The sequence below is a fragment of the Amorphus sp. MBR-141 genome, assembly GCF_053628695.1.
The window spans coordinates 1-100,843 of record NZ_JBRJGW010000020.1 but is presented as its reverse complement, the minus strand read 5'-3'; the positions used below and the strand labels follow the sequence as shown (position 1 = coordinate 100,843).

Here is a 100,843-nt window from a genome sequence, read left to right as displayed (position 1 = left end):
TGGTCACCTTACCCTGGCGCCGTGTCGGCACATCCGCCGGCCCTAACCGCCGGACTCTAACTCTACGCCCCGGCCACCTCGATGGGGCAGGCCAACGCCGCGATCTCGCTGCCGCCAGACGAAACTATACAGAGTGCCATGGCTGACAGGTCTGGATGGGTCTTTGGCGGAGGGGAAGAACCAGCCGTACTCGTTCGGTTTGATCGATTCGATCAGTTCGGCGGCAAGCAATGGCACAGGGACGGCGTGCGGCTGGAGGTTCTTGGTCTTTGACCAGTCGATGATCCGCTCCTTGGCATCCCATTGATCGACATGAAACCGCGCTATCTCCTCGACGCGCTGGCCGGTCAGCATGATGAGTTGCACCGCACGGGGATAGGAGGGGTGAACCGGCGTGTCGGGGTGGTCCAGCCAGCGATAGAGTTGCACAAACTCGTCTTCGTCGAGCCAGCGCGTGCCCTGAACCTTCGGCTCGGTAGGGATGCCGGTTGCCGGGTTGAAGGGGAGGCGGAAGCGTCGGGAAGACTGCTGCCGATAGTCGTTGTCAGACTTCATGCCCCAGCTAAAAGCGGCATGAAGATACGACCGCACATGGTCGGCCATTGATTTGGCGCCGCGCTCGTAAATCGGACGGATCAATTCTACGATTTCCTCGGCCTCGATTTCGCGGGCGAGGCGGTTGCGGCCGAGCGTGTCGGCTATCTTGTTGAGGCCTTTTTCTGTTTCCTTCCAGGATGGCTTTCCCGCATCCTTGAGCGACGCGACATAACCCTCGAAAAGATCGGCCGCTGTGCCTGGGCGGGTGTCGGTCGCGATCTTGATGCTTCGGCCCTTTTGGATCACGTCCGCAAAGTCGCGCTTGAAGATTTCTCGCGCCTGGGCAAGCGACATGGAGGGGTAAGCGCCGAGCTTTTTCTTGGTCCGCTTCCCGTCGCGCCATTGCTGCGCCATCCAGTCAGCGGTGACGCGTTTCGGCATAGGCTTGAGGACAAGCACGAGGCGACCGGTCCCGCGCCCTTCGCCGTCGGCAAGGTTCTCCTGTTTCTGACTTAGCCCAACCCGCTTCAACGCATGTCGGATCGCGGTGTCGGTCAGGCTTGGCATAGCGTTTCCTCCTGTTCCGCAACTGGGATCGGTCGAGGAGAAACGGGGATCGTTTGCTGGGATCGAAAAGCCGCTTTCAACCCCTCTAACCGCTCCCAATTTGCCATAGCTGCCCCCTGTACGCAATGGGCCAAAACCGGCTATTCTATTGATGATTCAGAGGTATCCAGCGTGATCCAGCGTGATCGTGGAGGGGGTAGTCGGGTGATTGTGGACGAGGATGATCGCACTTGCGGAGAGCTCCAGCGCGCGCTTGACGATCTCACGGGGGTAGACCGGGGTGTGGTCCACGGTGCCGGTCTGCTGCACCTCGTCGGCGATCAGCGCATTCTTCTTGTCGAGGAAGAGGATGCGGAACTGCTCCCGGTCCGAGAACGCCATCGCCGCGCGGCAGTAGTCCAGCACCTCGTTCCAGGAGGACAGCACCGGTTTGCGGGTGACGCGACCGCGGGCGAAGCGCTGGATCGAGGCGTGGACGATCTTCAGGTCCTGGACCACGCCGGGGCCCACGCCCTCCACCTCGAGCAGTCGGGGAACGGGGGCGGAGAGGACGTCGGCAAACGACCCGAAGCGGCCAATGAGCCGTTTGGCGATGGGCTTGGTGTCGCGTCGCGGGATCGAGCGGAAGAGCAGCAGCTCGAGAAGTTCGTAGTCCGCCAGCCCTTCGGCGCCGGCCTGCTCGAACCGATCACGAAGACGCTGCCGGTGACCATCGCTGCCGATGCCACGGCTGGCGTCGGAGAAGCCCGCAGCCTCTTCCGGCATCGTGTCCTCGATCGCGCTGGATCAGGGCGACATCGGATCTAGGCAATCCGACGTCGCAACCTTGATCGAAAAGGGGACTGTGAGAGTTGCATTCGGTCGGAACGCCGGTGCCCGCATGTCCAGCTCCTGCTCTAGGTGCGCGCAGTCAGGCTCGGATCGTATCCTCCGGGCGAGAGGGTGAAGATCTCCCGTCCGGTTTCCGTCACGCCAATGCTGTGCTCGTACTGCGCCGAGAGGGAACGGTCCCGCGTTACGGCCGTCCAGCCATCCGACAGTACTTTTACGTGGGGGCGGCCGAGATTCACCATGGGCTCGATGGTGAAGATCATGCCTGGCTGCAGGACAATTCCTTCGCCGGGGCGGCCATAGTGCAGGATGTTCGGCGTGTCGTGGAAGAGCTGGCCGACGCCGTGCCCGCAGAAATCGCGCACGACGGAGCACCGCTCGCTCTCCACGTAGGCCTGGATAGCTGCGCCGATGTCGCCGGTTGTCGCGCCCGCCTTGACCACATCGATGCCATGCAGGAGCGCCTGGTAGGTGACCTCCATCAGGCGTTCGGCGGCGCGCTTGACGGCGCCGACCGCATACATCCGGCTGGAGTCCCCGTACCAACCGTCCACGATGTAGGTGACGTCGATGTTGACGATGTCGCCTTCGCGCAGGGGCTTCGACGCCGGAATGCCATGGCAGACCACATGGTTGATCGATGTGCACGTCGATTTGCGGTAGCCGCGATAGTAGAGCGTGGCCGGGATCGCGTCGTGCTGCATCCCGAAGTCGTAGACGAATGCGTCGATTTCTTCGGTTGTGACGCCCGGCTTGACGATCTCGTTCAACTTGTCGAGGCATGTGGCCGTGACCTGGCCGGCCTTGCGCATTCCGGCAAAGCCCTCCTCGTCATAGAGGCGGATCTGGCCGGTGTTCTTCAGCGGCGCCAGAGCGGCATCGACATATTCGATCATTCAAGGCTCCGTGGGTCGGTCCCCTCGCGAAGAAGGGTGTCAGGCGATACATAGCAGCTGTCGCCGGCAATTTCAGCGTCTGCAATTTATGCGTGCCGTCTTCGGGCATCCGTCCTGGGGTGGATCAGCGTGGGGACGCCGCGGGACTCGCGTTCGCGAAGGGGATGCGGTCGGCGATTCGGATGGTGTCGTGGGTCACCATGCATCGGTACGCGTACGCCTCCACGCCAGCCTGAAGCGCCCAGTCGAACGCGCGCACGTAGGCCGGATCGAGATCATCCGCGAGGGCGAACCGGTCGCAGTCGCCGCGCTGCACGACATAGAGCATGACCGCGCGGTGTCCTGCAGCCACCGCCTCGGCCAGTTCGGCGAGGTGCCGCGCGCCCCGGGCCGTCACGCTGTCGGGGAATTCGGCGAGACCTGAGCGGCGCATCAGGTGGACGTTCTTGATCTCCAGATAGCAGGACGGACGACCGGGGTCCTCCAGCAGGAAGTCGACCCGGCTCGCCTTGCCGTAGCGCACCTCCCGCCGCGTCGTGGCGTAGCCGGCCAGCTCCGGAATCCTGCCGTCGGCGAGCGCACGGGCGACGATCTCGTTGGGGTGGTTGGTGTTGACGCCCACCAGGGTGCCGTCTGCGTGGATGAGTTCCAGCGTGTACGGCAGCTTTCGCTTGGCGTTCGCCGAAAGCGACAGCCAGACCGCGCTCCCGGGAGCGTCTAGTCCCGTCATTGCGCCCGGGTTGGGGCAATGGACGGTCGTGGTCGTTCCGTCAGCCAGGATCACGTCGGCGAGGAATCGCTTGTAGCGACGGACCAGCGTCGCCGGAACCAGGGGGTGAGGCAGTTTCATGCGGGGATACGGCCGGTGGAGGCAATGCGGGAAGCGCGTCAGAGCGCCGTCGGTTGAGCCCCGTCTATACACCTGTCGGCGCGCGTGGCCAGTCGGCCACCGAGAAAGACGACGGCAGATGGTGGCGCGGTCGATCGACGGCCCGGAGCGTGCCTGCGCGCTGAGACCGGCCGCGTGCGCTGAGCGAGGGGGCCGGTTCACCGCCGCATACGGATTGCGACGTCAAGACGCGCCGCGGCGCGATCGTTCCCGGCCGTGTGTTGAAGGCAGAGGGAGAAGGGCCGATTGGAAGTCAGTCTACAGAGTGCATGCAAGACGGCGATGCAGACAAAAAAAGAGCAAGGCTTTCGCCTTGCTGCTTTAGTTCCGCGTCCGTCCCTCCGAGCGCTTCAGCCGACAACAGTCAACTGTGCGCGGCAGCAGCGTGGTACTGCGCCAGAGGGTCTTCCTCCCAAGACTCAGACCGCGAAGCCTTTGACACCGATACAATCGCCGGTGCCGTTGCTTTATGTGAAGACCTTATCAAGTCCACAACCCGCTGTCATCATTTTGTGCAATTGCCGCCCAACTTTTTTGCTTTTGGGCTTATTAGGTGGCGTCTGAGTGGAGGGCCTGTGGCGGTTTGCCACGGTTTCCGCGGTTCCCGGTCATGTCTTCGCCGGATGCCTAGGACTTCGATCTCCGTCGATCCATACAGCCCTTGTCATTTGCGGCCGGTAAAGGTTCACTCCGCCCCTCGATGCCGCGCCCCCCACGAAAGACCCGCTCTCCATGCGCCTCTCTCGCTATTTTCTGCCGATTTTGAAGGAAACGCCGAAAGAGGCGGAGATCGTCTCGCACCGGCTCATGTTGCGGGCGGGCATGATTCGCCAGCAATCCGCCGGTATCTATTCGTGGCTGCCTTTCGGCTATGCCGTCCTGCGCAAGATCGAGCAGATCGTGCGCGAGGAACAGAACCGCGCCGGTGCCCAGGAAGTGCTGATGCCGACGATCCAGTCGGCAGACCTGTGGATGGAATCGGGCCGCTACAACGACTATGGCCAGGAGATGCTGCGCATTCAGGACCGCCACGAGCGCCAGATGCTGTTTGGTCCGACCAACGAGGAGATGATCACCGACATCTTCCGCAGCTATGTGCGCAGCTACCGCGAGCTGCCGCTCAACCTCTATCATATCCAGTGGAAATTCCGCGACGAGGTGCGGCCCCGATTTGGCGTCATGCGTGGACGCGAGTTCCTGATGAAGGATGCGTACTCCTTCGACATCGACCAGGAGGGCGCGCGCAGGGCCTACAACCGGATGTTCGTCGCCTACCTGCGCACCTTCCGGCGGATGGGGCTGACGGCAATCCCGATGCGGGCCGAGACCGGTCCGATCGGTGGCGACCTGTCGCACGAGTTCATCATTCTCGCCTCGACGGGCGAAAGCGCGGTCTATTGCGACAAGGATCTGCTGGACCTGCCGATCCCAGGCGAGGACACCGATTTCGCGGGGGATCTGACCCCGGTCGTCGATGCGTGGACGGGCAAGTACGCTGCAACCGACGACATGCATGACGAAGCTGCGTTCGCCGAGATCCCGGAGGAACGGCAAGTAGCCGCCCGGGGGATCGAGATCGGCCACATCTTCTATTTCGGCACCAAGTACTCCGAGCCGATGGGCGCGAAGATCACGGGTCCGGATGGCGTCGAACGCCCCGTTCACATGGGGTCCTACGGCGTCGGGGTGTCGCGCCTCGTCGGCGCGGTGATCGAGGCGAGCCACGACGATGCCGGCATCGTCTGGCCGGATGCGCTGAGCCCTTTCGATATCGGTCTGATCAACCTGAAGCCGGGCGACCACGAGACCGACGTGGCCTGCGAGGGGCTCTACCAGCGCCTCACGGCGGCGGGCGCCACGATCCTCTACGACGACGTCGATCAGCGTGCGGGGGCCAAGTTCGCGGCGATGGACCTGATCGGACTGCCCTGGCAGCTGATCGTCGGCCCGCGCGGCCTCGCCAACAACGAGGTCGAGCTGAAGCGGCGGGCGACCGGCGCCCGTGAGACGCTGTCGATCGATGCCGCAGTCAACCGCCTCGTCGAGGCGTGCTGTGGCTGATCAGTCCGCCACGCCGGCGCCCCTCGACACCAGCGGCAGGGTGGGGCCGTTCTCGTCGCTCGAGTGGCTGATTGCCGGCCGCTACCTGCGCTCGCGCCGCCGCGATGCGTTCATCTCGGTGATCGCGAGCTTCTCGTTTCTCGGCATCCTGCTCGGCGTGGCGACGCTCATCATCGTGATGGCCGTCATGAACGGCTTCCGCAATGAGCTGTTCACGAAGATCCTCGGCGTCAACGGCCACTTCCTGGTGCAGCCGATCGGCAGCGACATGACGGACTATCTGCCGGTCGGTCAGCGGATCGATGGCGTCGATGGGGTCCGTCTGGCGATGCCCTATGTCGAAGGTCAGGCCCTGGTCTCAGGGCCGGGCAACGCGACCGGCGCGCTCGTGCGCGGCGTCTCTCCGGCGGACTTCAAGCGACTGGATCTCGTCTCGGGCAACATCCTGGTGGGCGACCTCTCCGCCTACGACCAGGGCGGCGGCGTCGTCATCGGCTCGCGGCTTGCCGCCACGCTCGGCGTGACGGTCGGCGATTCCATCCAGATTCTCACGCCGAAGGGAACGGTGACGCCATTCGGCGTGACGCCGCGCAGTCAGAGCTACGCGGTCGACGCGATCTTCGAGATCGGCATGTCGGAATACGACAGTTCGATCATCTACATGCCGCTCGAGGAGGCGCAGGCCTTCTTCAACATGGAAGGCAGGGTCTCGGCGATCGAGGTGTTCGTCGACGATCCGGATGCCGTCGATGCCCTGCGCGATCCGATCACCGTCGCCGCCGAGCGGCAGGTCTATCTCATCGACTGGCGACAGCGAAACACCACCTTCTTCTCGGCACTCGAGGTCGAGCGGAATGTCATGTTCCTGATTCTCACCCTGATCGTACTGGTGGCCGTCCTGAACATCATTTCGGGCCTCACCATGCTGGTGAAGGACAAGTCCCGCGACATCGCCATCATGCGCACGATGGGCGCCACCCGCGGCACGGTGCTCAGGGTCTTCATCCTCGCAGGCCTGTCGATCGGCACCATCGGCACGCTCGCCGGTCTCGGCCTCGGGACGCTGGTCTGCCTGAACATCGAGGAAATTCGTCAGGCGATTTCGTGGGTCACCAGGACCGAGCTGTTCTCTCCGGAACTCTATTTTCTGAGCCAGTTGCCGGCCGACATGGACACCGGCGAGACCATGTCCGTGGTGGTGATGGCGCTCGTCCTGTCGTTCCTGGCGACGCTCTATCCCGCCTGGAAGGCGGCGGCGGTGGATCCTGTCGAGGGACTGCGCAGCGAATGACCGACGCGGCAACCAAAGTCGTCCCGGCGCTGGCGCTCGCCGGCGTCGAACGCAGCTACCGTGAGGGGGAGGGCCGGCTCACCGTTCTGCGCGGCATCGATCTGATCCTTCAGCCCGGAGAGCTCGTGGCGCTGGTCGCGCCATCTGGTGCCGGCAAGTCGACGCTTCTCCACATCGCCGCCCTGCTCGAACGGGCCGATGCCGGCAAGGTTTCCATTGGAGGGGTCGACACCACCGGGCTCGGGGACGGCGCGCGGACCGATCTGCGGCGGTCGTCGATCGGGATGATCTACCAGTTCCATCATCTGCTTCCCGACTTCACCGCGCTGGAAAACGTCACGCTGCCGATGCGGCTTGCCGGTGCCGGCAAGCGCGAGGCCGAGGCGGCTGCGATGGCGCTGCTCGACGAACTCGGGGTGGCGCCCCGCGCCAGCCATCGCCCCGGGGAACTGTCCGGCGGCGAACGCCAGCGCGTGGCGATCGCGCGCGCGGTGGCAAATCGCCCGGCGGTGCTGCTCGCCGACGAGCCGACGGGAAACCTCGATCCCGCCACCGCGGAGCATGTGTTCGCTGCCTTCGTGCGGCTTGCCCGCTCGACCGGCCTGGCGGCGCTCGTCGCGACGCACAACCATGAACTTGCGGCCCGCATGGACCGCCGGGTCACGCTCGTGGACGGTCGCTGCGAGACGATGTGAGCCTGGTGCGAGAGGGCGCCCGACCCTTTTCCGGGGCGTGAACATTCAAGCAACAAATTCTTAACGATGGCCGCAATGCGGGTATGATGGCGCTTGACGACAAGAACGAAGAAGGAACATAGTCACTCCAGAACAAAGGCGGAACGGCGGCGCGCACGCAGCGAGGCGGGTTCCCCACAATGGAGGTGATCATGGTCCGGTTCTTCTACGATCTCGCCACGCTCGTTGCGATCACGCTGTTCGGTGCCACGATGCTTGTGTGGCTCAATGCGCTCTCCCAGTTCGCGTGAAAGGGGGCCCACGGGGCGCGTCCTCTTGCCCGCCGTCTGTCCCGGCTTTGAGTTGGTGAGGTGAGGAAGGCAGGCTGCAGGCCGGGGCCGTGATGATCGGCTGTGGACCGGTGGCCGCGACGGTCGACGCAGCCGCATTTGCCGGTCACACTCCCGCCCGGCGCGTTCATACGGCGAAGCGGCTGGCCGTTCCGGCCGGTTTCTGAGGATACGCGCCGAATCGCCCGGCGGAGACAGATGGTTCGCTCGAACCTCGGCCGCACGGGTGCGGCAGGTCACGAGGAACCATGAGCGCAATCGACGCCGGCCCCGGCTTCGTCCATCTGCGGGTGCATTCCGCGTTTTCGCTTCTCGAAGGCGCCTTGCACATCAAGGACCTGGTGAAGCTCGCCAAGGCCGACAAGCAGCCGGCCGTTGCCGTTACGGACTCCGGCAACCTGTTCGGGGCGCTTGAATTTTCCGAGAAGGCGGTCGGCGAAGGCATCCAGCCGATCGTCGGCTGCCAGGTGGCCGTCGCCTTTCCAGAGGATGACAACGCACGCCGGCAAGCCGACCAGACGATGCCGACGCTGGTGCTCATTGCCGCGACCGCCGCGGGCTATGCGAATCTGGTGAAGCTGGTCAGCCGGTCGCATCTGGATCCCGTTCCCGGCACCCGGCCGCATGTTCCGGCCGACACTCTCGCCGACCACGCGGACGGACTGATCTGCCTTTCGGGCGGCGTAGCAGGGCCCGTCGGCCAGGCCATCGTGCGCGGTACAGAGGCGCTGGCGCAGCGGCGGTTCGACTGGCTGGCGCAGACGTTCGGCGACCGCTTCTATTGCGAGCTGCAGCGCCACAACCTGCCCGACGAGGCGCTCTGCGAGCCGATCTTCATCGACTTCGCCTACGCCACCGGGGTGCCGCTGGTCGCCACGAACGAAGTCTTCTACCCGGCCCGCGACGACTTCGAGGCGCACGATGCCCTGATCTGCATCGCGGAAGGCCGGCGGCTCAACGAGGAGGACCGGCGCCGGCTGACGCCGGAGCACTACTTCAAGAGCCGAAAGGAGATGGCGCAGCTGTTCTCCGATCTGCCGGAGGCCCTTGCCTCTACGGTGGAGATCGCCCGGCGCTGTCACCACCGCCCGCTCAAGCACCAGCCGATCCTGCCGCGCTTTGCCACCGACGACAACGTCGATGCCGCCGAGGCGGAGGCCGCCGAGGCCGTCGCGCTGAAGCAGAAGGCGGAGGCCGGGCTGGTGGCGCGGCTGGCCGCCCACGGGCCGGCGCCCGGCATGAGCGAGGACGACTACGCCAAGCGGCTTGCCTACGAGCTCGACGTCATCGTGTCGATGCGCTTTCCCGGCTACTTCCTGATCGTTGCGGACTTCATCCAGTGGGGAAAAGCCCAGGACATTCCTGTCGGTCCCGGCCGCGGCTCGGGCGCCGGCTCCCTGGTGGCCTACGCGCTGACCATCACCGACCTCGATCCGCTCCGCTTCGGCCTGCTGTTCGAGCGCTTCCTCAACCCCGAACGCGTGTCGATGCCCGACTTCGACATCGATTTCTGCCAGGACCGGCGCGAGGAGGTCATCTCCTACGTCCAGTCGAAATACGGCCACGACCAGGTCGGCCAGATCATCACCTTCGGGTCGCTGCAGGCGCGCGCCGTGCTGCGCGACGTCGGGCGCGTGCTCGAACTGCCCTATGGCCAGGTCGACAAGCTGTGCAAGCTGGTGCCCGCCAATCCCGCGAACCCGGTCACCTTGAAGGAAGCGGTCGACGGCGAACCCAAGCTGCAGGAGGCGCGTGACGAGGAACCGATCATCGCGACCCTTCTCCGGATCGGGATGAAGCTGGAGGGCCTCTACCGCCACGCGTCGACCCACGCCGCCGGCATCGTGATCGGTGATCGTCGTCTCGACGAACTGGTGCCGATGTACCGGGACCCACGCTCGGACATGCCCGTCACCCAGTTCAACATGAAATGGGTCGAGCAGGCGGGGCTGGTGAAGTTCGACTTCCTGGGCCTGAAGACGCTGACGGTGATCGATCAGGCGGTGAAGCTCATTGCCCAGCGCGACATCAAGATCGATCTGGAATCGCTGCCGCTGGACGACGCACCGACCTATGAGATGCTGGCTCGCGGCGAAACCGTCGGCGTCTTCCAGCTGGAAAGCGCCGGCATGCGCAAGGCGCTGATCGGCATGCGGCCGGACCGCTTCGAGGACCTGATTGCCATCGTGGCGCTCTACCGTCCGGGTCCGATGGACAACATCCCGAGCTACAACCGGCGCAAGCACGGCGAGGAGACGCCGGACTATCTGCACCCGCTGCTCGAGCCGATCCTGAAGGAGACCTACGGGATCATCATCTACCAGGAGCAGGTGATGCAGATCGCTCAGGTCCTGTCCGGCTACTCGCTCGGCGACGCCGACCTTCTGCGCCGCGCCATGGGCAAGAAGATCAAGGCCGAGATGGATGTGCAGCGCGAGCGGTTTGTCGACGGCGCGGTTGCCCAGGACGTCAAGAAGTCGGATGCGTCGACGATCTTCGATCTGGTGGCCAAGTTCGCCAACTACGGCTTCAACAAGTCCCACGCCGCCGCCTACGCACTGGTCGCCTATCAGACGGCCTGGCTGAAGGCGAACTATCCGGTCGAGTTCATGGCCGCATCGATGACCCTCGACATGGGCAACACCGACAAGCTGTCGGACTTCCGCCGCGAGGCGATGCGTCTGGACATTTCGGTGCTGCCGCCCTCGGTGAACCAGTCCGACGCCATGTTCTCGGTGGAGAAGGGCGCCATCGTCTACGCGTTGAATGCCATCAAGGGCGTCGGCCGGCCGTTGGTCGAGCATGTCGTGTCGCTGCGCAGGGAGCGCCCGTTCCGCGACATCACCGACTTCGCCCACCGGATCAATCCGCGGGTCGCCAACAAGCGCGGCCTGGAATGTCTGGTCGCAGCGGGGGCTTTCGACAAGCTGGAGCGCAACCGGGCGCGCCTGATGGAAGGCCTCGACCGGGTGCTCGGCATCGCCCACCGCAACGCCGACGGCATCGCTTCGGGCCAGAACGACTTCTTCGGCGGCGAGCCCCAGCCGGTCGAACTTCCCGACATCCTGAACTGGGCGCCGGCGGAGACGCTGCAGCGCGAGTACGCGGCGATCGGCTTCTATCTCTCCGCCCATCCGCTCGACGACTACCGTCAGGTGCTCGAGCGCATGCGCGTGCAGATGTGGTCGACCTTCGTTGAGGCGGTGAAGCGCGGTGCCACGGCAGGTCGCCTGGTGGGCACCGTGACCCAGCGGCAGGAGCGACGCACCAGGTCGGGCAACCGCATGGGCATCGTCCGCATGTCGGATCCGACCGGCCAGTACGAGGCGGTGATCTTTTCCGACGGCCTCGCCCAGTTCCGCGATCTTCTGGAGCCGGGCCAGTCGGTGATCCTGATGGTGCACGCGGAAGAGCGGGAGGAGGGGGTCTCGGCCCGCATCCAGTCGGTCGAGCCGCTCGACGAGGCGGCCCTCCGGCTCAAGCGCTCGCTCAGGGTGTTCCTGCGCGATGCAGGCCCGATCGAGAGCCTGTCGCGCCACCTCCCGAAGAAGGGCGACGCGGACGTGTCGCTGGTGCTGCTGGTCGACGGCGGCAAGCAGGAGGTGGAGGTGAAACTTCCCGGCCGCTACCAGGTGACGCCGCCGGTCGCGAGTGCGCTGAAGCAGCTTCCGGGCGTGGTTCAGGTCGAGTTCGCCTGAGGGCTGGGGCCTCTCGGTGCCGGAACGGCTTGCACAGCCGGGTCCGACGCCGTATATCGCGCCTATTCCACACGCGGGGATAACCACAGGGCGCCCACACAGGCGTCGTGAGGATCCGGTGTCGCACGGCTAGATCCGCCGGCGGCATACCCCGCGGAGGCCAAACCGGATCGACAAGGAGTGGCAAGCCATGGCTCTGCCCAATTTCACTATGCGTCAGCTCCTGGAAGCAGGCGTTCACTTCGGCCACCAGACCCACCGCTGGAACCCGAAAATGGGCCCGTACATCTTCGGCGCCCGTAACAACATTCACATCATCGACCTGGCGCAGACCGTGCCGCTGCTCGACCAGGCGCTGAAGGCGGTGTCCGACACCGTCGCCGGCGGCGGACGCGTCCTGATGGTCGGCACCAAGCGTGCCGCCCAGGAATCGGTTGCCGAATCGGCGCGCCGGTCGGCCCAGTATTTCGTGAACGCCCGCTGGCTCGGCGGCATGCTCACCAACTGGAAGACCATTTCGGTTTCGATCCAGCGGCTGCGCAAGCTCGAAGACACCGTCGCCAACGACCCGCACGGCCTCACCAAGAAGGAACGCCTGTTCCTCGACCGTGAGCGCGAGAAGCTTGAGCGCAACCTCGGCGGCATCAAGGACATGGGCGGCGTTCCCGACCTGGTGTTCGTGATCGACACCAACCGTGAAGCGATTGCGGTGCAGGAAGCCCGTCGTCTCGGTATTCCGGTTGCGGCCATCGTCGATTCCAACTGCGATCCCGACGGCATCACCTATCCGGTGCCGGGCAACGACGACGCCGCGCGTGCAGTCACGCTGTACTGCGACCTCATCGCCCGCGCCGCCATCGATGGCCTGTCGCGAGCCCAGGGCTCGGTTGGCACGGACCTCGGCGCCCAGGAAGCTCCTTACGAGGAGACGGATCTGGAGACCCCGGTGGCCGACACCGGTCCTGAGGAAGTTGCGGTCGAGGACCTGACCCAGTTCGCTCCGGCCGAAGCCGAAGCCGAGGCTGCGGCACCGGAAGCGGCTGCCGCCGAAGAGGCTCCGGCCGAAGCTCCGAAGTCCTAAATTACGATGAGATCAGGTCCGATCGACCTGATCTCACAAGACGTGATCGATTCAGATCTCTCCGCAACGGGGCGCGGTGCCAACCGCGCTCCGACAGCGCACTACCTTCACCGCGGCGATCGGTTCTCGACTTCCGGGCACCGATCGCGCATTTAGATCGCGCCCGCGACAGCCGGACGGTGTCTGGCCGGGTCGACCATCGGTGAGCCGACGGTTCCGCCCGACTGCGGCCGCAGCGACAAGCAACAACTCAAGCGAGGACAGTGATGAGCATTTCAGCTCAGCAGGTCAAAGAGCTCCGCGAGAAGACCGGCGCAGGCATGATGGACTGCAAGCGGGCGCTGACCGAAACCGACGGTGACATGGAAGTCGCCATCGACTGGCTGCGCAAGAAGGGTCTTTCCAAGGCCGCCAAGAAGGCCGATCGCGTTGCTGCGGAAGGCCTTGTCGGTGCCGCACAGGGCGACAAGTCCGCGGCGCTTGTGGAGGTCAACTCCGAGACCGATTTCGTGGCGCGCAACGAGCAGTTCCAGAAGATCGTCTCGACGATTGCTACGGAGGCGCTCGCCAGCGCCGGCGACCGCGATGCGCTGCTCAATGCCGCGTTCCCGGGAACGGGTCGCACGGTCGGCGAGGAGATCACCGAGGCGATCGCGACGATCGGTGAGAACATGGCGCTGCGTCGCGTGGCGGTCCTCTCCGTTTCCGAGGGCGTCGTGGCGACCTACATGCACAACGCCGTCGCCGAAGGCCTTGGCAAGCTTGGCGTGATGGTGGCACTCGAGTCCGCCGGCAAGGCCGAAGTGCTCAACGACCTCGGCCGCAAGATCGCCATGCATGTCGCAGCGGTGAATCCGCTCGGCGTCACTCCGGACGAGATCGACCCGGCGGTCATCGAGCGTGAGCGCTCGGTCTATTCCGACCAGGCCCGTCAGTCCGGCAAGCCGGAGAACATCATCGAGAAGATGGTCGAAGGCCGCCTGCGCAAGTTCTACGAGGAAGTCGCACTGTTGAAGCAGGCCTTCGTCGTCGATCCTGACAAGACCGTCGAACAGGCGGTCGAGGCGGCCGCGGCTGAAGCCGGGGCGCCCATCAAGCTCATCGCTTTCGTCCGCTTCGCCCTCGGCGAAGGGATCGAGAGAGAGACCTCCGACTTCGCCGCCGAGGTCGCGGCAGCGGCTGGCAACTGATCTGACGACATCGCGCCCGGGACCGACGTCCCGGGCGTTTTCTTGTCTGCAATGCGGGCACGTTGGTGCCCCATCCCGCGTGAATGCCCCGTTTGGGTAGGTGCCGGGAGCGGCCCTTTTTCGGGAATGGCCGGGAGGCCGGGGCAGCCCGCAGTCTCGCCCCCGCGCATTGGGAAAAGTGGAGAACGTCCGCGCCGCGGCGTTTCCATCTCGGTGCAAGATGCTCTAGAGAGTGCGACCGACCCTCGTTTACGGACGCTGGTCGGTTCGATCCGACTGCTTCAATTCAGACAGGCCATCCTCCATGCCCACCGACCTCCGCTGGCGCCGCGTCCTCCTGAAACTGTCCGGCGAGGCGCTGACCGGTGCGGAAGGGTTCGGTATCGCGCCGGCCACGGTGGGGCGCATCGCCGATGAAATCGGTGAGGTCGTGGCACTGGGTGGCCAGGTCGGCGTGGTCGTCGGCGGCGGCAACTTCGTCCGCGGGGCACAGATCTCCGCGACGGGCATAGACCGCGTGAGCGCCGATCACATGGGCATGCTCGCCACGGTCATGAACGCCCTTGCGCTGAATGCGGCGCTGTCGGCGCGTGGCGTGCCCGCCCGGGTCATGTCGGCGTTGCCCGTTCCGACCGTCTGCGAGACATTTACCCAACGGGTGGCGCTCGCGCACTTCCAGGCCGGTCGCGTCGTCCTGTTCGCCGGCGGCACCGGCAACCCGTTCTTCACGACGGATACGGGCGCGGTGCTGCGGGCCACCGAGATGGGCTGCGACGTGGTGTTGAAGGGCACGCAGGTGGATGGCGTTTACAGTGCGGACCCGAAGACCGACCCGACGGCGACGCGCTACGAGCAGTTGACCCACCAGGAAGTGCTTTCCCGCGGACTTTCGGTGATGGACGCGACGGCCATTGCCCTTGCTCGCGATAACCGGATTCCGGTAATCGTGTTTTCCATCGGAGAGCCTGGGGAATTCGTTGCCGTGGCCCGCGGCGGCGGGCGCTCGACGCTGGTGACGGTGGATGAGGGGACCGCCGGCTGATGCCGTGGCCTCTCCAGCATCCAAGCCGATAAGAGGATAGAATGGCAAAGACCGCGTTCGATTTGGACGATCTGAAACGCCGTATGCAAGGCGCGCTCAGTTCTCTGAAGCACGATCTCGCCGGCCTGCGTACGGGCCGCGCATCGAGCTCCATGCTCGATCCGGTGACGGTCGAGATATACGGCAGCAGGATGCCGCTGAATCAGGTGGCGACCATCACCGTGCCGGAATCGCGCATGATTTCGGTTCAGGTCTGGGATCGATCCACGGCGCCGGCCGTTGAACGCGCGATCCGCGAGTCGTCCCTCGGGCTCAATCCGGTGGTCGAGGGCGCACTGATGCGCATTCCGATTCCGGAGTTGAACGCCGAGCGACGCGCCGAACTCGTCAAGGTTGCGCACAAGTACGCAGAGCAGGCGAAGATCGCCGTGCGTCACGTTCGCCGCGACGGCATGGAAGATCTCAAGGTCCTGGAGAAGGACGGCGAGATCAGCCAGGATGACAGCCGGTCCATGTCCGACAGCGTGCAGAAACTGACAGACGCGACCGTCGCCGAGATCGACCAGATCCTGGGTCAGAAAGAACAGGAAATCACGCAGGTCTAGGCGCCGCCTTCGACTTGCGCCCGTCAGCCAGCGAGGCCGCATTGATGTCCGTCCTTGGAGAAGTGTCGGCACGCCCGCTTCCCACGGCAGGCGACCCGCGCGTACCGGCTCACGTTGCCATCATCATGGATGGCAACGGCCGGTGGGCGAAGGCGCACGGCCTGCCGCGCGCCGCCGGGCATCGCAAGGGCGTGGAGTCGCTGCGGCGAACCGTGCGGCATGCCGCGAAGCTCGGCGTTGGCTATCTGACCGTTTTCTCCTTTTCGTCGGAAAACTGGTCGCGGCCGGCGCAAGAGGTGGCCAGCCTCATCGGTCTTCTCCGTCGCTTCATCGAACAGGATCTGATCGAGCTCCATGAGGCCAATGTGCGCGTTCGCCCGATCGGACGTCGCGACGACCTGTCAGCAGAGATCAATGCGCTTCTGCGCAAGGCCGAAGACACCACCCGCGCCAACACGGGCCTGACGCTGCTGGTCGCCTTCAACTATGGCGGCCGCGACGAAATCGTGCGCGCCTGCCAGTCGCTCGCCGAGCGGGTCAAGGCGGGCGAACTGGACCCCGCGGACATCGACGAGGAGATGCTGGCGTCGCGCCTCGACACCGCCGGCATTCCCGACCCGGATCTGATCATCCGCACCAGTGGCGAGAACCGCCTGTCGAACTTCACCATGTGGCAGGCAGCCTATTCGGAGTTCGTGTTCGTGCCCGCGCATTGGCCTGACTTCGACGAGGCCGCGCTGGAGGCGGCTTTCGAGGAGTTCTACAGCCGCGACCGTCGGTTCGGGGGAATTGCCGCCGGTATGACCGGCGGGTGACGGTGAAAGCCCCCGTGGCGAGCAAATTGCAACCAGGATCCCGGCGGAACGCAGACTTGATGCAGCGCACTGTGTCGGCAATCGTTCTCGGCCCGGCCGCCCTGGTGCTCGCCTGGATCGGCGGCGCGACCTTCCTCGCCGCCGTGGCGGCGCTGGGCCTCGTCGTCATGGTCGAGTGGTTTCGCATGGTCGATGTGCCGATTCGGACGCTTTCTTTTGGCCTCGCGGCGGGCGGACTGGTCGCGGCCTGCCTCGCGATGTACGCGGCGGGAGCGGTTCCGGCCCTTGGGGTGCTTGGCCTCGCAATGGTTCTGTCCTCCGCGTCGGTCTCGAAGACGGCCGGCTCCCGCCCGCCCGTGAGGGGCGCGCGCGGCTGGATTGCAGCAGGGCTCGCCTACATCGGTCTCGGCACACTCGCCTTCATCGGCCTGCGTGCCGAGGCCCACGGTCTGGTCGCCGTGCTCGTCGTGTTCCTGGTCGCCTGGTCCACCGACGTGTTTGCCTACTTCGTTGGCCGCAGTCTCGGCGGGCCAAAGCTCTGGCCGAAAGTGTCGCCGAAGAAGACGTGGTCCGGAACGATCGGCGGCCTGATGGCCGGCGGGTGTGCGGGCGCGATGGTGTTCGTCTGGCTCGGTGTCCCGGTGGTGACGGCGACGGTCGTCGTCGCGCTGTTTCTTTCGGTCGTGGCGATTCTCGGCGACCTGCTGGAATCGGCGGCCAAGCGCAAGTTCGGGATCAAGGACGCCGGTAAGCTCATTCCCGGGCATGGCGGCCTCATGGACCGGGTAGACGGGCTCCTGGCCGCCGGCATGGTTGCGGTCGTCATGGGCTTCATCGCCGGCAACGGACACGACATCGCGTCCGGTCTGCTGGTCGCGATGGGGAGCGCGGGATGACGGCTTCGAACGCCAGTCCCTTGCGCGTCGTGGTCCTCGGTGCGACCGGCTCCATCGGCCTGGCGACCCTGGACCTCATCGGCCGCGCGCCCGAGCGTTTCCAGATCGTCGGCCTGGCCGCCAACCGCAACGCGGCAGCGCTTGCCGAACTCGCCCGGCTGCACAAGGCGCCGCGGGTTGTCGTGGCCGATCCGTCAGCCGGGGAAGCGCTCGCCGAGGCGCTCGCGGGGTCGGGCATCGAGACCGCTGCGGGGGAGGCGGCACTCGTCGATCTCGCCGTGGTGCCGGCCGACATCGTGATCGCGGCGATTTCCGGTGCGGCGGGCCTCGCCCCGACGGTTGCGGCGATCCGCACCGGTACCCGCGTTGCCATCGCCAACAAGGAGTGTCTCGTCACGGCCGGAACGCTGGTCATGGACGAGGCGCGCCGCGCCGGGGCGACGATCCTGCCTGTCGATTCAGAGCATAACGCCATCTTTCAGGTGTTCGAGGATCATGCGGCCTCCGCTGTCGAAGAGGTGATCCTGACGGCTTCGGGCGGCCCGTTCCGCACCTGGACGAAGGAACAGATGGCTGCAGCCGGCCCCGAACAGGCGCTGAAGCACCCGAACTGGTCGATGGGCGCGAAAATCACCATCGATTCGGCGACGATGATGAACAAGGGCCTCGAGCTCATCGAGGCGTTTCACCTGTTTCCCATCACCCACGATCAGCTGTCGGTCGTCGTTCATCCGCAGTCGATCATCCACGGCATGGTCCGATATTCCGACGGCTCCTGCCTGGCGCAACTGGGGATGCCCGACATGCGGACCCCGATCGCCAACTGCCTCAACTGGCCATCGCGTGCCGCAACGCCGGTGGAGAGGCTCGATCTCGCCACCATCGGTAGCCTGACCTTCGAGGCTCCCGACGTGGAGCGCTTCGAATGCCTGGCCCTCGCCATCGCGGCAATGCGCCGCGGAAACGGGGCGCCGACGCTCCTCAATGCGGCCAACGAAGTGGCGGTTGCTGCGTTTCTGGAGAAGCGCATCGGCTTCCTGGACATCGCAGCCACCGTCGAGAGGGTTCTCAACGCGGCGGAGCGTGACCATATGTTGTCGGAACCGGCTTCTCTCGATGATGTCGCTGTGCTTGACGCCTACGGACGCCGGGTGGGGCTTGAAGTGGCCTTTGCACGCGAGACGCTTCGCGGCTGACCGCGGGTGCCCGCGATCGCCACGCAAGGCTCGCGCCGTCCTCTCTGCTATGATGCGTCGTTCGTTGGCGAAGGGATCGCCCGGACACGCTGGAAAACCACAAGGGTTGCGCGACGATGGAGTTCATCAGTGGTCTCGGCGGGACGGCGCTGTCCTATATCCTGCCGTTCCTATTCGTTCTGACCATCGTCGTCTTCTTCCACGAGCTCGGTCATTTCCTGGTCGCGCGCTGGTGCGGCGTGGCCGTAGAGACCTTTTCGGTCGGCTTCGGGCCTGAGCTTTTCGGCCGCACCGACCGTCATGGAACGCGCTGGCGGGTCGCCGCCGTTCCGCTCGGCGGCTACGTGAAGTTCGCAGGCGACGAGAATGCGGCCAGCGTTCCCGACCACGAGGCGATCGCGCACATGACGCCCGCGCAGCGGGCTTCGAGCTTCTATCTGAAGCCGTTGTGGCAGCGCGCTGCGGTGGTCGCGGCCGGGCCCGTCGCCAATTTCATTCTGGCGATCGTCATCTTCACCGTTCTGTTCGTTTCGTTCGGCCGGCCGATCACCGCGGCCCAGGTCGATGGCGTCCAGCCGGATTCGCCGGCCGCCGCCGCCGGCTTCGAACCGGGCGACGTGATCGTCGCCATCGACGGGCACGCGATCGAGGCCTTCTCCGATGTTCAGCGGGCCGTCAGCGGCAGTGCCGAACGGCCGCTGGTGTTCACCGTCGAACGCGACTCCGGCACCGTCGACCTCACCGCGACGCCGGAGTTCCGCGAAGTGTCGGACGGTTTCGGCAACACCCACCGCGTCGGTGTCCTCGGCATCAGCCGATCGGCTGACGCGGCCGCCGTCAGCACCAAGACCTACTCGTTGCCCTCGGCATTCGCCGCCGGTGTCCAGGAGACCTGGTTCATCGTGGAGCGGACCGGCACCTATGTGGGTGGCATCATCTCAGGCCGCGAATCGGCCGACCAGCTCGGCGGACCAATCCGGGTCGCTCAGGTTTCAGGTCAGGTCGCAACGCTCGGCATCGTCGCGTTGATCAATCTCGCGGCGATCCTCTCGGTGTCCATCGGTCTCATCAACCTGCTGCCGGTTCCGATGCTCGATGGCGGCCATCTGGTGTTCTACGGGATCGAGGCCGTGCGGGGACGACCGCTCAGCGAGCGGTCTCAGGAGATCGGATTCCGCATCGGACTGTCGCTGGTGGTGATGCTGATGATCTTTGCGACCTTCAACGACATCCGCCAGCTCGCTGGTTCCTGATCGGAAGAGGCCCCGGTGCGGCGCGTCGATACCGCCGATTCCCGCATTCGACGGGCCGCCCGCCGGCCCGTCCAGCGCTTCAGGGCAACCCCGACCAGGCAGAATCGGATCTTAAGCTTAAGAATTCCCTACCACCGGGCCTCTTCCCGGGCATGCTGTGCGGGGAGGGCGGGGCGCCTGCCCGTTGGAGGCCCTCCAAGGCCCCTCCGTGGAACGCGCCTGCATCCCGACGGACGGCCGGAAACCCCGCAATTCTTAACGAGCGTGGCTGCCGGGACACGGTTCCCCCGGATTCGTGGTCGCGCCCTCTGCCGTCGGGTTGCCTCGGGTCCAAAACCCTGCAATACCAACGGCAATCGCTAGATTGTGACGCGTAGGCACGCCGCTGCCAGGCGGCGGAAGATGCGGAGCACCAGAGGGCAAATCCCCCGCAATGCACGCTTGTTCCAACTTGATCCGTAAGTTCGTTTTCATCCTCGCAATTGCGGTGATGGGGGCGCTCACCGTACCCATGGCTTCGCTCGTCGCGCCCAGCGCGGCAGAGGCTGCCAGCGTGCGATCGATCTCGGTCGAGGGTAATACCCGCGTCGATCCTGAGACCGTTCGCGCCTATCTCACCATCAAGCCCGGACAGAATTTCGGCCCGAGCGACATCGACGAATCGATCGCGACCCTCTTCGCGACCGGCCTGTTCGCGGACGTTCAGATCGTCCAGCGCGGCTCGACCCTCGTCGTGATCGTGAAGGAGAACCCGATCATCAATCGGGTGAACTTCGAAGGGAACCGCGGCCTTTCCGACGAGACGCTCCAGGGCGTCGTGCAGTCCAAGCCGCGTTCCGTGCTGACCCGCGCCCGGGTTCAGAGCGACGTCGAGCGCATCCTCGAGACCTATCGGCGCCGCGGCAACTATGAAGCCAGCGTGACGCCGCAGATGATCGATCTGCAGCAGAACCGCGTCGATCTCGTCTTCGAGGTCGACGAGGGTGGCAAGACCCAGGTCGCGCGCATCACCTTCATCGGCAACAAGTCGTTCAGCGACGGCCGCCTCCGCGACATCATCAAGACCCGCCAGTCCGGGTTCCTGGGCTGGCTGCGGACGACCGACACCTACGATCCGGACCGCTTCGCGGCGGACCAGGAACTGCTGCGCCGCTTCTACTACAACCACGGCTACGCCGATTTCCGCATCGTCTCCTCGGTCGCCGACTTCGACCGCGAGCGGAACACCTTCTTCATCACCTACACGCTCGATGAGGGCCCGCAGTACAAGTTCGGTGACATCGAGGTCGACACGACCCTCAGCGATCTCGACCCGGACCAGCTGCGCGGTTCGCTCGATACGCGCGCCGGCAAGACGTACAGCTCCGAGCTGGTCGAGAAGTCCATCGAGAACCTGACGATCGAGGCCTCCAAGCGCGGATATGCGTTCGCTCAGGTCCGGCCGCGTGGCGATCGCGATTTCGAGAACCACACCATCTCGATCAACTACCAGATCGACGAGGGGCCGCGCGCCTACATCGAGCGGATCAACATCGTCGGCAACACTTCGACCCGCGACTACGTCATCCGCCGCGAGTTCGATATCGTGGAGGGCGATGCCTACAACCGCGTCCTCATCGATCGGGCGGAGCGCCGGCTCAACGATCTTGGCTTCTTCGAGACCGTTCGCATCACCAGCGAGCAGGGCACGTCGCCCGATCGCGTGATCGTCAACGTGTTCGTCGAGGAGAAGCCGACCGGCAAGGTGTCGTTCGGCGTCGGCTACTCCACGTCCGACGGCATCATCGGCGACGTCTCGATCGAGGAGCGCAACTTCCTTGGCCGCGGTCAGTACGTGAAAGCCCTCGTCGGCGGTGGCGAGAACACGACCAACGTCGAGTTCTCCTTCACCGAGCCGTTCTTCCTCGGCCGGCGCATTGCGGCAGGGTTCGACGTCTACAATCGGACGAACGATGCCGACAGCACGCAGTCGTATGACCAGGTGCTGACCGGCGGCGCGATCCGCTTCGGCTTCCCGGTCAACGACGACACGACGCTGCAGCCGTTCTACCGGATCTACAACCGTGAGATCGATATCCCCGATTTCACGACCGAGCAGAACTGCTTCGACAACCAGACCAACATCTCGGCGGCAGTCTGCCAGTCGCAGGGCACCACCCTCACGTCGCTGGTCGGCGCCTCGATCATCTACAACACGCTCGACAACTCGATCTTCCCGCGTGACGGCATCTACGCCAAGTTCACGCAGGAAATTGCGGGTCTCGGTGGTGACACGCACTTCAGCCGGACCAGCGGCGAGGCGAGCGTCTACAAGGAAGTCGTTCCGGCTTGGGGTGTCGTCGGCTTCCTGAAGGCCCAGGGCGGCGTGATCCAGTCGCTGAAGGACGGGCTCATGCTGCAGGACCAGTACTTCGTCGGTGGAACCGTGATCCGCGGCTTCGAGACGTCGGGTATCGGTCCGCGGGACGCCTCGACGGGTGACTCGCTGGGTGGCCGCTACTACGTTGCCGGTACCGCCGAGGCGAGCTTCCCGCTGCCGCTCATCCCTGAGGAAATCGGCTTCTCCGGTGCGGTCTTCACGGATGCCGGCTCGCTCTGGAGCGTCGATCCCGATGCCGTCCCGACGGGTGTGGACGTGGTCTCCGACGACTTCGAGCTTCGCTGGTCGGCTGGTTTCGGCATCCTCTGGCGGTCCCCGCTCGGTCCGCTCCGTGCCGACTTCGCCTGGCCGATTGTGAAGAACGAGGCCGACAAGACCCAGGTCTTCCGCATCGGCGGCGGAACGCGCTTCTAGCGTCTTCCGGACCACGGGCTGATTTGATCGACCTGCATTCGCCCGAATGCAGGTCGATCGTTCTTTGTGGCCACGATCGTCTGCCACCGATGCGCAAAATCCGCGAGGCGGAGTCCGGCTTGTGCTGGCGTGTCATCGCTTCAGACCGGACGATCGATCCGATCCGGCCGAAATCGTGTCGATCCGGGAGTGCGCAGCTGTCATGACAGAGCCGGTTTTCTTTCCCGTTCCAGAGCCGCTCCTGCTCGCCGATATCGTGGCCCTGACCGGAGCGGTCATGGCCGATGACGCACCGGCTCGGCATGTGGCCGGCGTTGCGCCACTCGATCTCGCGGGTCCCGACGACATCTCCTTCATCGATGCCAAGAAGTACCGCTCTGCGCTCGAGTCGACGCGGGCCGGATCCGTCTTCTGCCGTGAGGCGGACCTGCCCCACGTGCCCGCAGGCGCGGTCGCGCTTGTCGTCGCGGCCCCCTACCGGTGTTTCGCCGAGGTCGGTGCGCGGCTCTTCCCGAACGCCGTTGCCGCCGCCCCGATGACGCGTTCAGGCGTGTCTCCCGGCGCACATGTCGATCCGGACTCAACGCTTGAGGATGGCGTGACGGTGGAAGCCGGTGCCGTTGTCGGTCCGGATGTCGAGATCGGCTCAGGGACCGTAGTCGGCCCGAACGCGGTGATCGCGCGGGGGTGCCGTATCGGCCGGAACTGCCGGATTGGCGCGGGAGTGACGCTCCAGCACAGCCTGGTGGGGAACCGGGTGATCCTCCATCCTGGAGTGCGGCTTGGCCAGGACGGCTTTGGCTATTCCATGGGGCCGAAGCATGTGAAGATCCCGCAGCTCGGCCGGGTCGTGGTTCAGGATGATGTCGAGATCGGTGCCAACACGACGGTCGACCGCGGATCCTTGCGGGATACGACGATCGGCGAGGGCACGAAAATAGACAACCTTGTCCAGATTGGGCACAACGTGACGATCGGCCGTCATTGCGTGATCGTTGGCCAGGTCGGCATTTCCGGAAGCGCCGAACTCGGAGACTACGTCGTGCTGGGCGGCAAGGCGTCCGTTGGCGAGCATATCAAGCTGGGCATGGGCGCGCAGATCGGCGGGACCAGTGCCGTCAACAACGATGTGCCGGCGGGCGAGCGCTGGATTGGCAGTCCTGCGCGGCCGGTCCGGGACTGGATGCGGTCCCACCGGGCGCTGCTGGCGCTGTCGAAAGGGAAACGTCCGGCCATTCGATCGGACGAGGATCAAGATTGATCGAGTTTGAGGAGGCGTCTGAATGAACGCAATGGGTGAGGGTGGGACGCTTGAGACCGCGGATATCATGCGCGTTCTTTCGTTGCTCCCACACCGGTACCCGTTCCTCATGGTCGACCGTATCGTCGACATGCATGGCGACGAGTCCGGCATCGGCATCAAGAACGTCACCTACAACGAGCCGCACTTTCAGGGACATTTCCCCGGTCAGCCGGTGATGCCTGGTGTTCTGATCATTGAGGGAATGGCGCAGACGGCGGGGGCGCTCTGCGTCGCGGCACGCAGCGACAGCAAGCCGAAGATCGTCTACTTCATGACCATCGACAAGGCCAAGTTTCGCAAGCCGGTGGTTCCAGGCGACGTGCTTGAGTATCACGTCAAGAAGGTCAAGAACCGGCAGAATATCTGGAAGTTTTCCGGTGTCGGAATGGTCGGTGACACCCGGGTTGCCGAGGCCGAGATCTCGGCAATGATCATAGACGAGTAGGTTTTATGGCGAGTATCCATCCCACCGCGATCGTTTCAGATGGCGCGGTGATCGGCAACGATGTGTCGGTCGGCGCCTATTCGATCGTTGGGCCTGAAGTCGTGCTTGGCGACAATGTCTGGGTCGGGTCGCACGTGGTCCTCGATGGCCACACCGAGATCGGATCCGGGACGAAGATCTATCCGTTCGCCAGCCTCGGTTCGCCGCCTCAGGACCTGTCCTACAAGGGGGAGCCGACGCGCATCGTGGTGGGCCGGAACGTGATCATCCGCGAGCAGGTGACGATCAATCCCGGCACGGCCAAGGGGCACCTTCTCACCTCGATCGGCGACGATTGCTACCTGATGGTCGCCAGTCATGTCGCGCATGACTGCCAGCTTGGAAACAACGTCATCCTGTCGAACAACGTCATGCTCGGCGGGCATGTGAAGGTCGGCAACCATGTGATCATGGGCGGCGGATCCGGCGTGCACCAGTTCGTGCGCATCGGCGATCATGCGTTCCTGTCGGGGATGAGTGGCGTCGGGGACGACATCATCCCGTTCGGCAACGTGTTCGGCAATCGTGCGCGGCTGGTCGGCCTCAATCTCGTGGGTCTGAAGCGTCGCGGTTTCGACCGGGAGCAGATCCACACGCTGCGCAAGGCCTACCGCTATCTGTTCTCCGAGGAGGGCACGCACCGCGAGCGGATGGAAGACGTCGCCAACATGTTCGGCGGCGAACCGCTGGTCGAGCTCATTCTCGATTTCATCCGCGGCGGCGGAGATCGCGCATTGTGCACGCCGTGGGGCGTGGGCCACCTTTGAGCGACGGCGCGGCGGTCGATCCGGCGGCTGCGCCGCCAGAAGGCCCCGTCGGCGTCATTGCCGGAGGTGGACGGCTGCCGATCGAGGTGGCGGAGGCGATCGAGGCTACCGGGCGGCAGGTCGTTCTGGCGGGCATCGATGGCGAAGCCGATGCCGTGTTCAGCCGTGCCGATGTGCTTCGCTTTCGGTGGGGCCAGATCGGCGGCGCGATCGACCATTTTGCCTCCCGCAACGCGCGCGACGTGGTGATCGTCGGGACCATCACGCGGCGTCCGGACTTCAAGGCGCTCAGGCTTGATGGGGGGACGTTCCGTCGGCTGCCGCGCATCCTGCAGGCGCTCGTCGGCGGCGACGACTCCGTGGTGCGCAGGGCGCTCGGACTGATCGAGGCGGAGGGATTTCGCGTGCGGGGAATTGGGGAGGTCGCACCGGGCCTGCTTGCCGGTGAGGGAGTCCTCGGCCGACACCGGCCCGACGCCGCCGTGCTGGCCGATGCCGAATTCGCCATGCGTGCGCTGGCGGCGCTCGGACCCTACGACGTCGGTCAAGCAGCAGTCATCATCGACAAGCGCATTGCCGCGCTGGAAGCGGCCGAGGGGACCGATCGGATGCTCGCCCGGATCGCCGACCTGAAGGGATCGGGTCGATTGCCCGACAAGCGCGGAGGCGTGCTCGTGAAGCGCGCCAAGCCCGGCCAGGAACTGCGCACGGAACTCCCCGCCATCGGTCCCCTTACTGTAGCCGCTGCCGCGGCCGCCCGGCTCTCCGGCATTGCCATCGAGGCCGGCCGGACGATCATCGCGGACCGCGTCGAGACGATCGCGGCGGCCGACCGGGCCGGGCTGTTCCTGGTCGGCATGCCGGGCGAAGGACCGGCCACGTGACCATCGACCTCCAGCGGCCCCTCACCGTCTTCCTGATTGCCGGCGAGGCGAGCGGGGATCACCTGGGTGGCGCGCTGATGGCGGCCCTGAGGGCGCACACCGAGGGCCGTGTCGTCTTTGCCGGGGTCGGTGGGGAAGCGATGCAGGCCGAGGGCCTTGAGCCGCTGTTTCCCTTTTCCGACATCACCGTCATGGGGGTCGACGCGATCGTTCGCCGCCTGCCGCAGTTGCTCGCGCGCATCGAGCAGGCGGCATCTGAGGTTGTCGCCGCGCGTCCGGACGTCCTCGTCATCATCGACGCGCCGGACTTCACCCACCGTGTGGCGCGGCGGGTGCGCAAGCGTGATCCCTCGATCCCCATCGTGGACTATGTCAGCCCTTCGGTATGGATCTGGCGGCCGGGACGGGCCCGGGCGATGGCCGCCTATGTGGATCGCCTGATGGCGGTGCTGCCATTCGAGCCGGAGGTGCACGCGCGCCTCGGTGGGCCGCCGACCACCTATGTGGGTCATCCGATCCTGGAGACGCTTACTCTGCCTGCGGGCGACGTCGGTTCCGATGCCGGCACATCCGTCGCCGAGCCGGTGCTGCTGATTCTTCCCGGCAGCCGCTCGTCCGAGATCAAGCAGCTGCTGCCGGTGTTCGGCGAGACGCTTGCGGAGATCCAGGAGCGGATCGGTCCGGTCCGCGCCATCCTGCCGGCCGTCTCCCATCTTGCCGATCGGATCGAGACGGAGGTGGCGACCTGGCCGGTCCGCCCGACCGTGGTGCGCGGCAAGGCCGCCAAGCAGCTGGCGTTTCGCGAGGCGACGGCGGCGCTTGCGGCGTCGGGGACGGTCACCCTCGAACTCGCTGTGTCGGGCATCCCCATGGCGGTCGCCTACAGGCTCGATGGGATCTCCCGCGTCCTGCGCCGGGTGAACCGTGTCGTGCGTTTCGTCAACTACACGACCATGGTGCTCCCGAACATCATCCTCGGAGAACGCGCGATCCCGGATTTCCTGGAAGAGGATGTGACGCCGGACAAACTCGCCGACAGCGTGGTTCCGTTGCTGTCGGATACGCCCGAACGTCGCGGGCAGCTGGACGCCTTTGCCCGTCTCGACGATCTGATGCGGCTGTCCGATGGAGCGCTACCGTCCGAGAAGGCTGCCGCAACCGTGGTCGAGGCCGCCCGGTCTGGACGTCCGGCACTGGCGCCCCCGAAACGCTGACAGACGGCGGTCCGGCCGGAAACCTGGTGCTGCAAACAAAAAAGCCCGCGGAGATCGCTCCCCGCGGGCTTTTTAATGCCGTGCGATCGGATCAGCTGCGCTGGGTGATCGGCACGTAGTCGCGGTGGTCGGCGCCGGTGTAGAGCTGGCGCGGCCGGCCGATCTTCTGATGCGGATCCTCGACCATTTCCTTCCACTGGGCGATCCAGCCGACCGTGCGCGCCACGGCGAACAGGACGGTGAACATGGTGGTCGGGAAGCCGAGCGCCCGAAGCGTGATGCCCGAATAGAAGTCGATGTTCGGGTACAGCTTCTTTTCGACGAAATAGTCGTCGTGCAGCGCGATCTTCTCGAGCTCCATCGCCACGTCGAGCGCGGGGTCGTCCTTGATCCCGAGTTCGGACAGCACCTCGTGGCAGGTCTTCTGCATGATCTTGGCGCGCGGGTCGTAGTTCTTGTAGACCCGGTGGCCGAAGCCCATCAGGCGGAACGGATCGTTCTTGTCCTTCGCCCGTTCGATGAACTCGGGGATCCGGTCGACGGACCCGATCTCATGCAGCATGTTGAGGGCCGCCTCGTTGGCGCCGCCGTGTGCGGGGCCCCAGAGGCAGGCGATGCCGGCCGCGATGCAGGCGAACGGATTGGCACCCGACGAGCCGGCGAGGCGAACGGTCGATGTCGACGCATTCTGCTCGTGATCGGCATGCAGGATGAAGATCCGGTCCATTGCCCGCGACAGGACGGGATTGAACTTGTAGTCCTCGCACGGAACGCCGAAGCACATCTGCAGGAAGTTTGCAGAGTAATCGAGGTCATTGCGCGGATACACGAACGGCTGACCGATCGAGTACTTGTAGGCCATCGCCGCGATCGTCGGCATCTTCGCGATCATGCGAAGGCTGGCGATCATCCGCTGCTGCGGATCGGTGATGTCGGTGGAGTCGTGATAGAACGCGGCAAGGGCGCCGACGACGCCGACCATGACGGCCATCGGGTGAGCATCGCGACGGAAGCCGGTGAAGAACCGGTTCATCTGCTCATGGATCATGGTGTGGTAGGTGACGCGCTGGACGAAGTCGGTCTTCTCGACCGACGTCGGCAGGTCGCCGTAGAGGAGGAGGTAGCAGGCTTCCAGAAAGTCGCCGTGCTCGGCCAGCTGATCGATCGGGTATCCCCGGTAGAGGAGAACCCCTTTGTCGCCGTCGATGAAGGTGATTTTCGATTCACACGCGGCAGTGGACGTGAAGCCCGGATCGTACGTGAATCGGCCCGTTTGCTTGTAAAGCGACTGGATGTCCAGGACGTCCGGTCCGACCGAGCCGGAGTGCATGGGAAAGTCCCAGCTCTCGTCGCCGATCGTCAGTTTCGCATTAGTCCCATCTGCCATAAGCACACCCCAATCTTGGCAAGATCGCAGGGCGGACCGATCCGTGCGGGAGGGCACGATCGCCCATTCACCGCACGCAGACGGCGCCTTGCGATGGGTGGATTGTCGACGCTTGACTATCCCATTTGGGGGTGTGCCGCAAGCACGGTGGCCCCGGGGATCTCATGGTCAGTCTCGGTTGCCCGCCAGTGACTTGCGCCAACGTGGAGCGCGCCACCGTCCCGCCGCGGTTGCGGCCGTGTGCCTTGCGCCATCGCGCGGGAAGACGGCGGCGTTGTAGTCGAACACGAGACGCACGGTTTCCATGGTGGTCGTCGGTTGTGGGACCGGCCGCGAGGGCGCGCCCGTCGCGCAGCATGACCATGTCACAGGCCCCACCAGCGCCGTGAATGCGCCGGGACGGCAACCTGCGGATAAACCGCCTCGAGCCGAAGCTTCCCGTAGGAGGCGATGGGATCGGTGGCCGGTGTGGCTCAGTCGCTGGTGTCGGCGTTGGCCGCGCCCAGTCGCCAGTACGCGACGGCGGTGCGGTCGGTCTTGGCAAAGCTGCGCTCCTTGTCGAGGAAACGGCGGACCTTGCGTGCCGCCGTCTGCTCGCAGGCGCACCAGACATGGGTGCGCGCCGGAGCGGAGGCCCAGTCGATCTCGCGGATGGCAGTTTCCAGAAGGTCCGTCGTGCCCGCCGGTGCGCCGTTGCGCGGCAGCCACGCGATGTCCAGATCGGCGGGAGAGGTGAGCTGCTGCACCTCCTCCATGTCGGCGATCTCGATCCGGACAATGGCGCGGGCGGTGGCCGGCAGCCCCTCCAGCATCCGGGCGATGGCGGGCAGCGCGGTTTCGTCGCCGGCCAGGATGTTCAGGTCGGCGGCGCTGGGAAGGCCGCCACCGCCCGGCCCGAGGATTCCCACGATGGAACCCGGTTCGGCCGTCATGGCCCAGTCCGATCCCGGTGCGCCCTCGTGGACAACCACGTCGATAGCGACTTCGCGGCGGGCGAGGTCGACGCGGCGGATCGTATAGACGCGCGCCAGCAGTTCGTCCTCACCCTTCGGCCAGATGGTGCGCCCGTCGATGGCCGCCGTCGGCCAGACCGGCGGCCGTCCCTTCGGCGGCACCAGCACGCGGATGTGGAAGTTGTCGGCGTCGTAGTAGGCGGCGTCGCCGGTCAGGATGACGCGTTGCATGCGAGGCGAGACCGGCTCGCTGCGCACCACGGTCATCTCCCGGAAATAGGGGATCGTGGTGCTGTCGCCGCCGTGGCCCTCCCAGCTGAAGTCCAGCGTTTCGCCCTCGGCAAATCCGTGCAGGTGCTCGGAAATGACCGACTTCAGGACGAAGAGCCGTTCTTCATACGGGCTGGCGATATCGAAGGCGAGATGCGCCGCCCCGGCCCGGACTTCGGTCGTGCCGTAATAGGAGGTGAAGATCGCCGACGATCCGGATCGGGCGACCTCGAGGTGCTCGCTCATATGGTCGCAGAGCCGGTCCATCATGCCCGCTGGATCGGCGAGCGGCACGCTGGTGCGGGCGGTGAGCGGTGTCATGTCGGTCATGGTTCGGATCCTGTGGCGTCGATGGCGGCGGTGGCGTGGCGCTGCCGGCAGGGCAGCCGCGCAGATTCGCGTGCGTCGTCGCCGTCGACAAGAACTGCTGATGCGATGATCTGGAGGAATTCCAGACTATACTGACGAACTCGCGTGCTTCTGCGCGGGGTTGGGCGCGCAAAGCTACTGCCACGGAATCAATGTTATTTCGATGGAAAAATTACCGCAGTGTTTCATAGGCTTCTGCAGATTTTACTTGGAAGAATTGCAAGGTGATGCTCCGCCGCGCATCGGTGTGCTTGCCGGCGGGCCGGCGCACTGCCGGCGCGGGCCCGCGCACGCCCCCCGAAATGCGGGGAGCGCGGCGCAAGGGACGTCAAGCAGCATGGGGCGTGGGCGTGGGCCGACCGCACGCGCATCCAAGCTTCAGCCTCTCCGGGTCGGACCGCTTGGACTGACCGGAAAAGGCGCTAGCCGGCCGCCTGTTCGCGGATGCGGGCGAGGCTTTCGTCGCGGCCCAGCGTCTCCAGCACGTCGAAGACGGGCGGCGAGGTCGTCTTGCCGGTCAGCGCGCAGCGCAGCGGCTGGGCGACCTTGCCGAGCTTCAGGTCGTGCTGCTCCGCGTAGGCGCGGACAGCGGCCTCAGTCTCCGCAGCCGTCCAGTCCGGCAGCGCGGCGAAGGTCTCGGCGAGGGCGCCCAGATGTCCGCGGGCGTCGGCGTCGAGGATCTTGGCCGCCTTCTCGTCGAGGTCGAGCGGCCGTGTCGCCCAGACATAGGCAGCCGATTCCAGAAGGTCGACCAGCGTCTTGGCGCGCTCCTTCAGGCCGCCGAGCGCGTGCATCAGCCGGGCGCGTACGTCCGCGGTCAGGACGGCCTGGATGTCGGCGCCGCCCTCGATGTGCGGCAGCAGGGCATCGATCGCCGCCATCAGCTCCGCGTCGTCGGTGCTGCGCAGATAGTGGCCGTTGATGCTCTCCAGCTTGGCGAAGTCGAAGCGCGCGGCAGACCGGCCGATCTGCGCGAGGTCGAACCATTCGACCATCTCCTCGGTGGAGAAGATCTCCGTGTCGCCGTGGCTCCAGCCGAGGCGGACGAGATAGTTGCGCAGCGCCGACGGCAGGTAGCCCATCGCTCTGTACGCCTCGACGCCCAACGCCCCGTGACGCTTCGACAGCTTGGCGCCGTCGGGCCCGTGGATCAGCGGAATGTGCGCCCAGGTCGGCACGTCCCAGCCCATCGCCTTGTAGATCAGCGTCTGTCGGCCGGCGTTGGTCAGGTGGTCGTCGCCGCGGATGACGTGGGTGACGCCCATGTCGTGGTCGTCGACGACGACGGCCAGCATGTAGGTGGGCGATCCGTCGGAGCGCAGGATGACCAGATCGTCGAGGTCCTTGTTGGGGAAGGCGACGCGCCCCTGCACCTCATCCTGGATGACCGTCTCGCCGTCCTGGGGCGCCTTGATGCGCACGACGAAGGGCGCGCCCGCCGGCGCCTCGGACGGGTCGCGGTCGCGCCAGCGTCCGTCGTAGCGCGGCGGGCGGCCTTCGGCGCGTGCCGTCTCGCGCATCTCGGCGAGTTCCTCGGCGGTGGCGAAGCAGCGATAGGCGTGGCCGCGCTCGAGCAGCGCATGGGCGATCTCGGCGTGGCGCTCGGCACGGGCCGACTGGAAGATCGGTTCGTCGTCCCAGTCGATGCCGAGCCAGGCGAGACCGTCCAGGATCGCGGCGATCGCCGGCTCGGTGGAGCGTTCCTTGTCGGTGTCCTCGATGCGCAGCAGCATCTTGCCGCCGGTGTGGCGGGCATAGAGCCAGTTGAAGAGCGCGGTGCGGGCGCCCCCGATGTGCAGGAAGCCGGTCGGGGAGGGGGCGAAGCGCGTAACAACGGGCGCCGACATTCTTACCTCTTTCGGTTTTTCAGTTTTCGCGCATTCTACCAGAGAGCGAGCGCGCGACGTGCTCAAGCGTGGGTCGTGTAGCACGGCCGCGCGACCGCACCCAAGCGTTGGGAGGGTTCAGGTGGCGTTGCAGCCGGGTGCTGTGGGCGCGCGCAGTCGCGGCGCCGTGGCGAGACGGGTCGGTCTGCCGGTGCCTGGGGCGCCGCTGCCGGTCCGTCTGCGCGTCGCCGCCGGCCGCTTCTCCAATTGGCTGGCAGACTGCCTGCGCAGCGACCTGGACCGGGGACGGGGTTTCCTGTGGATCCCGGTGGCCTTCGCGCTCGGCGTTTCGGTGTATTTCGCGCTGCCGCGCGAGCCTCATTGGCCGACGCTCGCAGCCCTCGGCCTTGCCGCCGCTTGCGCCGCGGCCCGGGCGCGCAGCGCTCCGACCGCGTTTCCGGCGCTCGTTCTGGTGACCGCGATGCTGGCCGGGCTGGCGCTGGCATCGGCCCAGACCGCGCGGGTGGCGGCACCGGTCATCAGAGGCGAACGCACCGTGGAGCTCGACGGGTGGGTCGAAGCGCGCGAACCGCGCCCGGACGGTGCCGTCCGCTACATCGTGCGGGTTCATCACCTGAAGGGCCTCGGCCGGCCCCGGACCCCCGCGCGCGTCCGCTTCACCGCGCGGGGAAAGGGGCCGGCTCCCAGGGTCGGAGACGGCATCGCCGTGCTTGCCCGGCTGGCGCCGCCGCGTGGCCCGGTCGAGCCCGGAGGCTACGATGGGGCCCGCAGCCTGTTCTTCGAGGGCATTGGCGCCACCGGCTTCTCGTACGGGATGCCGAAGGCGGCCGATCTCGGACCGGCGCCGGCGGACATCCGCCTGCGCGCCATGGTCGCTCGGGTCCGCGACGGGATCGGCACACGGCTGCGCGCGGCACTTCCCGGCGAGAACGGGGAGATCGCCGCGACGCTTCTGGTGGGCGACCGCGGCGGGATTCCGGAAGAGACCCAGGATGCCATTCGGCTCTCCGGCCTTGGCCACATCCTGGCGATCTCCGGTCTGCACATGGCGCTGGTGGCCGGGACGATCTTCGGCACCGTGCGCTTCGTGCTCGCGGCCATCCCCGGCCTCGCGCTCAGGCGGCCGATCAAGAAGTGGGCGGCCGTCGCAGCCCTCATGGCGGGGCTGGTCTACCTGATCCTTTCGGGCGGTGCCGTCGCCACCATCCGCGCATTCGTGATGGCGGCCGTGGCCCTTCTGGCCGTCCTCGTCGACCGGCCGGCGCTGACCCTTCGCTCCGTTGCGGTCGCTGCACTTGTCGTCATGATCCTCGATCCGGCCGCCGTCCTCAGTCCTGGCTTCCAGATGTCATTCGCCGCGGTCATCGCGCTCGTCGCCGCCTACGAGTGGCAGGCGACGCGCGAGCGCTCCGGCGGCGGGGATCGCAACGCGGGCCATGGACGACGCGTCCTGCGCACCGCGGCGCTCTGGATGGGCGGCCTGGCACTCACGTCCTTTGTCGCAGGGCTGGTCACCGCTCCGATCGGGGCGCTGCATTTCCACCGGCTGGCGCCGCTTGGCCTTCTGGGCAACCTGTTGGCGATGCCGTTCGTCAGCCTGATCGTCATGCCGTTCGGGGTCGTCTCGGTGGCGCTGATGCCGCTCGGGCTCGACCCGCTGGTGCTCCCGATCATGGGCCTGGGCCTCGACGCGGTGGTGGGGATTGCGGAGTGGGTGGCTGGTCTCAGCGGCCAGACCGGCGGCGTGGGCCGCATGCCGGCCGCAGCCGTTCTCGCAATGACAGGCGGGCTGCTCTGGCTGGCGCTCTGGCAGGCCGGCTGGCGGCTCCTCGGCGTGGTCCCGATCGCTGCCGGCCTTGCGATAGCCCCGCTGGGCTCGAGCCCTGACCTGCTCATTTCCGACGACGGCCGCGCCGTTGCGGTGCGGGGAACCGACGGGCGCCTGAGGATCGCAACGGCGCAAGGCGGGGCGTTCGCCGCGGCCATGTGGCTTAGGGCGGATGGGGACACCAGAGATCCACTGGACCCGGCGGTGCGGGATGCGGTGCGCTGCGACGATCTCGGCTGCACGCTGACGCTCCCGGCACCGATCGGGCTCAGGCGTGGCAGGGAAGCCGGCGCAGCGGCAAACAGGCCTGCCACAAACGCCACCGACGGGATCGTCAGCGTTGCGGTGAGTGTCCGCAAAGCAAGGCCGCCACCGGTCGCGGCCTTCGCCGAGGATCCGGCCGCCTTCGTCGAGGATTGCGTCCGCGCGGAGATCCTGATTACCCGCCACGACGCCCCGCCGGGCTGCTCGGGCCCGCGTCTGATCGTCGACCGCAACCTCCTGCGTCAGGCGGGCGCGCTCGCGCTCACCTGGCAGGACGATCCGCCGTACTATCGGCTGCAGCATGCCCGGCCGCGGACCGCGCGTCCCTGGACTGCGACCCCGGTGGTTCGGCGCTGACGAGCCGTCATCTCCGCCAAGGCTGCCGTCGGCTACGCGCGGCCATCGGCGGATCTCAGTACTTCCGGAACAACGCCACCAGCTTGCCCTGGATGCGGATGCGGTCGGGACCGAAGATGCGGGTCTCGTAGGCCGGGTTGGCGGCTTCCAGGGCGATCGATGCCCCCTTGCGGCGCAGCCGCTTCAAAGTGGCTTCTTCGTCGTCGACGAGAGCGACCACGATGTCGCCGTTGTCGGCCGCGTCCGAGCGCTTGATCAGCACCGTGTCGCCGTCGAGGATGCCTGCCTCGATCATCGAATCGCCGTGGACCTCGAGGGCGAAATGCTCGCCACCGCCGATCAGGTCGGCCGGAACCGTGATCTGATGGCTTTCCTGCTGGATCGCCGCAATCGGGACACCAGCCGCGATCCGGCCCATGACCGGCACGCTGTAGCCGCCCGATCCGCCGTGGTCGGCCGGAGCCGGAGCAGGCGGCGCCTTGCCCCGGGACCCTTCTATTACCTCCGGCGAAAAGCCGCGGGAGCGGTTGGCGCCAAGCGAGGGGTTCGACGATTCCGGCAGGCGGATCACTTCCAGAGCCCGCGCCCGGTTCGGCAGGCGGCGGATGAAGCCGCGCTCTTCCAGCGCGGTGATCAGGCGGTGAATGCCGGACTTCGACCGGAGGTCGAGCGCATCCTTCATCTCGTCGAAAGAGGGTGGAACGCCGCTTTCCTTCAGCCGCTCGTGGATGAACATCAGAAGTTCATGTTGCTTGCGGGTCAGCATGAATTCGGCCCCACCCCTCGGGTCAGCGATGCATCGCGTGTGCGGTACAAATCAGGAACGAACGCTACACGTTCCATATGTGTTCCGCAACGGTTAATGTTCGGTTTGCGTCCTGCAGGCCCAGAGCGGGAACAGGTCGCGGCCGGATCGTGGCCGGGACGGGAGGCGCAATCTGTGCGATTCGAGCGGTGGGGGAAAGCGGAAAGGGAATGGTCGGCCGCCCGGCGCGGACAATCGTCCGATCATCGGGTGGGTGTGCCTTCCACAAAAGGCGGAACGGCTCGCTGTCGGCGGATCGCACCGCCGCAAGCCGTCCTGGTCGCTCCGGCCAGCGCGCGGAGCCTCAGAGCCGCAGGATGCGGCAGAGGCTGCCGGCTTCTGCCGCCGGTGCGTTGGGTGGACGGACGATCAGGGCGCCGGAAGCCGCGAGCGTCGACAGCATCGAGGAATCCTGAAGCGAAAAGGGATCGGCCTCCGGCAGGCCGTCGTCGCGCTCGGTGAGGCGGGCGCGCACGTAGTCTTCGCGGCCGTCGTTGGCGGGCATGCGGTGGGTCAGCCGCGCCGCCGCGTAGGCGGGGCCCGGTGCCGCGTCGCCCTGCAGGGCGCGCACCAGCGGGATCAGGAACAGCATGGCACAGACCAGGCTCGACACCGGATTGCCGGGCAGGCCGAGGACCCGGATGCCGCCGAGGTGGCCGAAGATCAGCGGCTTGCCGGGGCGCATGGCGATCCGCCAGAACCCGAGCTCCATGCCGACGTCGGAGAATGCCTTGCGCACCAGGTCGTGGTCGCCGACGGAGGCGCCGCCCAGCGTGACGAGAATGTCGACGCCGCGATCCCGGCCGTCGGCAAGCGCGGCAACGGTCGCCGCGTCGTTGTCGCGGACGATGCCGAGATCGATCGGCTCGCCGCCGGCTGCCGTGATCAGGGCGGCCAGCGCCGGCGTGTTGGAGGCGACGATCTGATCCGGGCCGGGTGCCTCTCCCGGCGCCACGAGTTCGTCGCCGGTGGCGATCAGGCCGACCTTCGGCGCCCGGCCGACCGGCAGTGTGGCATGGTTCATGGCGGCAGCCAGTGCGACGTGGCGCACGTCTAGGCGGGTCCCGCCGGCAAGCAGCGCGGCGCCGGTCTCGAAATCAAGCCCTGCGCGGCGGATGTGGCGACCGGGCTGGGCCGGCACTGTCACCCGGACCGTCTGCGGGTCCACCGTCTCGGTGTTTTCCTGGATGAGGACGGTGTCGGCGCCGTCCGGCACCGGCGCCCCGGTGAAGATGCGCACGGTCTCGCCGAGCGCCAGGGTGCCGGCATAACGGCGGCCGGCAACCGACGCGCCCACCAGATGCAAGGTTGCGCCCGCCTCGGCCGCGTCGACGGCGCGCACGGCATAGCCGTCCATGGCGGAAGCGGCGAACGGCGGCTGCTGCCGGGTGGCGGAAATATCTTCGGCAAGCACCCGGCCGACGGCGTCGGCGAGCGGGACGTGGACGACGCCGAGCCGGACGCTGCCGGCAAGCACGCGCGCCCGCGCCTCCTGGACGGGGAGGAGGCTCACGTGGCCGGCCCCGCGCGGTAGTCGCCCGAGCGGCCGCCGGATTTCGCCAGCAGGCGGATGTCGCCGATCACCATCTCGCGCTCCACCGCCTTCGCCATGTCGTAGATCGTCAGGCAGGCGACGCTCGCCGCGGTGAGGGCTTCCATCTCCACGCCGGTCTTGCCGTCGACGCCCACGGTGGCGGTCACCCGCAGACCGGGCAGCGCCGGATCGGCCTCGATGTCGACCTTGACGGAAGTGACCGGCAGCGGATGGCAGAGCGGGATCAGCTCGTGGGTGCGCTTGGCTGCCATGATGCCGGCGATGCGCGCGGTGGCGAGCACGTCTCCCTTCTTCAGGTTGCCGGCGCGGATCAGCGCCAGCGTTTCGGCGCGCATGGTGACGCTGCCGGTTGCCGTGGCCTCGCGGCGCGTGGCGGACTTCTCCGACACGTCGACCATGCGGGCGGCACCGGTCTCGTCCAGATGGGTGAGGGTGTCGCCTGCCATCGGGCCCGATCTACTCGGCCGCCAGCCGTACGCCGACGGTGGCGCCGTCGAGCAGGGTGCGGGTGGCGGACTCCACGTCGTCCTGGCGCATCAGGCTCTCGCCGACCAGGAAGGCGTCGACGCCGACGGCGGTCAGCCGCGCGATGTCGCCGGGGGTGGAAATGCCGGATTCGGCGACGATCATCCGGTTGCCCGGCACGTGCGGCGCCAACGTCTCGGTGGTTTCCAGCGCCGTCTCGAAGGTCCGCAGGTTGCGGTTGTTGATGCCGACGAGGGCAGCCGGGATCTCGGCCGCGCGCGCCAGCTCGTCGGCGTCGTGGATCTCGATCAGCGCGTCCATGCCGAGGTTGTGGGCCGTCTCGACCAGCCGCAGGGCGGTGTCGTCTTCGACGGCGGCCATGATCACCAGGATCGCGTCGGCGCCCCAGGCGCGCGCCTCGAACACCTGGTAGATGTCGAACATGAAGTCCTTGCGCAACACCGGCAGCGCGCAGGCGGCGCGGGCGTCGCGCAGGAACTCCGGCGCGCCCTGGAAGGACGGCTCGTCGGTGAGCACGGACAGGCAGGTCGCGCCGCCGGCTTGATAGGCGGCCGCCAGCGCGGCCGGATCGAAGTCCTCGCGGATCAGGCCCTTCGAGGGGCTCGCCTTCTTGATTTCGGCGATCAGCCCCGGCCGGCCGGACTGGACGGTGGCTTCAAGGGCGGCCCGAAAGCCGCGGGGGGCGGGGGCGTCCCGCGCCAGGTCCTCGAGCGCGGACAGAGGACGCACCTCTTTCGCAGCTTCGATCTCCTGGCGCTTGTACGCTTCGATTTGGGTCAGAATGTCGGTCATGGGTCACTCGTTCGATGACGTCACCAGCCTGCCGAGAACGTCCAGCGCGCGGCCACTGTCGATGGTCTCTGCCGCGAGCGCCGCTCCTTCGCGGAGCGTGTCGACCCGGTCGGCGACGATGAAGGCGGCGGCCGCGTTCATCAGAACGATATCGCGGTACGCGCCGGGCTTCCCCTCAAGCACGTCGCGCAGGGCTGTGGCGTTTTTGTGAGCATCGCTCCCGATGAGCTGGTCGAGCGGCCAGCGCGGAAGCCCCGCGTCCTCGGGCGTGACGGTGAACGTGCGGACCGCGCCGTCCTCCACCGCCGCGACCCGGGTCTCCGTGGTGACGGTCACCTCGTCGAGGCCGTCGGCGCCGTGAACAACCCAGACCTTCTCCGATCCGAGCTCCCTGAGCGCGTGGGCGATGGGCTCCACCCAGCGTCCGTCGAACACGCCGACGAGCTGGCGTTTCACGCCGGCCGGATTGGAAAGCGGTCCCAGGATGTTGAAGATCGTGCGGGTGCCCAGCTCCACGCGCGTCGAGCCGACGTGCTTCATGGCGGCGTGATGGGCGGGAGCGAACATGAAGCCCAGGCCGGCATCGCGCACGCAGCGGCCGATTGCGTCCGGACCGAGCTCGATGTTGATGCCGAGAGCCGCCAGAACGTCCGCGGCGCCGGACTTGGACGACAGCGCCCGGTTGCCGTGCTTGGCGACGGGAATGCCCGCGCCGGCGACCACGAAGGCGCTGCAGGTGGAGACGTTGTAGCTGCCCTTGGCGTCGCCGCCGGTGCCGACGATGTCGATCGCGCCCTCCGGCGCGACCACGCGGAGCATCTTCTCGCGCATGGTCTCGACCGCGCCGGCGATCTCGTCGATCGTCTCGCCGCGCACCCGCAGCCCCAGCAGCAGCCCACCCATCTGCGACGGCGTCGCCTCGCCCGACATCATGATGTCGAAGGCCCGCCGCGCTTCGGCGCGGTCCAGCGGGTCACCCTGGGCCACCTTGTTGATCAGGCCCTTCAAGTCGGACATCGACCGCTCTTCCCTTCGTCGTTCGTCCGCGCAAGCCGGTGTGTTCCGAGCGTGGCTCCCGTCGGCAGCCTTCTGCGACCGGGCGGACGCCAAGATCGACTGGATCTAGCGCAAATCGGCGCCTCCGGCCACGCGCCGCGACCGGCGACGCGTGGCCAGAAACGCAGACTACGACCCGGCGCCGCCGGCGGGCACGCCGACGATCTGGTTCAGCATCTGCTGGTTGACCGTGACGCCGCGCTCGCGCTCGAGCGCCGTCACATATTCGCTGACCAGCGCATCGCCCAGCGAGCGCTGCAACCGCTGTCGCGCGGGTTCGTTGTCGGACGCCTCGGCGAAGAAGGCGGGCTTGTTCACCGCGGTCACCTGCAGCACCAGGTGGCTCTGGTCGGCGGCGACGACATCGGCGACATGGCCCTGCGGTCCTTCGAACGCGGCCGAGACAGCGGCCGCTGAAAGACCGTCGGGAGTGGCCTGGCGCTGGAAGGGCTGGGAGGTCTTCACCTCCGCCCCGATCGACTCGGCGACCGTCTCCATCGGCTCGCCGCCGCGGATGCGCTCCGCAGCCGTCTTGGCGACGTCCCCTGCTTGGGTCTTCAGCTGGTCGGCCGTCCAGGCGCCGATCACCTGGCCGCGAACCTCGTCGAGCGGCCGGTCGCGGGCAGGGGTGATGTCGGAAACCCGGTACCAGACGTAGTCGCTCTGCCCGACCTGCACCGGCGGATTGTCCACGCCGACCTCGGTCTCGAAGGCGTCGGCCAGCAGATCGTCCTTGGCAGGCAGGTCGACGGGGCTTCCGTCCGGAGCGTTGCCGGCCTGGTTCACGTTGGCAACTTCGCGAAGCGGTATCTTGAAGCGGTCCGAGACCTCCTGCATCGTGGCTCCGCCCGCGAAGGCGTCCTCGATGGAATCGTAGAGATCCAGCACTTCGCGCTGTGCGTTGTCGGTGGCGATTTCCTGGCGGATCTGCTCGGACACCTCGGCGAACGGCTGCCGGTCGGCCGGAACGATCTCGGTGACCCGGACGAGCACGGTGCCGAACCGGCCATCGACGACGGCCACGCCGGGCTCGGACATGGCAAAGGCTGCGTCGGCGACCGCCGGATCGATGATGGCGTCGCGGGCAACGGTTCCAAGGTCGACGTCGGACATCGTCCGGCCCGCGCCGCTTGCGATTTCTTCCATCGGCGTGCCGGCCTGCAGCGCCTGCTCGGCCGCTTCGGCCTTCGCCTGGTCATCGAAGATGATCTGCTGCACAGCCCGCTTCTCCGGCGTCCCGAACCGGTTCGTCTGGCGATCATAGTCGGCGCGGGCCTGTTCTTCGCTCACCGTCGACGGGTCGGCCAGCGTCGCGGGATCCACCCGCAGGAGCGTCAGGGCGCGAAATTCCGGTGCGGCGAACTGGGCCTTGTGGGCGTCGTAGAACGCCGTCAGCTGCTCGTCGGTAGGATCGGCGAGGGCGGGGAGGTCGTCCCGGTTCACGGCGAAGTAGCTGATCGTGCGCTCCTCGTTGCGGAACTCGTTCACCGCCTCGAGGTACGGGGTCGGCACCGCAAGGCCGCCGAACAGCCCGTCGACGAGCTGCCGCCGGTCCATCCGCTTGCGTTCGTCCTCGATATACGCGTCTTCGGTCATGCCGTTCGTGGCGAGGAGGCGCTGGAACCGGCTGCGATCGAACTGGCCGGATACGCCCTGAAAGGTGGGCTCGGAGCGGATCTGCTCGGCAACACGTTCGTCGCCGACGTTGATGCCGAAGGTATTGGCGGCGTCCGTCAGCAGCGCGTCGGTGGCCAGCGACGACAGGATCTGCTGGGGCAGTCCGTACTGGATCGCCTCGTCGGCCGGGATCGGCCGTCCCATCTGTTGGCTCAGGCGCTGCACCGCGCGCTCGTAGTCCCGCTGGAATTCCACCGCGGTGATCTCGGTGTCGCCCACCTTCGCCAGCTGGTTCACGCCGAACCCGCGGAAGATGTCAGCGATTCCCCAAATGCCGAAGCTGACGACGAGGAGGGCGATGAAGAGTTTGGCGACCCATGTGCCGGCGCCGCGCCGCATTTGCGTTAGCATTTGGAATAAGATGACCGTTTGAGGGTTCGAAGGGCTTCGTCGAGGTCGCGGATCATAGAAAGCGTGACCCCGCCCGGCAAGCGTGTGGACTTTGCGCGGCCGAGGGTTTTTCCTGACGGTTGGATGTGGGCCGATCGGCGGCCGATCACAATGCTTTGGTAGGAGAGTTTCGCGTGACGTCCACGCTTATCGCCGGCAACTGGAAAATGAATGGTCTCGCCAGCTCGATCGGGGAGCTGGAAGCCGTGATCGCGGGTCGCGACGACGTGCCCGCAACGGTCGACATGCTGCTCTGCCCGCCAGCGACCCTGGTCGCTGCCTTTGGGATCCGCGCCCGCAATACCGGCGTCTCGATCGGTGGCCAGGACTGCCATACCGCGGAAAAGGGCGCTCATACGGGCGATATCGCAGCCGAGATGCTGGCGGATGCCGGTGCCGACCATGTCATCGTCGGGCACTCGGAGCGTCGTGCCGATCACGGCGAGACCGATGCGGTGGTCAAGGCGAAAGTCGAGGCCGCGTGGCGGGCAGGCCTCGTGGCGATCGCCTGCGTCGGGGAGACGGAGGCCGAACGCGATTCAGGCAGCACGCTCGAGGTCGTTCGCACCCAGCTCGCCGGATCCCTGCCGGACGGCGCGACATCCGACAACCTTGTCGTGGCTTACGAACCGGTCTGGGCCATCGGCACCGGCCGGACTCCGACCGTGGACGACGTCGCCAAGGTTCATGCAGCGATTCGCAGGGTCCTGCAGGATCGATTCGGTGAGGACGGCGCGGCGATGCGGATCCTCTACGGCGGCTCGGTGAAGCCCGACAACGCGGCCGAGCTTCTCGCCGTCGACCACGTCAACGGCGCGCTCGTCGGCGGCGCCAGCCTGAAGGCCAGCGACTTCCTGGGCATTGCCAGAGCGGGATGAACGAGCGGCGGTGAGGGAGAGCGGCAGCGGACTTTCCGCTCTTCCGTCACAGTGAGCTGTTAGAAACAATCGTGCGCGCGTGCCAAGGGCTTCGACCCAGGGCATCGCCACCCAAGGGAGCGCCGACGCCATGCTGGGACCACTGGTTCTGATCCCCGGGCTTGCCTGCAACGAACTTCTGTTCGAACCGGTGGTTCAGGCGCTCGAGGGCCGCATCGACATCCACGTCGCGGACGTGCGCGGCCCGGACACGATGGAGGGCCTCGTCGAGAAGGTGCTCTCCGAGGCGCCGGCCTATTTCGCGCTGGCCGGCCTGTCGATGGGGGGCTACATCGCCCTCGAAATCGCGTTGCGTGTTCCGGACATGGTCACGAAGCTCGCCCTGCTCGACACCAAGATCCGGCCCGATACCGAGGCGGAGAAGGATGCGCGGCGCAAGCTCATCGAACTTGCCCGCAACGGCGAGATCGACGACGTGGTCGACATACTGGTTCCGCGCCTTCTGCATCCAGACAACGTCGACGACGCGGACCTGGGGCGGATCATCCGGATCATGGCCGAGGAGACCGGGACGGAGGCGTTCATCGCCCAGGAGGAGGCGCTGCTCGGCCGCCGGGACGTGTCCGGACTGGTCGGAGGCATCGATGCGCCGACCCTCATCCTCGTTGGCGACGCCGACGCCATCACGCCGCCGGAGGCGGCCGAGGAAATGCACGAGGCGCTGCCGCACAGCCGGCTGGTGACCATCTCCCATGCCGGCCATCTCACGACGCTGGAGCAGCCGGAGGCGGTGGCGGATGCGCTCTCGGAGTTCCTCCAGCTTCCCCTGACCTGATGCCTGGATGAGCCGATGGGGCGGAGCGACGTCGATGGCGTGGCGAGCACTTTCAACGAATGAAGCCGAGACGCACGCGCTCTACGGCGTGAAGGGCTGGCTACGCGTCTTCCTTGTCCTGTTCCTGGTCGGCGGGCTGGTGGCCCTGCTCGAACTCGTGCTTCCGGCGCCGGCCGGCTACGCGGCGATGTTCGGCAGCAATGCGCTGGAGGTGGCTCGCTTCGATGCGGTCGCGGCGTTGTTGCTGGCCTGCGTGGCGCTGATCGGGTTCGCGCGCGCCCACATCTTCGGCGCCATCATCGTGCCGGCCCTCATCGTCCGGTTTCTCGCGGTCGTGCTGGCCGCGGCGACCTTTCACATCGAAGGCCCGACCGGCGCCCTCCTGTCGCCCTCGTTCACCGACGACGTCAGGACAGGCGCGATCGCCGCAGCGGTGGTGGTGGGCGGCGTCGCCTGCGCGCTGCTGTGCACCTATTTCGTCCGCTCGACCCGGGTGAACGTCACCTTCCGGCATCGCGCACCGGCCCGACCGGACGATCCCCCCGCCCGGCCCGATCCCTGGGCGCGGATCATGGATGCCAGTCCGCCGCGCGGCTGACCTGGATCAGACGTCGAGGGCGTCGAGGTCGGCGAACTCCGCGTGCTCCTGGATGAACGCGAAGCGCGCCTCCGCCTTGTTGCCCATCAGCCGGTCGACCAGGTCGGTGGTCTCTTCCAGGTCCTCGTCGACCACGACGCGCAGCAGTGTCCGGGACTTCGGGTCCATGGTGGTCACCTTGAGCTGCGCCGGGAGCATCTCGCCGAGGCCCTTGAAGCGGCCGATGTCGACCTTCTTCTTGGCGTCGAACTCCTCTTCGAGAAGCTGGGCGCGGTGGGCGTCGTCGCGGGCATAGAGCGTCTTGGTGCCCTGGGTCATGCGGTAGAGCGGGGGGGCGGCCAGGAACAGCCGGCCGCCGTGGATCATGCCCGGCATCTCGCGGTAGAAGAAGGTGATCAACAGCGCCGCGATGTGGGCGCCGTCAACGTCGGCGTCCGTCATGATGACGATGCGCTCGTAGCGCAGATCCTCCAGTTTGAAGGCAGCCCGGGTGCCGCAGCCGAGCGCCAGCATCAGGTCGGCGAGCTGCTGGTTCTGGGCGAGCTTGTCGCGGCCGGCGCTGGCGACGTTGAGGATCTTGCCGCGCAGGGGAAGCACGGCCTGGGTCGCCCGGTTGCGCGCCTGCTTGGCGGAGCCGCCGGCCGAATCGCCCTCGACGATGAAAATCTCGGTGCCGGCCGCCTGGCCGGCGGTGCAGTCGGCGAGCTTGCCCGGAAGACGCAGCTTGCGCGTTGCGCTCCTGCGCTGCACGTCGCGCTCCTGCTTGCGCTTCAGGCGCTCGTCCGCGCGCTCGATCGCCGTGTCGAGCAGCTGCGCAGCGCGCGTCGGATCCTCCGCCAGCCAGTGGTCGAAGGAATCGCGAATGGCCTGCTCGACGATCCGCACGGCCTCGCCGGAGGCCAGGCGATCCTTGGTCTGCCCGACGAACTCCGGCTCGCGCACGAACACCGAGAGCATGCCAGCCGACAGCGTCATCAGGTCGTCGGCGGTCACCTGGGCGGCCTTCTTCTGGCCGATACGCTCGGCGTGCGCCTTGAGGCCCTTCAGAAGGGCGGCGCGCAGACCCTGTTCGTGCGTTCCGCCCTCCGGCGTCGGCACGGTGTTGCAGTAGGACTGCAGGAACCCGTCGAACAGCACGAAGCCGACGGCCCACTCGACTCCGCCGTGGCGGCCGCTTTCGCCGGCGCGCCCGGAGAACACGCCGTCCACCGCACGCCGCTCGCCCTTGATGCGCTCCTCCAGATAGTCGGAGAGGCCGCCGGGGAAGCGGAACACCGCTTCCTGGGGCACGTCGTCGCCGCGCACGAACTCCGGCGCGCAGCTCCAGCGGATCTCGACGCCGGCGAACAGGTACGCCTTGGCGCGCGCCATTCGCAGGACCCGGGCGGCGTCGAAATGGAGATTCGGACCGAAGATCTGGGTGTCCGGCAGGAACCGGACGGTGGTGCCGCGCCGGTTCATCACCTCGCCGCAGTCCTCCACCGGACCGACCGCATGGCCGCGCTCGAAGCTCTGGCGATAGAGCCGCCGGCCGCGGGCGACCTCGACGTCGAGGCGGGACGACAGCGCGTTGACGACGGAGACGCCGACGCCGTGCAGGCCGCCCGACGCCTCGTAGGCCTTCGAGCCGAACTTTCCGCCGGCGTGCAGGGTGGTGAGAATGACCTCCAGCGCCGACCGGTCGGGAAAGCGCGGATGCGGCTCCACCGGAATGCCGCGCCCGTTGTCGGTCACCGACAGGCTGCCATCGGAATCCAGATGCACCTCGATGCGGGTGGCGTGGCCGCCGACGGCCTCGTCCATCGAGTTGTCCAGCACTTCGGCGAACAGGTGATGCAGCGCCTTGGCGTCGGTGCCGCCGATATACATGCCGGGGCGGCGGCGCACCGGCTCCAGCCCTTCCAGGACCTCGATGTCGGCGGCCGAATAGCTGGCGTCCGTGTCCTGCGGCAGCGGCGTCGTGCGGCGCGCGCTCGGAGCGGGCCGTGCGGCGGTCCGGCGTGGCTGGGCTGCCGCCGGCGCGGGCTGGCGCGGAGCGGGGTCGGAAGGCACGCTGTTGAACAGGTCGTCGCTATTCGACATGGGCAGTCGGATCCAGTTCGAAAGGGGCGTGATCCGGGAAGCGAATCACGTCGTCGAGTTTCGCACGGTCTGTCCCGGAGTCGAACCGCCTCAGGGGGCGGGCTCCGGCATGGCGTACTCATCCCGGGGATGTCGCCCGGCGCGTGCCCGATGGCAAGTCTCGACTGTGAAAGCTGCGCGAGCGCGCCCCGCCGGGAGATAGGGCGAGAGGTCGACGATGGGCGCTCAATCCCGCCACCGATCGGGCAATCCACCACGAAGTTGCCGCTGCGGCGCCACAGCTTGTGATGTCTTTGCAACAGCTCCCCAACCGTGATGCGCGGCGACACGGGAGCGAGTGGTATTCGCCGCCTTTGTGCCACAAACCAAGCCGACCGGTGATGGCGAACATCGGTCGCACGTCTTTCGAGGCGGACGCCGGCCGGCGAAACGACTTCCTGTTTCGCACGACGAACGAAGGTCTGGATGGTGTCGGTCGCACACAGAGAGTGGATGAAGTGGCATACCGGTCACCGCAAGGTGGAGACGCGCCGGTGTGCCATGGCGTCCGCGCGGGCGGCGGAAGGCTCACCCGATACGCTTCGCCGTAGATTCGTCGAAAATCCGCTGCACCTAATCGTGACGCGCACATCTTCGCTGCAGGATCAGGACGCCGGTCGCGTTCGGCCATCCGATCCGGGCAGACCGAGCCGGAGCGGCGTATCGCGCCGTGAGGCCGACGCAGTCGCCGAACAGGCAGCGAGGTCGCGGACCGGAGGGGCAGGGGCAAATTGGTTTGACATGCGATCCGGTGGATCGCCGGGAAAGCGGCAGGTCCGATCTCCCGAGTTGAGGCGGAAACGGGTTGCTATGCGCACCTATGAGTACGTCGCCTGCGCGTTCTTTGCAGGTGTGTTCCTGACCATGCAGACCGCCGATCTTCGCGCGGCGGACCCCAAGGTGCTCGAACCGGCACCGAAGACGTCGATGATCGACACCTTCAAGGATGGGGTGCGGGCCTACTATCGCGGCGACAAGGCTGTTGCCCTCGACAAGTTGCGCACCGCGGCCGAGAGCGATCACACCATGGCCCAGTGGAAGCTGGGCCGGATGTACGCGGACGGGGATGGCGTCGACGAGGACGACCTGAAGGCGTTCGAGTATTTCAGCCGCGTCGCCAACGCCCATGTGGACGAACTGCCGAATTCGCCCCAGGCGCCGTTCGTGGCCGACGCACTCATCGAGCTCGGCGACTACTACCTGACCGGTATCAAGGACAGCGCGGTCAAGCCGAACGTCGAGCGTGCACGCAACCTCTACACCTACGCCGCGTCCTACTTCGGCAACTCCCAGGCCCAGTATCGCCTGGGGCAGATGTATCTGGAAAACGGCGTGGCGGAACGCGATCCGCGTCTCGCGGCGCGCTGGCTCAAGCTGTCGGCGGAGAAGGGAAATCCCAGCGCCCAGGCGCTGCTTGGCGATCTTCTCTTCTTCGGAGACGAGCTTCCGCGCCGGCCGGTGACGGGCCTGATGTGGCTCACCATCGCGCGTCAGTCGGCAACTGGCCCGGACAGCGAGTGGATCAACGAGCGGCAGGAGAAAGCCTTCGCGCGCGCCTCAGACGACGAGCGCAAACGCGCGACGCAGCTTGCCGACGCCTGGCTCGGGTCGAAAAAGGCCAAGTGAGCGCATTCGTCTCGCGACGCTGCGCTGCGCAGTGAGCGGCGGGCGTCTCTGCGCGCCTTGAAGTGTAACAAATCCAGATGGTTGGGGGTCGGCTCTAAAGTCAGATGCGAACGCGCGCCTGCGGCCATGGGCACAGGGCCTGGGCGGGCGAGGCGGCGGCCGTGGGGCAGCCTTCCGACAGGGTGCGCCAGGACATGTTGTTCTGGACGCGCTCGCAGCGCACCAGGCGTTCCTTGTCGCCGACGCGCATGCAGAGGATCGTTCCGAGCGGGTGCTGGCCGGAGTTGTCACGGCACCAGCAGGGAATATCCGACTGCGCGGCCGCCGCTGCCGCGAAGCCCATCGCCGCCACAGGAATGAGGATCAATCGCGTCCACATCCTGAGAGTGTAGCGCGGTTTTCGTCAATCGGCAGGTGTTTCTTGTGCGAGGTCCGGAAGGTCGCGGTCGAACCCCTTCATCAGGCGGAGGCGCGATTCCGTCCAGATGTTCCGGTCGGCCGGCGCAGCATCTGGGTCGTCGAGGGTCGCGACCGTCACATCGATCGCCGCGTCGCCGTCGAGGGCAAAGGTGAGGGACGTGCCGCACGCGGGGCAGAAGGTGCGGGTCGCGGTCGGGCTGGAGCGATATTCCGCCGGGACGCCGGACGTCCACGCGAAGGCGGAGAACGGCACGGTGGTCCAGGTCACCACGGCGGCGCCGACGGCGCGCTGACACATGCGGCAATGGCAGTGCGCGGTATCGTGGAGTGCGTGCGCAATCGCGTAGCGCATCCGCCCGCACTGGCAGCCGCCGTGGTGGACGTCGTCGATCCCGGTCATGCCTGAACGCCTCCATCGAAGCGGGTCGAAACTACACCGACAGCGTGACGATCACCGGGACGTGGTCCGACGGCTTCTCCCAGCCGCGGACGTGGCGGTCGATCGTGACGCCATCGAGCTTGTCGGCGGCCTGGGGCGACAGCAGCATATGGTCGATGCGGATGCCGTTGTTCCGCTGCCAGGCGCCGGCCTGATAGTCCCAGAAAGTGTAGCTCGGATCGTCGGTCGTGGCGCGAACGGCGTCGACGAAGCCGAGGGTCTGGAGCCGGCGATAAAAGGCGCGGCTTTCCGGCTGGAACAGCGCGTCGTTCACCCAGGCCTCGGGGTTCTTCGCGTCGACCGGCTCGGGGATGACGTTGTAGTCGCCGGCGAGGACTGTGGGCTCCTCCAGCGTCAGAAGCGCTTGCGCGCGGGCGATCAGCCGTTCGGCCCAGGCAAGCTTGTAGGGAAATTTCTCGGTGTCGATCGGGTTGCCATTGGGCAGGTAGATACTGGCGACGCGGACGATCCCGCCGGCGTCGGTCGGTACGACCCCTTCCAGATAGCGGGCCTGAACATCGTCCGGGGCGCCGTCGAGCCCGCGCACCGGGTCCTCCAGCCGGCGCTTCGACAGGATCGCCACACCGTTGAAGCCTTTCTGGCCATGGGTGGTGACGTTGTAGCCGAGGCGCTCGAAGGCTTCTCCCGGAAAGCCTTCGTCGATCGACTTGATCTCCTGCAGGCAGACCACGTCCGGCTCGGCCTCGCCAAGCCAGCGCACGGCCGTGTCGAGGCGTGCCTTCACGCCATTGATGTTCCAGGTCACGATCTTCACGGATGCCCCGCTGTTGCCCCTCGGACGTCCGTCCGTGCCGAATCTGTCGGCGCAAGGGTGGCGTGCACCGACCCTACCGCGCAAGACCGCTGTCGCGGCCCGGGCGGTCGATCGGGTCGCTGCGCCGGCCGTTGCTCAGAACAGCGAGAAGCTGGTGCCGCAGCCGCACGACGCCGTGGCATTGGGGTTGTTGATCTGGAACGACTGACCGATCAGATCGTCGACGAAGTCGATCTGGGATCCGGACAGGTACTGCAACGAAACCGGGTCGATCAGGACGGTTCCGCCCTCGCGCGCGATGACGATGTCGTCGGGTTCGCGTTCCTGTACGAGGTCGTAGGTATACTGGAATCCCGAGCATCCGCCGCCGGACACGCCGACCCGAAGGGCGGTGTTGGCAGCTTCATTGCTCAGGATCTTCGCGATGCGCCGCATGGCGCGGTCGGTAACCAGCACATCGGCTTGAACGTCGGCGTCCATCGCCACTCACTCTCCAGGCCCGGGGGATACTCTCGGGCTCCCGCCGCTTGCGTTTTCGCAGCAGGCGGAGCGAACCCTGACTTGTCAGTCTGCTTACCCCATAGTTAAGACTTCGCCGACCATCTTCAAACCCCCGGGGGCGCCGGGAAAGGGATCCTGGTGAGCGACGATAGCGCCTTCGAGCGGCCACGGGCAGCCTATGCGGCCGATCCGGCGCGGTCGCGCGGCCGCAGGATCGACGAACCCGGAAGCCGGACGCGTTCGGATTTTCAGCGCGATCGCGACCGGATCGTGCATTCCACGGCGTTTCGCCGCCTCACCCACAAGACCCAAGTGTTCGTGTCGCTGGAGGGCGATCACTACCGCACGCGGCTCACCCATTCCCTTGAGGTCGCCCAGATCGCCCGGTCGATCTCGCGGGTGCTCGGCCTCGACGAGGACCTGGCGGAATCGGTGGCGCTGGCCCACGACTTCGGCCACACGCCGTTCGGCCATGAGGGCGAGGATGTGCTGGACCGGATGATGGAGGGCTATGGTGGCTTCGACCACAATGCCCAGAGCTACCGCATCGTCACCCGGCTGGAGCGCCGCTACGCCACGTTCAACGGGCTCAACCTGACCTGGGAGACGCTGGAAGGCCTGGTCAAGCACAACGGGCCGCTGGCCGACGCTTCGGGCGCCGGGATCGGCCGCTACTCGGGCCGGCCACTGCCGCACGCCTTCCGCACCGATCCGGGCTTCCTGGCGCTGGAGCCGTGGACGCAGCCGGGACTGGAAGCGCAGGTCGCCGCGATCGCCGACGACATCGCCTACGACGCCCACGACATCGATGACGGCCTGCGGGCCGGCCTGATCGACATCGACGACCTGAGGGCGGTGCCGATGGTCGGCGGGTTCCTGGAGGAGATCGACGCGCGCTATCCCGGTCTCGAGCGTCCGCGCGTCGTCCACGAGATCGGCCGGCGGGTGCTGACAAGGATGATCGAGGACGTGATCGACGAGACCCGCCGCCGGGTCGCGGCTCACGCCATCGCGACCGCGGAGGATGTGCGGGCATGCGCCGACACGCTTGTCGGCTTCTCTGCGCCCATGGCGCAGGCGGAGACGGCGGTGAAGGCCTTCCTGATGGCCCGCGTCTACCGGGCGCCCTCTGTGTTGGCGGTGCGCGAGCGGGTCGGCCGGGTGGTCAGCGACCTGTTCTCCGCATTCGTTGAGCGGCCCGAGGCGATGCCGGACGAATGGCGCCGTGACCTCGATCCTGCGAACGCGGAGCAACTGCGGCGGCGGGTGTGCGACTACATGGCGGGGATGACCGATCGCTTCGCCTTCAACGAACACCGGCGCCTGTTTGACGCCACCCCTGAATTGCGCTAGATCACGCGCCGACCTCACAGGTCGAAATTTCGCGAAAAGTCGTTGAATTTCAGTAATTTATGACGTCGTCGCGGGACTTCGGCCGCGCCACGCGGTCCGTGGCGCACGCGGCGGATGCAGGATCGCTTGACCGGACAATCCATGAACCTCTTCACCGACTTCGCCGGCCGCGTGGCGGCTGTCCTTGGCCGCATGGGCGTCGTCGGCACCGATGGCCGACCCGTTGATAGCTCGAAGATCGTCATCGAGCCGCCACGCGATCCCAGCCACGGCGATCTCGCCACCAACGCCGCGCTGGTGCTGTCCAAGCAGGTCGGCCGCAAGCCGCGTGAACTGGCCGTCGAAATCGCCGCGCACCTGGCGGAAGACCAGGACGTCGAGGCAGCCGAAGTTGCCGGTCCCGGCTTCGTCAACATCCGTCTTGCGCAGTCGGTCTGGTCGAAGGTGCTTGCCGGCGTGCTCCAGGACGGCACCCGGTACGGACGCAGCGAGAGCGGGGCAGGGCGGCCGATCAACGTCGAATACGTCTCGGCGAACCCGACCGGACCGTTGCACGTCGGTCATTGCCGGGGCGCGGTGGTCGGCGACGTGATGGCCAACCTGCTCGATTTCTGCGGCTACGACGTCACCCGCGAATACTATGTCAACGACGCCGGTGCGCAGGTGGACGTGCTCGCCCGGTCGACGTTCCTGCGCTATCGCGAGGCACTCGGCGAAAGCGTCGGCGAGGTGCCTGAGGGGCTCTATCCGGGCGACTATCTGAAGCCGGTCGGGGCGGCGCTGGCTGAAGAACACGGCCGGGCACTGCTCGACATGGACGAGGCCGCATGGCTTCCGCTGGTGCGGGAGTTCTCGGTGGCGCGGATGATGGAACTGATCCGCGCGGATCTGGCGGTGCTGTCGATCCGTCACGACGTGTTCTTTTCGGAACGCTCGCTGACCTCGGCCGGCCATGACCGGGTCGCCGAGGCGATCGCCAGCCTGGCCGAGCGCGGGCTGATCTATGAAGGCACCCTGCCGCCGCCGAAGGGCCAGCCGGTCGAGGATTGGGAGGACCGGGAACAGACGCTGTTCCGCTCGTCCCAGTTCGGCGACGACATCGACCGCCCGCTGCTCAAGTCGGACCGCAGCTACACCTATTTCGCGTCCGACATCGCCTACCACTACGACAAGATCGTGCGCGGCTTCCTGGACATGATCGACGTGTTCGGCGCCGATCACGGCGGCTACGTGAAGCGGATGAAGGCGTCCGTTGCGGCGCTGACCGACGGCCGCGGATCGCTGACCATCGAGCTCACTCAGCTCGTCAAGCTGTTCCGCGGCGGCGAGCCGGTGCGCATGTCGAAACGGGCCGGCGACTTCGTGACGCTACGCGACGTCGTCGACGAGGTGGGGCCGGACGCGGTCCGGTTCATGATGTTGTTCCGCAAGGCGGACGCGCCGCTCGACTTCGATTTCAAGGTGGTGACGGAACAGAGCCGGGATAATCCCGTTTTCTACGTGCAGTATGCGCACGCGCGCTGCGCTTCGGTGTTGCGGCAGCTGGGCGAAGAGCTGCCGGAGTTGTCCTGCGATCCCTCCGCGTTGGCGCAGGCACCCTTGGAGGTGCTGGAGGACGCCGGCGAGACTGCCCTGATCGCGAAAATCGCCGAATGGCCGAGAATCGCCGAAGCAGCGGCAGAGGCACGTGAGCCGCATCGGGTGGCGTTTTACCTGCACGAACTGGCAAGCGCACTCCACGGGCACTGGAATCGCGGGAAGGAATTGCCACACTTACGCTTTATTAATTCTGACGATCCACGCTCCACGCAAGCTCGGATCGCGCTGGTCGTGGCAACGCAGACGACTCTGAAGGCGGGACTCGGCGTCCTGGGGGTGTCGGCTCCAGACGAGATGCGCTGACGGAAACCGCCGCAGCGCCGTACCGAGACGCTTGAACGTGACACAAGGTGTACGGCGGTTCGACATATGACGGATTCCAAGAACAACGTCCGCCGCTCGATCGGTCCGCGCAGGTCCGGTGAGGGCGAGCCTGCCGCAGGCGCCGATCCGTTGGCGGAACTGACCCGCTTCATGGACCGGGACGCGGACGAGGCATCGTGGCCGTCGCGCCGCGCCGGCGCCGGACGTACGGGTGGGCCGCCGGCGGGCGAGGCCGAGGACGCTGGCGATATGCCCGTGCGCAGGCCGGTCCGGCGGCAGCCGTCGCTGGATTTGCCTCCCTCCTACGAGGACGAGGACGAGGGCGCCGAGGCGATGTCTTCCGGCGATGCGTTCGCTTCGGAATCGCAGCGTGACGCGCTCGTCGACGATGACATGCGCGTCAGCGAAGAGGATCCTGCCGAGGCGGCTGACGGTACCGCCGCCGATGTGTCGTCCGATGAGGACGATGTGCCCGAAGATGTCGCGTCCGAAGAGGATGTCCCTGAAGCGGCGGACGAAGGCGCCGCCGACGCCGAAGATCCGTTCATGCAGGCGCTGATGCAGGAGCTGGAATCCGACAGTGCGCCTGTGCAGGATGCAGCACCTGCGCCCAAGGTGCGCCCGTCGTTTGCGTTTCCGGCAGCCCGGCCGCAGGCCGGGAGCCCGGAGGAAGCCTCGAGCCCGGTCGTGGGGCGCCCGGGCGCGACCGCTGCCTCCGAACCGGCCCATCCGTCCGACGCGCCGGTTGAAAGGGCGTCCGCGCCGCTGCCGGCCTGGCGCGCATCGCCTCCGGCTGCTCCGGTGATCCGGTCGCGCGCCACACCGGTTGCGCCGCCACCGGTCCAGGCCACGATGCCGACACCAGCGACACGGGACGCCGAGCGCCTCGAACACGCCCGAGACCACGAGGCGATCAGTTCGGAAGCGGACGGTGCACTCGAGGAGCTGAGGTCGCGGCTGAAGCGGGGGTCCCAGCCGGGTGCACCGGAGGCGCAGGGGAGCGCGGCCGGTGAGACACCGTCGCCGTCTCCGCCGCGTTCGGCCACCAGCTGGGCGCGCCCTTCGTCGCCGCCGACCCCCGCGGCGGGCGCCCAGCCCGCACCCGCGTCGTCCCGAGAGGTGCCCGAGCGGCCGAGCTTCGTCCGGGCGGCGCCGGCGGTCGGATCGACGGGGCAGGGGCGGTCCGGATGGGCGCCCCACACCGAGCCTGCAGCGGCACCCGAACGCGCCGAGCCGGCGTTCGATGAAGACCTGTCCGATGACGGCGAGATCGACGACGAGGGCACGGTCGAACGCGGTTTCGAGGACACCGACCGCGATGGCGAGTCGGACACCGGACATGATGCCGAACGCGGCGACGCGGTTGCAGCGGAGCCGGGGTGGACCCTCGACGAAGACGAGCTGGCAAACGCGATCGCGCGCTCTGTCGGCGGCATTGACGAACACGACGCCGACGAAGGCGTCGAGGATGACGCCGGCTACGAGGAAGCGCTCGCGGCCGACCAGGATGGCGGCCTCTTCGACGACGGCGGCGACACCATCTATGAGGACGACGCCAGCGCCATCGACGACATCGATTTCGAATTCGAGCTGATGAGCACGGCGCCGGACGCGACGGCGGATGATTTCCGCAAGCCGTCCGAGCGATCGGCCTCCGAAGACGCGCCCGAACCATTCGAACTTGCCCCCTTCGACAGCACTGCCGACGAAGCCGCGGACGTCGAGGTGTTCGCCCAGGCGCCTTGGCAGCCGGCGGAGATGGATGGGAACGAGGGCGTCGAAGACGAGGCTGCGGCCGAAGCCGACGACCATGACGATGCAGATGCGGCCGTCATTGAAGACGACCCGACGGAGTCCGTCGAGGACGGGGGCGACGAGGAGCCGTCCCGCGTCTTTCCCGAGCTCGCTTCGCGCGGCCGGCGCGCAGTCCCGAATTTTCGCTTCGATCTGAAGGGCGCCGACCATCCTGCCCAGACGGATGCCGAGGCGCCCGCCAAGCCTCGCGACCTCGATTTCGATCTGCCCGGCTTCGGTTCGTCCGATTCCTGGGCTGCCTGGCCGGCTGGCCCGAAGCAGGCAGCCAAGATCGGCCCGGCAGCGACGACCGACAGCGGCTCGACCGTGGCTGAACAGCTCGCGGATGCGTTGTTCGGCGATCAAGCCGCGCCAGCGGAACTCCCGCGGGTGCTCGGCAAGCGTCCGGCGCTCGAAAGGTCGGATTGGTCTTCGGGCCCGCTATCGTCAGAGCCGGAGCCGGCCGACGGCATTTCGGACGACTACGTCGAAGGGGACGAGGCCTACGCAGAATACGACGATGCCTATTACGACGAGGCCGAACCGGAGTGGGAAGACGAGAGCCACTCGCTGTCCCCCCATTCGCTGGGGGAGATGGATGCGGCCCTCGGCCTCTCCGGCCGTCGACCGCGCCGGAAGATCGGCAGGCCGCTCGCCGCGCTCGTTCTGCTGCTGCTCGTGGCCGGTGGCGGCTATGCGGCGTACAGCCTCCTGTCCGGCGCCGAGGAGACGACCGACGGTCCGCCGCCGGTGATCCAGGCCAATGCCGACGGGGTGAAGGTGATGGCGGACGGAGCCGACCAGGCCGACGGCGGCAAGACTGTGTACGACCGCGTCGGCGAGGATCCGTCCGAGAACGGCCGTCTCGTCCGCAGTCAGGAAGTGCCGATCGATCCCTCGCAGAGCGCGGGGGCCGACAACCCCATCTCGTCGCCGCTGCTGCCCAAGCGGGTCCGCACGGTCGTCGTGCGGCCGGACGGCACGATCATTCCGGCGGACGAGCTGGATGCCGCCCAGGGTCAGACCGACGCGCTCGTCGCGCCGTCGACGCCCAGCAGCGCGACGGGCGATCCGGCCGCCGACGTGGCAACCTCGCCCGCACCGATCGCCGATAGCGCACCGGAGACGGCTGAGGCCGTCCAGCCGGAGCCGGCCTCGACCCAGGAGGAAGCCGAAGCCTCGCTCCCGGGCGTGAACGTTCCCGCGGATGAGGACGCTGCATTGGCGGAGACGTCAGAGCCTGCGTCGGCACCGGCGTTGTCGCCGATCCGGACCTCGGAGCGGATTGCAGCACAACCGAGCCCGGCCCCCGCGCCGCGCCCCGCTGCGAGCGGCGACACCCGGACGGTCTCGACCAGCCGCGTCACCACACCTGCGGCAACGCAGCAGCGTGGACCGCTCTCGCTCGTGCCCGACGCCCCTGGCGCAGAGACGGCTGCGACGACCACATCGCCGACGCTGCCGAGCCCGTCCCGTTCCGCAACCCAGCAGCCTGTCGGCGACCGGGTGTCCCCGGCGGTGCTTGCCGCCCAGAACCAGCGCGCCAACCAGCCGCAGAACACACAGACGGCTGCCGCAGCGCCGGCCGCGACGTCGGCACCCGCTCCGGCGGGCGATTGGGCCGTCCAGGTGAGTTCGCAGCGGACCGCCGACCAGGCCCGTGCGGCCTATCAGCAGCTGCAGAGCAGGTTCCCGGGAGTTCTCGGGGGGCGTGAACCGTCGATCCAGGCGGCCGACCTCGGTGACCGTGGAACGTTCTATCGGGTCCGGCTGCCCGCCCAGACCCGCGATGCCGCAAACCAGATTTGTGCGGATCTCAAGGCCGCCGGCGGCGATTGCTTCGTCGGGCGGAACTAGCTCCGGATGGGGAGATCGGGTCCGGCTCTCCGGCCGGATCCCGTTCCTGAGCCTCAGAAGCCATCATGACGAGAGTTGACATCATGGTGGCCTGACGCTCGCCCGGGAGCGCTCCACCGCGTGTCGTTGCCATGACCGCGGGAGGCCGTACGCCCCGCGGTTGACTTCCACGCCCATCGCTTCTCCGCTATCGAATGCCACTGTCGCAGGCAGGAATCACCGGCGCGAGAAAAGGGCAGTCCGTGAGCGAGACGCGAGCTTTCATCACCGGCCTTGCAGGCCCCGTCCTCACGGTCGACGAGGTGAGCTTTCTCCGGGAGGCAGCGCCCTGGGGCGTCATTCTGTTCCAGCGCAACTGTGTCGACCGGGATCAGGTCCATGGGCTTGTCGATGATCTGCGCAGCGCACTCGGCAGGAATGCGCCCGTCCTGATCGATCAGGAGGGGGGGCGCGTGCAGCGGCTGAAACCGCCTGTCTGGCCGGCCTACCCGCCGGTGCGGGTCTATGGCGAACTCTATTTGGCCGACCGCTCCGCGGGTCTCGAAGCGTGCCGGCTGGCAACGCGCCTGATCGCGTCGGATCTCCACGACCTCGGCATCGATGTGGATTGCCTGCCGCTCGTCGACGTGCCCGTTGCGGGGTCCCACGACATCATCGGCGATCGAGCCTACGGCACGCGGCCCGACATCGTCTCGAGGCTCGGCGGTGTGGCGATCGAGGCGATGCTCGCGGGCGGTGTGCTGCCGGTCATGAAGCACATACCCGGGCATGGACGTGCGCGGGCGGACAGCCATCTCGCGCTCCCGGTGGTCGAGGCAAGCTGGGATGAGCTCGTGTCCAGCGACTTCGTTCCGTTCGGTGCCCTCAATGACTGCCCGCTCGCGATGACGGCGCACGTCGTCTACACCGCAATCGACCCCGATCGCCCGGCGACGACGTCGCCCCACGTGATCGAGCGGGTCATCCGCCACGCGATCGGCTATGATGGCTGCCTGATGAGCGACGATCTCTCCATGCGGGCGCTTTCCGGCGGGCTGAGCGAGCGGGCTGCAGCGGCGATGGCCGCGGGCTGCGATCTTGCCCTGCATTGCAACGGGCATCTCGACGAGATGACGGCAGTTGCCGAGGCCGTCCCGGTCCTGGCCGGCGAGGCCGCGGAGCGCGCCGATCGCGCCCTTTCGGCACGCCGTCCGCCGGTGGATTTCGACATCGCCGCGGCGCGCGAAAGGCTTGCCGGGCTGCTTGAGCCGGTCTGGGCGCGACCTGGAGGATGATGCGGTGACCGACCCGACGGCCGATCCGTTCGACGCGCCCGTGCGCACCGAGCCGCCGTCGCCGGACTCCGACGCGCTGCACGTCGACATTCGCGGCTTCGAAGGCCCGCTCGATCTTCTCCTGGCGCTGGCGCGATCTCAGAAGGTCGATCTGACGCGGATCTCCGTCAGCGACCTGGCGCAGCAATACTTGGCGTTCATCGAAGCCGCCCAGAAGATCCGCCTCGAACTCGCGGCCGACTACCTCGTGATGGCGGCCTGGCTCGCCTATCTGAAATCGCGGCTGCTCGTCCCCAAGCCGGCGGATGACGACGAACCGACCGGCGAGGAACTGGCGGCCGAACTCGCCTTTCGCCTGAAGCGGCTGGAAGCGATGCGCAAGGCGTCCGAAGACCTTCTCGACCGGCCGCGCCTCGGCATCGCGACGATGGCGCGCGGTGCGCCGGAACCGCTGGGCGTCCGCCGGCAGACGCGGTGGCAGGCGTCGCTCTACGATCTTCTCAATGCCTATGCGTCCCAGCGGCAGCGCGAGATGGTCACCATCGTGCGGATGCGCAAGCGCGTGGTCTGGTCGCTCACGGAGGCACGGGAGGCACTGGAACGCATGGTCGGCCGGATTGCCGACTGGACGCCGATCGACCAACTCTTCGAGCGTTTCCTGATCGATCCGTCGGAGCGCACGACGGTTCTTGCCAGCACCTTCTCCGCCTCGCTGGAACTCGTGCGGGAAGGGCGCCTGGAACTGCGCCAGAGCGGACCGTTCGCCACGATCTACCTGAAGACCCGCGACGAGGATCAGACCCCGTGAGCGAGAGCGACCCGACCCTGTTCGCCAACAATGTGATGAACCTGTCGTCGCGGGAGCGGCGCGAACACCTCCGCATGCTGGAGGCTCTGTTGTTCGCGTCGGCAGAGCCGCTAACCGAGGCCGTGCTCGCCGAGCGTCTGCCGCGCGGCGCCGAGGTGCCGGACCTTCTGAGGGACCTGCAGCACGCCTATGCGAGCCGCGGCGTCAACGTGGTGGAGGTGGCCGGTGGCTGGGCGTTTCGCACCGCCGAGGATCTCGCCTTCCTGCTGTCGCGCGAGGCGGTCGAGCCGCGCAAGCTGTCCCGGGCGGCGCTCGAGACGCTTGCCATCATCGCCTACCATCAGCCCGTAACCCGAGCCGAGATCGAAGAAGTGCGCGGCGTTTCCACGTCGAAAGGGACGCTGGACGTCCTCCTGGAGACCGGATGGATCCGCATCCGCGGGCGCAGGCGCAGCCCGGGGCGGCCCGTGACCTACGGCACCACCGCGCCATTTCTCGATCACTTCAACCTGCAGGCAATCGACGACCTCCCCGGCCTCGACGAACTGAAGGGCTCGGGCCTGCTGGAGGGCACGCCCCCGCCTGGATTCCGGGTGCCGATGCCAAGCGATGCCGACGCGCTGCGCGACGACGAGGATCCACTCGACGACGATGAGAGCGATTGGGAGTAGGGGGCCGGGCGTTCCATGCACGGAATGCGACGCAGGCCTGGCACCGTCTGAGTCTCTTCGGAACGCTCGTGGAGCTGTGCTACGGCAAGTCCTTGAAGGCAGGCGCTTGGTGGCCTCGGCTGAATACGCATTTCGGTTCGGAATTGGGAATATCTATGGAGAGGCGTGAATTCATGCGAATTCGCCCCGTATATGCCGTTATAATAGTTCTTTCAGTCATCGTTCAGGCGACGTTGATCAGTATCGATACTTTTGATTTGATATATGATTACAGCCGGGCGCATGAAGAATATGAGATCGATGAAGCCTTTACGGTCTTCTTTGTATTGACGCTGGCTCTCGCCGCGATCCTCTGGGTCCGCACTCGCGATCTGCAGCGGGAGATCCGCTACCGGCGGCAGGCCGAGGAGACCGCAGCCCTCCTTGCGCGCCGGGATGCGCTCACGGGACTGCCAAACCGTCGGATGCTGCAGGAGGAATTCGCGCATCGCCTCGGCCGTAGCCAGGCTGGCGGCCAGCATCTTGGCGTCCTTCTGCTCGACCTCGACCGGTTCAAGAGCGTGAACGACACCTATGGCCACGGCGCCGGAGACCAGCTGCTCCAGGTGGTTTCCGACCGGATTACCTCGGTTCTCCGCGACCACGATTTTCTGGCGCGGCTTGGAGGCGACGAGTTCGCCGTCCTCATCGAGACCGGTCCGGGTAAGGAAACGCTATTCAGTCTTGCTCAGCGGATCCTCACCGCGGTCGCGATGCCGTTCGAGAGCAAGAGCGGCGCCTTCTCGGATGTGACGGTCAGCATCGGGATCTCGGTCTACCCGGGTGACGGGGACACCACCGAACTGCTTCTGAAGCGAGCGGACCAGGCCATGTATCAGGCCAAATCGGCCGGTCGAAACACCTATGCTCTCTACGACAGAGCGCTGGACCGGATCCTGCACGACCGGCTGGAGACGGAGAAGGACCTCCGCACGGCCGTGCGCGACGGCAGGATCTTTCCCTTCTATCAGCCCCTGTTCGACCTCGCCCTGATGAAGCCGGTCGGGATCGAGGCGCTGGCCCGGTGGCATCATCCGACCCGCGGTCTGCTCGAGGCCGAGGAGTTCATCGGCCTCGCCGAGGACACCGGGCTCATCGGCGACGTGTTCACGATGATGCTGGAGCAGATCTGCATCGACGCGCGTGGGTGGCAGATCAAGCTTCCGATCGCGGTCAACGTGTCGCCGTCCCAATTTCGCGACATCCATCTCGCGGAAAAGATCATCTCGATCCTGAACCGCCATCGGTTCGATCCGCACTATCTGGAGATCGAGATCACGGAGACGGCGCTGCTCGTCGATGTCGATCTGACGCGGCATACGATGGCCACCCTGAAGGCGGAAGGCATCCGCATTGCGCTCGACGATTTCGGGACCGGCTATGCAAGCCTGCGGCAGTTGCGCGAGCTACCATTCGATACCGTGAAGATCGACGGCTCGTTCATTCACCGGCTGTCGTGCGACGAGGAAAGCCGCAAGATCGTTGCCTCGGTGATCGGACTTGGCCAGGGGCTGGGTCTCGCGACCATCGCCGAAGGCATCGAATCCGCTGCGGAGGCGGACTGGGTGAAAGAGCACGGGTGTCCGTTCGGGCAGGGCTATCAGTTCGTGCGGCCGGTTGCTGCGAACCAGCTTGAGGCTGCTCTGAAGGCCTTCGCATCCCAGAACCGCTCCTGACCGCGCGCCGCGTCGGAACGCCGCGCCATTCGGCCGGAAACTTGTTCCGGCGCGTGGATAGGATAGGAACCCATCCACGGCGGCGGCACGATGGCGCGCCTGGTGGCGTTCGCGTTGAGTGAGGAATTCCTGTTGCCGGCCCATAAAACCCTCGTCAGTGATTTCCCGCCCCCCGGCATGGCGCCACCGGCAGCGCAGCCGCGCCTGCACTTCGACGAGGTGTCGCACCGCTACCGTGACAGCGTGGTGCTGGATCGTGTGTCGTTCTCCGTCGAGGCGGGCGAAATCCTCTGCCTGCTCGGGCCCTCCGGTTGTGGCAAAACGACGCTTCTGCGGATCTCCGCCGGTGTCGAGCAGCAGAGCGAAGGCCGCGTCCTTCTCGATGGACACGAGGTCGCCGGACCGGACACGTTCGTTCCCGCGGAAGCGCGCGGCCTCGGGCTGGTGTTCCAGGACTATGCGCTGTTTCCGCACCTGACCGTTCTCGACAATGTGCTGTTCGGAGCCGATCGCCGCGACCGCACATCGGCGGCGCAGTTCGCCCATGGGACGCTGGCGCGGATGGGCCTCAGCCGGTACGAGCGCTCCTATCCCCACGCGCTGTCGGGCGGTGAGCAGCAGCGGGTGGCGCTGGTGCGCGCACTGATGCCGCAGCCCCGGGTGCTGCTGATGGACGAGCCGTTCTCGGGTCTCGACAGGACGCTGCGCGACCAGGTGCGCCGTGACACGCTGGCGCTCCTCAAGGACACCGGCTCGACGGCCGTCATCGTCACCCATGACCCGGAAGAAGCGATGCTGATCGGCGATCGGATCGCGCTCCTGCGGGCGGGGCGGATGGTGCAGGTGGGCCCGCCTGAGACGCTCTTCCGCCGGCCGGTGGACCTGGAGGCGGCGCGCTTCTTCTCCGAACTGAACGAGATCGAGACGGCGACGCTCGACGGACATGCCCCGACGCCGCTCGGGCCGGTGCCCGTGCCCGATGTGGCCGACGGGACGCGCGTCGTCGTGGCAATACGTCCGCACGCGCTGCGGGTTTGCGGCACGGACGGCGAGGGCGTGACGGCCGCGGTCATCGGCCGCCGCTTCCTGGGCGAAGTCGAGCGCTTCGATCTCCGCATCGAGGGGATGGCGCAACCGCTCGTCGTCCGCACGCCGGCTGGAACCGCCCCGGCGGGCGACCAGGTGCGCGTGTCGGTTGCGCCTGAGGGATTCCTTGTATTTCCTCAGCGGTGACCGAAGCTGCCTTGAGGCGGACACAACTAGGTGCGTGGATGGGCAACCTTACCCATGTATGGCGTGGTTGCGCCATTGCGGGGGGCGCCTCTTTTTGAAATAGTGCCGGTCCAAATCGCCGACGTCGCCACGTCGGCCAGTCAACGGGAACGTTTCACCTATGGGTGTCAGTGTCTGGCAACTTCTCATCATCGCCGTCATCGTTGTGCTCCTGTTCGGGCGCGGCAAGATCTCCGATTTGATGGGTGACGTCGCCAAGGGCGTGAAGAGCTTCCGCAAGGGGCTTGCCGACGACGAGGATGATGATCCGAAGACCACAGCGTCTGGCAAGACGATCGAGCACACGCCCTCGCAGACCATGAACAGCGAGAAGTCGGAGGATCGGTCGAAGGCCGGTTGATCCCTCTCGTTTTAACCGGCGTCGCGGCCCGACCCGAGGCGCATTCCCATGTTCGATATCGGCTGGACCGAAATTCTCGTGGTCGCGGTGGTCGCCATTCTCGTGGTTGGCCCGAAAGAGCTTCCATCGATGCTGATGACGTTCGGCCGCACCGTCGGCCGGATGCGCCGCATGGCGAACGAATTCCAATCCCAGTTCAATGATGTGCTGCGCGAGGCGGAGCGGCAGGCGGACGTCGGTGATATCCGCAAGGAGCTGGCGGCGGTGACCTCGCTCGATCCGACGAAGAAGGCGTCGACGAAGGTCGAAGCCAAGGCGGAGCCGGTGAAGTCCGGTGCGGTCAATGGATCAGGCAGCATCGGATCGGGCGACGTCGCTTCCGCGGATGGGCCCAACGGCGCGGCGGTTCCGGCCGCCGATGCGGCTGCAACCGAGCCGTCCCCGGCAGCTGCTGCGTCAACCCCGCCTGCCGTCACACCCGACGTTATGCCTCCCCAGGCGGTGCCGAGCGACGCCGAGACGGCGCTGCCGGTGACCGAACCGCGGCAAAGCGATACCGCCGAAAGCGAACCGCGTTCATGAGCCAGGACGACATCGACGCCTCCAAGGCTCCCTTGATCGACCATCTGATCGAGCTGCGCGGGCGCCTCATCAAGTCGCTGATCGCCATCGCGATCGCGTTCGTGATCTGCTTCTATTTCGCCTCCGACATCTTCAACATCCTGGTCGTGCCGTATGAGCGCGCGGCCGGTTCATCGAAGGCGATCGAGCTGATCTACACGGCGCCGCAGGAATTCTTCTTCACCCAGCTGAAGCTGGCGCTGTTCGGGGCACTGTTCCTGGCCTTCCCGGTGCTTGCCGTGCAGATTTACATGTTCGTCGCGCCCGGTCTCTACCGCAACGAACGCGGTGCATTCTTGCCGTTCCTGGTGGCGACGCCGATCCTGTTCCTGATCGGTGCGATGCTCGTCTATTTCCTCGTGATGCCGCTGGCGATGAACTTCTTCCTCGGCATGGAGCAGGATGGCGGGGTTGGGAAGGCCAGCATCCAGCTGCTGCCGAGGGTCAGCGAATATCTCGGGCTGATCATGGTGCTGATCTTCGCGTTCGGAATCGTCTTCCAGCTGCCGGTCGTGCTGACGCTGATGGCCCGGGTGGAGCTGCTCACGGCGGCCGATCTGCGGCGTCGGCGCAAGTATGCCGTGGTGATCGCCTTCATCCTCGCGGCGGTGCTGACGCCGCCTGATCCGATCAGCCAGATCAGCCTTGCAGTGCCTGCGATGCTCCTCTACGAGATCTCCATCATCGCGGTCCGGTACGTGGAGCGGTCGAAGGCCAGACGGGCTGCCGAGGCCGCCGAGGCTGAAAAGGCCGACGACGCGGGCTGACCGCCGTCTTCGCCCGGCTTTTCCGAGACGTACCCGGAGGTCTCCGATGCTCGACATCCGCTGGATTCGTGACAATCCGGCCGAATTCGATCGCGCGCTCGCCAGCCGCGGCATGGGCCCGCTCGCCGAAAAGCTGATCTCCCTCGACGAGGCGCGCCGCGCTGCCGTCCAGCGTCTCCAGGAGGCTCAGACCCGCCGGAACGCGGCGTCCAAGGCCATCGGCCAGGCCAAGGGGACCGGGAACGAGACCGAGGCGCAGCGGCTGATGGCGGAGGTTGCGGACCTGAAGGCCGAGATCCAGGCCGGGGAAGAGTCCGAGCGCGTTGCCGCGGCTGAACTGCAGGCGATCCTTGCAGCCACCCCGAACGTGCCCTTCGACGACGTGCCCGTGGGTGCCGATGAGAGCGCCAACGTCGAAGTCCGCCGCGATGGCGAGCCGGTGGCGCTCGGCTTTGCAGCCAAGGAGCACTACGAACTCGGCGAAGCGCTCGGCCTCATGGACTTCGAGACAGCCTCCAAGCTCGCCGGATCACGCTTCGTCATTCTGAAGGGTGCGCTCGCACGCATGGAGCGGGCGCTGGGCCAGTTCATGCTCGACGTGCACACCACCGAGCACGGCTACACCGAGGTTCAGCCGCCGCTGCTGGTGCGCGATGCGGCGTTGTTCGGCACCGCGCAGCTGCCGAAGTTCGCCGAGGATCAGTTCGCGACGACGGACGAGCGCTGGCTGATCCCGACCGCCGAAGTGCCGCTGACCAACCTGGTTCGCGAGAAGATCCTCAACGCCGACGAGTTGCCGGTGAGGGTCACCGCGCTCACGCCGTGCTTCCGCTCTGAAGCCGGTTCCGCGGGACGCGACACCCGCGGAATGCTGCGCCAGCACCAGTTCAACAAGGTCGAACTCGTCTCGATCACCACGCCCGAGGCGGCGATCGACGAGCACGAGCGCATGACGGCGTGCGCCGAGACCATTCTCCGGCGCCTCGGTCTTCACTATCGGGTGTTGACGCTATCGACCGGCGACATGGGTTTCTCCTCGCGCAAGACCTATGACATCGAGGTCTGGCTTCCGGGACAGAACGCTTATCGCGAGATTTCCAGCTGTTCGGTGTGCGGCGACTTCCAGGCGCGGCGCATGGATGCGCGCTATCGGCCGGTGGACGGCGGCGCGACGCGCTATGTGCACACCCTGAACGGATCAGGCGTCGCCGTCGGGCGGGCGCTGATCGCGGTGATGGAAACCTATCAGCAGGCAGACGGATCGATCGCCGTTCCCGACGTTCTGAAGCCCTATATGGGCGGTATCGAGAAACTCGGCCGAGCTTGAGGTGAATATGCGGATTCTGGTCACCAACGACGACGGCATCCATTCGCCGGGGCTGTGGGCTCTCGAAGAGATCGCCAAGGCACTGAGCGACGATGTGTGGGTCGTCGCGCCCGAGACGGACCAGTCGGGCGCGTCGCACTCGCTGACCGTCAACGATCCGCTGCGCCTGCGCCGCGTCGCCGAGCAGCACTACGCCGTTCGTGGCACCCCGACCGACTGCGTCATCATGGGCCTGCGCCAGATCCTGGATACGCCGCCGGATCTGGTGCTGTCCGGCATCAATCGCGGCCACAACCTGGCAGACGACCTGACCTATTCGGGCACCGTCGCGGGGGCGATGGAGGGCACGATCCTCGGCGTGCGCTCGGTCGCGTTTTCCCAGTCGTACAATCATGCGCAAGGCACCGAGCCGCTGTACGAGACGTCGGTGGCGCACGGGCCGGGGCTCGTCCGGAAGATTCTCGAGATGGATCTTCCGGCGGACGTCCTCGTCAACGTGAATGTTCCGGATGCAGCGCCTGACGCCATCGCCGGCATCAAGGTGACCACCCAGGGCCGCCGCGACCAGGCGATGCTGTCGGTCGACGAGCGCCATGACGGGCGCGGCAATCCCTATTACTGGATCGGGTTCCAGCGTCGGCCCTTCAAGCCAGGAGAGGGAACCGATCTAGCGGCGGTCCGGGACCGTTACATCTCGGTGACCCCCTTGCGTCTGGACCTGACCGCCCACAGAGTTCTCGACGACATGAAGCAGGCGCTCGGCGGTCTCTGACCCGGCCGTCAGGGCGCGGGGGACCTGTGCCCGATGACTGACGAAGAACAACCGCTGAATGGCGAGCCGACCGAGGCCGACCGGATCGCACTGGCCGAGCTGATCCTTCAGCTGCGGTCGAACGGCGTACGCGACCGGCGGGTGCTGGGCGCCATCGAGAGCATTCCGCGCCGCCTGTTCCTGGCATCGCGCCATCAGTCGCTCGCCTATGCCGACCGGGCGATGCCGATCGACTGCGGCCAGACGATCTCGCAGCCGACGATGGTCGCCATGATGACCGAAGCGCTGGAAATCGAACCGCATCACCGGGTGCTGGAGGTGGGCACCGGATCCGGCTACCAGGCCGCCGTGCTGGCGCGGCTGGCGAGCGAGGTCTACACGATCGAGCGCTACCGGTCCCTGATGCGCTATGCGGAAGATCGCTTCAAGGCACTGAAGCTCGACAACGTTCGGACCCGCATCGGTGACGGTTTTGAGGGGTGGCCGGAGATGTCGCCATTCGACCGGATCATCGTGACGGCCGCCGCCGAGACGATCCCGCAGGTGCTCACCGATCAGCTCGGGGAGGGCGGGATACTGGTTATTCCGGTTGGGCCGCCAGGTGCGGTGCAGGATCTGGTGAAGGTGACCCGGCTGGAGGGGCAGTTGGCCCAGAGCACACTCTGTGCGGTGCGGTTCGTGCCGATGATTCACGGCGTTGCCGAGCAGCTCTGAGCCCCCGGGGGCTCCGCGAAGCCCGCTTTTCCGCGCGGCCACGGCGCCAGGATTGCTGGCAGATTGCGCCAGTCGTCGGGATTTTTCCGACCCGCTTAAACCTTCGTCAACGATACCCGTGTTTTCTAACGATGGAATCACACTTCTGACGCAGGGTGGCCATCGATGTTCTCGCACGTCTCGAACGGCAGAGGTAACGGTACGGTTGGCCGGGCGGTTGCAGTAACGCTCGTTGCCGCCTTTGCCGCGGGTTGCAGCTCCGACGTATCCCGGTTTACCGGCGGGCCGATCTATGCCGGATCGACGCCCAATCAGCAGTCGCTGCTCGGCGGAAGTCCGGACGACCAGTTCGCCACCGGATCGCTGCCGGGCACGTCGCCTTCATCGGCTCCGCTCCAGCAGCAGTCCGCTCTGTCGAGCGGTACGGTCGGCACGAGCGGCCCCGTGATCAATCACAAGGGCTGGTCGACGGCAGGCGGGACCACCATCGTGGCGCAATACGGGGATACCATCGATTCGCTGAGCCGACGCTATGGCGTCCCGGCGGACGTGATTGCGGTGACCAACCGGCTTACGCCCGGCACCCAGCTTCAGCCGGGAAGCAAGATCGTCATCCCGACATATTCAACCAACCCTGCCGTTCAGTCTGCGAGCACCGCCCCCACGACGCCGGCCCCGGCAGCTTCCGCGCCGGGCACCTACACGGTCAAGCCAGGTGACACGGTCTGGTCGATTGCACGGGCCACCAGCGTGACCCCGACCGAGCTTCTGGCGGCCAATGGGATTTCGTCGACCGGCACCATCCGCGTCGGCCAGACCCTGAAGATTCCGGGTGGCGCCGCCGCCACGCCCGCAACCGTTGCGACGGGGACGCCGGAGACGACCCTGAACCAGCAGAAGGCCGCGATCGACGAGGGCGTGTCGTCTCCCGCAGCCGAACAGCCCAAGGAAGTCCAGGTCGCCTCGCTGCCCTCGGAGGCGGGGAAGGTCGGGGCCGCGGTCACACAGACCGACGCCACCGATCAACCGGCCGCAAAGGAAGCCCCGCCGACCTCGGATGGCGCGGACGGTTTCCGTTGGCCTGTACGCGGTCGGATCGTCTCCGGCTTCGGCAAGCAGTCCGACGGTGCCAACAACGACGGCATCAACCTTGCCGTGCCGGAAGGCACGCCGATCAAGGCCGCCGAGAAGGGTACCGTCATCTACGCGGGCAACGAATTGCAGGGCTACGGAAACCTCGTTCTGATCCAGCACAAGGACGGCTGGGTCTCCGCCTATGCGCACGCCGAGGAGCTTCTGGTGAAGCGCGGCGAGACCGTGCAGCGCGGCCAGGTGATTGCGAAGGCCGGCACGACGGGTTCGGTCTCGCAGCCGCAGCTCCACTTCGAGTTGCGCAAGGGCTCGCAGCCGGTCGACCCGCTGCCGCACCTTTCCGGAGCGTAGCCGACCTTCGAAGCAAGGCGACGTTTTTCCTGAACTGCCGATGGTTTCAAAGGGGCCTGACGGAAGCGAAAAGCGCTCCGTCGGGCCCTTTGCTTTACCAGCTCCGATGTTTGCGTTCCGGCCCTCTCATGCAGCTATGAGTTGTGCGGACAATGTGGCCGAAAGGTGGACTGAACGTGGGCGGATTATGCCCGGGGGTTGACGTGCCGACCCCAGCCATGCGTGATTAAGCGAAGGCGAACAAACACGCGTGGGAACAGTGGCGACATCAGCACATGAAGTCACGGCCAACGAGGCCGGGGCCACAGTCCAATTTGACAGCGTCCAGAAGAGCTACGATGGCGAAACACTCGTCGTCAAAGACTTAAATCTTGATATTTCGCGCGGCGAGTTCATCACGATGCTCGGCCCATCCGGGTCGGGCAAAACAACGACCCTGATGATGCTCGCAGGCTTCGAGCCGGCGACGCATGGCGAGATTTATCTGGACGGCGCGCCGATCAACGACGTCCCGCCCCACAAGCGGGGGATCGGGATGGTGTTTCAAAACTACGCGTTGTTCCCGCACATGACGGTCGCGGAAAATCTTGCCTACCCGCTGAAGGTCCGCGGCAAGTCGCGCTCTGAGATCGAGACCCGCGTCGACCGGGCGCTGGCCATGGTCGAGATGCCGGGCTTCGGGAGCCGACGTCCGGCCCAGCTGTCGGGTGGTCAGCAGCAGCGCGTGGCGGTCGCACGGGCGCTGGTGTTCGAGCCGAACCTCATCCTCATGGACGAACCGCTCGGCGCGCTCGACAAGCAGCTGCGCGAGCAGATGCAGTTCGAGATCAAGCACATCCACGAGAGCCTCGGCGTGACGGTCGTCTACGTCACCCACGACCAGACCGAGGCGCTGACGATGTCGGACCGGGTGGCGGTCTTCAACGATGGCAAGATCCAGCAGCTGTCGACGCCGGAGGATCTCTACGAGCATCCGATGAACTCGTTCGTTGCCCAGTTCATCGGCGAGAACAACAAGCTCTCCGGGACCGTGAAGTCTGTGGACGGCGCCGAATGCGTCGTCGAGCTCGATCACGGCGAAACCGTCACCGCCAATGCCGTAAACATCGGCGGACCGGGCAGCCGGACGACGCTGTCGCTGCGGCCGGAGCGGGTCGAGATCCTTCCCGCGGCCGAATACACCAATGTCCTCGATGCCAAGATCATCGAGCTCATCTTTCTCGGCGACCACATCCGCGCACGATTGGGTGTGGCCGGGAACGAGCACTTCATCGTGAAGGTGCCCAACAAGCACGATGAGCACGACCTCAGGGAGGGAGAGACGACCAAAGTCGGTTGGCACGCTTCCGACTGTCGTGCACTCGACCCGATCGAGGTCGCCTGATCGCCCGTGTAGCGGTCGGGAGGGTCATTCGGGCCCGATTTTCAGTGAATTCGCGAACCCGTTCGCGAACGACAAAGCAAGGAGAGCAGAAGTGATGACCAAAGCGAAGAGCATTACCCTCGCGATGGCGGCTTCCGTTGTCGCCATCGCGGCGGCGCAGGCCCAGGAAAAGACTCTGACGATCGTCTCCTGGGGCGGCGCCTACACGAATTCGCAGGACAAGGCCTACCATCAGCCTTACGCGGAGAAGACCGGCACGAAGATCCTGCAGGAAGACAAGTCTGCGCAGGCACTTGCCGGCATCCGTTCGCAGGTGGAAGCCGGCAACGTGACCTGGAACGTCGTTGACATGCTGCAGTCGGACGCCAAGCGGGCGTGTGACGAAGGCCTGATCATGGAGATCCCGGCCGACGAATGGCTCGCCCCGGCGCCGGACGGAACGCCGGCCAGCAAGGACTTCATCGAGGGCACGCTGGGCGACTGCTTCGTCCCGCAGATCCTCTACGCCACGATGTTCGCGTACGACAAGAATGCCTTCCCCGACGGCGGGCCGCAGACCATCGCCGACATCTGGGACGTGGAGAAGTTCCCCGGAACGCGCGCGCTGCAGAACATTCCGCAGAAGAACCTCGAGTGGGCGCTGATTGCCGACGGCGTGGCCCCGGATGAGGTCTACGATGTTCTGGCCACCAAGGAAGGCCAGGATCGTGCCTTCGCCAAGCTCGATGAGATCCGCGGCAACGTGATCTGGTGGTCGGAAGGCGCGCAGCCCCCGCAGATGCTCGCTGACGGCGAGGCGGCCATCGCAACGGCCTACAACGGCCGTATCTTCAACGCGCAGGTCAACGAGGACCAGCCGTTCGAGATCATGTGGGATGGCCAGATGTTCGAGGTCGACGGCTGGGTGGTCCCGGTCGACAACGACGACAAGCTCGACCTGATCAAGGACTACCTCTACTTCGCGACCGACACGCAGCGGCTCGCCGATCAGGCGAAGTACATCTCCTATGCGCCGGCGCGTAAGTCCTCCGTGCCGATGGTCTCCACCTTCGAGGGAACCGACATCGACATGAAGCCGCACATGCCGACGTCGCCGGAGAACTTCAAGAACGCGGTCCAGTTCAACACCGACTTCTGGGCCGACTATGGTGACTCGCTCGAGGAGCGCTTCAACGCTTGGCTGGCGAAGTAGCCTGAACTGATAGGAAGCTGCCGGGCGCGGTGCGATGCCGCCGCGCCCGGTCTTCGATCGAGGCGCAGACACGTCGTCCGCAGCCCGATCCCCAGGATTTCAAGTCTGGATGAGGCCTGTCGAAGGGAGCCGCGCGGCTCGGCCCCGGCACGCTTCTCCGACGATCGTGAAGCCCGATCGCACGGCGGCCGGGCGCGGCCTTTACCGAGGAGCCGACGGTGACCGACACGCATGCGGCAAGTCACGGACATGACGGCGGAGACGACACGTCCTCCGCGCCGCTGACCACGGTCGACGGTATCCCTCTCAAGGTCTCGCTGCGGCGCGCCGAAGCCCGCGCGCGGCGGCGTGCGTTCTATTTGGTTCTTCCACTGCTGGCCTTCCTGTTGATCACCTTCGCGGTCCCGATCGTGCAGATGATTTCGCGATCCGTGGTCAATCCGGAAGTGTCGGAGTATCTGCCGAACACCGCTGAAGCCATCCAGTCGTGGGACGGCGAAGAGGTGCCGCCCGAAGAGGTGTTCGCCGCCATGGCGGACGACATGAAGGTCGGGCTGGAGAACCGCACGCTCGGTCGTGCGGCGGCGCGGATCAACCGGGAAATCCCGGGCGCGCGCTCAACGGTTCTGGGCACGGCGCGGGACCTCGACGAGATGAACCCGCCCTACCGGGAAGCGTTCATCGCCGACGACGATGACTGGCAGAGCCTGGAGTTCTGGCGGCTCATCAAACGCGAGACGCGCACGCTGACGCCCGTCTACTATCTGCTGGCCTTCGACTTCGAATACTCGCCACGGGGCGAGATCGTCGAACGGCCGGAGTCCTATCAGGTCTACCGGCTGCTGTTCATTCGGACGGCGTGGATGAGCCTTCTGATCACCACGCTGTGCATCGTTCTCGGCTACCCGATCGCGCACCTCCTGGCGACGCTGCCGCTGAAGACGTCCAACCTCTTGATGATCCTGGTGCTGCTGCCGTTCTGGACCTCGCTGCTGGTCAGAACGTCGGCCTGGATCGTGCTGCTGCAGCAGCAGGGGGTCATCAACGACATGCTGGTCTGGCTCGGCGTCATCGACGACGGCGGCCGCATTCGGATGATCTACAACCAGTTGGGCACGATCGTCGCGATGACGCACATCCTGGTGCCGTTCATGATCCTGCCGCTCTACTCGGTGATGAAGACGATTCCGCCGTCCTATATGCGGGCTGCCCGGTCCCTGGGGGCCACCCAGACCCGTGCCTTCGTGACAGTCTATATGCCCCTCACCATTCCCGGGCTGGCGGCGGGCGTACTGCTCGTGTTCATCCTCGCGATCGGCTACTACATCACGCCGGCGCTGGTCGGTGGCGACACCGGTATCTTCATCTCCAACCTGATCGCCCAGAACATGACCGGATCGACGGCCCAGCTTCGCCTCGCGGCGGCGCTCGCAACGATCCTGCTGGTGGCGGTTCTGGTGCTCTACTGGGCTTTCAACAAGCTCGTGGGCGTCGATCGTCTGAAGTTCGGCTAGAGGGAGGGCCAGAACATGTCACTTCCTCCCTATGCCGGCACCGGCGAGCGCATCTGGTACTACAGCTACCGGGTGATCTGCGGGCTCATCTTCCTGTTCCTGATCTTCCCGATCATCGTGATCGTGCCGCTGTCGTTCAACGCGGAGCCCTATTTCACGTTCACCAAGGAAATGCTCAGCTTCGATCCGGCCGGCTACTCGGTGCGCTGGTATCGGGCGCTCCTTGGAAGCGAGGAATGGCTGTTCTCGATCCGCAACTCGTTCATCATCTCGATTTCATCGACGATCGTGGCGACCACGCTGGGAACGCTCGCGGCTCTCGGTCTCAGCCGGCGTCACATGCCGTTCCGGGCCGCGATCACGGCGGTTCTGATCTCCCCGATGATCGTGCCGCTGATCATCACTGCCGCGGCTCTGTTCTCGTTCTATGCCCGTCTGAATCTCGCCAACACGTTCTTCTCCATCATCCTTGCGCACGTCGTGCTGGGTGCGCCGTTCGTGGTCATCACCGTGACGGCGGCGATGTCGAGCTTCGACGAGCAGTTGCTGCGGGCGTCCGCCAGCCTGGGCGCGAACCAGGTCACCACGTTCTTCAAGATCATCCTGCCGCTGCTGCTCCCCGGGGTGATCGCCGGCGCGCTGTTCGCCTTCATCACCTCGCTCGATGAGGTGGTGGTGGTGATCTTCCTCGCCGGGCCGGAGCAGACACCGATGACGGTGCGCATGTTCTCCGGCCTGCGGGAGGAGATCAGTCCGACGATCCTGGCGCTGGCTTCCATCCTGGTTGCCTTCTCGATCCTGTTGCTGACCGTGATGGAACTCATGCGTCGGCGCGGCGAGCGACTGCGCGGCATCAAGAACTGAGTGCCAGACGCGCCGGTTGCCCACGGGCCGCATCGCATGCGGGCATGGCTGCGCCTGCAATCCCCACGCGTGTTCCCGGTCGCATGGCAGGTATACGGTTGTTCAGCTGGACACTGGCTGCGCGCGCGCCTTCAATCCCCGCCGAGATCGCAAGCCAGGCGCCATGAAGGGCCGGCGAGAACAAGACCATGGGGAGGGCACGGCATGCGCTGTCGTGTGGACGCCGTCGTCATCTGCACCGCGTGCGCGCGCTTGATCGTGCCGGGTGGTCGCTGAATGCCGCAGGACGACGCGACGACGCGCAGGTGGCTGCTGGTCGGCGCGCTCGCGCTGGCTCCCGCCGTCAGCAACGGGTTTGCGCGGTTCGCCTACGGGCTGATCCTGCCGGCCATGCGGATCGACCTCGGCTGGAACTATACGCAGGCGGGCTGGATCAACACCGCGAATGCCCTCGGTTACCTCATCGGCGCGCTGCTGGCACTGACGCTCATTTCCCGCGTCGGGTCGCGGCGGATGTTTGCCGGCGGCATGCTGCTGACGGCGCTCGCGCTCCTGTTCTCGGGCATGACCGAGGATTTCCTTTTCCTGACCGTGTGGCGCGTCCTCGCTGGAGTTGGCGGCGCACCGGCGTTCATCGCCGGCGGTGCGATGGTTTCGGCCGTGTTCCGTGGCCAGCCGATGCGCAGCGCGCTCGCGATCGCGCTCTATTTCGGCGGTGGCGGCATCGGCATGCTGATCTCGGGCGCAAGCATTCCGCTTGTGCTCGACGGCGCGGCGCACGCCTGGCCGCGGGTCTGGGTGGGGATGGGGCTCGCCAGCCTGTTGACGATGGGCCCCGTCATCTGGGCCGTGCGGTCGGTGTCGCCGGTCGATGGCGGCCCCAGCAAGATCCGCCCGGCACGGCTCCCGTGGCGTGCGATGAGCCTCGAACTCATCGCCTATTTCCTCTTCGCGGTGGGCTACATCGTCTATCTCACCTTCGTCGTCGCCTGGATGCGGGAAGGGCAGGCCTCGGCGGCACTCATTGCCGGAATGTGGTCGCTGCTCGGCTTCATGGTGATGGCCTCGCCCATCCTGTGGCGGGGCGTGCTGGCGCGCTATTCGGGCGGCACGCCGATGGCGCTCGCCTGCACCGCCACCGGTGTGGGCACGCTGCTGCCGATCCTTGTGCCGGGACCGGTCGGGGCGCTTGCCTCGGCATTCGTCTTCGGGGCGTGTTTCTTCATGGGCCCGGCATCGGTCACGGCGTTCGGGCGCAACAACCTTCCCGAAGCGCAATGGGGGGCGTCGATTGCGCTGTTCACGACGATCTTTGCCGTCGGGCAGCTGATCGGACCGGTGGCCGCCGGCTATATCTCCGACCTGACCGACGATCTCACGCTCGGCCTGATCATCGCCGGCGCGACGCTGGTTCTCGCCGGAGTGCTCGCTGCCTTCCAGAAGCCGCTCGCTTCCGGATGATGACGCGCGTGGTCATGGCTCGATAAGGACGGCCCGGAAGTCGTTGACGTTGGTGCGGGTCGGCCCGGTCATCACCAGATCGCCGAGCGCCTCGAAAAACGAATAGGCGTCGTTGCGGGCGAGATAGTCGCGCGGGTCGAGGCCGAGCGCGCGGGCGCGGGCGAGAGTCGTCTCGTCGACCAGGGCGCCGGCATTGTCCTCCGAACCGTCGATGCCGTCGGTGTCTCCGGCAATCGCGGTGAGCCCTCGCCGGCCTTCGAGCGCGATGGCGAGACCGAGCAGGAATTCCACGTTGCGTCCGCCGCGGCCCTCCGCGCGAACCGTCACCGACGTCTCGCCGCCCGAGAGCACCACGCACGGGGCCGATGCCGGCATGCCATGCTCCGCGCAGGACAGGGCGATCGCCGCGAGCACCTTGGCGACCTCCCGGGATTCGCCCTCGATCCGGTCTCCCAGGACCACGGGCCGATAGCCGGCGGCCTCGGCCTCGCTTGCCGCCGCCTGCAAGGAGAGGGCCGGCGTGGCGACGAGCCTGTAGGTGGCATGGTGCAGTCCCGGGTCGCCGGGCTTCGGGGTTTCGGCGCCAGGTTGGTCGAGCCAGGTCACGATCGACGCGGGCACCCCGAGGCCGTAGGCTGCAATCACCGCCCGGGCGTCGGCCGCCGTGGTGGCGTCACCGACCGTCGGGCCGGACGCAATGATACCGGGATCGTCGCCGGGCACGTCGGAGATTGCCAGCGTGACCAGTCGGGCAGGGCGGGCCGCCAGCGCAAGGCGCCCGCCTGCGACCGTCGAGACGTGCTTGCGCACGGTGTTCATGTCGGAGATCGGGGCACCAGACTTGAGAAGCTGCCGGGCAAGCGTCTGCATCTCTTCGAGTGTCACGCCCGGCGGGGGCGCAGCGAGCAGGGCGGAGCCTCCGCCTGAGATGAGGGCGATCACCAGGTCGTCCTTGGTGAGACCCTCAAGAATGGCGAGCATCTCCCGGGTGCCGGCTTCGCCTGCGGCGTCGGGGACCGGATGGGAGGCTTCGACGATGCGGATGTGCCGGGTCGGTTCGCCGTGGCCGCGGCGCGTCAGCACAACGCCTTCGAGCGGCCCGGACCACACAGCTTCCAGTGCGCGCGCCATCGCGGCCGACGCCTTGCCCGCCCCGATGACGACAGTGCGCCCTTTGGGCGGTTCGGGAAGATAGGCTGCCAGGCACTCATCCGGATGGGCCCGAGCCACAGCGACGTCGAAAAGCCGGCGGAGAAGCTGACGGTTGTCTTCCGGCGCTTTGGCCTTGGGCGTCGTGGCTGAGGTCACGCGTGGCTCCTTGAGAAACGTTCGGCGAACAGACTATACCGTCGCGGGCGTGAAGAACGATCTGCGGGTGTGCGGCCCCGGCTTCATTCCCTGGGGAACCGTTTTCTCGCCGGATGGCGCCGGCTGTCAAAGGTTGCCGTGCTGACGTGTCCGCGCGCCGTCTCACTCTCTCGAACCACCAAGGTCCTGTCGCTTGTTGCTTCCCGACCCATGCCCGGATGATCCTCTCGAAGCGTTCGCACGACGCTCCCTGGCGCTTTGGGACCTTCCTCCGGCTGCCGATGTGCGGCTGATCAATCTGTCGGAGAACGCGACGTTCCTGGTGACCGCGCCGGGTGGCTGGCGGTCGGTGCTACGCGTTCACCGGGTTGGCTATCACGCGCGGCACGCGATCGAGAGCGAGCTGGCGTGGATGGATGCGCTGCGATCGGACGCCGGGGTTCCCACGCCTCCGGTCATTGCCAGCCGGAGCGGTGCGCGCATCGTCGACGCTATGCCCGGAGAGGGGGCGGAGGCCCGCCATCTAGTGATGTTCGAATTTGTCGACGGGTGCGAGCCCGGGGTGGACGACGACTTGTCCGCCCCGCTGCGCCGGCTCGGCGAGATATCGGCGCGGCTGCATCTGCATGCGATGGATTGGAGCCCGCCGCCCGGCTTCGAACGCCTCACCTGGGACGAGGAGGCAATCCTCGGCAGTGCCCCGACCTGGGGGCACTGGCGCGACGGCCCGAACGTCGATGCGTACGCCGAGGCGCTGCTTGCGCGAACGGAGGACACGATCCGCGCCCGGCTGCGGCGGTACGGCAAGGGGAGCGACCGCTACGGGCTCATCCATGCGGACGTGCGGCTGGCCAATCTGCTGATCCACGACGGTGAGACGAGGGTGATCGATTTCGACGACAGCGGCTGGGGCTGGTTTCTGTACGACGTGGCGACGGCCTTCTCCTTCGTCGAGGACCATCCGAGCGTACCGGAGTGGACCGCGTGCTGGCTGGAGGGATATCGCAGCGAGCGGTCCCTGTCTGTCGAAGACGAACGCGAAATACCCACCTTCATCATGCTGCGCCGCCTGGCGCTGCTCGGCTGGCTCGGATCTCATGCGGAGACCGACATCGCGCGCGAACTGGCGCCCCACTTCGCATCGGTATCGTGCCTTCTCGCCGAGACCTATCTCGCGCGGTTCGGCTGACGGGGCCACCTTATTCCGCGTCAGGCGGGTTCGAGACCGAGCGCCTCGAAGGTCTTCGCGGTGAGGCGCTGGCGGCGATCCTTCGCGGCAGGCCACGCGCCGGCCTGGGTCGCGATGGCCTTGCCGCCGTCGGCCACGCTGAACGCGGCGGCCGAGGTGATATCGGGCAGCGCCTCCCACGACACCGGCACCGCGACGGGCGCGCCTTCCCGCGAACGCGGCGAAAAGGGCGCGATCGCCGTCGAGCCGAACTGGTTGCGGAAATGGTCGATGAAGATCTTTCCGCCGCGCTTCTTCTTCGCCATCGAGGCCACGAAGCGCTTCGGGTCGAGGTTTTCCATCTTCTCCGCGAATGCGCGGGCAAAGCCGGTGACGCTGTCCCACGCAAGACGCCGCTCCAGCGTGAGGACGAGATGAATGCCCTTGCCGCCGGTGAGCAGCGGATAGCTCTCCAGCCCTGCCGATCGCAGTACGTCGGCAAGATCGACGGCAGCGGCCTTCACGTCCTTGAAGGCGAGGGACTCGTCGGGGTCGAGATCGAAAACCAGGCGGTCGGGCGATTCGATCCGGTCCAGGCGGCTTCCCCAGACGTGAACCTCGAGCGCGCCGACCTGGGCACAGGAGACCAGCGCCTCGCGGGAATTGATGACCAGATAGTCCTTGGTGGCGCCAGAGCGTTCCTTGATCGGCTTGGTGTCGAAGGCCTCGGGGAGGCCGGCGCCGGCGTGCTTCTGGAAGAAGCACGCTTTTTCCTGCCCCTCCGGGCAGCGGACCAGACTGACCGCACGACCTTCGAGCTCGGGCAGCATGACATCTGCAACGGCATCGAGGTATTCGGCGAGTGCCTTCTTGGTCACGTTCATCTGCGGGAACAGCACACGCCCCGGATGGGTCAGCCGAACGCCCGACACACGGGCCTCGTCGTCGCTCGTCATGGGGCGGTCCTTTTTCGTGGGTGCGCTGCGGCGCTTCGAGGGCTGTGACGTTTCTCGGCCGCTGCGCCCTTGAGCTCCGGCGTCTCGGCAACGATCTCGGACGCGTCCTTGTCGTCCCGGAGGCCCTCGAAGACGGCGTGGCGCACCGCGCCGTCGCGGGTCGTCTCGGCGTACGAAACCTCCGCCACAAGGTTGGGCGTGACCCAGCGGGCGGAGCGCGCGATTGTGGCCGGCACCTCCGCGAAAGGAGAGGTTTTCCGGGCGCGCTGAGACAGCAGGGCACCGATTTCCGTCAGCAATCCGTCGTCGAAGCCAGTGCCGACGCGCCCGCAATAGCGCAGCCTGCTCCCATCTTGAATGCCGAGAAGCAGCGACGAGAACGCCCGCCTTTTCGAAGAGGGCGACCATCCGCCGATCACGAACTCCTGGCGCTTGACGCACTTGATCTTCAGCCAGTCGCGGCTTCGGGTCGATCGATAGCGGCCGTCGGTGCGCTTGGCGATGATGCCCTCGAAGCCGCGGCTGCAGGCGAGCCGCGAGATGCGGTCACCGTCGCCTTCGATGTAGGTGGACAGGTGGATCGGGGCCTTCGGCTTCGCGGGCAGGGCCTTTTCGAGGGCCGCTTTGCGCTCCAGAAGCGGCCGGCCGCGCAGGTCGGCTCCGTCGTGACGCAGGATGTCGAACACCATGAAGGAGAGCGCGCCAGGGGCTTCCTTGAGGGCGCGCTGCAGGGCGCCGAAGTCGCTGCGGCCCGACCGGTCGGAAACAATGACTTCACCGTCAAGAAGGGTGGACGGCAGATCGAGCGCCGCGAGTGCGTCCGGGATCGGTCCGAACCTGTCGGTCCAGTCGCGGCCGGAGCGCGTATAGCAGCGCACCGATCCGTGGTCGCAGGCCGCGATCATACGGTAGCCGTCGAACTTCGTCTCATAGAGCCAGCCGTCGCCCTCGGGCGGCGCCTCGGTGAGGGTGGCCAGCTGGGGCGCAACGAATGCCGGCGGCTTGCCCTGGGACCTCTTTTCGGATTTCGCAGCCGTGGCCGCGTTGGAAGGTGAGGATTTGCGGCGCTTCGATCTCTCGGCCGGGGCAGCCTCGATCGCATCGGCTTTGGACGCGGCGAGGCGCGCGGCACTTCTTTGCCGGGCCTTTCGCTTCTTCGGGGCTGCGCCCTCGGCGATCTCCTCCATCGATCGGCCGGTGGTGACGCTCCAGTCGGCTCCCTGAACGTCGTCTGTCGTCGAGGCCGTCGCGTCGTCCTTCTTGATCAGCAGCCAGTTTTCACGCCCGTTGTCGCGCTTCTGCCGGTTGGCCATACGCACCAGTGCGAAGTCGCCCTTCAGACGCTGGCCCGAGAGGGTGAGCGCCAACTTGCCGTCCTTCACGGCTTTTGCAGGGTCGCCCTCGGCCACGAAGGGTCCATGGTCCCAGAGCATGACGGTGCCGCCGCCGTATTGGCCTTTCGGAATGGTCCCCTCGAAGTCCGCATAGTCGAGCGGATGATCTTCGGTGCGGACCGCGAGCCGCTTTTCGGACGGGTCGAGGCTCGGCCCCTTAGTCACGGCCCAACTGACGAGGACCCCGCCGATCGCCAGCCGGAAATCGTAGTGGAGGCGGCTTGCGGCGTGTTTCTGCACCACGAAGAAACCATCGGCGGACGGCGCTCCTTCGCCGGATGGTTCCCGCGTCTTCGCAAAATCACGTTTCGCTCGATAAACTGAGAGGTCCGCCATGACGCGTCAGGCCGCCTTGGATGCCGTCTTGCGCGCCCGCGGCTTCGCCTTCGCCGCCTTTGCGTCGTCCGTGCTGGCTGTCTTGCTGGTCTTCCCGCTCGTGCGCGTCTTTGCGGTCGATCCGCCGGAGCGCGCCTTCGTCTCCGATTTGTCCCCCAGGCTCTTCTTCAGCGCGGCCATCAGGTCGACCACCTTGCCGCTGTCGGCGGTATCCTCATCGACCGCAACCTCCGTCTTGCGACCCTTCGCCTTGCGCTCGATCAGTTCGCGCAGCGCGTCGTTGTAGCGGTCCTTGAAGGCCTCAGCCTTGAAGGGGGCCGACTTCCGCTCGATCAGCTGTTCGGCGATCGACACCAGCTCCTCATCGGAGGTCTCGTCGCTGAGATCGGAGAAATAGGGGCTCGCGCGATGAAGTTCGTCGGAAAAGCGCAGCGTCTCGATCATCAGCCCGGCGCCGCACGGCTTGAGGGCCGCGACGTATTCGCGCCCCCGCATGACGAACTGGCCAAGCCCGATCTTGCCGGTCTGCTTGAGGGCATCCCGCAGTACGCGGAAGGCGTCTTCGGCGAGGTCGTCGTCTGGAACCACATAATAGGGGCGATCGAAGTAGATGGGATCGATCTCGCAGGCGTCGACGAACTGCACCAGCTCGAGCGTCTTCTTGGCGTCGATCTTGATGTCGTCGATGTCCTCCTCGGTGACGAGGACGTACTTGCCCTTCTCGATCTCGAACCCCTTCACGATGTCGTCGCGCTCGATGGGGCCGATGCCCGGGACGACCTTCTCGTAGCGGATCCGCTTGCCGCTCGGCTCATGGATCTGATGGAAGGACAGCTTCGCGCTTGAGCGGGTGGCGCTGTAGAGCTTCACCGGCACCGCCACGAGCGCAAGCCGGATCTGTCCACTCCAGACGGGGCGCGATGGGGCCATCAGAATTCTCCTTGCGGGCCGGCCACCCGGGCCGGCGCATGACCACGTTTCCAGTCGAGATGCCAATCGAATCAACGCTGACGGCGCGCTTAAGTTCGCCGGCTTCGCGACCCAAGATTGATTTTGGAACCGACGGCGGCGGCAATGCGTTCGGCAGGCAAGCTCACACCATCGCTCACGGCACACTGACTTGCCGGGCGCGCAGACGAACCACAGACGAAGGAACAATCTCATGTCGAGCATCAGCGGGAAGAAGATCGTCATCGTTTCCACGAACGGGTTCGAACAGTCCGAACTCGAGGTTCCGCGCGACAAGCTGCGGGAGGCGGGTGCCACGGTGCACGTGGCAACGCCCGACGGAAATGCGATCAAAGGCTGGGACAAGGTGGACTGGGGCCGCGAAGCCCAGGCCGACGGGAAGATCGCGGACGTATCGGTGGCGGACTACGACGCCATCGTGCTGCCCGGCGGTCAGATCAACCCCGACCTGCTGCGCGTCGACGAGGACGCGATGAAGCTGATCCGCGCGTTCATCGACAGCGGCAAGCCGGTCGCGGCGATCTGCCATGCACCGTGGCTTCTGGTGGAGGCTGGCGCGGTGAAGGGGCGCGAGATGACCTCCTACCACTCGATCCGCACCGACGTGGAGAATGCCGGCGCGATTTGGAAAGACGAGCAGGTTGTCGTCTCCGAAGGCATCATCACCTCTCGCAATCCGGGCGATCTCGACGCGTTCGTCGCGAAGATCATCGAGGAGGTCCAGGAAGGACGCCACGAGCGCCACGCGGCGTAGCACTTCCCCCTCCGGTGCCGAGGGCGCCGTGGTGAAAAGGCAGGAGGACGGCGGTCGCGAACGCGGCCGCCGTTTTTTGGTCAGTGGGTGCGCAGTGCCGAAACGAGATCGGACTTCGACATTTTCGAGCGCCCGTCGATTCCGATCTCCTTCGCACGACCGTAGAGGTCGGACTTCGACCATTCCTCGTAGGGCGGGGCCTTTCCGCCCTTCTTCGACGGCTTGTCGCCGGCCGCTTTCGCATTCGCGATCCGGGCCGATTTTTCCTTGCTGTTCCCCTGTTTGCGCAATTCCTCGTACAGCGTGTCGTCCTTGACCTGCTTGCCGTGAGACTTCGCCATGTCGCGTCTCCTGCTTCCGTGATGTCTGCGCCTCTCGCGCATCTACGGTCTCAGAACCACTTGGCTCCGCCGCGGTTCCTTCCTGAGACGCGCGCGTGCGGCCCGATCCCTGGCACCGACCCGCGCCGGCGGGGGAACGGCATCGGTCACTTACCGTTCACCTCTCAACGGCAGGCTGGAAAAGGGGCAGGCAAAGATGACCGGAACAGTGGCAGACAGCCCCGCGAGTTCGGGCGACGAAGGACGCACCACGGAGGGCATGCTGGAGGATGCGACCGAGCGGGTCCCGGTGCGGGGGCGGGGACGCGAGGCGCGCAACCCGACGCAGATTCCGGCGCGTGGCTGGCTGGACATCTTCGTCCGCGTCTACAAGCGGATCATCCAGGACCGCATCGGCCTGATTGCCGCTGGGGTGACGTTCTACGCCATGATGGGACTGTTTCCCGCGATCGTTGCGCTGGTATCCATCTATGGCCTCGTGACCGACGCAAGCACGCTCGAAAACCAGATCCAGTTTCTCGCTGGCTATCTGCCACAGGATGCGCTGAGCCTGCTGTCCACGGAGCTGCATCGCATCACCGATCTGCGCGGGGGGAGCCTGGGCATTGCGGCATTGGCGAGCATCGCCGTCGCGCTGTGGAGCGTGAACACCGCAGTTCTGGCACTTTTTCAGGCCCTGAATGTTGCCTACGGCGAAGCCGAGAAGCGCTCAATCTTTCGCCTCTACGGCACCGGCTTCGGCGTGACCATCGGCATCATCGTGTTTGCGGTCGTGGTGGTGAATACGATCGTGGTTCTGCCGTTGCTGCTGTCGGCATTGGGCTTCAGCGAGCGGGCGGAGTTCATCATGCGGGTCATCTCCGCGCCGCTGTTCTTCGTCGTCATGGTCGCCGCCGCATCGGTCCTCTATCGCATCGGCCCCAGTCGCCGAAACGCGCGTTGGAACTGGATCTCGCTCGGATCCATCCTGTTTTCCGCCGTGTGGATCGCGGTGGCGCTCGGTCTCTCGTTCTATCTGTCCCGTTTCGCGAACTACACCGCGACCTATGGGTCGCTGGGTGCCGCGATCGGCCTCATGCTCTGGATCTATGCGGCGGTGTACATCTTCCTGGCCGGCGCCGAGATCAATGCGGAAATCGAGCACCAGACTTCGCGCGACACCACCACTGGTCCGGAACGTCCGATGGGCGAACGGGGGGCCCACGTTGCAGACACCGTCGGTGCCCTGTCCGGGAAATGACGCGTCCGGCACGTGCCGCGGCGAAAATCTGCAGCCTAGGCAAATACACGGAACCGCCAGTCGGCGAGTGCGTTGTTACAGATGAAGGGGCGCTAACTTGGTGCCTCTGAAGTTTCTGTGTGCAACCGTATCAAATGTGGCGAGTTCTTCCGATGTCATAGACACGGTTGGAAACGCACGCCTGGGAAGGATGAAACATGAATTGGGATCAGATTCAGGGCCAGTGGAAGCAGTTCACCGGCAACGTTCAGAGCCAGTGGGGAAAGCTGACCAACGACGACTTGGACGTCGTCGAGGGTGACCGGCAGCGCCTCGCAGGCAAGATCCAGGAGCGTTACGGCGTCGAGAAGGAAGAGGCCGAACGCCAGATCGACGATTGGCTCGAGCGCCGCTGACTTCCTGTATCAGCCGCCGCGCCCACTGAGGGCGCGGCGGCAAATTGTCGTGGCGAGCCCCGGCCGTGTTCGGATGGTGGCCCGCAATTTCGACGATATGCGTTCCAGACGGGAACATTAGTCCTTCAACGCGGTTTGGAAGGGCGATTTTCGGAGATCAGTCAATGACGCTCGGCACAATCCTGCTCATCGTTGTCATTCTTCTGCTTATCGGCGCCTTGCCGACCTGGCCCTACAGCCGCGGCTGGGGTTATGCGCCTGGCGGCATCGTCGGCCTGATCCTGGTCGTTCTGCTGATACTGCTTCTGCTCGGTCGGATTTAATCGGAAGCATCCCCGCTATTCATCCGAATATCTAAAACGGAACAGAAAGGACATCACCATGGCCATGAAAACGCTTCATGATCTGTTCGTGCATTTCGTGCGCGACATCTACTACGCGGAAAAGCAGGTGCTGAAGACGCTGCCGAAGATGGCACGGAAGGCTGATTCCGACACGCTCCGCGAAGCCTTCGAGCATCATCGCGAGGAGACCGAGGGGCAGATCGAGAACCTGGAGAAGGTCTTCGAAATCCTCGGCCTGAAGGCGCGCGGCGTGACCTGCGAAGCGATCGACGGCATTCTCGAAGAGGGTAAGGAGATCATGGAAGAGGCCACCGACGCGGATGCGCGGGACGCCGGCATGATCGCAGCCGCCCAGGCCGTCGAGCACTATGAGATCACTCGCTATGGGACGCTGGTCGCATGGGCGAAGCGGCTCAACCTCAGCCAGGCGGTGCCGCTTCTTCAGGCCAACCTCGAGCAGGAATATGCGGCGGACAAGAAGCTCTCCTCGCTCGCCGAGGGCGGGCTCAATCAGCAGGCCGCCTGATCCAGGGCCGTCGACGGTGACCTTGTTGCAATACGCCCGCGTTCCATCGAACGCGGGCGTAGGTGCGTCAGGGCACAGCTGCCGGGAGGCATCAGATCGGTCAGATGAACGGGCGGGGCCGCGCCGGGCTGTCTTCCACCTTGCCGATCGATTTGAGGTGCGGCTCGTCGTCCACCTCGAGCCAGCGTTCGGTCCAGCGGATGCAGCCCGTGGCCCGGAGACGCTTGATGGTCTTGTTGGTATGAACGAGCGAGAGCCCGAGCGTGTCTGCAAGATGCTGTTGGGTGAGCGGGAACGCCAGCCGCTTGCCGCGCATCATGCCGAGGTCTCGGGCGCGATGGAACAGGTGCCAGATCACATAGGCGACGCGTTCGAGGGCATTGCGTCGGCCGACCGTGAGCAGTTGTGCGTCGAGAAGCCGCTCCTGATTGGCCGACAGCCAGGTCACGTCGAAGGCGAGCGACGGCTGGCGGGTGTAAAGGCTGTGGAACTGGTCGCGGGGAAACACGCAAAGAACCATTTGCGAGAGGGCCTCGACGCCGTGGTCCATGGTCTCGAACACGGATGTCTGCAGCCCGATGAGGTCGCCCGGCATGGCAAAATTCAGAATCTGCCGCCGGCCATCCGGCAATGTCTTGTACCGAAAGGCCCATCCGTCCAGCACGGTGTAGAGATGGGGGCTGGACGTGGCTTCCTGGACGATCGGGGCGCCTGGCTCGACGGAAAGCTCGCCGCGCTTGAACCACTCCACGAACTCGAGTTCGCCTGGATCGAAGTCGCGAAACGTCGCGCGGCTGCGCAACGGGCACGCCGCGCACGGCGTCCGGTATCGGCTACTTCGAGAGGGGGTCACGGAGCCTTCCGCGCGCATTCAATATCTCTTCGCGACGCGTGTGATTGTTAAAAGACGGTCTCTGCAATGCGTGCCAATTTCGCTGATATGGGAGGCGGGGTCGAGGACTTTTCGCCTCCTGCCGATTGGTGCGTCGGGTTGCCAACGGCGAAGCGGTCGCGGGTCTCGGCCCGCGCGAGGGGTGTCGTACAGTGAACCAGATTCCATTTGTGGTCCTGTTGGCCGTCGATGATGAGAAGCTCGCGCTCGACATCGACACATTCGTGCGGAACGCAAATCTCTCGTGGACCGTTCTCCTTGCGCGTAGCGCCGAGGACGCCTTTGCCGCAAGCGTTTCCGGTGCGGCGCAACTGGCCATCATTTCCCTGGCTCAGTCGGCCGAGCGCGAGAAATTCGAGGCGACGCTCAGGTCGATGGGCGTTCCGATTCTGCGTTATATCCCGCCCCTGGCTTCCGCCGCGGACGACGGAACGGAAGCTCTGCCGCTTCCGTTTACGACCGAGGGCACGCGGCATGCGCTGGAGCGGCTCGGAATGCTCGTCTCCTGATTGCAGCCGACGGCGACGTCGCGCTTTCGATCCTCCTCCGTCGAGATGCGAAGGCGATGCCGGTTGCCTTCGCCCCTTCCAGCGCTGTTCCCGGCGGCGGGGGCCGACTATTGTCAGGCGATTGCCGCGCGTGGTTGGTGAACGGGGTGGCGGGCCGCTGCGTTTGGCATTCGGTGGGAAAAGCGTCGTAAAGATCCCTTTCAAGGTCGAAGGGCTAACGTAATCGGACCGCGTCAGGCGGCGGATCGAAGGGCAGAGGCATAGCCGATGGATTCCATCCTACAGTATCTATTCGGGGCGGCAGCCTTCATGCCCCACGGCTACTGTCTGCTCTGGCGACCAGACCTCGTCGCGCTGCATGCTGTCTCCGACCTCGGCATTGCTGCTGCCTATTTCGCGATTCCGATCGCGATTCTCGTGCTGGCCCGGCGGCGGGGAGACCTGACGGGAGACACCGGCCAGGTTGTCGTTCTTTTCGCCACTTTTATCATCGCGTGCGCCCTGACCCATCTCGCGTCGGTCTTCACCCTCTGGTACCCGGCGTACGGATTGCAGGGCCTGCTGAAGGCCGCGACCGCCATCATTTCAGTGCTGACAGCGGTGATCGTCTGGCGGCTTCTTCCGGCGCTGACGCGCCTGCCATCCATCACGGAGACGGAAGCGATCAACCGCCAGCTCGTGGAGGAAGTGGAGGCCCGCAAGCGCGCCTATCAGGAGCTCGAAGCGACGCGCGCGAACCTCGAACGCGAGATCGCCGAGCGCACGTACGAGCTGCAGGAAGTCAAGCATCTCTACGACGCTGCGACCAGCGGGGCACAGATCACGGTCTTTTCGCAGGACTCGGAGCTTCGCTACACCTGGGTCCACAATCCGAGGCTCGGCTTCAGTGTCGATGACGTCGTCGGCAAGACCGATGAGGAGTTGGTGCCCGAACCGGCGCTGACAACGATGTCTGCCCACAAGCGGCGGGTCCTGGAGACCGGCGAATCGGAGACATTCGAGGTCGAGATCCCCGAGGGGAGTTCGACCTCGTGGTTCCGGATGGACCTCACCCCTTCGCCGGCTGCCGAGGGGAAGGCTCGGGGGATCGTCGGAACGGCGATCGACATCACCCGGGCCAAGCGGCTGGAGGCCATGCGCGCCGATCTGAGCCGCCGTCTTTCGGCAACGGTCCAGCGGTTCAACCTGGCCCTTCGCTCCAGTGAAATCCTGGTGTTCAGCCAGGACAAGGACCTTCGGTACACATGGTCAAACTGGTCGGCCGACTACGGTGGGCCGGTCATCGGTAAGACCGACGACGATCTCTATGCCGAGCCGGAACGGTCCCGCATCGTCGGCCTCAAGAAAGCGGCGATGGAGAGTGAGGATGTGCAGTCCGCCGAGGTGCGCGTCCACATCGGCGAGGAAATCGTCTGGTACGTGTTGACCGTCGAACCCGATTTCGCACCCGACGGCGAACTTCGCGGCGTCATCTGCGCGGCGGTCGACATCACCGAACGCAAGGACTACGAGCAGCGCATGCGGCTGGTGATGCGCGAATTGAGCCACCGGTCGAAAAATCTCCTCGCCGTGGTGCAGGCCATCGCCCGACAGACTGCGCAGCAGGCGGATTCGGTGAAGGAGTTTCTGGAGAAATTCGGTGAGCGCGTGCGCGCCCTCGCCGGGGCGCAGGACCTGCTGGTTGCCGGCAACTGGAGCGGGGCGAGCCTGGGCGACGTGGTCAATGGACAGCTCGGGCACTACACGCCCGAGGACCGCAACCGCGTGATCGTCGAAGGGCCGGACGTCAAGCTCTCGCCCGACGCGATGCAGACCCTGAGCTTGGCGCTCCACGAACTGGCGACCAACGCGGCAAAGTACGGCGCCCTGTCGAACGAGGTGGGCAAGGTTCTGGTGACCTGGTCCATCGATCAGGCCACATCCACCCTCGACCTTCGCTGGTCGGAGGAGGGCGGGCCGCCGGTCACCGCTCCGACGCGGCGTGGCTTTGGCCGTATCGTCATCGAACGCAACGTCGCGCGTTCGCTGGAGGCGGAGGTCGACCTCGACTTCGCGACGGAGGGCTTCCGCGCGGTGTTCCACATACCGTTGGACCAGATCCGTCCGCGGGTGGACGAAGAGCGCGATCCCCAGCCCGTGCTCGGGTGACGCTTCGCATGTCTGGCCGATGTCAACGCCCCGATGCGCACGTTGGGCTTCGCTGAAGCCCTGGATGCGCAAGTTTCCCTTTCTTCGACAAGGGGAGAAACGGATTGCCCGGTGATGCGTTACCGAATCCCTATCGGGACGGGTCGCCAGGTCTCGTCGGCATATCGGTGACAACAGCAGACAAAAGGCGGAGTGACGATGAGCCGGCACGATGCGACGATGCCGCCATTGACCCGTGGCACAACGACAGACCTACGCCGGCGAATTGAGGCGCGAATGCTGCAATCGACGACAGCGGAAAAACCAAGCGCCAAACCGATGACGCTCGGTTTCGGCCCCGCCTATCCGCAGAGGCGTGCCGGCAACGTGCGGCCGCTCGTCGAAGCGAGTGCGGCTTATCCGGAAATGGAAAGGATGGTCATGGGCGCCAGCAAGACGGCGCACCTTGCCTTCCGGATTTTCGACCCCGCGACGAAGACGCGCTCGGAGGAAGCGATCTCTCGCAACCTCATGGACTGGGGCGACGTGCTTCTCGATGCCGCCCAGCGTGGCGTCAAGGTGCGCGTCCTCCTGGCGGACTTCGAGCCGGTCATGGCCCACGAACTCCACCGCGTCGGCTGGCAGAACGGGCGCCGGCTGCTCGACCGGGCCATCCAGCTTCCTGACGACTGCCCCGGCTCGATCGATCTCCTGATCGCGCTGCATGAGGGTGAGCTCGGCATGGCAGTTCGCTCCGCCCTCTGGCTCGCTGTGCGGGCGAGGCTGATGAAGCTGATCCGAAGCGAACCGGGAGCGGAAAGCTCTCCCGGCATTCGCTACAATATGCTTGGCGCACGGCCACGGTTCATGCCCCCGATGCGTCTGTGGCCGGCGACGCACCACCAGAAGATGATGGTCGTCGACGGGCAGACGGCGGTGATCGGTGGCATCGACGTCGACGAGCGCCGCTACGACGATCCCGAACACAGCCGGCCGGCGGACCAGACCTGGCACGACGTGAGCCTGCGGATCGAGGGGGATGCGGCGCGCGACGCGGACCGGCACTTCGTCGGGATCTGGAACAGGGAGGTGACGCGCTACGGCGGCGGTGGCGATCTCGTCACCGGGATGCATCTGCCTCCAGGGCATGATCATCAGCGGGTGCCCCAGCTGATCCCGGGCGGAAGTCCGGAAGGCACGCCGCCCGATCCTGGTCTTGCGCCTTCGGATGCGAAGATCCGGCTGGTGCGGACAGGATCCGTCATCCGCGAAGGAGCATTCGCGGTCGCGCCGAAGCCTGTCGTGACGGAGATCGAGACGGCCTTCATCGACGCCATTCGCAGCGCCCGCAAGCTCATCTACATCGAGAACCAGTTCTTCCGGCTGCACCGCGTCGCTGACGAAATCGGGCGGCGCGTCGCTTCGGAGCCGGAGCTGGAAGTCATCGTGGTGTTGCCGATGGCTCCGGATATGGTGGCCTTCGAGCGGAAGACCGGTCCGGAAATGCGATTTGGCGAATGGCTGCAGGTGAAAGCGCTGCGCCATCTGCTCAAGCTGTGCGGGGAGCGGGTCGGGCTGTTCTCGATGGTTGGCCACTCGCAGGCCGGCCCGGGCCTCGAGGGGCGGGCCCGCGCGTTCGGCAGCGGCATCGTCTATCCGCACTCCAAGGTGCTCATCGTCGACGATGCGCGCGCCATTGTCGGCTCAGCCAACATCAACGGCAGGAGTTTCCGGATGGACACCGAACTCGCCCTCGACTGGACCAACGATCCGGGTATTTCGGACTTCAGGGGAGAGCTGTTTGCGGGCCATCTCGGGCGGGCACATCAGACCGATGCGCCAAGCCCGCTCGCCTTGTGGAAGAAGGTCGCGCTCGACAATCTCGATGTCGATCCGGAGGACCGCAACGGTTTTATCGTGCCGTACAAGCTCGGCGCGGCCGCCCGGTTCGCCCGATTCCAACGGTTCATCCCGGAGGTTTATCTGTGACTTCGGCAGCCAACGTCACGTCAAGGCAATCACACCCACACGATGCACATCAAGATGTGCGGCATGCGGACTTGTCGCCTGTTCCGGCGTGAACGGCATCAAGCTTCTCGAGGAGGTCCACGAGATCCTGCGGGATAGACGAGCCGCCTTCGGCTTCATACACCCGCCTCAATGTACGGCCGAGATGCGACTGAAGGTTCGTATCCAGACGGGGGACGTCGCCTTGGGCAGAGCCAGACTCGCCGTGGTTCTTGCGCCCGTTCGCCGCAGCGTCATACGAGCTTTTGCTGTTCCGTTCGTACGTCATTGTCACCTCACGCGTTCTGAGCGGTACGCGTCTCGGAAATTGAACGTTGCGTGCTCGATATCGTTCCGGGTTAACATTCTTAATTGACGCGTGGGATGATCCGTTTGTGGTCCGCGCTTCTCACGCGACCCCGCCTGCGTTGTGATTGTTCCGCCGGGTAGGCGTCTTCTCGGGCGCGGATAGCGAGACGGAATATGACGTCAGTTGCAGAACTGATTGCGCCGCATCTGCCATCGCTCAGGCGGTTCTCCCGCGCCGTGCACGGAAGCCGCAGCGCAGGCGATGAGCGCGTTGCTGACTGTCTCCGCTTCCTTATCGAACGACCGTCCGCATACGATCCGTCCGGGAATGCGTTGATTTCCCTCTTCCGCCTCTATGTCACTGTTTCCTCCCGCATCGAACGTGACGGGCAGACGCCCTGCGCCGCGACACACGACCGGACGATCGGGGGAATGTCGACCGACGCCCGCAATGCGTTTCTGCTCACCGCGCTGGAGCAGTTTTCGATCCCACAGACCGCGTCGATCCTCGATGTTGAGATTGATGACGTGGAGCTCTTTCTGGCCGAAGCCGGCCAGCAGATTGCTCGACAGATCGGCACCACCGTTCTCATCATCGAGGATGAACCTCTGATCGCCATGGACATCGAAGGCATGGTCGAGAGGTTTGGCCACGAGGTCGTCGGCGTTGCGCGCACGCGGCGCGAAGCGGTGATGCTGGCCCGGAAGACGAGGCCGGGGCTCATTCTAGCCGACATCCAGCTTGCCGACGGCAGCTCTGGTATCGACGCCATCACCGACCTGCGTGCCTCCATCGATGTTCTCACGATTTTCGTGACCGCTTTCCCGCAGCGGCTGCTGACGGGGGCAGGGCATGAGCCGACCTTTCTGATCACCAAGCCGTATGCGCCCGACGCGCTGAGGGCCATGCTCAGCCAGGCGCTGTTCTTTCGGGACGCAAAGCGCGAGAGGCGCGGAGCGGCGTCCTGATCGCGCCAAATACGGCGCTGCCGCCGCGAGATCGGATTTTTTGTGGTCCCCATGTGAAATGACAGAGAACTTTTCTGTTACCTCCGCGTTCTCCTGCCGAACGAGTTATTGCTGAGGAGAACGACACATGCTGCAGTGGGCTCTGATTTTTCTTGTCGTTGCGATTATCGCAGGTGTTCTGGGCTTTGGCGGGATCGCGGGCGCTTCTGCCAGCATCGCGCAAATTCTTTTCTTCGTGTTCCTCGTGGCCCTGGTGATCTCGGTGATCATGCATCTTGTTCGGCGCGCCTGACGCGCGCAGACAACCAAGGCTCCGTTAGGATCCTTCAAAAAACGGCCGGGCGATCCTTCGCCCGGCCGTTTTGCGTTTTGGCCCGTCTTGCCCCAAGAGGGCGCGTTCTACAGATCGATCCAACCCGCATTGTCGGCGTTTGAAGCGACGCAGGCCTCTATGAAAGCCATGCCGCGCACGCCATCCTGAAGGGTCGGGTAACTCGCGTCGGGATTGCTCGGCTCTCCTGTGCGCGCCGCGCGGATGGCCTGCGCCACCTCCGTGTAGAGGTTTGCGAACGCCTCCAGATACCCTTCGGGATGTCCTGCCGGGATCCGCGTCACGCGATGCGCCGCCGCGCCCGCCCCGGCGCCGCCTCTGGTGATGAGGCGCTTTGGTTCGCCGATCGGGGTGAACCAAAGCCGGTTCGGCTCCTCCTGGTGCCAGGTGAGGCCGCCGCGTGTGCCGTAGACCTGAAGTTGGAGCGCATTCTCGTTGCCGACCGCCACCTGGCTCGCCCAGATCATTCCCCGGGCGCCTCTTTCGAAGCGCAGCAGGATGTGCGCGTTGTCGTCGACCTGACGGCCGGCAACGAACGAAGAGAGGTCGGCGGCGACGGAAGTTGCCCTCAGGTCGGATACGAAGCAGGCCAGATGGAAGGCATGGGTTCCGATATCGCCGATCGAGCCGCCGGCCCCGGCCTGCGCCGGATCCGTTCGCCAGGCCGCTTGTTTCTGGCCGGTCTTCTCGATCGGCTCTGCGAGCCAGTCCTGAGCGTAGTCGACGCGGACCACGCGGACATCGCCAAGCGCTCCGTCCCCGATCAGTTGGCGCGCTTCCCGAACCATCGGGTAGCCGGCATAGGTGTGGGTCAGCGCAAAAACGAGGCCCGTTCGTGCGACCGTTTCCGCGAGGACCTTCGCCTCCTCCAGCGACGTCGCCAACGGCTTGTCGCAGATCACGTGGATCCCCTGTTCGAGGAAGGCCGTGGCGATCTCGAAATGCAGATGGTTGGGCGTGACAATTGCGACGGCCTCTATGCCGTCGGGACGTGCTGCCTCGCTTTGCGCCATCTCCATGTAGGACGTATAGATCCGCCCCTCATTCAGCCCGAGCGCGCGCCCTGATGCGACGGCCTTTTCCGCGCTCGCGGACAGCGCGCCAGCGACAAGGACGTAGTTGTCGTCCAGCCGGGCCGCGATACGGTGGACGGCCCCGATGAACGCGTCCTGCCCGCCGCCGACCATGCCCAGCCGGATGCGGCGGGACCTCTCGTCCCGGTGTCCTTCGATTTCCATTGCAGCCCCCCGCAGCGTTGATGGCGCGTTGGTAATGCGCGCCCACAATCTTTAGGTGAAGGTTACCTGCAACCTTCGGCGGACGGGAACCCACGCCGTGCGAATAAGATCTAGGCTTGCCGGGAGGCGATCAGCACGGCCATGCGCCGGAGGGCCAGCTCATAGCCTTGGGTGCCACAGCCGGCGATGATGCCATCTGCGCGCTGGGAAACGTACGAATGGTGCCGGAAGCTCTCGCGCCGGTGAATGTTGGAGATGTGAACCTCGATCACGGGAAACGTGCAGGCGCTCAGCGCGTCGAGGATGGCCACCGAAGTGTGGCTATAGGCCGCCGGATTGATCACGATCCCGGAAGCGGTGGTTCGGGAGTCCTGGATCCAGTCGATCAGCTGATGCTCTGCATTTGACTGTCGGAAGCGGATCTCCAGCCCGAGCGCACCGGCGACCGACCTGCAGCTGTCCTCGACATCGGCAAGGGTTTCCCGCCCGTAGATCTCCGGCTGGCGCTGACCCAGCAGGTTGAGGTTGGGTCCGTTGATGACATCGATCGGGAGGGACATCGCGAGGCTCGATCCAGGGTAGCACCCAGTGCGGGCAGGGAGGGACACAGAGGAAAGCGGGCGACTGCGCGCGCAAATCTAGCCGCCGAACCTTTCTGGCACCATCCATAACCGTGCGCCGCCCGCTCCCGACCGGTGATGCGTGTGGGCTTGTGAAGCCCGCGAAGAAACGAACCCTTTTTGCAGTCGATCGTCAAAGAGGGCATTACGGAATCGGTTTGCCGGGCTATCATCCGCCACAGTGCTCGACAGCCGCAGGCCAATGCGGGGCGTCGAGACGGGGCGAGCGGGATCTGGGGGGAATATGTCCATAGGCGGATATGCGCCGAGATGGGGGCGCGAACGCACGTCCCTGCGCGGGCGTGAACGCACGTCGGGTGCCCCGGTGGGGTCGTGGCTGGGGCTTCTTGGATTGGCTGCGACGCTTTCGACCGGGGGAGCCGCCATTGCTGCCGACCTCCCTGCCGAGCCGCTTGCGGTGTCCTATGTGGGCGTCTGCTCCGCGGCCGGCGAAGGCTATTACACGGTTCCCGGCACATCGACGTGCATCCACGTCCACGGCCGCGTCCGCGCCGAATATCAGGGGTACCTGATCAGCGGTGACACCGGCAGTCCAGACCGCGACCTCTCGTCCACCAACTGGCTTTCACGAGCCTACATCCACCTGGATTCGTGGAGCGAAACCGAGTTCGGTCCGATGACCACGGCCTTCAAGGCCTATTGGACCAACGACAATTTCGACAATGCCGCGCTTTCGGTCGACTATGCGCAGATCGACTTCGCCGGCTTTACGTTCGGCCGAACCCAGTCATTCTACGATGCGGCGAATTACCTGACCTGGGCCGATGTGTTCACCCCGGGGCAGTCGGACCTGAAGACGCAACTGGCCGCCTACACGGCGTCTTTGCCGGGCGGACTGTCGTTGACGGCCTCGGTCGAAGCGGCGGACGACCGTCGGCTTGGTATCTCCCTCTATCCTTACTCGGGCGCGCCTGCCCCGGCATACGTGACGCCGGGCGACGTGGGTTACGGACCCGGTGGCGACGGCTACGGCGGCGTGAAGTGGCCCGATGCGGTCGCGCGCCTCAAGCTCGATCAAGCCTGGGGCAGCGCCCAGGTGATGGGTGCGGCACACCAGGTCATCGCTGCCTACAACGACAGCCCCGGATCCGACGGTGTCACGCCGACGGGCGGCGTCGGCTGGGCTGCCGGTGCCGGTTTGACCGCCAAGTTGCCGTTTCAGATGACCTTTGTCCTGACGGGCACCTATGCCGTCGGCGCTCCAGCCTACGCCAATTCGAGCTGGTATGCGCTGCCGGGCGGCGAGCAGCTGGCCTTCGACGCGGCCTATGACCCGGCAACCGGCGATCTCGATCTGGCCACCTCCTACTCCGTTTCGGCAGGCCTTGGCGTCGACATCCGCAACGCGAACCTTGCGATACAGGGCGCCTGGTCACGCTTCGAAAGCGATACGCTCGGGGATTTGACGGGCGGGACGGCCAGCGCGAACTTCACCCAGTACGATCTGCAGGCGGCGTTGACCTACATGGTGGTGAAGGACCTCACCTTCGGCGTCTCCGGTGAGTACCAGTATCTGGACCACGAGGACGCCGACATCGATGTCGCGCAGCAACTGGCGATGCTGTTTCGGGTGGAGCGATGGTTCTGAGCGCTCTGTGCGACCCCAGCCCGCCGGAGAGAAGTGACCTTCCGGCGAATGGACCGGAGGCGGGTTGTAACCAACCGGCGCTATAGCCGACGCCGGAGACCTTCAAGGATGAGGGCCGCGAGCCTCGGATAGTCGCCGTCGAAGTGATGACCGCCGTTGGTCTCGATCAGTTCGGCGCCGGTTCCGGTCAGGCTCCGGCAGGCGGTGTCATCCTCCTCCGTCCCGAAGACGCACTGGATCTTCGCTGGATCGATCCTGGCGATCTCGGGGAGGGTGGGGCGCGCGTCGGCGGGGTGAGACCCGAGCCATCCGGTGACCGAAATTTGGTCGCTTGCAGCCGAACTGACGCCAAGCAGGGTGATCTGGCTGACCTTGTCGCGATGCGCCGCGTCGAGCGCGTTATAGGCAGCGGGCAGGATGTCTGCACCGAACGAATATCCGACCAACAGTACGTGCTGGACGTTCCACTGCGTCACGTAGGTGTCGATCAGCCGCGTGAGATCCGCAGCGACCTGCGCTGCCGGCTTTCTGGACCAGAAATAGCGGAGCGAATCGACGCCGATCGTCGGAAGCCCCTGTTGCTGGAAGATCTCCGCGATGGTCCGGTCGAGGTCGCGCCAGCCGCCATCGCCGGAGTAGACGATGGCGAGGGCATCGAACGTGCCGTCCGCAGGCAGCGCCGTCACCGGCAGGTCGAGCGCGTCGGCGGGGGCTGCCTCTGCGACCAGGTCGTGGAGACGGGCCGCGAACGCCGCGGCGCCGTCCTCTCGGTGGTCGACGGCAATCGGGAAGCCGTTTGCCACGAGATCGTCGATGTGGGCTGCACCGTTCGCGTCCTGCCCGGTCGTCAGAATGACGTCGATCGGATCCGGCAGCGGGCCGGGGGAAAGTCCGTAGACCGATTGTCCGTCCACGTCGGTGCGCGGCGCCTTCGTGCAGAGCTGTGTGGAGATGTCGATGCCGATGTCCGGGTCCACGACGACCGTGTGAGCGATCGTATCGGCTGGGGACTGCGCGGCGATCGCCATGGCAATTGCGCCGCCTGCGCCGCGTCCTGCGATGACGGGCGTATGGTAGTCCGAAGCTCCCGCTGCACGCTGCAGCGAGTGACTCATGGTCTCGATGTCGGCGACCAGGTAGGCGCATTCCTGTCCGGCGGCGTCGACCGTGGCGGTATACTGCGGCGTGTCGACCCCGATGACGATCGCGCCGGCATCCGCGAGAACGTCCGCGATCGTTGCGTCTTCGGGCGTCCAGCCTTCATTGCCGGAGAACAGGACCACGAGCGCCCTTACCGCCGCCGTCGGTTGAACGATGCGTGCGTGCTCCAGAGGGGCAGCACGGGTTGTGGCGGTCTCGCTGGCCCGCCCCGGACCGAAGGAGACGAGAAACATGGCCACGACGATCCAGAGGCGGTTCATTTCGACACCACGCCGCGCACGCCGCCGCCGATCAGGACGGTAACGTCCGCGAGCGCCAGCAGCGGGTTGATGCCCCCCGACACGACCATATAGCGCGGCTGCCATTGCGGCCCGAATTTGTCCTTGAAGCCGCGCAATCCCTTGAAGTGGTAGAATCGCTCGCCGTGGTCGTAGACGGCGCGTCCGACGCGATTCCAGATCGATGTGGCGGTGCTCTCCGGAAAGCCGGACAGCGGTGCCATCCCGAGGCCGAACCAGGTCACGCCCTCGGCCTTGAAGTGCTGCATCAGCGCCAGGAAGAGATAATCCATTGTGCCGTTCGGGGCGTCGGGCCGAACCCGCATGAGATCGATCGACACCTGATGGCCGACCTTCGTCGCCAGGATGGTCGCAAAGCCGATCACGCGGTCGGCATCGCGAACGAGGGCGACCGGCTGGGTGGTGACGTAGTCGACGCTGACGGCGCCCAGCGAGAAGCCTTTTTCGCGCACCTTGTGGTGCGCGAGCCAGGCGTTGGACACGTCGCGCACCTCGTCCATGACGCCGGCCACGCCTTCCGGCGGCACGATTTCGATGCTCAGCCCGAGACGTTCGCCCTTTCGAAGGCCAGTCCGCAGGGGAGCGCGCTTGGGGCCCTCCAGCGAGAACGTGGCGAGGTGCACCCTGGCGAATTCACCCAGCCGGAACGCGGTGAGACCCGCGTCGGCATAGAGCGCCAGGCTGTCCGGCCCCACCTCGTAGAAGACGGCGCGCCCGCCATGCTGGCGGGCGAGCTCGACGAATGTCCAGACGAGGCCCGGCCAGGCATCCCGCGGCCCCACAGGGTCGAACAGCGCAATCCAGGATCGGCCCTGGCGGGCAAACATGATGAAGGCGGAGCCGTCTTCCGAGAATAGCAGGCTCTTGTCACCCATGCGCACGAGGTTGGCGTCGGGGTTCGGTTGGTCATCGAGGATGGCGACCGCACGCGCGATTTCGTCCGCGTTGGGCCGGATCGACGGACCGCTCCACGGCCGGGTCAGCGTCCAGATCGAAAACAGCATCGTTGCCAGCGCGATGCCGAGCGCGGCCCTGAGGCTGCGCGGCGCAGAGGCCGAGAACTCGAACTGCCACCAGAGCTCGGGCGAGTAGGGGATCTCGCGGTACGCGAACAGCATGACCGCGACGCAGCCGATCAGGATCGTCGCCACCGCCAGCGACCAGCGCCAGCTCAGGCTGTCGTGGAGCAGCGAGGACCGTCGGCCAAACTCGGAACGGGACAGGACAAGCGTTCCAAGGAGAAGGCAGAGTACCAGCGTCTCGGTCCAGGCGAGCGCCTTCAGGGGGGCGAGGGCGAGCGCCAGCGCGGCGGCAGTGGTTGCCACCCACCACGCCCCGTCGAGGCGGAACAGCAGCCCGCGCGAGGAGACAATGAGCACCATGCCGAGAATGCTCGACAGGAAGTGGGCGCCTTCCAGCAGAAACAGCGGAACGTAGGCTGACAGGACGTGCAGATAGCTCGGTGCGGCCGGCGTCAGTCCCGACAGGACCAGCATGGCGCCCGTCAGGAACGTCAGGGCGGCAACGACGGTAGGCGCGAGGCGGCCCACGGAGGCAACCAGAGAGGACGCGGCAAGCCCCGTGGCGGCGCGCCGCATTTCCAGCGTGACGATGAGGATCGCGGCGAGCCCGAGCGGCAGCGCGTAGTAGATGATCCGAAACAGCACCAGCGCGGCAAGGACGCGGTCGACGGGCACTTTGCCGATCAGCGCGGTGACGACGATCGTCTCGAACACGCCGAGGCCGGCCGGAATATGGCTGAGAACGGCAAAGCCGATCGCCACGCTGTAGACGGCAATGAACGGGATGAAGCCCACCGAGTGCGGCGGCAGGAGAACCCATAGCACCGCGCCGGACAGCACGATCTCCACGAAGGCGATGACGAGCTGCCGCACCAGCAGCCCGGCAGACGGAAGCGGCAGCGTCCAGCCCCACACGCGCATGGTGCGTTCGTGCCTGAGGGCCAGGACCACCGGAACACAGACCAGCACCAGCACGATCACGCCCAGAATTCGCAGGGGCGTCGGGGGAATGTGGATTTCGTGGGTCACGACGCCGGCGGCGAAGATAGCGCCGAGAGCGCCTGTCATCGCCACGCCGAGGCCGAACCCGGCGGTGATGAAGCCGATCACCTTGGCGATCTGCTCGGGCCCGAGGCCGAGCGGCGTATAGAAGCGGTAGCGCACGGCGCCACCCGACAATGGGCCGAAGCCGGCGGTGTTGCCGACGGCATAGGCGCAGAACGAGGTCAGCAGCACCTGGCCGTACGGAATGCGCTGACCGGCGAACTGCAGGCCCGAGACGTCGTAGAAGCTGAGCGCCAGGAAGCTTGCGACCGTGAAGAGGAGTGCCAGCGCCAGGTCGTGCCAGGTGACGCGCGAAACCGCCTTGATGACGTCGGCATAGCTCACGTCGCGGGCGAGACCGTGAATGGCAACGGCAATGAGAATCATCACCGCGAGCAGCAAGGCCGAGCCGGCGATCTGTCGGACACGCGCGTTCCGGGCGGCACCCACGAACCGCGATTTCAGCGTTGAGACGATGGAGGTCACACGGCCACCCGGGCTCGGATCTTGGATCGGTTCACAGGTGGAGCGCTCGGTCTCACTTGGGGCGATCTCGACAGCTGGTCATCGCGTCGCTGAATGGCGTGACACGAGCAACGCAGCCCGGGTCATTTGGGAAAATGCATACGCTGTCGCACACCGCAACGGAAGAACAGTTGCTCAGGATTTGGGCACCGGAGTGCGGCAGTGGAACAAATGCGGTGGTCGGCGCGGCTCCGACGGACCCTGCCCACCAACTGCCGGCAGAAATCGGGCGAGGGTCCCATGGTTCGCGGTTCGCACGCCGCCGACGCGTGTTGCAGCCACACCTCCAACAGGGCTGCGGGCGTTGCTGGAGCGGTCCACCCGGAACGCGTCGAAACCCGCTTGACCTGTCCCTTGGGGTTGGCCCGATAAAGGGCCGAGGACAGTCGGCAACGAGGTGACCCATGAGTCCGTCGGCCCAGTCCCTGACAGCCGCAGAGGCGGCAACGCGGCTTGGTGTCTCCGCCAAGGCCCTGCGGCTCTATGAGGAGCGAGGACTGATCTCACCCTTGCGCACCGCGGCGGGGTGGCGCGTCTACGGACCGGATCAGATGGACCGGGCCGCGGAGGTGGTGGAGCTGCGCGCGCTTGGCTTCAGCCTGTCGGAAGTCGCTCGCTTGCTCCGCGAGGAGACGGGCCAGGTGGAGCGGGCGCTCGCGGCCCAGGAGGCGGTTCTGGCAGGGCGCGTCGATCAGCTGAAGGGCACGATAGAGCGCGTGCGCCGGAGGCGCCGGGACGTCGCGCACAGTGTCGCACCGCGCGCCTCGGATGCGACGCGGCCTGGGGGATCACCGCTCGGAAGCACCATCACCTTTGCGCTTCCCTGGCCGTGGGACGGCGAACGTTTCCATCTGGCGCGTATCGCGGCGCTTACCTACATCGTCGGACCGCTGGGGTCGGGGAAGACGCGGCTCGCCAGGTGCATTGCCCAGGCGATACCTGGTGCGGCCTTTCTCGGCATCGACCGGGCACCCGATGACCCAGCGGCCATGCGCGCTCGAACCGGCGCCGCCGCCGCGCGGGCCTCGCGCGCGGAGCGTGTGCTGGCAGGGCTCTTGGAGGAGGGTGCCACGCCGACCTCCAGCCTCTCCTGCCTGATCGACCTCATGACGGACCCCGGCCCAACCGCCTTCGTCATCGACATGATCGAACACGGTCTCGATACGGTGACCCAGCAAGCCTTGATCGCCCATCTTCGTCAGTCTGAAGACGATGCCAGACCGATCTTCATGATGACGCGCTCCAGTGCGATTCTGGACGTGGCGGCCGTCCGCACCGAGGAAGCAATCATCTTCTGCCCGGCGAACCATGCCCCGCCGACGCTGGTGCAACCCTTTCCGGGCGCTCCCGGTTATGAGGCGCTGACGAGCTGCCTCGCCACGCCGGACGTGCGGGCTCGCACGGAAGGGGTGGTCGCGTGGCGCCCGACGGCCGCGCATGCTGGCCACACCTAGCGGGGACGTCCTTTCCGGACGGCGTCTCCCGACGCGCCGCAACAGGAGTCTCTCCCGGGGGTCAGGCCAGATCTGCCTCGGGGCTGGTGGTTCGATCCCCCGTGTTGGCGAGCACGATGCAATCCCTGCCGCAGGACTTCGCCTCGTACATTGCGCGGTCTGCCGCGCCGAGAAGCGAATCGCGGGTGGTTCCGTCTTCGGGGAAGGTGGCAATGCCGACACTGACGCTCACGCATCGGCCGTCCCACGCAAGCTTGCGGATGCTGGTGGCCTGCCCCATCGAGGTGGCCGGGGCGTAGAGTTAGAGTCCGGCGGTTAGGGCCGGCGGATGTGCCGACACGGCGCCAGGGTAAGGTGACCAT

General features: G+C 66.2%; 85 protein-coding genes. 56 read left to right on the top strand and 29 right to left on the bottom strand.

Annotated features, from left to right (window positions below; translation table 11 throughout):
• Nucleotides 1-42 precede the first annotated feature (42 nt).
• The 4 genes from ACSSVZ_RS22350 to sfsA form a co-directional block, all read right to left on the bottom strand.
• The gene (locus tag ACSSVZ_RS22350; protein ID WP_453972994.1) at nucleotides 43-1,104 is read right to left on the bottom strand and encodes a tyrosine-type recombinase/integrase; all 1,062 of its coding nucleotides are present in this window, start codon (nucleotides 1,102-1,104) and stop codon (nucleotides 43-45) included.
• A 156-nt stretch (nucleotides 1,105-1,260) separates the two neighbouring features.
• Nucleotides 1,261-1,869 carry a JAB domain-containing protein gene (locus ACSSVZ_RS22345; RefSeq protein ID WP_453972993.1) on the bottom strand — a complete coding sequence of 203 codons (609 nt, stop codon included), beginning with the start codon at nucleotides 1,867-1,869 and terminating at the stop codon, nucleotides 1,261-1,263.
• Nucleotides 1,870-2,000: 131 nt separating this feature from the next.
• Nucleotides 2,001-2,831: a type I methionyl aminopeptidase gene (map, locus tag ACSSVZ_RS22340; protein WP_453972991.1), complete on the bottom strand. Its 831-nt coding sequence runs from the start codon at nucleotides 2,829-2,831 to the stop codon at nucleotides 2,001-2,003.
• 124 nt (nucleotides 2,832-2,955) lie between these two features.
• On the bottom strand, nucleotides 2,956-3,681 hold the full coding sequence (gene sfsA / locus ACSSVZ_RS22335) for a DNA/RNA nuclease SfsA (protein ID WP_453972989.1): 726 nt from the start codon (nucleotides 3,679-3,681) through the stop codon (nucleotides 2,956-2,958).
• 771 nt (nucleotides 3,682-4,452) lie between these two features.
• Here sfsA and proS point away from each other — a divergent pair.
• The 18 genes from proS to lpxB all read left to right on the top strand — a co-directional run bounded on the left by proS (nucleotide 4,453) and on the right by lpxB (nucleotide 27,318).
• The gene (proS, locus tag ACSSVZ_RS22330; RefSeq protein ID WP_453972988.1) at nucleotides 4,453-5,781 is read left to right on the top strand and encodes a proline--tRNA ligase; all 1,329 of its coding nucleotides are present in this window, start codon (nucleotides 4,453-4,455) and stop codon (nucleotides 5,779-5,781) included.
• On the top strand, nucleotides 5,741-7,072 hold the full coding sequence (locus tag ACSSVZ_RS22325; RefSeq protein WP_453972987.1) for a lipoprotein-releasing ABC transporter permease subunit: 1,332 nt from the start codon (nucleotides 5,741-5,743) through the stop codon (nucleotides 7,070-7,072). The genes proS and ACSSVZ_RS22325 overlap by 41 nt, the downstream gene beginning before the upstream one ends.
• Nucleotides 7,069-7,767, top strand: coding sequence for an ABC transporter ATP-binding protein (locus ACSSVZ_RS22320; protein WP_453972986.1), 699 nt, complete (start codon nucleotides 7,069-7,071; stop codon nucleotides 7,765-7,767). The genes ACSSVZ_RS22325 and ACSSVZ_RS22320 overlap by 4 nt, the downstream gene beginning before the upstream one ends.
• 577 nt (nucleotides 7,768-8,344) lie before the next feature.
• Nucleotides 8,345-11,794 (top strand): DNA polymerase III subunit alpha, encoded by a 3,450-nt coding sequence (gene dnaE, locus ACSSVZ_RS22315; RefSeq protein WP_453972985.1) that lies wholly within the window; start codon nucleotides 8,345-8,347, stop codon nucleotides 11,792-11,794.
• Nucleotides 11,795-11,984: 190 nt separating this feature from the next.
• Nucleotides 11,985-12,875: a 30S ribosomal protein S2 gene (gene rpsB / locus ACSSVZ_RS22310; protein WP_453972984.1), complete on the top strand. Its 891-nt coding sequence runs from the start codon at nucleotides 11,985-11,987 to the stop codon at nucleotides 12,873-12,875.
• A gap of 266 nt (nucleotides 12,876-13,141) precedes the next feature.
• A complete protein-coding gene (gene tsf, locus ACSSVZ_RS22305; protein WP_453972983.1) occupies nucleotides 13,142-14,065 on the top strand; it encodes a translation elongation factor Ts in 924 nt (307 codons plus the stop codon).
• 304 nt (nucleotides 14,066-14,369) lie between these two features.
• Nucleotides 14,370-15,107 (top strand): UMP kinase, encoded by a 738-nt coding sequence (pyrH, locus tag ACSSVZ_RS22300; RefSeq protein ID WP_453972982.1) that lies wholly within the window; start codon nucleotides 14,370-14,372, stop codon nucleotides 15,105-15,107.
• Nucleotides 15,108-15,148: 41 nt separating this feature from the next.
• A complete protein-coding gene (gene frr, locus ACSSVZ_RS22295) occupies nucleotides 15,149-15,712 on the top strand; it encodes a ribosome recycling factor (protein WP_453972981.1) in 564 nt (187 codons plus the stop codon).
• Between the two features lie 44 nt (nucleotides 15,713-15,756).
• Nucleotides 15,757-16,527 (top strand): isoprenyl transferase, encoded by a 771-nt coding sequence (locus ACSSVZ_RS22290; RefSeq protein ID WP_453972980.1) that lies wholly within the window; start codon nucleotides 15,757-15,759, stop codon nucleotides 16,525-16,527.
• Complete coding sequence (locus ACSSVZ_RS22285) at nucleotides 16,524-17,423, top strand: phosphatidate cytidylyltransferase (protein WP_453972979.1); 900 nt, start codon at nucleotides 16,524-16,526, stop codon at nucleotides 17,421-17,423. Before ACSSVZ_RS22290 ends, ACSSVZ_RS22285 begins: the two co-directional genes overlap by 4 nt.
• Complete coding sequence (locus ACSSVZ_RS22280) at nucleotides 17,420-18,619, top strand: 1-deoxy-D-xylulose-5-phosphate reductoisomerase (RefSeq protein ID WP_453972978.1); 1,200 nt, start codon at nucleotides 17,420-17,422, stop codon at nucleotides 18,617-18,619. Before ACSSVZ_RS22285 ends, ACSSVZ_RS22280 begins: the two co-directional genes overlap by 4 nt.
• 116 nt (nucleotides 18,620-18,735) lie before the next feature.
• Nucleotides 18,736-19,872, top strand: coding sequence for an RIP metalloprotease RseP (gene rseP, locus ACSSVZ_RS22275; RefSeq protein WP_453972977.1), 1,137 nt, complete (start codon nucleotides 18,736-18,738; stop codon nucleotides 19,870-19,872).
• Between the two features lie 553 nt (nucleotides 19,873-20,425).
• Nucleotides 20,426-22,666 carry an outer membrane protein assembly factor BamA gene (gene bamA, locus ACSSVZ_RS22270; RefSeq protein WP_453972976.1) on the top strand — a complete coding sequence of 747 codons (2,241 nt, stop codon included), beginning with the start codon at nucleotides 20,426-20,428 and terminating at the stop codon, nucleotides 22,664-22,666.
• Nucleotides 22,667-22,868: 202 nt separating this feature from the next.
• On the top strand, nucleotides 22,869-23,927 hold the full coding sequence (lpxD, locus tag ACSSVZ_RS22265) for a UDP-3-O-(3-hydroxymyristoyl)glucosamine N-acyltransferase (RefSeq protein ID WP_453972974.1): 1,059 nt from the start codon (nucleotides 22,869-22,871) through the stop codon (nucleotides 23,925-23,927).
• 22 nt (nucleotides 23,928-23,949) lie between these two features.
• Nucleotides 23,950-24,414 carry a 3-hydroxyacyl-ACP dehydratase FabZ gene (fabZ, locus tag ACSSVZ_RS22260; RefSeq protein ID WP_453972973.1) on the top strand — a complete coding sequence of 155 codons (465 nt, stop codon included), beginning with the start codon at nucleotides 23,950-23,952 and terminating at the stop codon, nucleotides 24,412-24,414.
• 5 nt (nucleotides 24,415-24,419) lie between these two features.
• Nucleotides 24,420-25,220 carry an acyl-ACP--UDP-N-acetylglucosamine O-acyltransferase gene (lpxA, locus tag ACSSVZ_RS22255; RefSeq protein WP_453972972.1) on the top strand — a complete coding sequence of 267 codons (801 nt, stop codon included), beginning with the start codon at nucleotides 24,420-24,422 and terminating at the stop codon, nucleotides 25,218-25,220.
• Complete coding sequence (locus tag ACSSVZ_RS22250) at nucleotides 25,217-26,104, top strand: LpxI family protein (protein WP_453972971.1); 888 nt, start codon at nucleotides 25,217-25,219, stop codon at nucleotides 26,102-26,104. The genes lpxA and ACSSVZ_RS22250 overlap by 4 nt, the downstream gene beginning before the upstream one ends.
• A complete protein-coding gene (lpxB, locus tag ACSSVZ_RS22245; RefSeq protein WP_453972970.1) occupies nucleotides 26,101-27,318 on the top strand; it encodes a lipid-A-disaccharide synthase in 1,218 nt (405 codons plus the stop codon). The genes ACSSVZ_RS22250 and lpxB overlap by 4 nt, the downstream gene beginning before the upstream one ends.
• A 91-nt stretch (nucleotides 27,319-27,409) precedes the next feature.
• On the opposite strand, the gene gltA is transcribed toward lpxB, so the two are convergent.
• The 3 genes from gltA to gltX form a co-directional block, all read right to left on the bottom strand.
• Nucleotides 27,410-28,705 carry a citrate synthase gene (gltA, locus tag ACSSVZ_RS22240; protein ID WP_453972968.1) on the bottom strand — a complete coding sequence of 432 codons (1,296 nt, stop codon included), beginning with the start codon at nucleotides 28,703-28,705 and terminating at the stop codon, nucleotides 27,410-27,412.
• Between the two features lie 473 nt (nucleotides 28,706-29,178).
• A complete protein-coding gene (locus ACSSVZ_RS22235; protein WP_453972967.1) occupies nucleotides 29,179-30,258 on the bottom strand; it encodes a DUF2218 domain-containing protein in 1,080 nt (359 codons plus the stop codon).
• A 461-nt stretch (nucleotides 30,259-30,719) separates the two neighbouring features.
• Entirely contained in the window at nucleotides 30,720-32,144 is a 1,425-nt protein-coding gene (gltX, locus tag ACSSVZ_RS22230) for a glutamate--tRNA ligase (RefSeq protein ID WP_453972966.1), read from the bottom strand.
• Between the two features lie 121 nt (nucleotides 32,145-32,265).
• Between gltX and ACSSVZ_RS22225 the strand changes: the two genes are divergently transcribed.
• Nucleotides 32,266-34,593 carry a ComEC/Rec2 family competence protein gene (locus ACSSVZ_RS22225; RefSeq protein WP_453972965.1) on the top strand — a complete coding sequence of 776 codons (2,328 nt, stop codon included), beginning with the start codon at nucleotides 32,266-32,268 and terminating at the stop codon, nucleotides 34,591-34,593.
• Between the two features lie 55 nt (nucleotides 34,594-34,648).
• Here ACSSVZ_RS22225 and lexA read toward each other — a convergent pair whose 3' ends face one another.
• The 6 genes from lexA to ACSSVZ_RS22195 form a co-directional block, all read right to left on the bottom strand.
• A complete protein-coding gene (lexA, locus tag ACSSVZ_RS22220; RefSeq protein WP_453972964.1) occupies nucleotides 34,649-35,359 on the bottom strand; it encodes a transcriptional repressor LexA in 711 nt (236 codons plus the stop codon).
• Between the two features lie 343 nt (nucleotides 35,360-35,702).
• A complete protein-coding gene (locus ACSSVZ_RS22215; protein ID WP_453972963.1) occupies nucleotides 35,703-36,911 on the bottom strand; it encodes a molybdopterin molybdotransferase MoeA in 1,209 nt (402 codons plus the stop codon).
• Complete coding sequence (gene moaC / locus ACSSVZ_RS22210) at nucleotides 36,908-37,399, bottom strand: cyclic pyranopterin monophosphate synthase MoaC (protein WP_453972962.1); 492 nt, start codon at nucleotides 37,397-37,399, stop codon at nucleotides 36,908-36,910. The genes ACSSVZ_RS22215 and moaC overlap by 4 nt, the downstream gene beginning before the upstream one ends.
• Nucleotides 37,400-37,409: 10 nt before the next feature.
• Nucleotides 37,410-38,231 (bottom strand): indole-3-glycerol phosphate synthase TrpC, encoded by an 822-nt coding sequence (gene trpC, locus ACSSVZ_RS22205; RefSeq protein ID WP_453972961.1) that lies wholly within the window; start codon nucleotides 38,229-38,231, stop codon nucleotides 37,410-37,412.
• 3 nt (nucleotides 38,232-38,234) lie between these two features.
• Nucleotides 38,235-39,248 (bottom strand): anthranilate phosphoribosyltransferase, encoded by a 1,014-nt coding sequence (gene trpD, locus ACSSVZ_RS22200; RefSeq protein ID WP_453972960.1) that lies wholly within the window; start codon nucleotides 39,246-39,248, stop codon nucleotides 38,235-38,237.
• Nucleotides 39,249-39,416: 168 nt separating this feature from the next.
• The gene (locus tag ACSSVZ_RS22195) at nucleotides 39,417-41,315 is read right to left on the bottom strand and encodes a SurA N-terminal domain-containing protein (protein ID WP_453972959.1); all 1,899 of its coding nucleotides are present in this window, start codon (nucleotides 41,313-41,315) and stop codon (nucleotides 39,417-39,419) included.
• A gap of 173 nt (nucleotides 41,316-41,488) precedes the next feature.
• Here ACSSVZ_RS22195 and tpiA point away from each other — a divergent pair, with 173 nt between their 5' ends.
• The 3 genes from tpiA to ACSSVZ_RS22180 all read left to right on the top strand — a co-directional run bounded on the left by tpiA (nucleotide 41,489) and on the right by ACSSVZ_RS22180 (nucleotide 43,665).
• Nucleotides 41,489-42,232, top strand: coding sequence for a triose-phosphate isomerase (tpiA, locus tag ACSSVZ_RS22190; RefSeq protein ID WP_453973001.1), 744 nt, complete (start codon nucleotides 41,489-41,491; stop codon nucleotides 42,230-42,232).
• Nucleotides 42,233-42,362: 130 nt separating this feature from the next.
• Nucleotides 42,363-43,067 (top strand): alpha/beta fold hydrolase, encoded by a 705-nt coding sequence (locus ACSSVZ_RS22185; protein ID WP_453972958.1) that lies wholly within the window; start codon nucleotides 42,363-42,365, stop codon nucleotides 43,065-43,067.
• Nucleotides 43,068-43,101: 34 nt separating this feature from the next.
• Nucleotides 43,102-43,665: a hypothetical protein gene (locus ACSSVZ_RS22180; RefSeq protein ID WP_453972957.1), complete on the top strand. Its 564-nt coding sequence runs from the start codon at nucleotides 43,102-43,104 to the stop codon at nucleotides 43,663-43,665.
• A gap of 6 nt (nucleotides 43,666-43,671) precedes the next feature.
• On the opposite strand, the gene parE is transcribed toward ACSSVZ_RS22180, so the two are convergent.
• Nucleotides 43,672-45,747, bottom strand: coding sequence for a DNA topoisomerase IV subunit B (parE, locus tag ACSSVZ_RS22175; RefSeq protein ID WP_453972956.1), 2,076 nt, complete (start codon nucleotides 45,745-45,747; stop codon nucleotides 43,672-43,674).
• A gap of 849 nt (nucleotides 45,748-46,596) precedes the next feature.
• Here parE and ACSSVZ_RS22170 point away from each other — a divergent pair.
• Entirely contained in the window at nucleotides 46,597-47,412 is an 816-nt protein-coding gene (locus tag ACSSVZ_RS22170) for a tetratricopeptide repeat protein (RefSeq protein WP_453972955.1), read from the top strand.
• A 100-nt stretch (nucleotides 47,413-47,512) separates the two neighbouring features.
• Here the strand turns inward: ACSSVZ_RS22170 and ACSSVZ_RS22165 are convergent, their stop codons facing one another.
• The 4 genes from ACSSVZ_RS22165 to erpA form a co-directional block, all read right to left on the bottom strand.
• On the bottom strand, nucleotides 47,513-47,779 hold the full coding sequence (locus tag ACSSVZ_RS22165) for a hypothetical protein (protein WP_453972954.1): 267 nt from the start codon (nucleotides 47,777-47,779) through the stop codon (nucleotides 47,513-47,515).
• Nucleotides 47,780-47,815: 36 nt separating this feature from the next.
• Nucleotides 47,816-48,232, bottom strand: coding sequence for a GFA family protein (locus ACSSVZ_RS22160; protein ID WP_453972953.1), 417 nt, complete (start codon nucleotides 48,230-48,232; stop codon nucleotides 47,816-47,818).
• Nucleotides 48,233-48,263: 31 nt separating this feature from the next.
• Nucleotides 48,264-49,046, bottom strand: coding sequence for an exodeoxyribonuclease III (xth, locus tag ACSSVZ_RS22155; RefSeq protein WP_453972952.1), 783 nt, complete (start codon nucleotides 49,044-49,046; stop codon nucleotides 48,264-48,266).
• A gap of 135 nt (nucleotides 49,047-49,181) precedes the next feature.
• The gene (gene erpA / locus ACSSVZ_RS22150) at nucleotides 49,182-49,526 is read right to left on the bottom strand and encodes an iron-sulfur cluster insertion protein ErpA (protein ID WP_453972950.1); all 345 of its coding nucleotides are present in this window, start codon (nucleotides 49,524-49,526) and stop codon (nucleotides 49,182-49,184) included.
• Between the two features lie 159 nt (nucleotides 49,527-49,685).
• Between erpA and ACSSVZ_RS22145 the strand changes: the two genes are divergently transcribed.
• From ACSSVZ_RS22145 to ACSSVZ_RS22050, 20 genes are all read left to right on the top strand, one after another.
• The gene (locus tag ACSSVZ_RS22145) at nucleotides 49,686-50,900 is read left to right on the top strand and encodes a deoxyguanosinetriphosphate triphosphohydrolase (RefSeq protein WP_453972949.1); all 1,215 of its coding nucleotides are present in this window, start codon (nucleotides 49,686-49,688) and stop codon (nucleotides 50,898-50,900) included.
• A 141-nt stretch (nucleotides 50,901-51,041) separates the two neighbouring features.
• The gene (gene argS / locus ACSSVZ_RS22140) at nucleotides 51,042-52,802 is read left to right on the top strand and encodes an arginine--tRNA ligase (RefSeq protein WP_453972948.1); all 1,761 of its coding nucleotides are present in this window, start codon (nucleotides 51,042-51,044) and stop codon (nucleotides 52,800-52,802) included.
• Between the two features lie 150 nt (nucleotides 52,803-52,952).
• Entirely contained in the window at nucleotides 52,953-56,474 is a 3,522-nt protein-coding gene (locus ACSSVZ_RS22135; RefSeq protein WP_453972947.1) for an SPOR domain-containing protein, read from the top strand.
• Nucleotides 56,475-56,668: 194 nt separating this feature from the next.
• On the top strand, nucleotides 56,669-57,748 hold the full coding sequence (gene nagZ, locus ACSSVZ_RS22130; RefSeq protein ID WP_453972946.1) for a beta-N-acetylhexosaminidase: 1,080 nt from the start codon (nucleotides 56,669-56,671) through the stop codon (nucleotides 57,746-57,748).
• 40 nt (nucleotides 57,749-57,788) lie between these two features.
• A complete protein-coding gene (locus ACSSVZ_RS22125; RefSeq protein WP_453972999.1) occupies nucleotides 57,789-58,556 on the top strand; it encodes a segregation and condensation protein A in 768 nt (255 codons plus the stop codon).
• Nucleotides 58,557-58,591: 35 nt separating this feature from the next.
• Nucleotides 58,592-59,227 carry an SMC-Scp complex subunit ScpB gene (gene scpB / locus ACSSVZ_RS22120; RefSeq protein ID WP_453972997.1) on the top strand — a complete coding sequence of 212 codons (636 nt, stop codon included), beginning with the start codon at nucleotides 58,592-58,594 and terminating at the stop codon, nucleotides 59,225-59,227.
• Nucleotides 59,228-59,295: 68 nt separating this feature from the next.
• On the top strand, nucleotides 59,296-60,942 hold the full coding sequence (locus ACSSVZ_RS22115) for a putative bifunctional diguanylate cyclase/phosphodiesterase (RefSeq protein ID WP_453972944.1): 1,647 nt from the start codon (nucleotides 59,296-59,298) through the stop codon (nucleotides 60,940-60,942).
• Between the two features lie 90 nt (nucleotides 60,943-61,032).
• On the top strand, nucleotides 61,033-62,175 hold the full coding sequence (locus ACSSVZ_RS22110) for an ABC transporter ATP-binding protein (RefSeq protein WP_453972943.1): 1,143 nt from the start codon (nucleotides 61,033-61,035) through the stop codon (nucleotides 62,173-62,175).
• 160 nt (nucleotides 62,176-62,335) lie between these two features.
• A complete protein-coding gene (locus ACSSVZ_RS22105; protein WP_453972942.1) occupies nucleotides 62,336-62,575 on the top strand; it encodes a twin-arginine translocase TatA/TatE family subunit in 240 nt (79 codons plus the stop codon).
• A 48-nt stretch (nucleotides 62,576-62,623) separates the two neighbouring features.
• Entirely contained in the window at nucleotides 62,624-63,157 is a 534-nt protein-coding gene (gene tatB / locus ACSSVZ_RS22100) for a Sec-independent protein translocase protein TatB (protein ID WP_453972941.1), read from the top strand.
• Nucleotides 63,154-63,963 (top strand): twin-arginine translocase subunit TatC, encoded by an 810-nt coding sequence (gene tatC, locus ACSSVZ_RS22095; RefSeq protein WP_453972940.1) that lies wholly within the window; start codon nucleotides 63,154-63,156, stop codon nucleotides 63,961-63,963. The genes tatB and tatC overlap by 4 nt, the downstream gene beginning before the upstream one ends.
• 46 nt (nucleotides 63,964-64,009) lie before the next feature.
• Complete coding sequence (gene serS, locus ACSSVZ_RS22090; protein WP_453972939.1) at nucleotides 64,010-65,290, top strand: serine--tRNA ligase; 1,281 nt, start codon at nucleotides 64,010-64,012, stop codon at nucleotides 65,288-65,290.
• 7 nt (nucleotides 65,291-65,297) lie between these two features.
• On the top strand, nucleotides 65,298-66,062 hold the full coding sequence (surE, locus tag ACSSVZ_RS22085; protein WP_453972995.1) for a 5'/3'-nucleotidase SurE: 765 nt from the start codon (nucleotides 65,298-65,300) through the stop codon (nucleotides 66,060-66,062).
• A 33-nt stretch (nucleotides 66,063-66,095) separates the two neighbouring features.
• Complete coding sequence (locus ACSSVZ_RS22080) at nucleotides 66,096-66,776, top strand: protein-L-isoaspartate(D-aspartate) O-methyltransferase (protein WP_453972938.1); 681 nt, start codon at nucleotides 66,096-66,098, stop codon at nucleotides 66,774-66,776.
• Nucleotides 66,777-66,941: 165 nt separating this feature from the next.
• Nucleotides 66,942-68,219: a peptidoglycan DD-metalloendopeptidase family protein gene (locus tag ACSSVZ_RS22075; RefSeq protein ID WP_453972937.1), complete on the top strand. Its 1,278-nt coding sequence runs from the start codon at nucleotides 66,942-66,944 to the stop codon at nucleotides 68,217-68,219.
• A gap of 259 nt (nucleotides 68,220-68,478) precedes the next feature.
• Entirely contained in the window at nucleotides 68,479-69,603 is a 1,125-nt protein-coding gene (locus tag ACSSVZ_RS22070) for an ABC transporter ATP-binding protein (RefSeq protein WP_453972936.1), read from the top strand.
• A gap of 94 nt (nucleotides 69,604-69,697) precedes the next feature.
• Entirely contained in the window at nucleotides 69,698-70,795 is a 1,098-nt protein-coding gene (locus tag ACSSVZ_RS22065) for an extracellular solute-binding protein (RefSeq protein WP_453972935.1), read from the top strand.
• A gap of 218 nt (nucleotides 70,796-71,013) precedes the next feature.
• Nucleotides 71,014-72,309, top strand: coding sequence for an ABC transporter permease (locus tag ACSSVZ_RS22060; RefSeq protein ID WP_453972933.1), 1,296 nt, complete (start codon nucleotides 71,014-71,016; stop codon nucleotides 72,307-72,309).
• A gap of 15 nt (nucleotides 72,310-72,324) precedes the next feature.
• The gene (locus tag ACSSVZ_RS22055) at nucleotides 72,325-73,173 is read left to right on the top strand and encodes an ABC transporter permease (protein WP_453972932.1); all 849 of its coding nucleotides are present in this window, start codon (nucleotides 72,325-72,327) and stop codon (nucleotides 73,171-73,173) included.
• Nucleotides 73,174-73,449: 276 nt separating this feature from the next.
• Nucleotides 73,450-74,634: a YbfB/YjiJ family MFS transporter gene (locus tag ACSSVZ_RS22050; RefSeq protein ID WP_453972931.1), complete on the top strand. Its 1,185-nt coding sequence runs from the start codon at nucleotides 73,450-73,452 to the stop codon at nucleotides 74,632-74,634.
• A gap of 12 nt (nucleotides 74,635-74,646) precedes the next feature.
• Here ACSSVZ_RS22050 and ACSSVZ_RS22045 read toward each other — a convergent pair whose 3' ends face one another.
• Nucleotides 74,647-75,942, bottom strand: a complete 1,296-nt coding sequence (locus tag ACSSVZ_RS22045; RefSeq protein WP_453972930.1) for a glycerate kinase type-2 family protein — start codon at nucleotides 75,940-75,942, stop codon at nucleotides 74,647-74,649.
• Between the two features lie 283 nt (nucleotides 75,943-76,225).
• Between ACSSVZ_RS22045 and ACSSVZ_RS22040 the strand changes: the two genes are divergently transcribed.
• On the top strand, nucleotides 76,226-77,131 hold the full coding sequence (locus ACSSVZ_RS22040; RefSeq protein WP_453972929.1) for a phosphotransferase enzyme family protein: 906 nt from the start codon (nucleotides 76,226-76,228) through the stop codon (nucleotides 77,129-77,131).
• Between the two features lie 20 nt (nucleotides 77,132-77,151).
• On the opposite strand, the gene ligD (ACSSVZ_RS22035) is transcribed toward ACSSVZ_RS22040, so the two are convergent.
• From ligD (ACSSVZ_RS22035) to ku, 3 genes are read right to left on the bottom strand one after another with little or no spacing between them, the layout of a single operon-like run.
• Nucleotides 77,152-78,066 (bottom strand): non-homologous end-joining DNA ligase, encoded by a 915-nt coding sequence (ligD, locus tag ACSSVZ_RS22035; RefSeq protein WP_453972928.1) that lies wholly within the window; start codon nucleotides 78,064-78,066, stop codon nucleotides 77,152-77,154.
• Nucleotides 78,063-79,796 carry a non-homologous end-joining DNA ligase gene (ligD, locus tag ACSSVZ_RS22030; RefSeq protein WP_453972926.1) on the bottom strand — a complete coding sequence of 578 codons (1,734 nt, stop codon included), beginning with the start codon at nucleotides 79,794-79,796 and terminating at the stop codon, nucleotides 78,063-78,065. The genes ligD (ACSSVZ_RS22035) and ligD (ACSSVZ_RS22030) overlap by 4 nt, the downstream gene beginning before the upstream one ends.
• 6 nt (nucleotides 79,797-79,802) lie before the next feature.
• On the bottom strand, nucleotides 79,803-80,726 hold the full coding sequence (gene ku, locus ACSSVZ_RS22025) for a non-homologous end joining protein Ku (RefSeq protein ID WP_453972924.1): 924 nt from the start codon (nucleotides 80,724-80,726) through the stop codon (nucleotides 79,803-79,805).
• Between the two features lie 232 nt (nucleotides 80,727-80,958).
• Between ku and ACSSVZ_RS22020 the strand changes: the two genes are divergently transcribed.
• Nucleotides 80,959-81,519 carry a type 1 glutamine amidotransferase domain-containing protein gene (locus ACSSVZ_RS22020; protein ID WP_453972922.1) on the top strand — a complete coding sequence of 187 codons (561 nt, stop codon included), beginning with the start codon at nucleotides 80,959-80,961 and terminating at the stop codon, nucleotides 81,517-81,519.
• An 80-nt stretch (nucleotides 81,520-81,599) separates the two neighbouring features.
• On the opposite strand, the gene ACSSVZ_RS22015 is transcribed toward ACSSVZ_RS22020, so the two are convergent.
• On the bottom strand, nucleotides 81,600-81,860 hold the full coding sequence (locus ACSSVZ_RS22015) for a DUF7218 family protein (RefSeq protein ID WP_453972921.1): 261 nt from the start codon (nucleotides 81,858-81,860) through the stop codon (nucleotides 81,600-81,602).
• Nucleotides 81,861-82,056: 196 nt separating this feature from the next.
• On the opposite strand from ACSSVZ_RS22015, the gene ACSSVZ_RS22010 reads away from it, so the two are divergent.
• The 4 genes from ACSSVZ_RS22010 (at nucleotide 82,057) to ACSSVZ_RS21995 (ending at nucleotide 84,365) form a co-directional block, all read left to right on the top strand.
• Nucleotides 82,057-83,100 (top strand): YihY/virulence factor BrkB family protein, encoded by a 1,044-nt coding sequence (locus ACSSVZ_RS22010; protein ID WP_453972920.1) that lies wholly within the window; start codon nucleotides 82,057-82,059, stop codon nucleotides 83,098-83,100.
• A gap of 197 nt (nucleotides 83,101-83,297) precedes the next feature.
• Complete coding sequence (locus ACSSVZ_RS22005; protein ID WP_453972919.1) at nucleotides 83,298-83,495, top strand: CsbD family protein; 198 nt, start codon at nucleotides 83,298-83,300, stop codon at nucleotides 83,493-83,495.
• 164 nt (nucleotides 83,496-83,659) lie between these two features.
• Entirely contained in the window at nucleotides 83,660-83,818 is a 159-nt protein-coding gene (locus ACSSVZ_RS22000) for a DUF3309 family protein (protein ID WP_453956298.1), read from the top strand.
• Between the two features lie 64 nt (nucleotides 83,819-83,882).
• Complete coding sequence (locus ACSSVZ_RS21995; protein ID WP_453972918.1) at nucleotides 83,883-84,365, top strand: YciE/YciF ferroxidase family protein; 483 nt, start codon at nucleotides 83,883-83,885, stop codon at nucleotides 84,363-84,365.
• A 100-nt stretch (nucleotides 84,366-84,465) separates the two neighbouring features.
• Here ACSSVZ_RS21995 and ACSSVZ_RS21990 read toward each other — a convergent pair whose 3' ends face one another.
• Nucleotides 84,466-85,236, bottom strand: coding sequence for a Crp/Fnr family transcriptional regulator (locus ACSSVZ_RS21990; protein ID WP_453972917.1), 771 nt, complete (start codon nucleotides 85,234-85,236; stop codon nucleotides 84,466-84,468).
• Nucleotides 85,237-85,409: 173 nt separating this feature from the next.
• On the opposite strand from ACSSVZ_RS21990, the gene ACSSVZ_RS21985 reads away from it, so the two are divergent.
• The 5 genes from ACSSVZ_RS21985 to ACSSVZ_RS21965 all read left to right on the top strand — a co-directional run bounded on the left by ACSSVZ_RS21985 (nucleotide 85,410) and on the right by ACSSVZ_RS21965 (nucleotide 91,470).
• Nucleotides 85,410-85,766, top strand: coding sequence for a hypothetical protein (locus ACSSVZ_RS21985; protein WP_453972916.1), 357 nt, complete (start codon nucleotides 85,410-85,412; stop codon nucleotides 85,764-85,766).
• Between the two features lie 267 nt (nucleotides 85,767-86,033).
• Complete coding sequence (locus ACSSVZ_RS21980) at nucleotides 86,034-87,914, top strand: sensor histidine kinase (protein ID WP_453972915.1); 1,881 nt, start codon at nucleotides 86,034-86,036, stop codon at nucleotides 87,912-87,914.
• A gap of 198 nt (nucleotides 87,915-88,112) precedes the next feature.
• Nucleotides 88,113-89,882 carry a phospholipase D family protein gene (locus tag ACSSVZ_RS21975; protein WP_453972914.1) on the top strand — a complete coding sequence of 590 codons (1,770 nt, stop codon included), beginning with the start codon at nucleotides 88,113-88,115 and terminating at the stop codon, nucleotides 89,880-89,882.
• Nucleotides 89,883-90,383: 501 nt separating this feature from the next.
• The gene (locus ACSSVZ_RS21970) at nucleotides 90,384-91,178 is read left to right on the top strand and encodes a response regulator (protein ID WP_453972912.1); all 795 of its coding nucleotides are present in this window, start codon (nucleotides 90,384-90,386) and stop codon (nucleotides 91,176-91,178) included.
• A 127-nt stretch (nucleotides 91,179-91,305) separates the two neighbouring features.
• Entirely contained in the window at nucleotides 91,306-91,470 is a 165-nt protein-coding gene (locus tag ACSSVZ_RS21965) for a DUF1328 domain-containing protein (protein ID WP_453956312.1), read from the top strand.
• A 107-nt stretch (nucleotides 91,471-91,577) separates the two neighbouring features.
• On the opposite strand, the gene ACSSVZ_RS21960 is transcribed toward ACSSVZ_RS21965, so the two are convergent.
• Together ACSSVZ_RS21960 and aroQ are read right to left on the bottom strand one after the other, a co-directional pair.
• The gene (locus tag ACSSVZ_RS21960; RefSeq protein ID WP_453972911.1) at nucleotides 91,578-92,747 is read right to left on the bottom strand and encodes a Gfo/Idh/MocA family protein; all 1,170 of its coding nucleotides are present in this window, start codon (nucleotides 92,745-92,747) and stop codon (nucleotides 91,578-91,580) included.
• 110 nt (nucleotides 92,748-92,857) lie between these two features.
• Complete coding sequence (gene aroQ, locus ACSSVZ_RS21955; protein WP_453972910.1) at nucleotides 92,858-93,307, bottom strand: type II 3-dehydroquinate dehydratase; 450 nt, start codon at nucleotides 93,305-93,307, stop codon at nucleotides 92,858-92,860.
• Between the two features lie 412 nt (nucleotides 93,308-93,719).
• Between aroQ and ACSSVZ_RS21950 the strand changes: the two genes are divergently transcribed.
• Complete coding sequence (locus ACSSVZ_RS21950; protein ID WP_453972909.1) at nucleotides 93,720-94,976, top strand: porin; 1,257 nt, start codon at nucleotides 93,720-93,722, stop codon at nucleotides 94,974-94,976.
• Between the two features lie 80 nt (nucleotides 94,977-95,056).
• Here ACSSVZ_RS21950 and ACSSVZ_RS21945 read toward each other — a convergent pair whose 3' ends face one another.
• A complete protein-coding gene (locus ACSSVZ_RS21945; RefSeq protein WP_453972908.1) occupies nucleotides 95,057-96,370 on the bottom strand; it encodes a virulence factor family protein in 1,314 nt (437 codons plus the stop codon).
• A 23-nt stretch (nucleotides 96,371-96,393) separates the two neighbouring features.
• A complete protein-coding gene (mprF, locus tag ACSSVZ_RS21940; protein ID WP_453972907.1) occupies nucleotides 96,394-98,988 on the bottom strand; it encodes a bifunctional lysylphosphatidylglycerol flippase/synthetase MprF in 2,595 nt (864 codons plus the stop codon).
• 443 nt (nucleotides 98,989-99,431) lie between these two features.
• On the opposite strand from mprF, the gene ACSSVZ_RS21935 reads away from it, so the two are divergent.
• Nucleotides 99,432-100,481 (top strand): MerR family transcriptional regulator, encoded by a 1,050-nt coding sequence (locus ACSSVZ_RS21935; protein WP_453972906.1) that lies wholly within the window; start codon nucleotides 99,432-99,434, stop codon nucleotides 100,479-100,481.
• 61 nt (nucleotides 100,482-100,542) lie between these two features.
• On the opposite strand, the gene ACSSVZ_RS21930 is transcribed toward ACSSVZ_RS21935, so the two are convergent.
• On the bottom strand, nucleotides 100,543-100,761 hold the full coding sequence (locus ACSSVZ_RS21930) for a GGDEF domain-containing protein (protein WP_453972905.1): 219 nt from the start codon (nucleotides 100,759-100,761) through the stop codon (nucleotides 100,543-100,545).
• Nucleotides 100,762-100,843: the final 82 nt, after the last annotated feature.

Bases quoted from the DNA above. Each gene is read 5' to 3' on its own strand.
- ACSSVZ_RS22350 (WP_453972994.1), bottom strand. From the start codon at position 1,104: ATGCCAAGCCTGACCGACACCGCGATCCGACATGCGTTGAAGCGGGTT.
- ACSSVZ_RS22345 (WP_453972993.1), bottom strand. From the start codon at position 1,869: ATGCCGGAAGAGGCTGCGGGCTTCTCCGACGCCAGCCGTGGCATCGGC.
- map (WP_453972991.1), bottom strand. From the start codon at position 2,831: ATGATCGAATATGTCGATGCCGCTCTGGCGCCGCTGAAGAACACCGGC.
- sfsA (WP_453972989.1), bottom strand. From the start codon at position 3,681: ATGAAACTGCCTCACCCCCTGGTTCCGGCGACGCTGGTCCGTCGCTAC.
- proS (WP_453972988.1), top strand. From the start codon at position 4,453: ATGCGCCTCTCTCGCTATTTTCTGCCGATTTTGAAGGAAACGCCGAAA.
- ACSSVZ_RS22325 (WP_453972987.1), top strand. From the start codon at position 5,741: ATGCCGCAGTCAACCGCCTCGTCGAGGCGTGCTGTGGCTGATCAGTCC.
- ACSSVZ_RS22320 (WP_453972986.1), top strand. From the start codon at position 7,069: ATGACCGACGCGGCAACCAAAGTCGTCCCGGCGCTGGCGCTCGCCGGC.
- dnaE (WP_453972985.1), top strand. From the start codon at position 8,345: ATGAGCGCAATCGACGCCGGCCCCGGCTTCGTCCATCTGCGGGTGCAT.
- rpsB (WP_453972984.1), top strand. From the start codon at position 11,985: ATGGCTCTGCCCAATTTCACTATGCGTCAGCTCCTGGAAGCAGGCGTT.
- tsf (WP_453972983.1), top strand. From the start codon at position 13,142: ATGAGCATTTCAGCTCAGCAGGTCAAAGAGCTCCGCGAGAAGACCGGC.
- pyrH (WP_453972982.1), top strand. From the start codon at position 14,370: ATGCCCACCGACCTCCGCTGGCGCCGCGTCCTCCTGAAACTGTCCGGC.
- frr (WP_453972981.1), top strand. From the start codon at position 15,149: ATGGCAAAGACCGCGTTCGATTTGGACGATCTGAAACGCCGTATGCAA.
- ACSSVZ_RS22290 (WP_453972980.1), top strand. From the start codon at position 15,757: ATGTCCGTCCTTGGAGAAGTGTCGGCACGCCCGCTTCCCACGGCAGGC.
- ACSSVZ_RS22280 (WP_453972978.1), top strand. From the start codon at position 17,420: ATGACGGCTTCGAACGCCAGTCCCTTGCGCGTCGTGGTCCTCGGTGCG.
- rseP (WP_453972977.1), top strand. From the start codon at position 18,736: ATGGAGTTCATCAGTGGTCTCGGCGGGACGGCGCTGTCCTATATCCTG.
- lpxD (WP_453972974.1), top strand. From the start codon at position 22,869: ATGACAGAGCCGGTTTTCTTTCCCGTTCCAGAGCCGCTCCTGCTCGCC.
- fabZ (WP_453972973.1), top strand. From the start codon at position 23,950: ATGAACGCAATGGGTGAGGGTGGGACGCTTGAGACCGCGGATATCATG.
- lpxA (WP_453972972.1), top strand. From the start codon at position 24,420: ATGGCGAGTATCCATCCCACCGCGATCGTTTCAGATGGCGCGGTGATC.
- gltA (WP_453972968.1), bottom strand. From the start codon at position 28,705: ATGGCAGATGGGACTAATGCGAAACTGACGATCGGCGACGAGAGCTGG.
- ACSSVZ_RS22235 (WP_453972967.1), bottom strand. From the start codon at position 30,258: ATGACCGACATGACACCGCTCACCGCCCGCACCAGCGTGCCGCTCGCC.
- gltX (WP_453972966.1), bottom strand. From the start codon at position 32,144: ATGTCGGCGCCCGTTGTTACGCGCTTCGCCCCCTCCCCGACCGGCTTC.
- lexA (WP_453972964.1), bottom strand. From the start codon at position 35,359: ATGCTGACCCGCAAGCAACATGAACTTCTGATGTTCATCCACGAGCGG.
- moaC (WP_453972962.1), bottom strand. From the start codon at position 37,399: ATGGCAGGCGACACCCTCACCCATCTGGACGAGACCGGTGCCGCCCGC.
- trpC (WP_453972961.1), bottom strand. From the start codon at position 38,231: ATGACCGACATTCTGACCCAAATCGAAGCGTACAAGCGCCAGGAGATC.
- trpD (WP_453972960.1), bottom strand. From the start codon at position 39,248: ATGTCCGACTTGAAGGGCCTGATCAACAAGGTGGCCCAGGGTGACCCG.
- ACSSVZ_RS22195 (WP_453972959.1), bottom strand. From the start codon at position 41,315: ATGCTAACGCAAATGCGGCGCGGCGCCGGCACATGGGTCGCCAAACTC.
- ACSSVZ_RS22185 (WP_453972958.1), top strand. From the start codon at position 42,363: ATGCTGGGACCACTGGTTCTGATCCCCGGGCTTGCCTGCAACGAACTT.
- ACSSVZ_RS22180 (WP_453972957.1), top strand. From the start codon at position 43,102: ATGGCGTGGCGAGCACTTTCAACGAATGAAGCCGAGACGCACGCGCTC.
- parE (WP_453972956.1), bottom strand. From the start codon at position 45,747: ATGTCGAATAGCGACGACCTGTTCAACAGCGTGCCTTCCGACCCCGCT.
- ACSSVZ_RS22170 (WP_453972955.1), top strand. From the start codon at position 46,597: ATGCGCACCTATGAGTACGTCGCCTGCGCGTTCTTTGCAGGTGTGTTC.
- ACSSVZ_RS22160 (WP_453972953.1), bottom strand. From the start codon at position 48,232: ATGACCGGGATCGACGACGTCCACCACGGCGGCTGCCAGTGCGGGCGG.
- erpA (WP_453972950.1), bottom strand. From the start codon at position 49,526: ATGGACGCCGACGTTCAAGCCGATGTGCTGGTTACCGACCGCGCCATG.
- argS (WP_453972948.1), top strand. From the start codon at position 51,042: ATGAACCTCTTCACCGACTTCGCCGGCCGCGTGGCGGCTGTCCTTGGC.
- nagZ (WP_453972946.1), top strand. From the start codon at position 56,669: ATGCCACTGTCGCAGGCAGGAATCACCGGCGCGAGAAAAGGGCAGTCC.
- scpB (WP_453972997.1), top strand. From the start codon at position 58,592: ATGAACCTGTCGTCGCGGGAGCGGCGCGAACACCTCCGCATGCTGGAG.
- ACSSVZ_RS22110 (WP_453972943.1), top strand. From the start codon at position 61,033: ATGGCGCGCCTGGTGGCGTTCGCGTTGAGTGAGGAATTCCTGTTGCCG.
- ACSSVZ_RS22105 (WP_453972942.1), top strand. From the start codon at position 62,336: ATGGGTGTCAGTGTCTGGCAACTTCTCATCATCGCCGTCATCGTTGTG.
- tatB (WP_453972941.1), top strand. From the start codon at position 62,624: ATGTTCGATATCGGCTGGACCGAAATTCTCGTGGTCGCGGTGGTCGCC.
- tatC (WP_453972940.1), top strand. From the start codon at position 63,154: ATGAGCCAGGACGACATCGACGCCTCCAAGGCTCCCTTGATCGACCAT.
- serS (WP_453972939.1), top strand. From the start codon at position 64,010: ATGCTCGACATCCGCTGGATTCGTGACAATCCGGCCGAATTCGATCGC.
- surE (WP_453972995.1), top strand. From the start codon at position 65,298: ATGCGGATTCTGGTCACCAACGACGACGGCATCCATTCGCCGGGGCTG.
- ACSSVZ_RS22080 (WP_453972938.1), top strand. From the start codon at position 66,096: ATGACTGACGAAGAACAACCGCTGAATGGCGAGCCGACCGAGGCCGAC.
- ACSSVZ_RS22075 (WP_453972937.1), top strand. From the start codon at position 66,942: ATGTTCTCGCACGTCTCGAACGGCAGAGGTAACGGTACGGTTGGCCGG.
- ACSSVZ_RS22065 (WP_453972935.1), top strand. From the start codon at position 69,698: ATGACCAAAGCGAAGAGCATTACCCTCGCGATGGCGGCTTCCGTTGTC.
- ACSSVZ_RS22055 (WP_453972932.1), top strand. From the start codon at position 72,325: ATGTCACTTCCTCCCTATGCCGGCACCGGCGAGCGCATCTGGTACTAC.
- ACSSVZ_RS22050 (WP_453972931.1), top strand. From the start codon at position 73,450: ATGCCGCAGGACGACGCGACGACGCGCAGGTGGCTGCTGGTCGGCGCG.
- ligD (WP_453972928.1), bottom strand. From the start codon at position 78,066: ATGACGAGCGACGACGAGGCCCGTGTGTCGGGCGTTCGGCTGACCCAT.
- ligD (WP_453972926.1), bottom strand. From the start codon at position 79,796: ATGGCGGACCTCTCAGTTTATCGAGCGAAACGTGATTTTGCGAAGACG.
- ku (WP_453972924.1), bottom strand. From the start codon at position 80,726: ATGGCCCCATCGCGCCCCGTCTGGAGTGGACAGATCCGGCTTGCGCTC.
- ACSSVZ_RS22020 (WP_453972922.1), top strand. From the start codon at position 80,959: ATGTCGAGCATCAGCGGGAAGAAGATCGTCATCGTTTCCACGAACGGG.
- ACSSVZ_RS22015 (WP_453972921.1), bottom strand. From the start codon at position 81,860: ATGGCGAAGTCTCACGGCAAGCAGGTCAAGGACGACACGCTGTACGAG.
- ACSSVZ_RS22010 (WP_453972920.1), top strand. From the start codon at position 82,057: ATGACCGGAACAGTGGCAGACAGCCCCGCGAGTTCGGGCGACGAAGGA.
- ACSSVZ_RS22005 (WP_453972919.1), top strand. From the start codon at position 83,298: ATGAATTGGGATCAGATTCAGGGCCAGTGGAAGCAGTTCACCGGCAAC.
- ACSSVZ_RS22000 (WP_453956298.1), top strand. From the start codon at position 83,660: ATGACGCTCGGCACAATCCTGCTCATCGTTGTCATTCTTCTGCTTATC.
- ACSSVZ_RS21995 (WP_453972918.1), top strand. From the start codon at position 83,883: ATGAAAACGCTTCATGATCTGTTCGTGCATTTCGTGCGCGACATCTAC.
- ACSSVZ_RS21990 (WP_453972917.1), bottom strand. From the start codon at position 85,236: ATGCGCGCGGAAGGCTCCGTGACCCCCTCTCGAAGTAGCCGATACCGG.
- ACSSVZ_RS21980 (WP_453972915.1), top strand. From the start codon at position 86,034: ATGGATTCCATCCTACAGTATCTATTCGGGGCGGCAGCCTTCATGCCC.
- ACSSVZ_RS21975 (WP_453972914.1), top strand. From the start codon at position 88,113: ATGAGCCGGCACGATGCGACGATGCCGCCATTGACCCGTGGCACAACG.
- ACSSVZ_RS21970 (WP_453972912.1), top strand. From the start codon at position 90,384: ATGACGTCAGTTGCAGAACTGATTGCGCCGCATCTGCCATCGCTCAGG.
- ACSSVZ_RS21965 (WP_453956312.1), top strand. From the start codon at position 91,306: ATGCTGCAGTGGGCTCTGATTTTTCTTGTCGTTGCGATTATCGCAGGT.
- ACSSVZ_RS21960 (WP_453972911.1), bottom strand. From the start codon at position 92,747: ATGGAAATCGAAGGACACCGGGACGAGAGGTCCCGCCGCATCCGGCTG.
- aroQ (WP_453972910.1), bottom strand. From the start codon at position 93,307: ATGTCCCTCCCGATCGATGTCATCAACGGACCCAACCTCAACCTGCTG.
- ACSSVZ_RS21945 (WP_453972908.1), bottom strand. From the start codon at position 96,370: ATGTTTCTCGTCTCCTTCGGTCCGGGGCGGGCCAGCGAGACCGCCACA.
- ACSSVZ_RS21935 (WP_453972906.1), top strand. From the start codon at position 99,432: ATGAGTCCGTCGGCCCAGTCCCTGACAGCCGCAGAGGCGGCAACGCGG.
- ACSSVZ_RS21930 (WP_453972905.1), bottom strand. From the start codon at position 100,761: ATGGGGCAGGCCACCAGCATCCGCAAGCTTGCGTGGGACGGCCGATGC.